At 60.2% G+C, this 106,526-nt stretch carries 102 protein-coding genes and 1 pseudogene (1 of these 103 running past the window's edge); 26 read left to right on the top strand and 77 right to left on the bottom strand.

The window, feature by feature from the left end:
- The 23 genes and pseudogenes from FHT85_RS17605 to FHT85_RS17495 form a co-directional block, all read right to left on the bottom strand.
- Nucleotides 1-128: pseudogene (locus FHT85_RS17605) on the bottom strand (bifunctional methylenetetrahydrofolate dehydrogenase/methenyltetrahydrofolate cyclohydrolase); the annotation flags it as partial.
- A 117-nt stretch (nt 129-245) separates the two neighbouring features.
- Nucleotides 246-2,162 carry a GumC family protein gene (locus FHT85_RS17600; protein ID WP_112409889.1) on the bottom strand — a complete coding sequence of 639 codons (1,917 nt, stop codon included), beginning with the start codon at nt 2,160-2,162 and terminating at the stop codon, nt 246-248.
- A gap of 99 nt (nt 2,163-2,261) precedes the next feature.
- Nucleotides 2,262-3,101: a WecB/TagA/CpsF family glycosyltransferase gene (locus FHT85_RS17595; RefSeq protein WP_112336828.1), complete on the bottom strand. Its 840-nt coding sequence runs from the start codon at nt 3,099-3,101 to the stop codon at nt 2,262-2,264.
- 242 nt (nt 3,102-3,343) lie between these two features.
- A complete protein-coding gene (locus FHT85_RS17590; protein WP_112409888.1) occupies nt 3,344-3,871 on the bottom strand; it encodes a hypothetical protein in 528 nt (175 codons plus the stop codon).
- A complete protein-coding gene (locus FHT85_RS17585) occupies nt 3,868-4,236 on the bottom strand; it encodes a hypothetical protein (protein ID WP_015338831.1) in 369 nt (122 codons plus the stop codon). Before FHT85_RS17585 ends, FHT85_RS17590 begins: the two co-directional genes overlap by 4 nt.
- 14 nt (nt 4,237-4,250) lie before the next feature.
- Entirely contained in the window at nt 4,251-4,847 is a 597-nt protein-coding gene (locus FHT85_RS17580; RefSeq protein WP_112336510.1) for a rod-binding protein, read from the bottom strand.
- A gap of 131 nt (nt 4,848-4,978) precedes the next feature.
- On the bottom strand, nt 4,979-5,398 hold the full coding sequence (locus FHT85_RS17575) for a hypothetical protein (protein ID WP_112336511.1): 420 nt from the start codon (nt 5,396-5,398) through the stop codon (nt 4,979-4,981).
- 69 nt (nt 5,399-5,467) lie between these two features.
- On the bottom strand, nt 5,468-6,220 hold the full coding sequence (fliR, locus tag FHT85_RS17570; protein WP_112409887.1) for a flagellar biosynthetic protein FliR: 753 nt from the start codon (nt 6,218-6,220) through the stop codon (nt 5,468-5,470).
- Nucleotides 6,217-8,304, bottom strand: a complete 2,088-nt coding sequence (gene flhA, locus FHT85_RS17565) for a flagellar biosynthesis protein FlhA (protein WP_112336513.1) — start codon at nt 8,302-8,304, stop codon at nt 6,217-6,219. The genes fliR and flhA overlap by 4 nt, the downstream gene beginning before the upstream one ends.
- Before the next feature lie 148 nt (nt 8,305-8,452).
- The gene (gene fliQ, locus FHT85_RS17560; protein ID WP_015338826.1) at nt 8,453-8,719 is read right to left on the bottom strand and encodes a flagellar biosynthesis protein FliQ; all 267 of its coding nucleotides are present in this window, start codon (nt 8,717-8,719) and stop codon (nt 8,453-8,455) included.
- Between the two features lie 29 nt (nt 8,720-8,748).
- Complete coding sequence (gene flgD, locus FHT85_RS17555; protein ID WP_112336514.1) at nt 8,749-9,249, bottom strand: flagellar hook assembly protein FlgD; 501 nt, start codon at nt 9,247-9,249, stop codon at nt 8,749-8,751.
- Nucleotides 9,237-9,689 carry a flagellar biosynthesis repressor FlbT gene (gene flbT, locus FHT85_RS17550; RefSeq protein ID WP_112336515.1) on the bottom strand — a complete coding sequence of 151 codons (453 nt, stop codon included), beginning with the start codon at nt 9,687-9,689 and terminating at the stop codon, nt 9,237-9,239. The genes flgD and flbT overlap by 13 nt, the downstream gene beginning before the upstream one ends.
- Entirely contained in the window at nt 9,686-10,033 is a 348-nt protein-coding gene (gene flaF, locus FHT85_RS17545) for a flagellar biosynthesis regulator FlaF (protein ID WP_106996633.1), read from the bottom strand. The genes flbT and flaF overlap by 4 nt, the downstream gene beginning before the upstream one ends.
- A 37-nt stretch (nt 10,034-10,070) precedes the next feature.
- A complete protein-coding gene (locus FHT85_RS17540) occupies nt 10,071-11,120 on the bottom strand; it encodes a flagellar hook-associated family protein (RefSeq protein WP_112336516.1) in 1,050 nt (349 codons plus the stop codon).
- 3 nt (nt 11,121-11,123) lie between these two features.
- The gene (flgK, locus tag FHT85_RS17535; protein ID WP_112336517.1) at nt 11,124-12,614 is read right to left on the bottom strand and encodes a flagellar hook-associated protein FlgK; all 1,491 of its coding nucleotides are present in this window, start codon (nt 12,612-12,614) and stop codon (nt 11,124-11,126) included.
- A 510-nt stretch (nt 12,615-13,124) separates the two neighbouring features.
- The gene (gene rem / locus FHT85_RS17530; RefSeq protein ID WP_015338820.1) at nt 13,125-13,796 is read right to left on the bottom strand and encodes a transcriptional activator Rem; all 672 of its coding nucleotides are present in this window, start codon (nt 13,794-13,796) and stop codon (nt 13,125-13,127) included.
- Nucleotides 13,797-14,075: 279 nt separating this feature from the next.
- Entirely contained in the window at nt 14,076-14,663 is a 588-nt protein-coding gene (locus tag FHT85_RS17525; protein ID WP_183774199.1) for a transglycosylase SLT domain-containing protein, read from the bottom strand.
- Nucleotides 14,611-16,221, bottom strand: a complete 1,611-nt coding sequence (locus tag FHT85_RS17520; protein ID WP_112336518.1) for a flagellar hook-length control protein FliK — start codon at nt 16,219-16,221, stop codon at nt 14,611-14,613. The genes FHT85_RS17525 and FHT85_RS17520 overlap by 53 nt, the downstream gene beginning before the upstream one ends.
- 1 nt (nt 16,222) lies before the next feature.
- A complete protein-coding gene (motC, locus tag FHT85_RS17515; RefSeq protein ID WP_112336519.1) occupies nt 16,223-17,527 on the bottom strand; it encodes a chemotaxis protein MotC in 1,305 nt (434 codons plus the stop codon).
- A gap of 3 nt (nt 17,528-17,530) precedes the next feature.
- Nucleotides 17,531-18,958 carry a MotB family protein gene (locus FHT85_RS17510; RefSeq protein WP_112336520.1) on the bottom strand — a complete coding sequence of 476 codons (1,428 nt, stop codon included), beginning with the start codon at nt 18,956-18,958 and terminating at the stop codon, nt 17,531-17,533.
- A complete protein-coding gene (locus FHT85_RS17505) occupies nt 18,955-19,587 on the bottom strand; it encodes a hypothetical protein (protein ID WP_112336521.1) in 633 nt (210 codons plus the stop codon). Before FHT85_RS17505 ends, FHT85_RS17510 begins: the two co-directional genes overlap by 4 nt.
- A 241-nt stretch (nt 19,588-19,828) precedes the next feature.
- Nucleotides 19,829-20,809, bottom strand: coding sequence for a flagellin (locus tag FHT85_RS17500; protein WP_112336830.1), 981 nt, complete (start codon nt 20,807-20,809; stop codon nt 19,829-19,831).
- A gap of 256 nt (nt 20,810-21,065) precedes the next feature.
- Nucleotides 21,066-21,983, bottom strand: coding sequence for a flagellin (locus FHT85_RS17495; protein WP_112336522.1), 918 nt, complete (start codon nt 21,981-21,983; stop codon nt 21,066-21,068).
- 425 nt (nt 21,984-22,408) lie between these two features.
- Between FHT85_RS17495 and FHT85_RS17490 the strand changes: the two genes are divergently transcribed.
- Together FHT85_RS17490 and FHT85_RS17485 are read left to right on the top strand one after the other, a co-directional pair.
- Nucleotides 22,409-23,896, top strand: a complete 1,488-nt coding sequence (locus FHT85_RS17490; RefSeq protein ID WP_112336831.1) for a pyridoxal phosphate-dependent decarboxylase family protein — start codon at nt 22,409-22,411, stop codon at nt 23,894-23,896.
- Nucleotides 23,890-25,152, top strand: a complete 1,263-nt coding sequence (locus tag FHT85_RS17485; protein ID WP_112409886.1) for a RimK family alpha-L-glutamate ligase — start codon at nt 23,890-23,892, stop codon at nt 25,150-25,152. Before FHT85_RS17490 ends, FHT85_RS17485 begins: the two co-directional genes overlap by 7 nt.
- Before the next feature lie 111 nt (nt 25,153-25,263).
- Here FHT85_RS17485 and FHT85_RS17480 read toward each other — a convergent pair whose 3' ends face one another.
- Entirely contained in the window at nt 25,264-26,175 is a 912-nt protein-coding gene (locus tag FHT85_RS17480) for a flagellin (protein WP_183774196.1), read from the bottom strand.
- Nucleotides 26,176-26,430: 255 nt separating this feature from the next.
- The gene (locus FHT85_RS17475; protein WP_112336525.1) at nt 26,431-27,342 is read right to left on the bottom strand and encodes a flagellin; all 912 of its coding nucleotides are present in this window, start codon (nt 27,340-27,342) and stop codon (nt 26,431-26,433) included.
- A gap of 332 nt (nt 27,343-27,674) precedes the next feature.
- On the opposite strand from FHT85_RS17475, the gene FHT85_RS17470 reads away from it, so the two are divergent.
- On the top strand, nt 27,675-29,618 hold the full coding sequence (locus FHT85_RS17470; protein ID WP_112336832.1) for a glycosyl transferase: 1,944 nt from the start codon (nt 27,675-27,677) through the stop codon (nt 29,616-29,618).
- A 53-nt stretch (nt 29,619-29,671) separates the two neighbouring features.
- Here FHT85_RS17470 and fliP read toward each other — a convergent pair whose 3' ends face one another.
- From fliP to flgF, 13 genes are all read right to left on the bottom strand, one after another.
- On the bottom strand, nt 29,672-30,430 hold the full coding sequence (gene fliP, locus FHT85_RS17465; protein WP_041677216.1) for a flagellar type III secretion system pore protein FliP: 759 nt from the start codon (nt 30,428-30,430) through the stop codon (nt 29,672-29,674).
- Nucleotides 30,427-30,921, bottom strand: coding sequence for a flagellar basal body-associated FliL family protein (locus FHT85_RS17460; protein ID WP_112336526.1), 495 nt, complete (start codon nt 30,919-30,921; stop codon nt 30,427-30,429). The genes fliP and FHT85_RS17460 overlap by 4 nt, the downstream gene beginning before the upstream one ends.
- Before the next feature lie 23 nt (nt 30,922-30,944).
- A complete protein-coding gene (flgH, locus tag FHT85_RS17455; protein ID WP_112336527.1) occupies nt 30,945-31,658 on the bottom strand; it encodes a flagellar basal body L-ring protein FlgH in 714 nt (237 codons plus the stop codon).
- Nucleotides 31,655-32,197 (bottom strand): MotE family protein, encoded by a 543-nt coding sequence (locus FHT85_RS17450; RefSeq protein WP_112336528.1) that lies wholly within the window; start codon nt 32,195-32,197, stop codon nt 31,655-31,657. Before FHT85_RS17450 ends, flgH begins: the two co-directional genes overlap by 4 nt.
- Complete coding sequence (locus FHT85_RS17445; protein WP_015338803.1) at nt 32,194-33,312, bottom strand: flagellar basal body P-ring protein FlgI; 1,119 nt, start codon at nt 33,310-33,312, stop codon at nt 32,194-32,196. Before FHT85_RS17445 ends, FHT85_RS17450 begins: the two co-directional genes overlap by 4 nt.
- Nucleotides 33,309-33,794 (bottom strand): flagellar basal body P-ring formation chaperone FlgA, encoded by a 486-nt coding sequence (flgA, locus tag FHT85_RS17440; RefSeq protein WP_409527334.1) that lies wholly within the window; start codon nt 33,792-33,794, stop codon nt 33,309-33,311. The genes FHT85_RS17445 and flgA overlap by 4 nt, the downstream gene beginning before the upstream one ends.
- Before the next feature lie 34 nt (nt 33,795-33,828).
- Nucleotides 33,829-34,617: a flagellar basal-body rod protein FlgG gene (gene flgG, locus FHT85_RS17435; RefSeq protein ID WP_015338801.1), complete on the bottom strand. Its 789-nt coding sequence runs from the start codon at nt 34,615-34,617 to the stop codon at nt 33,829-33,831.
- A gap of 97 nt (nt 34,618-34,714) precedes the next feature.
- Nucleotides 34,715-35,065, bottom strand: a complete 351-nt coding sequence (locus FHT85_RS17430) for a flagellar hook-basal body complex protein FliE (protein WP_112336530.1) — start codon at nt 35,063-35,065, stop codon at nt 34,715-34,717.
- The gene (gene flgC / locus FHT85_RS17425; protein WP_112336531.1) at nt 35,062-35,478 is read right to left on the bottom strand and encodes a flagellar basal body rod protein FlgC; all 417 of its coding nucleotides are present in this window, start codon (nt 35,476-35,478) and stop codon (nt 35,062-35,064) included. The genes FHT85_RS17430 and flgC overlap by 4 nt, the downstream gene beginning before the upstream one ends.
- 16 nt (nt 35,479-35,494) lie before the next feature.
- Nucleotides 35,495-35,887 (bottom strand): flagellar basal body rod protein FlgB, encoded by a 393-nt coding sequence (gene flgB, locus FHT85_RS17420; protein ID WP_112336532.1) that lies wholly within the window; start codon nt 35,885-35,887, stop codon nt 35,495-35,497.
- A gap of 119 nt (nt 35,888-36,006) precedes the next feature.
- Nucleotides 36,007-36,573 (bottom strand): flagellar protein, encoded by a 567-nt coding sequence (locus FHT85_RS17415; RefSeq protein ID WP_210293716.1) that lies wholly within the window; start codon nt 36,571-36,573, stop codon nt 36,007-36,009.
- Between the two features lie 64 nt (nt 36,574-36,637).
- On the bottom strand, nt 36,638-38,023 hold the full coding sequence (gene fliI, locus FHT85_RS17410) for a flagellar protein export ATPase FliI (RefSeq protein ID WP_112336533.1): 1,386 nt from the start codon (nt 38,021-38,023) through the stop codon (nt 36,638-36,640).
- Nucleotides 38,024-38,035: 12 nt separating this feature from the next.
- Nucleotides 38,036-38,770: a flagellar basal-body rod protein FlgF gene (flgF, locus tag FHT85_RS17405; protein ID WP_112336534.1), complete on the bottom strand. Its 735-nt coding sequence runs from the start codon at nt 38,768-38,770 to the stop codon at nt 38,036-38,038.
- Nucleotides 38,771-38,993: 223 nt separating this feature from the next.
- Here flgF and motA point away from each other — a divergent pair, with 223 nt between their 5' ends.
- From motA to FHT85_RS17375, 6 genes are all read left to right on the top strand, one after another.
- Nucleotides 38,994-39,866 (top strand): flagellar motor stator protein MotA, encoded by an 873-nt coding sequence (gene motA, locus FHT85_RS17400; RefSeq protein WP_015338794.1) that lies wholly within the window; start codon nt 38,994-38,996, stop codon nt 39,864-39,866.
- A gap of 5 nt (nt 39,867-39,871) precedes the next feature.
- Nucleotides 39,872-40,819, top strand: a complete 948-nt coding sequence (locus FHT85_RS17395; protein WP_112336535.1) for a FliM/FliN family flagellar motor switch protein — start codon at nt 39,872-39,874, stop codon at nt 40,817-40,819.
- 63 nt (nt 40,820-40,882) lie between these two features.
- Nucleotides 40,883-41,419: a flagellar motor switch protein FliN gene (gene fliN, locus FHT85_RS17390; protein WP_112409884.1), complete on the top strand. Its 537-nt coding sequence runs from the start codon at nt 40,883-40,885 to the stop codon at nt 41,417-41,419.
- Between the two features lie 50 nt (nt 41,420-41,469).
- Nucleotides 41,470-42,513, top strand: coding sequence for a flagellar motor switch protein FliG (gene fliG / locus FHT85_RS17385; RefSeq protein WP_112336537.1), 1,044 nt, complete (start codon nt 41,470-41,472; stop codon nt 42,511-42,513).
- Nucleotides 42,514-42,606: 93 nt separating this feature from the next.
- Nucleotides 42,607-43,683 carry a flagellar biosynthesis protein FlhB gene (gene flhB / locus FHT85_RS17380; RefSeq protein ID WP_112409883.1) on the top strand — a complete coding sequence of 359 codons (1,077 nt, stop codon included), beginning with the start codon at nt 42,607-42,609 and terminating at the stop codon, nt 43,681-43,683.
- A 5-nt stretch (nt 43,684-43,688) separates the two neighbouring features.
- On the top strand, nt 43,689-44,129 hold the full coding sequence (locus FHT85_RS17375) for a hypothetical protein (RefSeq protein WP_112409882.1): 441 nt from the start codon (nt 43,689-43,691) through the stop codon (nt 44,127-44,129).
- A gap of 49 nt (nt 44,130-44,178) precedes the next feature.
- Here FHT85_RS17375 and visR read toward each other — a convergent pair whose 3' ends face one another.
- The 13 genes from visR to FHT85_RS17310 form a co-directional block, all read right to left on the bottom strand.
- Nucleotides 44,179-44,925, bottom strand: coding sequence for a transcriptional regulator VisR (visR, locus tag FHT85_RS17370; protein ID WP_112409881.1), 747 nt, complete (start codon nt 44,923-44,925; stop codon nt 44,179-44,181).
- A gap of 11 nt (nt 44,926-44,936) precedes the next feature.
- Entirely contained in the window at nt 44,937-45,674 is a 738-nt protein-coding gene (gene visN / locus FHT85_RS17365; RefSeq protein ID WP_112409880.1) for a transcriptional regulator VisN, read from the bottom strand.
- Between the two features lie 521 nt (nt 45,675-46,195).
- On the bottom strand, nt 46,196-47,872 hold the full coding sequence (gene fliF / locus FHT85_RS17360) for a flagellar basal-body MS-ring/collar protein FliF (RefSeq protein WP_112409879.1): 1,677 nt from the start codon (nt 47,870-47,872) through the stop codon (nt 46,196-46,198).
- 164 nt (nt 47,873-48,036) lie between these two features.
- Nucleotides 48,037-48,450, bottom strand: a complete 414-nt coding sequence (locus FHT85_RS17355; RefSeq protein WP_112336542.1) for a hypothetical protein — start codon at nt 48,448-48,450, stop codon at nt 48,037-48,039.
- 16 nt (nt 48,451-48,466) lie between these two features.
- Nucleotides 48,467-49,021 (bottom strand): chemoreceptor glutamine deamidase CheD, encoded by a 555-nt coding sequence (gene cheD, locus FHT85_RS17350; protein ID WP_112336543.1) that lies wholly within the window; start codon nt 49,019-49,021, stop codon nt 48,467-48,469.
- Nucleotides 49,018-49,407, bottom strand: coding sequence for a response regulator (locus tag FHT85_RS17345; RefSeq protein WP_004128537.1), 390 nt, complete (start codon nt 49,405-49,407; stop codon nt 49,018-49,020). The genes cheD and FHT85_RS17345 overlap by 4 nt, the downstream gene beginning before the upstream one ends.
- Nucleotides 49,407-50,450 (bottom strand): protein-glutamate O-methylesterase CheB, encoded by a 1,044-nt coding sequence (gene cheB / locus FHT85_RS17340; protein ID WP_112336544.1) that lies wholly within the window; start codon nt 50,448-50,450, stop codon nt 49,407-49,409. Before cheB ends, FHT85_RS17345 begins: the two co-directional genes overlap by 1 nt.
- Nucleotides 50,447-51,355: a protein-glutamate O-methyltransferase gene (locus tag FHT85_RS17335; protein ID WP_112336545.1), complete on the bottom strand. Its 909-nt coding sequence runs from the start codon at nt 51,353-51,355 to the stop codon at nt 50,447-50,449. Before FHT85_RS17335 ends, cheB begins: the two co-directional genes overlap by 4 nt.
- Nucleotides 51,352-51,819, bottom strand: a complete 468-nt coding sequence (locus FHT85_RS17330) for a chemotaxis protein CheW (protein ID WP_112336546.1) — start codon at nt 51,817-51,819, stop codon at nt 51,352-51,354. The genes FHT85_RS17335 and FHT85_RS17330 overlap by 4 nt, the downstream gene beginning before the upstream one ends.
- Before the next feature lie 4 nt (nt 51,820-51,823).
- Nucleotides 51,824-54,103 carry a chemotaxis protein CheA gene (locus FHT85_RS17325; protein WP_112336547.1) on the bottom strand — a complete coding sequence of 760 codons (2,280 nt, stop codon included), beginning with the start codon at nt 54,101-54,103 and terminating at the stop codon, nt 51,824-51,826.
- Nucleotides 54,104-54,119: 16 nt separating this feature from the next.
- A complete protein-coding gene (gene cheY1, locus FHT85_RS17320; RefSeq protein ID WP_004128526.1) occupies nt 54,120-54,485 on the bottom strand; it encodes a chemotaxis response regulator CheY1 in 366 nt (121 codons plus the stop codon).
- A complete protein-coding gene (locus FHT85_RS17315) occupies nt 54,482-54,778 on the bottom strand; it encodes an STAS domain-containing protein (RefSeq protein ID WP_015338779.1) in 297 nt (98 codons plus the stop codon). Before FHT85_RS17315 ends, cheY1 begins: the two co-directional genes overlap by 4 nt.
- 62 nt (nt 54,779-54,840) lie before the next feature.
- Nucleotides 54,841-56,487, bottom strand: a complete 1,647-nt coding sequence (locus tag FHT85_RS17310; protein ID WP_112336834.1) for a globin-coupled sensor protein — start codon at nt 56,485-56,487, stop codon at nt 54,841-54,843.
- Between the two features lie 708 nt (nt 56,488-57,195).
- Between FHT85_RS17310 and FHT85_RS17305 the strand changes: the two genes are divergently transcribed.
- The 3 genes from FHT85_RS17305 to secD all read left to right on the top strand — a co-directional run bounded on the left by FHT85_RS17305 (nt 57,196) and on the right by secD (nt 61,923).
- Nucleotides 57,196-58,716 carry a glycosyltransferase family 39 protein gene (locus FHT85_RS17305; RefSeq protein WP_112336548.1) on the top strand — a complete coding sequence of 507 codons (1,521 nt, stop codon included), beginning with the start codon at nt 57,196-57,198 and terminating at the stop codon, nt 58,714-58,716.
- 138 nt (nt 58,717-58,854) lie between these two features.
- Nucleotides 58,855-59,274, top strand: coding sequence for a hypothetical protein (locus tag FHT85_RS17300; RefSeq protein ID WP_112409878.1), 420 nt, complete (start codon nt 58,855-58,857; stop codon nt 59,272-59,274).
- 93 nt (nt 59,275-59,367) lie between these two features.
- Nucleotides 59,368-61,923 carry a protein translocase subunit SecD gene (secD, locus tag FHT85_RS17295; protein WP_112336550.1) on the top strand — a complete coding sequence of 852 codons (2,556 nt, stop codon included), beginning with the start codon at nt 59,368-59,370 and terminating at the stop codon, nt 61,921-61,923.
- 48 nt (nt 61,924-61,971) lie between these two features.
- On the opposite strand, the gene FHT85_RS17290 is transcribed toward secD, so the two are convergent.
- Entirely contained in the window at nt 61,972-62,847 is an 876-nt protein-coding gene (locus tag FHT85_RS17290) for an SMP-30/gluconolactonase/LRE family protein (protein WP_112336551.1), read from the bottom strand.
- Nucleotides 62,848-63,123: 276 nt separating this feature from the next.
- On the opposite strand from FHT85_RS17290, the gene FHT85_RS17285 reads away from it, so the two are divergent.
- Nucleotides 63,124-65,193: an ATP-dependent helicase gene (locus FHT85_RS17285; protein WP_112336552.1), complete on the top strand. Its 2,070-nt coding sequence runs from the start codon at nt 63,124-63,126 to the stop codon at nt 65,191-65,193.
- Nucleotides 65,194-65,430: 237 nt separating this feature from the next.
- On the opposite strand, the gene mmsB is transcribed toward FHT85_RS17285, so the two are convergent.
- From mmsB to FHT85_RS17245, 8 genes are all read right to left on the bottom strand, one after another.
- Complete coding sequence (mmsB, locus tag FHT85_RS17280) at nt 65,431-66,312, bottom strand: 3-hydroxyisobutyrate dehydrogenase (RefSeq protein ID WP_112336553.1); 882 nt, start codon at nt 66,310-66,312, stop codon at nt 65,431-65,433.
- A gap of 22 nt (nt 66,313-66,334) precedes the next feature.
- Entirely contained in the window at nt 66,335-67,393 is a 1,059-nt protein-coding gene (locus FHT85_RS17275; protein WP_112336554.1) for an enoyl-CoA hydratase/isomerase family protein, read from the bottom strand.
- Nucleotides 67,394-67,432: 39 nt separating this feature from the next.
- The gene (locus tag FHT85_RS17270) at nt 67,433-69,028 is read right to left on the bottom strand and encodes a GMC family oxidoreductase (protein ID WP_112336555.1); all 1,596 of its coding nucleotides are present in this window, start codon (nt 69,026-69,028) and stop codon (nt 67,433-67,435) included.
- Between the two features lie 162 nt (nt 69,029-69,190).
- Nucleotides 69,191-70,174 carry a branched-chain amino acid ABC transporter permease gene (locus FHT85_RS17265; protein WP_112336556.1) on the bottom strand — a complete coding sequence of 328 codons (984 nt, stop codon included), beginning with the start codon at nt 70,172-70,174 and terminating at the stop codon, nt 69,191-69,193.
- A gap of 1 nt (nt 70,175) precedes the next feature.
- Nucleotides 70,176-71,063, bottom strand: a complete 888-nt coding sequence (locus FHT85_RS17260; RefSeq protein WP_092709022.1) for a branched-chain amino acid ABC transporter permease — start codon at nt 71,061-71,063, stop codon at nt 70,176-70,178.
- 3 nt (nt 71,064-71,066) lie between these two features.
- Nucleotides 71,067-71,768: an ABC transporter ATP-binding protein gene (locus FHT85_RS17255; RefSeq protein ID WP_112336557.1), complete on the bottom strand. Its 702-nt coding sequence runs from the start codon at nt 71,766-71,768 to the stop codon at nt 71,067-71,069.
- Nucleotides 71,769-71,770: 2 nt separating this feature from the next.
- The gene (locus tag FHT85_RS17250) at nt 71,771-72,553 is read right to left on the bottom strand and encodes an ABC transporter ATP-binding protein (RefSeq protein WP_112336558.1); all 783 of its coding nucleotides are present in this window, start codon (nt 72,551-72,553) and stop codon (nt 71,771-71,773) included.
- Nucleotides 72,554-72,568: 15 nt separating this feature from the next.
- Nucleotides 72,569-73,777, bottom strand: a complete 1,209-nt coding sequence (locus FHT85_RS17245; protein ID WP_112336559.1) for an ABC transporter substrate-binding protein — start codon at nt 73,775-73,777, stop codon at nt 72,569-72,571.
- A gap of 172 nt (nt 73,778-73,949) precedes the next feature.
- Here FHT85_RS17245 and FHT85_RS17240 point away from each other — a divergent pair, with 172 nt between their 5' ends.
- Nucleotides 73,950-74,876, top strand: coding sequence for a LysR family transcriptional regulator (locus tag FHT85_RS17240; RefSeq protein WP_112400943.1), 927 nt, complete (start codon nt 73,950-73,952; stop codon nt 74,874-74,876).
- 14 nt (nt 74,877-74,890) lie between these two features.
- Here FHT85_RS17240 and galE read toward each other — a convergent pair whose 3' ends face one another.
- The 4 genes from galE to FHT85_RS17220 form a co-directional block, all read right to left on the bottom strand.
- Complete coding sequence (gene galE / locus FHT85_RS17235; RefSeq protein WP_112400944.1) at nt 74,891-75,928, bottom strand: UDP-glucose 4-epimerase GalE; 1,038 nt, start codon at nt 75,926-75,928, stop codon at nt 74,891-74,893.
- Nucleotides 75,929-76,193: 265 nt separating this feature from the next.
- Entirely contained in the window at nt 76,194-77,360 is a 1,167-nt protein-coding gene (locus FHT85_RS17230) for a pyridoxal phosphate-dependent aminotransferase (RefSeq protein WP_112336562.1), read from the bottom strand.
- Nucleotides 77,361-77,505: 145 nt separating this feature from the next.
- Nucleotides 77,506-77,931 (bottom strand): large conductance mechanosensitive channel protein MscL, encoded by a 426-nt coding sequence (mscL, locus tag FHT85_RS17225; protein ID WP_112336563.1) that lies wholly within the window; start codon nt 77,929-77,931, stop codon nt 77,506-77,508.
- 249 nt (nt 77,932-78,180) lie between these two features.
- A complete protein-coding gene (locus tag FHT85_RS17220; RefSeq protein WP_112400945.1) occupies nt 78,181-78,747 on the bottom strand; it encodes a TetR-like C-terminal domain-containing protein in 567 nt (188 codons plus the stop codon).
- 136 nt (nt 78,748-78,883) lie between these two features.
- Here FHT85_RS17220 and FHT85_RS17215 point away from each other — a divergent pair, with 136 nt between their 5' ends.
- A complete protein-coding gene (locus FHT85_RS17215) occupies nt 78,884-80,116 on the top strand; it encodes an MFS transporter (RefSeq protein WP_112336565.1) in 1,233 nt (410 codons plus the stop codon).
- Here the strand turns inward: FHT85_RS17215 and FHT85_RS17210 are convergent.
- The 5 genes from FHT85_RS17210 to FHT85_RS17190 all read right to left on the bottom strand — a co-directional run bounded on the left by FHT85_RS17210 (nt 80,092) and on the right by FHT85_RS17190 (nt 87,272).
- Nucleotides 80,092-81,363 carry a hypothetical protein gene (locus FHT85_RS17210; protein WP_183774193.1) on the bottom strand — a complete coding sequence of 424 codons (1,272 nt, stop codon included), beginning with the start codon at nt 81,361-81,363 and terminating at the stop codon, nt 80,092-80,094. The two genes, FHT85_RS17215 and FHT85_RS17210, sit on opposite strands and share 25 nt — an antisense overlap.
- A 275-nt stretch (nt 81,364-81,638) precedes the next feature.
- The gene (locus tag FHT85_RS17205) at nt 81,639-83,849 is read right to left on the bottom strand and encodes a 3-hydroxyacyl-CoA dehydrogenase NAD-binding domain-containing protein (protein WP_112336567.1); all 2,211 of its coding nucleotides are present in this window, start codon (nt 83,847-83,849) and stop codon (nt 81,639-81,641) included.
- A gap of 13 nt (nt 83,850-83,862) precedes the next feature.
- Nucleotides 83,863-85,071: an acetyl-CoA C-acetyltransferase gene (locus FHT85_RS17200; RefSeq protein ID WP_112336568.1), complete on the bottom strand. Its 1,209-nt coding sequence runs from the start codon at nt 85,069-85,071 to the stop codon at nt 83,863-83,865.
- Between the two features lie 35 nt (nt 85,072-85,106).
- Nucleotides 85,107-86,903, bottom strand: coding sequence for an acyl-CoA dehydrogenase C-terminal domain-containing protein (locus FHT85_RS17195; RefSeq protein WP_112400947.1), 1,797 nt, complete (start codon nt 86,901-86,903; stop codon nt 85,107-85,109).
- 57 nt (nt 86,904-86,960) lie between these two features.
- Nucleotides 86,961-87,272, bottom strand: coding sequence for a hypothetical protein (locus tag FHT85_RS17190; RefSeq protein ID WP_112336570.1), 312 nt, complete (start codon nt 87,270-87,272; stop codon nt 86,961-86,963).
- A gap of 111 nt (nt 87,273-87,383) precedes the next feature.
- On the opposite strand from FHT85_RS17190, the gene FHT85_RS17185 reads away from it, so the two are divergent.
- The 3 genes from FHT85_RS17185 (at nt 87,384) to FHT85_RS17175 (ending at nt 93,086) form a co-directional block, all read left to right on the top strand.
- Nucleotides 87,384-91,070: a peptidoglycan-binding protein gene (locus tag FHT85_RS17185; protein WP_183774190.1), complete on the top strand. Its 3,687-nt coding sequence runs from the start codon at nt 87,384-87,386 to the stop codon at nt 91,068-91,070.
- A 286-nt stretch (nt 91,071-91,356) separates the two neighbouring features.
- Nucleotides 91,357-92,280 carry a sulfite exporter TauE/SafE family protein gene (locus FHT85_RS17180; RefSeq protein WP_112336572.1) on the top strand — a complete coding sequence of 308 codons (924 nt, stop codon included), beginning with the start codon at nt 91,357-91,359 and terminating at the stop codon, nt 92,278-92,280.
- The gene (locus FHT85_RS17175; protein WP_112336573.1) at nt 92,277-93,086 is read left to right on the top strand and encodes a TIGR02186 family protein; all 810 of its coding nucleotides are present in this window, start codon (nt 92,277-92,279) and stop codon (nt 93,084-93,086) included. Before FHT85_RS17180 ends, FHT85_RS17175 begins: the two co-directional genes overlap by 4 nt.
- Here the strand turns inward: FHT85_RS17175 and FHT85_RS17170 are convergent, their stop codons facing one another.
- A complete protein-coding gene (locus FHT85_RS17170) occupies nt 93,087-93,590 on the bottom strand; it encodes a winged helix-turn-helix transcriptional regulator (protein WP_112409876.1) in 504 nt (167 codons plus the stop codon). It lies immediately after the preceding gene.
- A gap of 111 nt (nt 93,591-93,701) precedes the next feature.
- Between FHT85_RS17170 and FHT85_RS17165 the strand changes: the two genes are divergently transcribed.
- Entirely contained in the window at nt 93,702-94,262 is a 561-nt protein-coding gene (locus FHT85_RS17165; RefSeq protein ID WP_112409875.1) for a dihydrofolate reductase family protein, read from the top strand.
- Here FHT85_RS17165 and pdeM read toward each other — a convergent pair.
- Both pdeM and FHT85_RS17155 read right to left on the bottom strand, forming a co-directional pair.
- Nucleotides 94,259-94,996: a ligase-associated DNA damage response endonuclease PdeM gene (gene pdeM, locus FHT85_RS17160; protein WP_112336576.1), complete on the bottom strand. Its 738-nt coding sequence runs from the start codon at nt 94,994-94,996 to the stop codon at nt 94,259-94,261. The genes FHT85_RS17165 and pdeM overlap by 4 nt on opposite strands.
- Before the next feature lie 41 nt (nt 94,997-95,037).
- Entirely contained in the window at nt 95,038-97,548 is a 2,511-nt protein-coding gene (locus FHT85_RS17155) for a ligase-associated DNA damage response DEXH box helicase (RefSeq protein WP_112336835.1), read from the bottom strand.
- 277 nt (nt 97,549-97,825) lie between these two features.
- On the opposite strand from FHT85_RS17155, the gene FHT85_RS17150 reads away from it, so the two are divergent.
- Both FHT85_RS17150 and FHT85_RS17145 read left to right on the top strand, forming a co-directional pair.
- Entirely contained in the window at nt 97,826-98,329 is a 504-nt protein-coding gene (locus tag FHT85_RS17150; RefSeq protein WP_112336577.1) for an RrF2 family transcriptional regulator, read from the top strand.
- 29 nt (nt 98,330-98,358) lie between these two features.
- Nucleotides 98,359-98,820 (top strand): carboxymuconolactone decarboxylase family protein, encoded by a 462-nt coding sequence (locus tag FHT85_RS17145; protein WP_015338745.1) that lies wholly within the window; start codon nt 98,359-98,361, stop codon nt 98,818-98,820.
- A 218-nt stretch (nt 98,821-99,038) separates the two neighbouring features.
- On the opposite strand, the gene FHT85_RS17140 is transcribed toward FHT85_RS17145, so the two are convergent.
- The gene (locus FHT85_RS17140) at nt 99,039-100,079 is read right to left on the bottom strand and encodes a glutamine synthetase beta-grasp domain-containing protein (RefSeq protein WP_112336578.1); all 1,041 of its coding nucleotides are present in this window, start codon (nt 100,077-100,079) and stop codon (nt 99,039-99,041) included.
- A gap of 443 nt (nt 100,080-100,522) precedes the next feature.
- Here FHT85_RS17140 and FHT85_RS17135 point away from each other — a divergent pair, with 443 nt between their 5' ends.
- Complete coding sequence (locus FHT85_RS17135) at nt 100,523-100,714, top strand: DUF2735 domain-containing protein (RefSeq protein ID WP_112336579.1); 192 nt, start codon at nt 100,523-100,525, stop codon at nt 100,712-100,714.
- Nucleotides 100,715-100,723: 9 nt separating this feature from the next.
- On the opposite strand, the gene FHT85_RS17130 is transcribed toward FHT85_RS17135, so the two are convergent.
- Both FHT85_RS17130 and FHT85_RS17125 read right to left on the bottom strand, forming a co-directional pair.
- Nucleotides 100,724-101,359, bottom strand: coding sequence for a YitT family protein (locus FHT85_RS17130; protein WP_112409874.1), 636 nt, complete (start codon nt 101,357-101,359; stop codon nt 100,724-100,726).
- A 107-nt stretch (nt 101,360-101,466) separates the two neighbouring features.
- Nucleotides 101,467-102,411: a methyltransferase gene (locus FHT85_RS17125; RefSeq protein ID WP_112336581.1), complete on the bottom strand. Its 945-nt coding sequence runs from the start codon at nt 102,409-102,411 to the stop codon at nt 101,467-101,469.
- A gap of 167 nt (nt 102,412-102,578) precedes the next feature.
- On the opposite strand from FHT85_RS17125, the gene FHT85_RS17120 reads away from it, so the two are divergent.
- The 3 genes from FHT85_RS17120 to FHT85_RS17110 are packed head-to-tail and all read left to right on the top strand — an operon-like array spanning nt 102,579 to nt 104,716.
- Entirely contained in the window at nt 102,579-102,845 is a 267-nt protein-coding gene (locus FHT85_RS17120) for a DUF6460 domain-containing protein (RefSeq protein ID WP_112336582.1), read from the top strand.
- 1 nt (nt 102,846) lies between these two features.
- Nucleotides 102,847-103,350 carry a CAP domain-containing protein gene (locus FHT85_RS17115; RefSeq protein WP_112336583.1) on the top strand — a complete coding sequence of 168 codons (504 nt, stop codon included), beginning with the start codon at nt 102,847-102,849 and terminating at the stop codon, nt 103,348-103,350.
- A 16-nt stretch (nt 103,351-103,366) separates the two neighbouring features.
- Nucleotides 103,367-104,716, top strand: coding sequence for an MATE family efflux transporter (locus FHT85_RS17110; protein WP_112336584.1), 1,350 nt, complete (start codon nt 103,367-103,369; stop codon nt 104,714-104,716).
- On the opposite strand, the gene FHT85_RS17105 is transcribed toward FHT85_RS17110, so the two are convergent.
- Complete coding sequence (locus FHT85_RS17105) at nt 104,692-105,780, bottom strand: quinone-dependent dihydroorotate dehydrogenase (protein ID WP_112336585.1); 1,089 nt, start codon at nt 105,778-105,780, stop codon at nt 104,692-104,694. The two genes, FHT85_RS17110 and FHT85_RS17105, sit on opposite strands and share 25 nt — an antisense overlap.
- Nucleotides 105,777-106,133 carry a DUF952 domain-containing protein gene (locus FHT85_RS17100; RefSeq protein ID WP_112336586.1) on the bottom strand — a complete coding sequence of 119 codons (357 nt, stop codon included), beginning with the start codon at nt 106,131-106,133 and terminating at the stop codon, nt 105,777-105,779. Before FHT85_RS17100 ends, FHT85_RS17105 begins: the two co-directional genes overlap by 4 nt.
- 105 nt (nt 106,134-106,238) lie before the next feature.
- On the opposite strand from FHT85_RS17100, the gene FHT85_RS17095 reads away from it, so the two are divergent.
- Nucleotides 106,239-106,526, top strand: partial view of a hypothetical protein gene (locus FHT85_RS17095; protein ID WP_112336836.1) — the 5' portion only. It continues 141 nt past the right edge of the window; only the first 288 of its 429 coding nucleotides appear in the window; the start codon lies at nt 106,239-106,241; the stop codon falls past the right edge of the window.

Raw genomic sequence — 106,526 nt, 5'->3', positions numbered from 1 at the left:
TCATCACCGACGATGACGACCGCAAGTCCGGTCTTCACACCGGCCTCGGTCTCAAGTCCCGCCGCCGCAGCCTTCACGGCTTCGATCACCGAAGCTGCTGCCTTCTTCCCGTCGATCACTGTCGTCACGCTCGTCTCCCGATCATGAATTCGCTGGCAATCTACAAGCCATCCACTCCATGGAATGGCCTGCAAACGCCCTATGGTGTCTGAAAGCGGTAATTGCAAGGGAAAACGATGAGACGATCAGGCGCGGTCCGGATGTCTGCGTACAGCGTAGGTTTCGACCTTGGCACGCAGCGATGCAAGCTCTTGCCGGATAAGGCCCCACTCGTCCGCAATATCGAGCCGATCCACATCATGGACGAGAGCAGCCGACGGTTCAGGTGCGATCGCCGGCAATAACTGAGGCTCCAGATCATCCTCATGGCGAAAAGCGTAGGCTTCCGGCATGGTGCTTTCGTCAGCTGCCTGATCTTCTGCCGGCGCGGCACCAGCCAGCCATTTGCGCAGGAATACGACGCAAAGTGCCAGACCAAGACCTATGAGGAAACCGACAGCCTGATTGCTCACGAGCCGGTTATCCAACGGGGCGGCGGCCGCGACGGCCTGGGACAATACCGTCAACGGCGGCCGGACTTCGGAAATCGTCATGCCAGCATTCTGCTGATCGGCCTCGTAGCGGCTCTGCGCTGTCGTCACGGCATCCTGCAGCTGCTCGAGGCGAGCGAGGTCCACATCACTCCCCGTCTGACTGAAAGCCGTCATTTGCGCCGAGAGAGCGGTCTGCTTTTCCAGAGCCGCTTTCACGTCCGCCTCGCTGCTGACAGCGAGCCGCTGCAACTGACTGCGCATATTGGCCGCGAGATCATCGACCGTTGCCTGTTGCGCCAGCAGGCGGGGATGGCGCGGGCCGAGCTGCACAGAAAGCTGTGTCAATTGTGACTTTGCGGCGTTGTAGCGGCTGCGCAGGTCATCAAGACCTGGCGACGAAAGATCGCCCGACAATGCGCCACTCAGCACCGATGCCGGCGTCGCCGATTTGACAGCTACGAGACGGGCCTTGGCGGTGCGTACCGCCAGATCGGCTGCCTTTATCTGCACATCCAGCTGCTGACGCTGCCGCCGGAGTGTCTCGGCCGCGGCAATCCTGTCTTCGCCATAGCGCGTCTTGAATTCGGCAAGGGCGGCAGAGGCGCGATCGAGTTCCTTGCGGCTGCGATCGACCGCCGTTTCGACCCCGAGCGAGGCACCGGCTGCCTTCGCAACGCCCGGGTCATAGAGGGTTGCGATAACCAGCCGGTTGGCAATGTCGGCCGATCTGGCGGGATCGCCCGAGGTAACGATCAGGCGCAGCAGACCCGTCTGACTATCGATCTCGACGGCAACGTCTTTGCGCAGCGTGGCCTGCGCGCGCGACGGCGCATCGGATGCATTGCCGCTGCCGGAAAGCAACTCGACGGCAACGCCGAGGGCACCCGCCCGGCTGCCGGTAAATTCCGGATCGCGATCAAGCTTCATCCTGGCAACGACGTCGGACAATACGGACGGAGCGACGACCCGCTTTGCCGCAACATCCAACAGGGCCTGACGCGCGCGGCCATCGCCTTCCGCATGGAGCACTGCCTGCGAGACATAACGCGGCGGCGGCGCAAGCAAGATGGGAACGACCGCCCCCATGAGCGCGGTTGCGGCGACGAAACTGAGCGCACGGAGGCTGAGAGACCGGCGCCCAGTCCGCGACATGTGTTCAACGGCAACGGGAGCGGAGCCGATTTGCGGCGGAAGCTCCGGCATGCCCTCAAGCAGATCGGGCACGAATTCCAGCAAATCGGGCGCCGGTTCCGATACTCGTTCCGGCAACCGGCGGCGTTCCGCATAGTAGGCGTCGGAGATATTTCCGGCCTGTGCGGCTGCTAGCGCGCGCTCCTGCGATCTTCTATGGCCGGACACCGGATAGGGGTCGCCATTCAAACGTCTGCGCAGGATGGCACGCAGTTCCGCATCACGCGGATCGTCGGTGTTGGCAGCGCGCAGACCGACCGCACTACCCAAATCATCGTCTTCGCCATAAGGAGAGGCACGTGTTCCAGCGCGCTGCGAAACCTCAGAGGTTTGCGCGTCGTAGGGATAAAATCCGGTCCTGGCTTTGCTTTCAAACATGGCGGGCTATCTCGCGCACATGGTCGGAGACCAATGCAAATGGTTAACCCACTCTAAACTTTCATACCAAAGAAAGAGTTAACGCCAAGCCCGCAAATGCTAACTTGCTAATTTGTCCGGCGGCGCAATGTGCCGTTGCGGCAACGGATGCGGCTCCGCGCGAAGGACACGCTGCTTGCGGCCGAACTGATGCCTTACAATCTGATAGAAGAACAGCGGTATGCCCAGCATATAGCGCCGCCAGAGCCTGCCCGGCTCCAGCACGAGACGGAACAGCCACTCGCTGCGCATCGCGCGCACGAGGCTTGGCGCCCGCGGCACAGTCTCCGAAATGAAATCGAACAGGGCGCCAACGGTCAGGACAAGACGGGCGTGCTGCGGGCCGACATGCTCGGCGACCCATTTTTCCTGCAAGGGCGTGCCCATGCCGACGATCAGGACATCGATCTTCTGGCGGCTGATTTCCGCCGTCACTGCGCTGCTCCGGGCCGGATCGAAGAAGCCGTCCGATACGACGACGAACTGGTGCCAGGGAGCATGCCGGCGAAATCTCTCGGCTGCCTTTTCAACAACGGAGCGCTTGCCGCCCAAGAGACCGATCCGCCTCGGCCGCTCCATGAATGTCAGCAGCGCGGGCACGAAATCCGTGCCGTTCAGATTGGCCGGGAAAGGCTCGCCATGAGCGACGCGTGAGGCGATGTCGAGGCCGACGCCGTCGGGAAGCACCAGATTGCGCTCGAGAACACTGCGGTAGGTTTCATCGCGCAGCATGACGAGCATGTTATGCGCATTGACAAAGGAGATCGACGTCTGTCCGACCGGCAGGGAAGCGAGTTCGTTGACGAAGGTCAGCGCGTCATCCCAGTCGAGATCGCATACCGGCAGATCAAAGATCATGCGGCGTGACGCGGCGACGGCAAAATCGGCTACCTGGTTCAATCCAATACCCTCCTGCCCGGCATCGCTGACGCGCATGATGCCAGTACGCATAAAGCGCATGCCCCTCACCGTTCATCGGTGCGGCGACTGGGAGACATGGCTCGTAGGAGTTTATAGCAAGACAAATCCAACTTTCCGTTAGGAAGGAAGGTTGGATTTGCTGGAAGCTATCAGGAGTTTGTTAGGCATATCGATAGAATGTAAGAAATTACTTACGTTTATCGCTTTGCGGCCCAGAGATCTCACTCGACCGGCACTTTGTCCTTTGCCGCATCCTGCACGATCTTGACGGGCTTGACCGTCCTCTTGCCCACGGTTTCCCCGCCGTGGGTTTCTTCTTTGGAAAGATAGTCGAGCTGCTCTATCAGCACATCGGCGACGTAGTCGCCACCAAGTCGCTCGTTCATCCGCTTTTTCAAATCAGCGCGAAAGGCGGCAATATCGAAATTCTGCGCATGAGCGATGTCGATCGTCTTGTTGCCGATCAACAGCGAAAAAAGTTCGTCCGTCGTCAGTTCCGGCAGGGGGATCTGCAGAGCATTCGCCTTGCCCTTCTCCATCATGAAGGAGATGCGCGTCAGGAAATAGCCGGTTACCTGGCCGTTGGCGATAACGGGAACGTTGATCGATTCGCCCTTGACGAGCTCCTGCTGCGCCTTCTTGGCATCGTCAGGGCTGATCGCGGGCGCCGTCGCCATCTGCACCGAAAAATAGACCGAGGCCAATGTTACGGCGCAGACCCACAGGCCGGTGATAACAAGCTTGATCATCCAGCCTCACGGACGCGGAATTGCTCCTGCGAATAGGTGCCGTCCCCATCGGCATTCTGCACGGCATTCTTCAAGATGTCGGCGACTGCACGAACCGCCTCGAGATGTGCCTCGACCCGACGAGCGTTCAGAACCAGCTTCTTCTTTAGATCATGCAGCTGTTCGATGTGGGCGGCTGCAAGATCGGCTGGATCGGTATCGCGAAAGAGCATCGACAATTCGTAGAGGCAGCGGCTCTTGTGTGCGTTCGATACCTTGAGATCGAATTCCGGGTCGCTGCCGATCCGGTTGTTCTCATTGTCGATAATCATCTCCAGGCGGCCAAGGACAGACTTGATCCGATAGTCCTGCGACATCATTTCCATGTTTGTTACCTCGCTCATGCTTTCTGGGACGTCAACGAATTCTGGTTGGTGATGCTGGTGTTGCCGTCGTTATCGGCATTGGCAGCGGCCAGCGTCTTGCGCTGAAAATCGGTAATCGCGCTGAGCGCCATTTTCTTGTCGTTCTCGTCGGTCGCCGCATGGATGGCGCCGGTATTGCGCATCTTGTCGACCTGTTCCTTGTACATTTTTTCGGCGATGCCCACGCCTCCATTCTTGGAGATCGTATCGCCCAGCTGCTCGGCCATCATGCCCTTCCAGATCTCGCCGGCAGAACCTTTGCCGTAGAGCGTTTCGCTGCTCGGCAACATGTTCTTCACGAAGTTCTGCAGCACCATGGACTCGAACTTGCGATAGGCCTGCGGGACCTTGGTCCCGGCGACATGGGTATTGGCATTGGCAAGGCCCGCCTGGGTGGCGGCGCTGTTCATCGCATCCACCGTCGCGCCGAAGCCGTTGCCGTTTTCGGCAAGGCTGGTGGCAGCAAATGCGGCCCGGTTGGCGGCAAGCTTGGCCTGCGCGGCCTCGACATCGGCGGGATTGGCGGCCTTGACGACATCAAGGACCAAATCACTCGGAGGCGAAATAGCCATGTCACGTCTCCTTCTGCTCTCGCATGCACTGAAAACGAGCGGCTCAGCGCTCGTGTCAGGGCATGTCGAATCAAACTGTCAAAACGGATCGGCAACCCAACGCTGCGAATCCTGTTCCATGATCGCGATGATTATGGTTTTTGAACCTTGCTGGAGGCTGGCGTTACGCCGGCGAAGCGCTGATCGATGATGTCGTAGACGGCATTGTCATCCGCCTCCCGCGTTTCCAGCTCGCGGGCATCCTTCATGTGCTCTTCCAGCCTGTCGCCCTTGGTGCGCTCCTGCTGGACCTTCATCTGAATGAGCGTCTGGATGCTTTCCAGCTGCTGGTCCCGGATCATCAGGCGGCCATAGCGCTCGGCGTAATGGATCGAGAATGCCATGTGAACGGGATCAACGGAGCCGATGGCGACCATGACCCGCTCCATCGATTCGGTGACTTCCGACCGCTGTCGGGTGGTATCGGCCAGCTCGCTTTCCGCCATCCGTTCCAGATGGCGCTGCACCGCGACGAGGCGCTTCAGTTTTTCGGACCGGTTTTTCTCAGCCATCGCTACCTACCCGCCGGTCGCCTTGTTCCGGCTGCACTCCAATCGGTGTTCGCCCTTGTGTCATTACGGCTAATGCCCGTTGAAGACAGTCAGGAACGCATTGGAAAACTGACTGACCAACGCCGCAATACTGACATAGAGCATGAACAGCCCTCCCATCAGCAGATAGGGCGTGGAAATGAAATAGATCGGGATCTGCGGCGCCAGCTTGTTGATGAAACCGATCGAAATCTGAAACATCAGGCCGTAAAGCAGGAAAGGGCTTGCCAGCCGCAGCATGATGAAGAAGGTCGTCGCAAGCGTGTCGGTGATGGAAATCAGTGCCGCGCGCGGCTCGATATGTCCGCCGAAAGGAATGACCGAATAGGAATCGACCAGCGCCTGCAAAACATAATGGTGAAAGTCCAGAATGAAGAGGATCATCAGCCCGCAAAAACTAATGAGGCCGGTGAGCGATGTTTCATTCGATTCCTCGACGAGGTCGGCACCGCCGGGCGCATTGAAGCCGATCAGCATCGATATGACCGTGCCGGTAAACTGCAGGCCCAGCGTGTAGATGCGAGCCATCATCCCATACATCAATCCGATGACGGTTTCGGTGAAGATGAGGCCGATATAGTTCGCATCGCCCTTCGACACCTCAGGATAGATCGTGTTCCAGAGCAACGGCAGGATCGCCATCGTCAGGGCCGCGGAAAGCAACAGCCTGATCTGCGGGGGAACGCGGCCGGAGGAAAATCCCGGGAGGACCATCATGCAGCCGCCGATGCGGCAGAAGGCGACGAACAGCGCCAGAATGGTCCCCTGGGGATCTGATATCATGAAATCGAACCTAGAATCTTGATCTCGATCCCCTTGGCCAATTCCACATGCGACAGGACCGGAAGCGTCGCGAACAGGCGTTCGATGATCATGCGCACATAGGAGCGCGTTTCCGGCGACGTGACAAGAACGAAGGGCATGCCCCGGTCCATGTATTCACGGATAACTTTGCCCGCCTGCTCGCTGAACTCTTCCAGGCTGCGCGGATCGATATCGAATTCGACGACTTCGCCCTTCTGGTCGCGCTTCAGCGCCTGATGGAAGATGAGGTCCCATTTGCTGCCCAGGCGCAGGACACGCAGCACTCCGTTATCGGCCAGATCGCCGCAGAGCTGCTGTGCCATGCGGACACGCACATGCTCGACGATCTGCTCGGTCTTGCGGACATGCGGCGCCAGTTCCGCAACGGCTTCGAGGATGAGATGCAGGTTGCGGATCGAGACACGCTCGGCAAGCAGCAGCTTCAACACGGCCTGCAGGCCGGAATAGGACATATGCGACGAGCAGATTTCGTCGGCGAGCTTCTTGTATTCCGGATCGAGACGGTCGATCAGGACCTTCACGTCCTTATAGGACAGCAGCGCCGGCAGGTTGTTGCGGATGACTTCGCTCATATGGGTGAGCACGACGGAGACATTGTCGATTGGCTGGAAGCCCTCGCGCTTCAGATCCTCAGCAAAGGCTTCGAGGACAGAGAAGGCCGGCATGCCGAAAGCGGGTTCGCGGATCTCGTCGCCCGGGACGGTCGGCTTGCGACCGGAGCCGGTGACGACCAGCACTTCGCCGACGCGCAGCATGTTGGAGGCGATCGTCGTGCCATGGATACGGATCTGGTACGACTTGTCGGCAATCGCCATATCGTCGATCACCTTGATCTCCGGCACGACGAAGCCGTATTGCGTCGCGAACTTCTTGCGCATCTTGCCGACGCGGAAAGCCAGTTCCTGATGGGCGCCGAGCAGGCGGGTGGAGACGATCTTGCCGAGCGCCAGTTCGATCTCTGCGGTCTTCAGCACCGATTTGACCGAATCCTTTTCCATTTCCTTCGTCTGCATCACCTTCTGCTCTTCGGCGTCGCGGCGAAGCTTGTTCTCGGCTTCGATCTGGCGCGGGATGAACCAGGCGCCGGCGGCCATCAGACCGCCGAGGAAAACGAAGGGAAGGAAGGGCATGCCGGGCATGATGGCCAGGATGCCCATGAGGACCGCAGAGACGGCGAGAGCGCGGGGATAGCCGCTCAGCTGATTGACGACGGCCTGGTCGGTCGAGCCAGAGGTGCCACCGCGCGAAACGAGGAGGCCGGCAGCGAGCGAGACGATGAGGGCCGGCATCTGCGACACCAGACCGTCGCCGACGGAAAGCTTCACGAAAACGTCCGCAGCCTGGCCGATCTGCATGCCATGACGGAAATAGCCGATGATGATGCCGCCGAAGACGTTGATGCAGGTAATCAGAAGGCCGGCTACCGCGTCACCACGTACGAACTTGGATGCACCGTCCATCGCACCGAAGAAGGAGCTTTCCTCTTCCAGTTCGCGGCGGCGACGCTGCGCTTCCTTCTCGTCGATGAGACCGGCCGAAAGGTCGGCGTCGATCGCCATCTGCTTGCCGGGGATGGCATCCAGGGTAAAGCGGGCGCCGACTTCGGCGATACGCGTCGCACCCTTGGTGATAACGATGAAGTTGATGGTGATGAGGATGAGGAAGACGATCAGGCCGATGACGAAATCGCCCGACATGACAAGGCTGGAAAAACCGGCAATGACGCCGCCGGCGGCATCATGTCCTTCATAACCGTGCGAAAGGATGACGCGGGTCGTGGCGATGTTCAGCGCCAGGCGCGTCATCGTGGCGATCAGCAAGATCGTCGGAAAGGACGAGAATTCCAGCGGCTTCTTGATCCAGAGCGCCACCATGAGGATCAGCACGGAAAAGGCGATCGAGAAGGCCAATCCAAGGTCGATCAGAAACGGCGGAATCGGTAGGAACAGCACGCACAGGATGACCATGATGCCGAGGGCAAACCCGATATCGCGGACGCTAGGATTGGCTTTGGGGAGTGCTATTGCGGGTGGTTGTGCCATCGACCGGTTCCGTCTCTTCATGAGAGGAGGCAAGCGGCTGAACCGCCTGCCCTATTGGAACCGACCTCTAAAGGCCGAAGCTTGCGCGAGCATGGCCGATGCCGTCGATGCGCGCGATCCGGAGGCCGAAATGGCCTTCAGATTTATCCTAGAAACCCGATTGAATGCGGGAGAAGACGAGATTGGTGAAGATTGAAATCTGCGCACCGACGAATGGCGCCGAGATGCCGATCGTGACCATGACGGCGACGATCTTCGGAACGAAGGTCAAGGTCGCCTCCTGCACCTGGGTGAGCGCCTGAATCAGCGCGATGACCAGACCGACGACCATGGCGGCGATGACAGCCGGACCGGAAGCCACAAGCACTGTCCAGATTGCCGCCTGGAAAATATCCAATGCATCGGCTTCATTCATAACCTGTCCACTCCCGGTTCAGCGGCACGTCATGTGCCGCTGGTCTGATCCGTATTCGACGACGAATCACTGTTGCTACTATCGCTCGACGTGGGCGAGGTATCAATGGTCGTGCCCGCCGGAGCGATCGTCACGCCGGCCTGGATCAGAATCTTGTCGCCGGCATTGGTTTCGGCAATGATACCGTCCGTATAGACGCTTACCTGCTTGATCGTGCCGGTGGTCTTGCCGTCGGCGCTCATAATCTGCTTGCCGATGTAATCCGAGGCCTGCGAGATCCACTGGTTCTGCAGCACGGTTTCCAGATGCGAGTTCGTCTGGATCTGCTGCTCCACCTGGGAGAAGCTCGCCAGCTGGGAAATCTGCTGGCTGGCATCCATCGGACTGGTCGGATCCTGGTTCTTCATCTGCGCGATGAGGAGCTGCAGGAAATCGTTGTAGTTCAAAGTAGCCTTTGAGGATGCGGCGGCAGCATTGCTGGCAGTGTTCGGAGAGTTGGTGCTGCTGGCGACGCTATCTACCGCTGCCATGGAGCGATCTCCCGGCGGATGTGCTCGATCGTTGCCGCCGGCATTTCCTGGCTGTTCAGAATCTGATCCTCTATCGCGTACAGGCTGCGGATCGCCTTCAGCGCGTCAAAGGCGCGGCCGGTGGAGACAAGCCCGTCGATGCGCTTGAGTTCGGCCAGCACTTCCTCATTGTGGAAGCACGACAGCAGCATGACGATCGATTTGCGGAACATCGCCGTCGACTGCTCCTTGCCCTCAGGATTGATAAGGATCATCTGCGCGATGAAATAGAGCTGGCGCAGAGGCGTTGTCGCCTCCTCGGGCTGAAGCACGTGGTTTTCGAGCAGGAATGTCACATCATTCAGGAACTCCAGAGCAACCTTGCGATCGACACGCAGGACGGCCCCGTTGATAAAGATCTTTTCCCCGGCTTTGAGGGATATGCGAAGCGTACTTTTCATTTAAGTCCATCCCTGATGATGGTGGTGACATCTATGATGCCTTGATAATTTTCCGACTGGCGCAGCCGAATTCGATCGCATTCCTTCAAAATCCAGATGGCGATCGAGATAAGGTTGGCACGCAGTTCGACATTGAGCTGGTTCTCCGGGCTTTTAAGGTCGTCGACGAAGCTCACCCATACGCGACGCGTATAGAAGAGAGCCTCGATCGCTTCACGACCGTATTTTTCCGCATCGCGGGCCGCGGAGAGAAGAGCTATCGACCGGTCCAGAACTTGCCGTTCTCGTTCCTTGGCGTCGGCCACAGCGTCCTGCATGACTTCCGCATATGAGAACTGATACATTCATGCATCCTTCCTGGTCATTACATCCCTTTGATCATCAAAGGTAATTTACAAGGCTTAACTGCTGGATCTTGGAAACAATAGTGTAAGCCGTTTGGAGTTGCGTCTGGAGACTGTTGACCTTGGTCGACGCCTCATAGGGATCGACCCCGGTCAGGTCGCCAATGCTCGTGGTGAGAATGGTTTTCTGAGCGTTGAGCGTCGTATTCGCATCCGAAAGGCGCGACTGCGACAGGCCGAGCTGGCTTGCCTGGCTGTTCAGCCCGTCAACCGACTGACGCGTATAGCTGATGGCCTGCTTCGTGACCGCGTTCACGGCGCTCTGATTGAGGCCGGGAGGCGTGCCCATGAGCGCGTTGGTCACGCTGGTCGCCAGCGCCAGATACCGGATGCCGGACGAATTCGCATTCGTCGAGCTTTCGATGACTTCCGAATTGCTGATACGACTGGTCATATTCTGATCGGACGCACTCGACCAGCTCGACCAGCTGGGGTCGGACGTGAACATCGGCTCGACCTTGGTCTTGATGAAATCCGTTATCTGGTCTGCAGATATGGTCGCTGCGGTTACCGCCGGCGACTGGGCGGCCATGTAGGTCGTCAGTGCCGATTGAATAGCCGCGTTCGTTGTAGCGGATTGATCCGTCATCGGCTGAACGTCGGTGTTGGTTCCGGCAAAGAGATACTCGCCGTTGACCATCGTATTGGCGGAAGCGATGACGTTCGACAGGGTCGATGACGCCGCCTGCTGCGCCAGGGCGACGCTGCTGCCGTCGGTGTTGCCGCTCAGCGCCACCAGTTGATCCATCAGCTTCTGCGCCTGCGTGCCCATGCCGGTCAGGGCGGTCTGCGAGGTTGTCATCCGCTGGTTGGCAATGGAATTGCTGCTGAGGATCGAGTCGATGCGGGACACTTCCCGCGTCAGGTTCACATTGAGCGACGTGCTGCCGCCGAGCGAAACACCGATATCGGCGTAAACGCCAGTGGTCGCCTCCGTAGAGGCGCTCGTCATCTCATTTTGCGCCTGGCGGACGGTCTGCCGCATGGCATTCTGAATGGCTGTGCTCGAAATGAAAGAGAGTTTCATGGCTTAGCTCGCGAGGTCCAGTACAGCTTGAAGCATCTGGTTGACGGTGTTCAGTATCTTTGTTCCAGCCTTGTAGGACTGCTCAATATCCATCATCAGTGTCAGCTCTTCATCGAGACTGACACCGGTCGCATTCGAATAGGCGCCCGAAGAGCGCGAAAGAGCGGCGGACGTATTTTCCGCCGCGGTCGTCGCCGTGCTGCGCTGGCCTTCCAACCAGCCAATGGAGCTGGCTGAATAATCCATCAGGCTGGCATTGGTGCTGGAGCCTGCGGTAGGATCGAACGCCATCTTCGCATTCATTGCAGTAATGAAGGCATCAAGCTGCGTGGAATAGCCGCTGCCGCCGCTGGTATTCTTCGTATAACCGGTCTCAGTCGCGCTATTATTGATACCACCATCCCGCAGCAACGTGGGGTCGCCACCTTGGGATGTGATTAATTTCGAATTAACGGTGATCGAGCCGGCCAAGCCAGTGACCGCGGTCCCGCTGGCAGGAATAGTGCCGCCACTCCAGGTAAAAAGACCCGGCAATGTAGGCTTGGAAGGATTGCTGTTCGTTTCCGCAAAGACCGTAACCAACCCTCTGGCGATCTCATCGAGCTGCTTCTGGTAGGTCGGCGCAACATCGTCGCGGATCTGCAGCGCCGCCTGCAGAGTGCCCTGCGCCGTCGTATTCGCACTCTGGCCCGGGGTCAGAGCAACGCCGTCGATATAGACGCTGTTGCCGGGGACAGGAGTGGCCGCCGTATACGTATCCGTCGACTTGAACGTCACCGTGCGCGGAATGGTCTCGAACAGGGTCGTTCCGCTGCTAGTATAGAGCGCCATGTCGTTGTTGCCGCGCGTCACCGTCGTCACGCCAACGATCTTCGAGATCTGGTTCAGGATCGAATCGCGCTGATCCATCGCGTCGGCAAGCGCGCTCGACGTGGGATTGGCAGCCGCCGTGGCCGATTTTACCGCCTCGTTGGCCGTCTGGAACTGCTTGAGAAGGCTATTTAGCGTATCGACGTCGGACTTGATCTGCTTGTCGGCGTCGGCGCGGGCGCCCTGTACTGCCGTCGTGGCATTGTTGAGAGATGTGGCCAGGCTCTGGGCTGCATTGATCGCGGATTGGGCCGCCGTGGCATTGGACGGCGATCCGGCGTAATTTTGCATCGCATCCTGAAATGCAGACAGATAGGTCGCCGGCGCAATTTCGTTGTCGTTGCCGCCAATCGTTGCCGACTGAAGATTGCTGTAGGCGTTCAGGAGCAGTTGCTGCGCCGAATCCGACGACGCCGAGCTGAGATAGGCCTTCTGCAGCGCGGGTTCGCTGCTGCGCGAGATTTGCACCACCTGTGCGCCGGCCATGTCGGTGGTCAACATTGCCTGGCGCCGCGAGTAATTCGTATTGTTGGCGTTGGCGATGTTGTTCGACACCACGCTGCTCTGCGTGCCGGTATTATTGAATATTGCCTGCGCGTTGTTGAGAGCTGTTGTAAGCGACATGACTGACTCGATACCCTATTCGTTTAGCGCGGCAGATCGGCCGAGGACGCTGGAAATGTCGGAATAGCCTGTCGGAGCGAGGCCGGCGAAATAGACCAGATTGTCGTTGGCAACGGACGGACGGCTCCCCCAGAGAATCCGCGCACATTGATACGGCGGTCAGAAGCGGCGCTGAGGCGGACTGCCTCTGCACTTACTTCCGCAAACGCGGTCTCTCTGCTGCCGAAATTCCTCATCTGGAATCCTCGTTATCCTTCATACGACTGAGAGTAGGTGGCGGGCCTTGCGTGAAGCTGTCTGAGAAAACGAAAAAACGATCATCGCGAAAAGCGTCGTCGCAAGTCTCGTGCGAGAGATATCACCGCTCGTTATTACGCCGTTGATGGTAAGGGAAGGCGCACTTATTCTTGCCGTGATTGTCCCGCGCACTGCAAAAGAATAAGCCCGGAAATCAAGGGATTTCCGGGCTTATCAGCAGGCTTTAACATCTGGAATGCACGACTGGCAGTATCAGCTCCAGTCGATGCAGTAACCAAGGAAGCGTTTGGAATCGACCGGATCGAAACCGAGCTTCTTGCGCAGCTTCTTGCGCAGCTTGGAAATATGGCTTTCGACGACGTTCTCTTCGACTTCCTCGTCGAAGATGCCGTAAATGGCGTTGAAGATCTGGGTCTTCGTCACGCGGCGGCCGCGATTGGCGATCAAATATTCGAGGATGCGGCGCTCGCGGCGCGGCAGGGCAAATACGGAACCGTTTATTTCCGGATCGCGGCCATCGGCGAAGACGCGGATAGGGCCGATATCGGTATAGTTGTTGATCGCCTTCAACCGGCGGCGGATCGCCGCCGCCCTGGCCAGGATTTCGCGAGGATGGACCGGCTTGCGCACGACATCGTCCACGCCGCAATCAAAGAGTGCAAGCGTGGCCTCCAGCGAGGGCTGGTCGCTGACCGCGATGACAGGTGCCGCCGTCCGGTCGCGAATCGCCCTCGGAAGCTCGAGCACTTGCTGCCCCTGTCCGATCAGGAAGGCTTCGACCGCAGCAATGTCGCCCTCTGCTGCGGTCGAGACCCATTCGCTAAATTCACGCGGATCAAATCCCGTCGAAGGGATGCCCTCGCGCCCAAAGAGTGATGTATATCCGTCTTTAACGAGCTCTCGCTCATCAACCACTACGATCATTCGTCCGCCTCCGAATCAGTGTGGTGTTTCGATGACCTATGGGTACGAATCGGGCGAATCACGAACAACTGTCGGAAATGAGTGACGGAAATTAATAATTGATTAACCATAAGGGTGCGATTTGCACTAGATGTAGTATGCGCTTGGCGTTTTACACCGATAAAAAACCTGTTAGCAAGCGTATGATTAACATTTCCATTTTAGGCAAAACCACGGCAGTCAACCGCTTCGATTGGGTTAGCGCTGGCTAACCGGATACCGTACTCAACCTATGGATGCCTAATCCCGACAAAACGTCGCCGCGTTTGGCGTCCATTTTCCGTAACCGGTGGCGACCAGATTGGCGATCACGCGGCAGACATAGACCTTCTGGGCGGGGTCATTGTTCGGGCCAGCATGGTATCTTGCTACCGCCATAGTCCAGGTCTCATGCCTGTCATGCAGATTGCGGAGAAACTTTGCGGCATATTCGACATTGCTGCGCGGATCGAACATGGCGTCGACGGAAGCAAAGTTTTCGCCATGAAAATACTGATTGATCTGCATGCAGCCGACATCGATGAGCTTTGCCCCACTCTGCCGTGCAGCGGCAAATACCTGCAGGGCGGCGCCTTCCGACGGCGGGAAGATCGGCCGTCCCTCGACATTGAGCGCATAGGGATAAAGCGACCCTTTGCGACCGGTTTCCGTGAGGCCGACGGAATAAAGGATCCCTTCCGGTATTCCGTATTTTGCGGCAGCGGACTGGATTTCTCGTTCACAAAGACCCGCTGCACCGTTGTCCGGCGGCGCCGGATTGCCTGATGCCTGGACCTCAGAGGTAAACCGCACCAGAGCGAGAGCGCTGCAGGCCACCACTAGCGCCATCCTCAACGCTGCGCTCACCCGAACTGCGATTGCCATCGTTTCCATTTGCCTGCTGCCCTGAATAATTCTGGCCCCTGGAGCGCGCGTCGCCCCCCTGCCCCTGGTTCAACAGAGACTGCTGCTGCGGCTGATTCGATCCGGAGTTGCGGCCGCCGTCCGACTGCTGGTCGGCATTGGACGCCAGGGTGACGGTGATGTTATCGACCTGATAGCCTTGCGCGCGTAGCGCATCGACCATGCGGCTCTGATCGGCATGAAGCTGCCTGTAGGCTTCGCCGGTCTGCACCTTCAGATCGACGCTCAGCTGGTCTCCGGAAAGCCGCATGGTTGCCGTAACGTCGCCGAGATTGTCCGGACGTAGCTGGATCTTCAGCGTGTTGACGACCTTGCCGGTGCTCGTCAGGTTTGCGGCATTGGAAAGCGCCGAGCCCGGCTGCATCGCAGCCGACCATTCGCGGTCGCCCGCCAGGCTTCCGGCGACCAATGCCGAGTTGGTGGCAAGCCCGAGATAGCGACGCGAATCCAGTACGGTGACTGCCACCGCATCGCCGCCCGCAGCAGCGCCGACTTTGACATCGGCAACGTCATCACCGCTCTTGCTGATCGACAGGTCGAGCGCGCCGCCGCGGCCATCCGCCCGCGCCAGGCGGAATGTTTGCGCGACATCCGTTCCCTTACCGTCATCCGGCAACGTCACAGCCGTGTCTGCGGCATCATTCGCAAATGCTGCCTTGCCTGATGACAATGCCTGGACCTTGGCATCGTCTGCCGTCTTGCCTGACTGCACCGCGCTACCCTGTGCCGTACTAACCTGCGTCGCAACGACGGGCTGCGCAACGTTCAGCAGCGACAGGGTATCGGAAATCGTATTGGCCGGCAGGCTGCCTTGCGTCGACGCAGACTTACCGTCATCCGCCGCCTGGACATCCTTTCCATCCTTCGCACCAGACGTCTTGCCGTCGCTCTTGACCGGCGCCGTCTGACCGTCCGCGGTCGCGACATCGGCCAACTGCTGCGCGATCTCGGCAAGCTGGTCGAGTGCGGCAGACTGCACCGGCACTTTGGCCGTATCGGTCGTGGGCATGGCGGGGTCTGTGGCTGCCGTAGGCTGATCGGCTCCGGTGGATGTCGCGCCGGCCTCACCCGCCGCTGCAGCTGCATTCTGCAGCGCGATCAGCGATTTCGAGAGCGACGAGGCGCCGGCAGGCTGCGAAGCTTTCGCGCCTTTGGCCAGGCCGGCGAGATTGGAAAGGTTGGTTCCGGAGGTATCGATCATCCCAACTCCGGCCTTGGTGCTGTCGTCGAAGGAGAGAGCTGCCGCGGCGGAGTTTCCCACGACCGTCTGTGCCGCACTTGCATCCTTATCGGCAGTCGTGTCCGCATTGGCGGAGGTATCGGCACCGGCATCGGAGCTTGAAGATTTGCCGCCATTGCCGAGCGAGCTCGTCAGCGCATCAATAAAACCCTTGCCGTCATCCTGCTTCGCCGAGCGGCCGCCTTTGGCAACCGCACGAATATCCGCCCCCGACGGGGCGCCGGACACACCGATGTCGTTCATATCAATGACTTTCCTGCTTCAACAGGCCGTCGATGGCATCCAGCTTCGAGCGGCTCGTCGTGACGAATGCGTTGAACGAAGAGTCGGCCTCCTGCCGCCCTCCCTCCGGGGCGGGAGCCGCGTTTGCCGAGGCTCCCTGCTCAACACCCGCCGTGCCGGGAGATTGGCCTCCCGCTTGATTCGTCACAGCAGCATCGTGTTCAGTCTTCTGTTGGTTGGGCAGGTTAGGAAAACTGCCTTGCCCGAGGCTTGCAGCATCGGGTGTTCGCAATATCTCCGCCGCGACGGCCTTTGCAGCGTCGCGCAATGCGCGGTCGCGCGCATTCAGCTCGCCCGCCGGCATCTGGTTCACATCGTCGATCGCCGCCTTCAATTCGGGCGTGGATACGCCCGCCACGCCGCCATAGAAGTTAGCCAGCGCACCAAAGGCATCGCCGCCGTCATTGGAGATCGCCTGAGCACGATTGGCCGCCAGCGCGGCAAGATCGGCCTTGCCGGCGATCGCGGCCCGGCGCGCCATGCGCAGATAGATCTCCCGCTGTCTCGGCGGGTCCATGAAGGACAGGATGTCGACGATGTCCTGCTGCTTCACGCCGGAATCGTGGTCCACCACCAGCTGCACGAAAAGATCGGCAAACTGGCTGGCGTAAGGCGAATGCAGAAAGCGCCGCGTATAACGCCGTGCATAATCTAATCCTTGCGGCACCATGCCCGCGTCGGCGCACAAAGCCAGCGAGCGGCGCAATGCCGATTCCTCCACGATCGTGCCGGGTGCCATCAATCGCGCCCAGTCGTAGAGAGGCAAGGCTGCCTTGGCATTCTTGCCCGACATGACATTGCCCGCAACTAGCGAGAGGTAGGGGCCGATCGGCTTGCCGCGATACTCCTTGGAGATGTCGACAAGCGTGTTGACGACAAGCAGACCCTTGCCGTTCAGATATTTCCTGAGCATATCCGCAACGCGATTGTCGAAATTGCCGTTGACGTCGCGTGACATCAGATATTCGAGCGTTTCGGGGTTGCCGCCGCTCATGGCGTAGATAAGAGCCGCATCGACGTTACGACTGTCCTCGAAGACGGATTTGTCCGCGCTGCGCAGCCGCTCATCTATGGTTCCGAGCAGAAAGCGCTGCATCTCTGCGGCAGAACTGTCGCCCGCGACAACGGAATCCTGTACGAATTCGAGCGAGCGCAGCATCTTGTAGAGCGGCAGACCGTCCTGTCTCTCAGCACTCGCAACCCCAGACATCAGCATGCCGAGGGTGAGCGTGAGCGCAAGGCGATGACGATGCTGTTTGCGCGCCATGAACTATCCCTGCTTGCCTTGACCGGACTTGCCCTTGCCCGAAGCCGGCTTGACGGGAGCTTGCGTTCCCGAAGCTGCGGGATCCGTCGCCGCCTGAGTAGAGGGACTCGCGATCAGGATCTCGATACGGCGGTTCGCATCGTTGAATGGATCGTCGGGCAGCTTCAAACGTCGGTCCGCGAAGCCGGATACCTGCACAACCCGCTTCTCATCCAGTCCGCCGCTGGTCAGCATGTAATAGGCGCTCTGGGCGCGATCGAGCGACAGACGCCAATTGTCGTTGCGGCCGCCGACCATATAGGGGCGCCCATCGGTATGGCCGCGGATCAGGATCGATCCCTTACGCTCCGCGAGAAGCTTGCCGATCTTCTCCATCGCCAGCACCATCTCGCGCCGGGGGACCGCCGAACCGATATTGAACATCGGATCGTTGGTCTGGTCGGAAATCGTGACCAACACCCCGCCTTCAGCCGCAGTCACCTGCAGCCCTTCGGCCAGCTGGCCGGCAACGCCCTTGATCTCAGCCTGAATTGCCTGTTGCAGATCCTTGGCTTCCTGCTGCTGCGCTTTCGTCGGCTGAGCATCCCCGTTTGCAGGCAAAGCGGCATTGTCTTCAGGGGTGGATGAGCCGCTTTGCGTACCAGCCTTGGCAACCTGCTGAGCCTGCGTCTGTTTTTCCTGCGCCTTGCCGGCCGCTTGCTGCTCGCTCACCGTCGGCTGTTGTTCGGGCGTTTGCGGCTGATCGGCCGGCTGGCCGATGTCCGCAGCCGTTGCCTTCGACAAGGCGATGACTTCACCCTTGGGCGATTGATCCGACTTGGCGGACTGTTCCTCGTTCGCCTTCTTCGAAGCGCTGGAAACCTGCACCTGCTTGGTCCAGAAATCCGGATCGAACGGATCTCGATAGGCCTGGCCGCCATCCGCGCCCGTTGCCGGACCCGATTGAGCGGCACCGCCCTCACCCTTGGCGCTGACATTCGCCTGCTGACCGACTTCCTGTGCGATCTCGGCTAGCACCGAATAGGGATTCTCGAAGAAATCCGCCTCGGAGTAATTCGTCTGGTCGCCCGATGTCGAGGTCAGGTCCTCACCGGTTTTGGCTGATTTGCCGTCGTTCGGCTTTTCCTGCGGCTTGTCGGACTTCTGCTGGTTCTTTTCGCCCTGGGCCTGATCGACGGGCTTCTTGAGGCCCTTTTCCGTCGGCTTCTCGTCGGCGAGCTTGATGGGATTGAAATAAGAGGCCACCGAGGCCTTCGTTTCTTCGTTGGCGGCGTTCACCAGCCACATGACGAGGAAGAAGGCCATCATCGCGGTCATAAAGTCGGCATAGGCGATCTTCCAGGCCCCACCATGGCCGCCCTCGTGATCGCCGCCGCGGCGCTTGACGATGATAATCTCGTGCTTGCCGTGATTTTGATCGCCGTCGCTCATTTCAGGATCTCTTTCAGACTGGCGGCCCAGGCGGACATACGGGTCACGAGAACGCTCTCGCCGATGGTGACGGTGAGATCGACATCATTGGCCTCGATATGCCGCAACAGCGCGCCGTCGTCGCCGAGGCGGCTATGGAGAACCTCGAAGAGATAGCGCGGACCAGTGACCGAGATCGGCCCGACGCTGCCGTCGAGGATCGAAGCTTTGACCAGCTCGGCAAGATCGCCGACCGCCCTGGTCGTCAGCGTCTCGGTCATGATCGGCGCAAGGATGGCGGCGGCTTCCGTGCTGATCGCCTGCCCGAGCATTATGGCGACGCGGTTCATATCTGCCGCGATCTTTTCCGCCGCCTGCTCTTCGTAATATCTCCGCCGCGCATCCATTTCCGCGCGGAACGACTGGGCCATGGCATCGAGTTCGGCCTGATGCTTCTGCGTCAGTTCCTGCGTCGCCGCCTCATGCCCCTCCGCATAGGCAGCGCGACGCTCGGCCTCGACATCAACGGGCGGCTCGCCTGGAATTTCAGCAAACTCGATCGGCTCCGGAAAGGCCATATCCTCGACATGCGACGGAGGAACCTGTTCGGCGCTGAAATCCTTGAGATATCGAGATAGTGCCAAGCTCACGCGCGCATCTCCCCATTCGCGCCGCAGAGGCGCTGCAAGTCGATGCCGGCAGCCGGCCGATCCATTTCCATTCTCAAAACGTCGATCATCACGCTTCCGGTTTCCGTCATCAGGCAGCAGCGTCCGGGACCAATGTCACCGACACCTTACGCAACCAAGCCATTGCAAAGGACCGTAGGCAGTCAAACTTGTGCGAGGATGAATGCGATGCGGCATAGCCGATCCGAGTTCCGCCCGACGGTCATTTCGATTGAAGGATGATCAGAATCTTGCTCGCCATGCTGTTGGCGATCGACAATGTCTGAACACCCATCTGCTGCGCTGTCTGCAGGGCACTCTGCCGCACCGAGGCCTCTTCCATGTTGGTGTCGACCAGGTCACCGACGCTGCTCTTGATAGCGTCGCCAAGCTTGGAAATATAATCCGACTGGTCGGTGATGTTGGACGACATCAGACCCAAGGTCGAATCGGCAGACGTTGCCGATTTCAGAAGCGAATTGGTGACGTTGATCATGTCGGTCAACTCGTCGTCCGTCGTGCTGCTGGAGATCGAGATCTCCGTTCCACCTGATGGCGTCGAACCGCCGCTGGCGGCAAGGAGATAGTAGTTGCGAGCCGTCCCGCCGCTGGTTCCTGGAGCGCCGAGTGTGCTTGCGTCGACATTCTTCGTCAACAAACCTCGCGCCGGTTGCGCGGTATCGATCATCAGGGTTTGGGAGCTGTCATAATCGATCGTCGTAAAATTGATCTGTCCGCCTGTCCCCCGTGTGAAGTTGCTGATCACCGATTGCTGCGTATTGGCTTGCTGCTCGGTGTTGTAGAGCCAGTTCTCACCGGAGAAGGATGCTGATTGGGCAACGGATTGCAGCTGGCTCTTGAGCTGCTGAATATCGGCGTTGATCGCATTCTTGTTTGTGCCCGATTCCTTGGCCGAAACCAGTTTGGACTGGATCTGGGTCAGCAGGCTGACGACCGTATCCATGGCGGTGGATGCGGTATCGACCTTCGAGGCGCCGAGACCAAGCGCGTCCGTGATCGTGGAAAGGCTGCTTCGGTCCGAGCGCATGGTGGTCGCCATCGACCAATAGGTGGGATCGTCGCTCGCCGTTTGAATGCGGTAACCGGACGAGACCTGCTGCTGCACGACATCGAGATCTTTGTTGATACCGCGCAGCACGGTCAGCGCCGCCGACGTGGAAGGATTCGTCGTCACATTGCTCATCTGAAAATCCGTAATTCCATTGGAACTGGCAAGCCGGGCCGATCCGGCAGCAACGATTGGCCTCATGCCCACCAGCGGGAAACATCCCAGCACGGCCCGTCGCTGAAGCGCGGCCCGGCAACCGCTTAGTAGGAGAACGAACGCCGGACCTGCGCATAAACTGCAAATCAATTAGCGGCAACGTTAACAAAAGCTTATACGCGGCGACAAGAGGGAAATGCCGCCGCGCGATCGCAACGCAAGCTCCGGTCAAGGCTCACTTGAAGAGAGCGAGAACGTTTTGTGCGCTCGAATTGGCAATCTGCAGCGATTGGATTGCCAGTTGTTGCTGCGTCTGCAGCGCGGACAGCTTGCTCGACTCCTCTTCCATGTTCGCATCGACGAGCTTGCCGACACCGGAATCAATGGTGTCGTGCAGGGTGGAAACGAAGCTCGTCTGCAGGTCGATGCGCGTCGAAAGCGAACCAAGTTGCGAGGCCGTGCTCGTCATAGCATCGAGAGCGCCCTGAATGAGATTCATGGCCTTGCCGATGTCCCCGCCCGTCATGTTGGTGATATCGAGACTGAAGACGGAATAGGATGTGCCGCTGATATTCTGCTGAGTGCCCAGAATACCGGAACTGGTATCGATCGTACCGCCGCTTGCGCCGAACAGCACGTTGCCTTGCGAACCGGTGTCGAAGGCGTAACTGGTGCTGTTGACGGAAACCGTACCGTTATTATTGCGCACGAAGGAGGAAACGACGGAAGCCGAGGCGCCATTCGCCGCATACATCCAGTTTTGCCCGGAGAAGGATGCGGACTGTGCAATGCTTTCCAGCTGCTGCTGGAGCTGAGTAACCTCCTCCTGGATATCAGCCTTCGAAACACTGCTTTCGGTTGCCGCGACCAGTTTGTCCTTGATCTGTTGAACAACCGTGATGGCGTTGTCCATCGCGGCATATGCCGTATCGACCTTGGCCGCACCCAGGCCCAATGCATCGGACACGGCGGAAAGCGCGCCATTGTCGGAACGCATGGTTGTCGCGATCGACCAATAAGCGGCATTGTCGGCTGCCTTCGCAACCTTATAGCCCGAGGAAACGCGGCTCTGCGTATCCTGCAGATTCGTGTTGATGCCGCGCAGGGTCTGGAGAGCGGACATCGCCGCGTCGTTGGTGAGGATACTGGTCATCGAAAAGTGCCCCTTATGGCTGACTTTGGAAGGGACATTCCGGTCTGCGGCCGGGAACGGCAATCAGCCTCATGCTTGTTAACCGGCTCTTAGGAGAGGTTAACCAACCGTTGCGTTAGCCGCAACTGACAGCAATAGAGTTAATAAAAGGTTAATGCCGCCCGCAAAAGTTAACGGAAGTAGCTATTCCGCCGATGACCATCCTGCAGCGCTTGCCTTGCCATTCCTTGAACAGGAAAGGAGCTGATCCGCCCGGCATGCGCCGACATGCTATTTTCCATCCGCGCGGCCGTCTGAAGGAATGCAAGAAGCCACGTCAGCCTCGCGCCATCTTCGGCGTCGTAGATAGGCCAGCCCGGGCCGGGCAAAGAGGCCGGCATTTTATCGGTAGCACTCCGATGACGGTGGCCGCATGCGAGGTTCAGATGTTCAGTTTGCAAGAGACCGGAGGGGGGGCGGTCGATCGCCACGAGCGAACAAGTCTCGACCCCGGCGACTGGCAGGCCCTGCGCAAGCAAGGCCACCGGATGCTCGACGACATGTTCGATCATCTCCAGACACTCGCAACGAAGCCAGTCTGGCAGCGCGCTCCCTCTCCCGCTCGTGCCAACTTCGATGTTCCGTTGCCCACCGAAGGCAGCGATCTGGCTGACGTCCACGCCATTTTTCGGGAGTACATCCTCCCCTATGGCAGCGGCAACATTCACCCGGGCTTCATGGGCTGGGTCCAGGGCGGTGGCACCGTTACCGGCATGCTCGCCGAAATGCTCGCCGGCGGGCTGAATGCCAATCTCGGCGGACGCGATCATATGCCGATCGAGGTCGAGCGCCAGATCATCCGCTGGACGCGCGAGATCTTCTCGTTTCCGGAAACGGCAGGCGGTATATTCCTGACCGGCGCATCGCAGGCCAATTTCGTCGCGGTGCAGATCGCCAGATGCCGCAAGCTCGGCCGCGATGTTCGTGCAACCGGTCTGTCCGACGAATCCCGGCTCGTCGCCTATGCCTCGAGCGAAGTACATGGCTGCGTTCCCCGGGCCTTCGAAATGTCCGGCATCGGCAGCAATCAGCTTCGGCGCATTGCCGTCAACGAACTCGGCCAGATCGATATCGATGCGCTGGAACAAGCAATCCTCCGCGACGAACAGGAAGGCTTCACGCCGTTCCTCCTCATCGGCAGTGCTGGAACGGTAAACACCGGCGCGGTCGATGACCTCGTGGCCCTGCGCGGCATCGCCGACGCCCATGATCTTCATTTTCATGTCGACGGCGCACTCGGCGCTCTTGGCGTTCTCAGCGAGGAGCTCGCGCCTTTGTTTGCGGGGATCGAAGCCTGCGATTCGCTCGCTTTCGATTTTCACAAGTGGGGTCAGGTACCCTATGATGCCGGCTTCCTCCTGGTGCGGGACAGCGAGTGGCAACGGCAAACCTTTGCTTCGGATGCCGCCTATCTGAGCCGCGCAGCCACCGGACTTGCCGGTGGGGACTGGTGGCCCTGCGACTACGGTCCGGATCTTTCCCGTGGCTTCAGGGCGCTGAAGACCTGGTTCACGCTGAAAACCTATGGCGTTAAAGCGTTGGGGGACTCAATGAGCGCCAATTGCAGGCTAGCCCGCCGACTGGCCGAGCGCATCGAACAGGAACCTGCCCTCAAACTACTCGCGCCCGTCGCCCTCAACATCGTCTGCTTCGCCTATGTTGGTGCCGACGGATCGATGCCGGCATTGGTCAATTCCCACATTGTCGAGCGTCTCCACGCCGAAGGCCGCGTCGCCCCGTCCCTGACCCATCTGAACGGTCAACCCGCAATTCGCGCGGCGATCGTAAACCACCGTACCCGACAGACTGACATCGACGCGCTCGTTCGGAGCGTTTTGACAATCGGCTCCCAACAGGATCTTCCGCAATGCTGATGACCAAAGCCCCCATCGCCGATCCGGCACTATTGAACATACCGGTTGGCGCCCGAATTCTCGGCATGCGGAGAATAGTCTCCCTCGTCTATGCCGGTCACGACGTGACCCCGCTCTGGAACGAGCTCATGCAACGCGTAACGGCGGATCCGACGGCCGCCGCTGCATTTCTGGACATGGCCATCATCCTGCAGACGCTCGGCCGCAGTAATGAGGCTCGCCAGATTTTAAAGAATGCCGTGCAGATGCGCCGCGACTATTGCGTCGTCCATGGCAACGGGACTGGTCCGCGGATACTCGCTTTCGTGACCGAAGGCGATTTCATGGCCAATACGCCTATCGATTTTCTGCTGGCCGGCAGCGACTGCGTGCTGTGGCTGCATTACGTTGACCTGCAAACCTTCGCGCTCGTCGATCTGCCGGAGCACGACATCGCTTTCATGGCGATCGGGGAATCGACCGAAAACGCCCCTCTTCTCGCCCATATGCAGACATTGCTTGCCAAATTCGACGGTCCGGTGATGAACCGTAATCCGGGACTGATCGCGAGACTGACGCGCGACGGCGTCAGCGCTATGCTGGCGAATGAGCCCTCCATCCTTTCGCCCTTTACCTACCGCGTATCGCACGCCCATCTTATGGCCGTCGCCATGGGCGTGAAACGACTGGACGATTGCGCTCCGGGCCTTGACTACCCTTTGGTCGTGCGCCCGATCAGCACGCATGCCGGCAACGGCATGGAACGCATCACCGACTCCGTCGAGCTTGTCACCTTTCTGAAGGCTCAGCCCGCTCCGGAACTTTACGTCGCGCCCTTCATCGATTTTCGCGGTTCCGACGGCTTCTATAACAAGCAGCGCATCGTGTTCATCAACGGCAAGGCGTTCGCGAGCCACATGGCGCTCTCAGACCATTGGATCGTGCATTATCTAAGTGCCGGCATGGAGCAGAGCGCGGCAAAACGTGCCGCCGAACAGGCATGGATGGAAAATTTCGATCAGGATTTCGCCGTGCGCCATAAAGAGAGCTTCGCTGCCCTTTGCCGCCATATCCAGCTCGATTATTTCGGCATCGATTGCGCCGAACTTTCCGATGGACGCCTGCTGGTGTTCGAGCTCGATGTCGCCATGGTGGTCCATGACATGGATGATCCGGGCGTCTATCCCTACAAGCAAGGGGCAATGCGGAAGCTGTTTGATGGCTTCGTCAATGCCGCTAGGCAAAAGGCTGCCGCGGCCCTCGGAAAGGCGTCCTGAGCCGGTCGGCGCCGATGCGCCGAGCCAAAAACGAAAACCGCGCCTTCCGGAGAAGGCGCGGCGAAGGCTTGTCTGCTACCATCGACCAACGCGTTGCGTTGGTTCTTCCTATTAACGGAAGAGCGACAGGATCGACTGGCTCGAGGAGTTGGCGATCGAGAGCGACTGGACGGCCAGCTGCTGCTGCGTTTGCAGAGCGGACAGCTTGCTCGATTCCTGTTCCATATTGGCGTCAACCAGCTTGCCGACGCCCGATTCGATCGAGTCGGAAAGCGAGGAAGCAAAAGTCGTTTGCAGATCGATGCGAGCGGAGATCGAGCCGAGGCGGGAGTTCATGCTGGTCATGGAGTTCAGAGCGGTCTGAACCATGTTCAGGGCGCTGGAGATCTGGCCACCGGTCATGCTGGAGATGTCGAGGCTGAAGACCGAAGCGCCAACCGAGCCATCCGACGTACCCAGGATGCCCGAAGTCGTGTCGATCGTGCCGCCGCTCGAGCCGAACAGAACGTTGCCGGTTGCGCTGGAATCGAAGGCGTAGGCGGTCGTGCTGACGGAAACGGTGCCGTTGGTGCCGCGGATGAAGGAGGAGACGACCGAAGCGGAGTCGCCGTTCTGAGCCATGACCCAGTTTTCACCGTTGAACGAAGCCGACTGGGCGACGCTCTGCAGCTGCTGCTGCAGCTGGCCGATTTCTTCCTGAATGGACTTCTTGTCGACCGAACCTTCCATGGCGGTGACGAGCTTGCTCTTGATCTGGCTTACGATGTCGATGGCGCTCGTGACGGCGGTGGTTGCAGTATCGACCTTTGCGGCGCCGAGGCCGAGAGCGTCGGAAACCGCGCCGATGGCGCTGTTGTCGGACTTCATGCTGGTGGCGATCGACCAGTAAGCGGCGTTGTCGGAAGCCTTGGAGATACGCAGGCCCGAAGAAACGGCGCTCTGCGTCTGCTGCAGGTTGGAGCCGATGCTGCGCAGCGTCTGGAGAGCGGCCATTGCGGCGTTATTGGTAAGAATGCTCGTCATGATATTTGCCCCTTTGGCAGTGGTTAAATAAGGGACATTCCGGACCTAAAACCGGTAACGGCATTCAGCATCATGCCTGTTAACCAAAATCGTTAAGGTTAACTCGCCGCTTCGATGGTCCTAAGAAACAGCAATATAGTTAAGAAAAGCTGAACTGGCTTGAGGCAAAAAATATAAAAAAAACCGCGCCTTAGACAGGCGCGGTTAACTTGTTGTTTAGGATTTTCGACCAGCGCGGAGCGCTGGCGCTTCCTATTAACGGAAGAGCGACAGGATCGACTGGTTCGAGGAGTTGGCGATCGAGAGCGACTGGATAGCCAGCTGCTGCTGCGTTTGCAGAGCGGACAGCTTGCTCGATTCCTGTTCCATGTTGGCGTCAACCAGCTTGCCCACACCCGACTGGATCGAGTCGGAAAGCGAGGAAGCGAAGCTCGTCTGCAGATCGATGCGGCTGGAGACAGAGCCCAGCTTCGAGCCGAGGCTGGTCATGGAGTTGAGAGCGGTCTGAACCATGTTCAGGGCGCTGGAGATCTGGCCAGTCGTCATGCTGGAGATGTCGAGGCTGAAGACCGAAGCGCCAACCGAACCATCCGACGTACCCAGGATGCCCGAAGTCGTGTCGATCGTGCCGCCGCTCGAGCCGAACAGAACGTTGCCGGTCGCGCCGGTGTCGAAGGCGTAGGAGGTCGTGCTGACGGAAACGGTGCCGTTGGTGCCGCGGATGAAGGAGGAAACGACCGAAGCGGAGTCGCCGTTCTGAGCCATGACCCAGTTTTCGCCATTGAACGAAGCCGACTGGGCGACGCTCTGCAGCTGCTGCTGCAGCTGGCCGATTTCTTCCTGAACAGCCTTCTTGTCAACCGAGCCTTCCATGGCGGTAGCAAGCTTGCTCTTGATCTGGCCGACGATGTCGATAGCGCTGCTGACGGCCGTCGAAGCGGTGTCGACCTTTGCGGCGCCGAGGCCGAGAGCGTCGGAAACCGCGCCGATGGCGCTGTTGTCGGACTTCATGCTGGTGGCGATCGACCAGTAAGCGGCGTTGTCGGAAGCCTTGGAGATACGCAGGCCCGAAGAAACGGCGGCCTGGGTGTCCTGCAGGTTGCTGCTGATACCGCGCAGCGTCTGGAGAGCGGCCATTGCGGAATTGTTGGTGATAATGCTGGTCATAGGAGTGTCCCCTGGAAACTGGATACAAAAGGAGGACATACCGGACTGAGATACCGGCGATGACGGAGCAGCTTCATGCCCCTCGATCCGTTTTCCTAGAGGACCAAACCCGTCATGTCGCAAGGAAAGTCGCATCCATTGCTTGCCAATTTCTTAAATTCGATCCGCCGGTAAGCAGCTCTCCGGAACGTAGCTAAAAATGCGTAAAGGCATTTTCGGCCGCTGCTTCGGTTTCAGGCAAGCTACGTGCGCGAAGATCGGGCGGAATCCATGATTCCAGCACTCGGCCCTTGGCGAGTGCCAGTTCAACATTCCGCTTGGAGTTCTCGCTCGTGAATACGAAAAATGCTTTTTCGACAGCGTCCGGTTTCTATCAGAAGGGACAGTATACGCGCGCGCTCGAGACCCTGAACGAGCTGCTTAACGTCGACAGGTCGCCAAAGACCTATGCATTGCTGGCGAAAACATTGCTCAAGCTCGGCTTCAGATCGGATGCGGCGAGCGCGTATGAACTGGCCGGCCGGCAAAAGCCGCAGCGCGACGACTATCTTCGCGAGGCGCTGCTGCTTCATAGCGAATGTGGCAATGACGATCAGGCTCTTGCAGTCGGCAACCTGATCCTTCCAATGGCGTTTAAGGATCCGGAGATTGCCTTCATCCTCGCTCGCATTTTCCTCAGCCGACAGCAGAAAGAACTCCTGACCAGCTTCAAGACGATACTGGTCGAGGGACCGGAGCTCAAGCATCGGCTCATGGCAGCGAAACTGCTTACCGACGATCTCTATGACGCAAGCAACCGACACCTCGTTGCGACGCTGTTCAAGAAACACCCCGACAGCATTGTCACGCGCATACTCCATCTGATCTTTGCTCGAGAGATATCCGATCTCGCGGCTGTCGACAGACACATAGCGCCGATCACAGCGGCACTGGCAAAGGGCAATCTCGACTACGTGATCCCGGACAACCCCTTCTTCCACCTGCATTGGTGTGGCGACGAAGCAATCAATAAGCATGCGGTCCACGACACAAAACCCCTGCCCGCCGGCCATGCCGAGGCTCGTCGCAGGTTGCCACACACGTGGAGCAACAAGATCCGCGTCGGTTATCTCTCGTCCGATTTCTGGCCCGGCCACGCGACAATGAAGCTGATGCAGCGGACCCTGGAGTTGCACGACAGGGATCGGTTCGAGATCACTCTCTTCGACCATTCCGATCTCGCTTCCCAGAAGGAACAGGAGTTCGACCATCGGAAGTGGGGGACGATGGTCGACGTTCGCAGCCTGTCCGATCAGGGCACAGCAGAGGCGATCCGCGCTCGGAATATCGACATTCTTGTCGATCTCAAAGGGCACACCAAAGGAAGCCGCGCAGCTATCCTCAATCATATGGCCGCTCCGATCCAGGTTTCCTGGCTCGGTTTTCCGGGCTCCGTCGTCAATATCGATCTCGACTACATTATCGGTGATCCTTATGTGCTTCCGGATCATTCGAAGGCGCATTTCCACGAGAAATTCTGCCGGCTGCCCGAATGCTACCAGCCGAACGATCCGCTCAACCGTCCCAAGCCGCGGCCGACGACGCGCGCGCAACACGAACTGCCCGAAGACGCCTTCGTCTTCGCCTCCTTCAACGGCAACCGCAAGATCACCCCACAAATGGTCGATGTGTGGTGCAATATCCTCAAGCGCAGCAAGAACAGCGTCCTTTGGCTGCTCTGTAACGGCCCTCGCGCAGAAGCCAATCTCTGGGCACGCCTGGAAGCGCGTGGCATCAGCCGCAAGCGGGTCGTCTTTACCACTCGCATTCGCTACGAGGATCACATCGACCGTCAGCAGCTTGCCGATCTCGGCCTCGACACCTTCCCCGTCAACGGCCATACGACCACATCGGAGCAGCTGTGGGGCGGTCTGCCGGTCCTCACGGTGAAGGGCACCAACTTCGCCTCACGCGTCAGCGAAAGCCTGCTGAATGCGATCGGCCTGCCCGAATTGGTGGCCGGAGACATCCAGACCTACGAGGACATGGCCGTGCAGCTCGCCGAGCAGCCGGAGCGTATCGCTGAGTTCAAGCAAATTCTGGCCGCCAATCGCTCCATCAAGCCGCTCTTCGATGCTGAACGCTTCACGCACCATCTGGAGACGGCTTTCGAAATGATGGCGACCCGGGCCAAGCAGGGACTGGCACCCGATCACATCGACGTGCCGGCGCTGCCGGAGCGCTCGGAACCGTTCATGGAAGATGACCAGAACTCGGCTGCTATCGCGGCCGAATAAGCTTCAGCGATCATCGGGGCTGCGGCTCCGATGATCGCCTTGCGCTTTTCATATCAGTGGAAAGAGCGGACCAGGCTGCCGACCAAAAGGTTCCAGCCGTCGATCAGCACGAAGAAGAGAATCTTGAACGGCAGAGAGATCGAGGTCGGTGGCAGCATCATCATGCCCATCGCCATAACGATGGTCGACACGATCAGGTCGATGACGAGAAACGGCAGTACCACCAGGAAGCCGATTTCGAAGCCGCGGCGGATCTCCGAGATCATGAAGGCCGGGATCAGAACGCGGTAATCGATCTTGTTGTCGACGACCGTCGACTGGCCGCGTTCCTTCGCCAGATCGACGAAAAGCTTCAGGTCCTTGTCGCGCGTATTGTTCGACATGAAGGTGCGGAAAGGCTCGGCAATGCGCTGCACCGCGTCGGCTTCCGAAACCTGGTTGGCAAGCAGCGGCTGCACGCCATCCTTCCAGGCCTGATCGAAGGTCGGCGACATGACATAAAACGTCATGAACAGTGAAAGACTCAGCAGGATCATGTTCGACGGCGTCGTTGCGAGGCCCATGCCGGTGCGCAGGATCGAAAAGGCGATGATGAAGCGCGGAAAGCTCGTCACCATGATCAGGATACCCGGCGCGATCGACAGGATCGTCAGCAGCCCGAAGGTACGGATGATCCAGGCAGCAACCGAGCCGTTGACCGGCGCGTTCAGAAGATCGGTGGGAAGCTGCTGCGACAATTGCTGCGCCGCCGCCAGTTCAGGCGACAAGGCAGCAATCACGAATATAAATAGAGCAAGTGCTGGCCGACTCATTCGATCACGAAAGTTCTGAACATAACTTTCGATACTCGTCCTTCCGAGCGCAGGTCAACACGCTCCTGGATGTCATCCCGAAGATATTGCAGGCCACGGGCGCCTTCGATCTGCTGCAGGGAGACCGTGCGGATATAGGCGAGGATATCCTGATGGATCGCCTGGGCGAGCTGGGCGTCGGGCGGCCCTTTGAAAACGAGCGCAAGCTCCAGCCTGATCCAGTTCTGCGAGGGATAGGCGAGGTTGACGGTGATCGGATCCAGCGCGATGATGCCGTTTGCCTGGGCGGCGGCTGCAGCCTGCTTGCTGTCGCCGCCAGGCTTTGCCGTCGCCTGCACCGCAGCGGTGGCCTGCTTGATCCGCGGCGCCACCATGGTTCCCAATACCCAGCCTCCTCCGCCGCCGAGTGCGGTGAGTACCAGCAGCCCGGCGACCATCATGATCAGCGACGATCCCTTGCCCTTTGCCGATTCGTCTGCGACTGCTGCCATATCCCTATCCGTTCGCTATCAAATCAGAGCGGCGAGAGCAGGTCGACCGCCTGCTGCCCTCTCGGCGGCTGCTGTATTTCCGTCAGGCGGCCGCGGCCGCCATAGGAAATGCGCGCCTCGGCAATCTTGTCGTAGGAAATGGTATTGTCGGACGTCACGTCCTGCGGACGTACAATGCCGGCAACGTTGAGAATACGGATTTCCTGGTTCATGCGCACCTCCTGCGAGCCGCTGATCATCAGGTTGCCGTTTTCGAGAATGCCCGTCACGACAGCTGCGACCAGAAGATTGATCTGCTCGGAGCGCTGCATCTTGCCCTTGCTGTCGGTGCTGGTGTCGGAGCCCGAGGTGGCGTCGGCGTTGGTGGCAGGCCTCCAGCCAAAAATCTTGGCCGAAATATCCCAATTCATATCGCTCTTGTTCGTGCGATTGCGATTGGTCTCGTTGTCCCAGTTCGCCTTATCGTTGATCTGGATCGTGACGGTCAGGATGTCGCCGACATTGAGCGCGCGCGAATCCTTGAACAAGGCGGCCTGCGAATCGTTCCAGAGCGAATAGCCCTGCGCGACCTGGTGAGGCCGCTTCGGATATTGAGACATCTGCGGCGTCTGCGCATATTGCAGGCCGCTGCCGATCGGACTCATGGCAGGCGCCCTGCCGATTTCCCTGAGGGCCTGCGACTGGCAACCGGCGAGAAAGACGACGATTGCGCAGGCGGCCGTGAGACGCGTGTTCATGAGGGGTCCTTCGACTTCGATGTATTCGGGTCGGATGCGCTGGCGATGATATTGGTGATGACCGCCGCCTTTTTCGCATCCATCTCTGCAAGAATGAGGCTCGACTGGCGCGCGGAGAGCTTCATGATGATTGCAGCCGCCACGACGGTTCTGACATCATTGAGGCTGGCTGCGGCCGCATCCGGTTTCATGTTCTTGTAGATATCGACCAGGCCTAGATCCGCGGTCTTGAGGAAGTCATCGCGCTTTTTCAGCCAGTCTTCGTATTCGGCCTTGCGCTTGTCCATGGTGGCGATACGCTGATCGACGTCCGCCTGGAGTTTTTCCAGTTCCTGCTTCTGCAGCAGATAGCGTTGGTCTCGTGCCGGATCGGCGATATTGGTGCAGAACTGGCGGATCTCATCCTGGCTGGAAGCCGGATCGGCCGCGACCGGCTTCGGCGCTTCCTGCGCCAGAGCCGCACCGAGCGACAAGAGCAGGGCTGCCGTTGCGAGGCTGCAGCCGATCAGCATATTTCTGGCAATGGCGTTCGGGATCATTGCAGCACGAGCTCCGCTTGCAGGGCGCCGGCCGATTTGATGCCTTGCAGGATGGCGATGATACCGTCCGGCTTGACGCCGATATTGTTGAGGCCTGCGACCAGCGTCTTCAGGTCAGGCCCTTCCAGCACCGCCACACGGCCGCCGCTCTTGGTGGCGGTGATATCGGTCTGGTCCTGGATCGCCGTCTGGCCATCGGAGAAGGGTTCGGGCTGGATCACCTGCGGGTTCTCGCTGACCTGCACGGTCAGCGTCCCGTAGCTGACGGCGACCGGCGAGACGCGGACGTCGGCGCCAATGACGATCGTACCCGTGCGCTCATTGATGACGACCTTGGCTGGCGTGTCGGTCTGAACATTGAGATTTTCGATATCGGCCATCAACCGCGCCAGATCGGCCATCTTCGGCTTGGCAATCGTCACTTCCTGCGAATCCTTGGCTTCTGCGATCGGCGCACCAAACCGCGAGGTCGCCCAGGTGTTGACCGTGTCGGAAATGCGGATCGATGTCGAGAAATCCGGATTGCGCAGCTGCAGGACCAGATTGACGGAATCCTTGAAACGAGACGGCAGCTCACGCTCGATGATGGCACCGCCGGGCACGCGGCCAGCCGTGGTAACACCCTCGGTCACCGTGGCGGCGGCACCCTGCGCCTGGAAGCCGGATACGATGACGGAGCCCTGCGCCACGGCATAGATCTGTCCATCGGCGCCGCTCAGCGAGGTCATGATCAGCGTGCCGCCGCGCAGCGACGTCGCATCGCCGAGCGAGCTGACCGTCACGTCGATGCGGCTGCCCGGGCTTGCAAAGGGCGGCAAGTTCGCCGTCACCATGACGGCTGCCGTATTCTTGGCGGCGGACTGGCCGCCTTGCGTCGAGATGCCGAGGTTCTGCAGCATCGCGCGCATGGACTGCTCGGTGAAAGGCGAGGAACGCAGGCCGTCGCCGGTCCCCTGGAGACCGACGATCAGACCGTAGCCGATCAGCTGGTTGTCACGGCCGGATTGCAGCGATGCGATATCCTTGATGCGCGATTGCATCGCGAGCGCCGGATCGGCGGCGATCAGGCTCGGCAATGCGAATAAGACTGCGAGTAATTGACGAAGCCGTTTCATTTCGCGACCACGCGTATCGTGCCGTTTTGGAGGACCGTGCCGTTGACGATGATGCCGGAGTCCATGTTGCGGGCGCGGATATTGTCGCCGACGGCGCCGTCATCCAGCGGCGTGCCCGCCGCGGTGATCGTCATGCTGCCCATGCTCATCACCAGACGAACATTGGAGCCGCGCGTTACCGCATATGGCTGGCGCAGGGCGGAAATGGAAATGGTGCGGCCGGGAAGCAGCGTGCGCTTCGAGACCAAGCCGGTCACCTCGCGGAGCCGCTTGGCATAGTCACCGCTCAGATTGGGGTTGGTGACATCAACCTCTTCGAGCTGACCGCTGGTGATGATATCGCCCGGATAGATCGTCTCGGTCGGCACTACGGCAGTTCCGAAACGTCCTCCATCGGCGCTCTGCGCACCGGCGGGTGTAGGCGACGCAAATACGACGGAGAGGCTCGCTGCGGCGAACCATGCCATTGCCAAGCTTTTCATCCGGCGAAACCTCATGTTTGGCCCGTCCCTCTCGTTACTTCAGGTTCTTGCTGACGACCTGCGCCATTTCGTCGGCCGTGGTGATGACCTTCGAATTCATCTCATAGGCGCGCTGCGCGGTGATCAGATCGGTAATTTCCTTGACCGGATCGACGTTCGACGATTCGAGATAGAATTGCTTCATGTAGCCGAAGCCGTTCTGGTTGGGATCTGAGACAACCGGATCGCCGGAGGCCGGCGTCTGCGTGAAGAGGTTGCTGCCCATCGGCTGCAGGCCGGCTTCGTTGACGAAATTGGCAATCTGCAACTGGCCGAGTACCGTCGGCGTCGTCGCCGTGCCGATGATTGCAGAAACCTGGCCGGACTGGCTGACGGTGAGGCTGGTGGCATTGTTCGGAACGGTAATGCCCGGCGCCAATGTGTTGCCATCGGGCGTGACGATCTGGCCGGTATCACTTCTGTTGAAAGAGCCGGCGCGGGTGTAGGCGATCGTGCGGTCGGGCATCTGGATCTGGAACCAGCCGCGACCGACCAGAGCGATATCGAGATCGTTTTGCGTCTGCGAGAGTTGGCCCTGGACCTGGATGTTGCGTACGGCCACGGTCTGCACGCCGAGGCCGATATTGGCGCCTTCCGGCACCACCGCCTGGTTCGGCCTGTTGGCAATGCCCTTGGCGCGTTCCGTTTGATAAAGAAGGTCGGAAAACTCGGCGCGCGAGCGCTTGTAACCCGTCGTGTTGATATTCGCGATGTTGTTCGCGATCACTTCGAGATTGGTCTGCTGGGCGTCCATGCCCGTCGCGGCAATTGCGAGCGCTCTCATGCTGTCGTCCTTCGAGCCAGGGCGGGATCTCCGAAACCGCGAAGCGGCCTGCGAACAACTCACGCCAAATCAAATAATTAGAGCGGAAAACCCCGCACTAGATCTGCATCTTCGTAATATCGAGAAACGCCGAGACCACCTTGTCGCGCAGTGCGATCGCGGTCTGCAGGGTCTGATCGGCCTGCATGACCTTATCAACCACCTCGCGGGTGCTCATCGTGCCCTTGATACCGGCAAAGGAGGCTTTTTCAGCGTCCTTGAGCGAATTGATGGAATCTTTCGCGACATTCGACATGACGGACGCAAAGCTCATTCCGGCATCTACGCCCGCGGCAACGGCCGGCGAGGCGTTCAGCGCGCCGGAAGCGGCGGAGGTCATATCCGTGGCGATGCTGCCAAGGCCGCGTGTCGCCGAGAGGGAGGCTACATTCTTAATCGCGTCAATCATTGGTTCTTCAGCAAATCAATAGTGGAGGAGATGAGATCACGGGCCTGTCTGACCGTCTGCAGATTGGCCTCGTATGAACGATTGGCCTCCCGCATGTCGGCCATCTCGACCAGAACGTTGACGTTGGGCATCTTGACGTAGCCCTTCTGGTCGGCGGCAGGATTACTGGGATCGTATTCTTCGACGAACTTGCCGGTGTCCTCGCCGAGTTTCTTGACGCCGACGGTGGTCAGGCCATTGGCACGATCCATCTCGGCACCGAACGTCACGGTCTTGCGCCGATAAGGATCGGCACCCGGCGTGTCGCCCGTCGAGCGGGCATTGGCGATATTTTCGGAGACGATACGCAGGCGAGTCGATTGAGCCTCCAGGCCGGAGCCTGCAATTTTCAATGCGGCTGATAAGGGGTCCATGACATCTTCACTTCATCTATTGTTTTACGGCCATCAACATCATGCGATGAAAGGAGCCGACGAGGGCGGTGTTCAAGCTGTACTGGCGCTTGATGTCACCGGCCTTGGCGAGCTCGTCCTCCAGGCCGACGGTGTTACCCGACTCCTGGACACCAATTTCCTGGTTGAGCGGCGCCTCTTCGACGTTGACGTTGCCGCTCGTGCTGAATTCGTTGCCGGAAAGATGCGCAGGACTGGTCCGCACCATGTTGACGTTCTGGTTGTCCAGAACCGCCTGGAACGGCGTGACATCCTTGGCGTGAAACTTCGGGGTATTGGCATTGGCGATATTGCCGGCAACAACCTGCTGACGCACCTGGAGCCACTCCGCTTGCCGCGAGGCCAGGTCAAAGAGCTGAATGGGTTGCATGGGCTTCTCTCCGTTCTTACACTGTGAATCTAGCGGGATAATCTTGCGTGGGACTTGCGGGAAATGCGTTCCTGTAAAGTCTTCGAAGTGCCTGAAATCCAGGCGATTCCGTGCTTGCCTCAATTGCTGCCGTAGACATCGCCCGTCGAGGTGACGATGACCCATTTTCCTTCCCGTTGCTCGATCGAAGCCAGCCGGCTGCTGTCGGGCAGAAGCGATCCGACACGGACGACATACATGCCGGTGCCGTCCTCAATCAGAGCGCGGCCATTGGCGACATGCAGCAGCTGGAAGGCAGACTTGCCGGGGAACGGCTGCTGATCGGCCGGCGGCCCCTTGTCATCCTCACGGCCGGTATCGCTGACCGTTGCCGTCGTCAGCGGATCGGGGATGAGATCCTTCGGTTGCGAGGGATTCTTGTTGACCATGGCAAGCGGCGACACGCTGACAACGGTGCGGCCAGGCCAGTTGGGCAGATCGCGGGTGCGATCGCCTTCGGCCACCTGGATGCCGAACTTCTCCGGGTTCAGAAAGACATACCAGGGAAAGAAGGCCGAGGCACCGGCCAGCGCCAGCCCGGTAAAGGCCAGAGCTTTGTCCGCAACAGTTCGCCTTCTCGCCGATTTCGGCGGGGCGACCGGTTCGTCTGCTTCGGATTCTCTCACTTGCGGCCTCTTTCTCAGCATGACGTTCAGCAATCTTCGACAGGCTTGCGGACAGGAAAAAACGAGATCGTGCGACGGACGGCCATCACTTGGCCCTGGCGGGGACGCCGCCCGAAGCATTCCTGAGCGCCGTCGCGAGATCGGTAAAAGCATCCGCCGACGGCTCTTCGCCCGGCGTCTGCTTCAGTATGTCGTAGATAATCGGGACCTGGCGCACCGCGATATCGAGATCGGCGTCGGCGCCCTGGCGATAACCGCCGATCAGACGCAGATCGCGCGTTTCCTCGTAGCGATGCACCAACGCCTTCAGGCGCGAAACCAGCTTTTCCTGATCCGAAGTCCAGGCCTTGCGCGCCAGACGCGACACGGATGCCAGCGGGTCGATCGGCGGATAGCGTCCCTCTTCGGCGAGGCTACGCTGCAGCACGATGTGACCGTCGAGAATGCCACGGGTGGAATCGGCGATCGGGTCGTTATGATTGTCGCCATCGACCAGGATAGAGATGATGGCGGTGATGGTGCCGGTTCCCTCCGGTCCCGGGCCTGCCCGCTCGAGAAGGCGTGGCAACTCGGTAAAGACGGACGCCGGATATCCGCGTGCGATCGGCGGCTCGCCGGAGGCAGTCGCCACTTCGCGGATGGCATGAGCAAAACGGGTGACACTATCGACGATCAGGAGAACGTTATCGCCCCTGTCGCGGAAATGCTCGGCGATGGTGATGGCCGAAAGCGGCGCCATCTTGCGCAGCATCGGGCTCTCGTCGCTGGTCGCAACGACGGCGACCGACTTCTGCATGTGGGAACCCAGCGTATCCTCGATGAATTCGCGCACTTCGCGGCCGCGTTCGCCGACGAGCGCGATCACCACCTTGTCGAAAGCATCGGCCCTTGCCAGCATCGACAGCAGCGTCGATTTGCCGACGCCGGAGCCGGCGAAGATGCCGAGGCGCTGGCCAAGACAGAGCGGCGAAAAGATATCGATGGCGCGAACGCCGGTTTTGAAGCCGGTTTCGACGCGCTTGCGCATCATCGACGGCGGCGCCGTATTTGCGATCGAGCGCGCTTCCAGACCCGATGTCAGGGGACCAAGGCCATCGATCGGCTCGCCGAGCGAGTTGATCGTGCGGCCGCACCAGCTGTCATCGGGCGCGATACGGAAAGCACCCTTGCGGATGATGGTGTCCTGGATGCCGATCGGCTCGCCCGGCTCGATTGGACAGACATAGGCGAGTTCCGGTTCGACACGGACGACTTCGCCGAGATGGACACCGGTCGACGACCGATGCGCGACGAAATCGCCGAGGCGCACCTGCCTGGAAAGACCGGCAACCGTATAGTGTCCAGCGGCGATGGTGCGCACATGACCGCCATGGGCCACGGCATTCTCCGCCAGCGCATATTGGCCCGCCAGGACGGCCATATGCGAAAGCTTCGGCGACAGCGCGCCCTCCGGCAACCGATCCTCGACCATGACAAGCCCTCTTTACTGGCTGCCGCCGAGGGTTTTGATGGCGTCGGTGAGTGTGCCTTCGCTGCTACTGGTGAGCGTGCTGATATTGTCGAAGGCACGGCTGACCTCGATAAGATTGGTCATTTCCCGCATGCCGTTGACGTTGGAGTTTTCGAGGTAGCCCTGTGCAATCCCGATACTTGAGCGATCGATCACCGGCTGCGGCGTATCGGTCGGCAGGACGCCGCTGTTTTCGTAGCGCAGAAAGCCCTTGCTGACATCGGCGCTATAGAGGCCGATCTGGCCCATGCTCCGGCCATTCTGCGTGATCGTGCCGTTCGACGCGACGCTCGGCGGACCGCCCGCGGGGTCGAGCTGGATCGGCGCACCGCCCGGATCGAGGACCGGGAAGCCACGTGTGGAAACCAGCGCGCCGCTTTCGGTCATGGTGAAGCGGCCGTCGCGCGTCAGCACCAGGCCGGCCGGCGTATTCATGCCGAAATAGGCATCCCCCTTGACGGCAAAATCGAAGAGATTGCCGGTGTTTTGAAGTTCGCCATTGTCGGTGGAGAGATAATCGTTGCCCTGAGAGACGAAGGCGACCTTGGCGTTGAGCTTGTTTTCCGTATTGCTGAGGACCTGATCGAACTTGACCTCGGTGCCACGGAAGCCCGTCGTGTTCACGTTCGCCAGATTGTCGGCGATCGTCGTCAGACGCCGCTCGAGCGCCATCTGGGATGACAGCGCAACATAAATACCAGACTGCATTTTCAACGCCCTCCGGACATTGGAGAATAACGGGAAAGGAAACGCCGCAGGCGCTCCTACATTTCGTTAGCGGGGCATGGATGCCCTTACCCGCAATCCTGCAGGGCTTGGCTTGTGCGAAGCTGACAAGGCAAAAAGGATGTTCGGAGACCCATCGAACAGCCTCACGCAAGGCAGGTCCCCTAGTTCATCATATGAAGCAACGTTCAGGTGTGGACCGACGATGAATATTATTATCGGATTTGTAGTGACCTGCGGCTGCATCATAGGCAGCTTCATGGCTATGGGCGGAGATGTAGGCGCGCTGTTCCAGCCTTTCGAATTCGTCATTATCGCAGGCGCCGGTCTCGGCGGCTTCATCATGGCCAATCCGATGAAGGTGGTGAAGGATTCCGGCAAAGCGCTCGGAGAGGCCTTCCGCCACGCGGTTCCCAAGGAGCGTGACTATCTCGACACGCTCGGCGTACTCTATGCCCTGATGCGCGACCTGCGCACCAAGTCACGCAACGAGATCGAAGCCCATATCGACAACCCCGATGAATCGGCGATCTTCAAGGCCGCTCCGACGGTATTGAAGAACAAGGATCTGACGGCTTTCATCTGCGACTACGTCCGGCTCATCATCATCGGCAATGCCCGCTCGCACGAGATCGAGGCACTGATGGACGAAGAGCTCGAAACGATGCAGCACGACAAGATGAAGCCCTATCATTCGATCACGATCATGGGCGATTCCTTCCCGGCGATCGGTATCGTCGCTGCCGTTCTCGGCGTCATCAAGGCCATGAGCCACATCAACGAATCACCCGAGGTGCTCGGCCATCTCATCGGTTCGGCGCTGGTCGGCACCTTCCTCGGCATTATCCTGTCCTATTCCGTCTGCGCACCGCTGGTTTCCCAGATCAAGGTCGTGCGCAACAAGCAGCATCGCCTCTACGTCATCGTGAAGCAGACGCTGCTTGCCTACATGAACGGATCGGTGCCGCAGGTCGCCCTCGAATACGGCCGCAAGACCATCTCTTCCTACGAACGTCCATCGATCGATGCCGTCGAGCAGGAAATGATGAACCCCGGCGGTGAGAGCAAGGCAGCCTGACGAATATGAGCCAGCAATCCGCGCACAGAGCACAGACGATGGACCGCACCCTTTTTGCCAAGCTTACAGGCAATCTCGGCGATCAGGCGACGCTTGCGAAACTCGGCACCGCCTTCGCCCAGGTCTACGCCGAATTCCTGCCCGACATCATCAAGAGCGAGACGGGCCTGGACATCAACATCGCCTATGCCGACTGTCAGTCCGGCTCGATGAACGAGCTGATTGCCGGGCTCGGTGGCCATCATGCGCTGGTCAACGGTTCGCTGCGCAACTGGGCCCCTAACTTCATCCTCGGCTGCGGCGCCGGCTTTATCATGACGCTGATGGAGCATATGCTGGGCGCACGCGCTGAAGATATGGAAGCGCCGGTCGCGCGGCCACTTTCAGTGATCGAACTCGATCTTTCCGTCATGGTATTCGAAAAGATCGCCAAAGTGCTTCGCTCGGCGGTGAACGCAGCCGGCGGTTTCGAGCCCTATCTTGACCAGCCTTATAATGTCGAAGACCGCCCGGCGGCCATCGGTGACAACGGTAACGATTTTGCCGCTGCGATCACAATGACGATCTCGCTCGGCAAGTCGATTTCGCAGATCGTTATCATCGCACCGCAACGCGACCTGCTGCGCACCGTCGTCAGCACGCCTCGCGCCAAGAACCCAACGGCCGCTTCCCAGACATGGTCGGAGCAGCTCGGCGAGCAGGTGCGCCGCTCGCAGGTAACGCTCGAAGCGCGAGTTCGGCTCGAATCGCTGACGCTCGATACCATTTCCAAGCTCGCGGTCGGCGATGTCATTCCCTTCATGGATCATAGCGGCGACGTCCGGGTCGAGGTCAGCGCCAACAGCAAAGACCTCTACATTTGCGAATTCGGCCGCTCTGGCGAAAATTATACCGTGCGCGTCAAGGACAACGTCAACTCCGACGACGAGCTTCTTCGACACTTGATGAATTGATCTGCTGGCGTGTGAGCCCACTCACGGCAGCTTGAGGCAAGTTTCAACTGGAATAGTGATTTCATGGCTACGAAGACGACACAGCAAAGCAGCGAGGAATCGCTCGACATTTCGAACAGCGATGCCGCCTTGGACGAGGCCATCGATGGTCTGCGGGGCGTCCTGAAGAAAGACAATGACGGCAGCCTGCCCGACTTCGAGGCCGACGCATTCGGCGCCGAAACGGGCACGGACCTTTCCACCTTCGGCGATTTCGGCGACGACAATTCCACTCCGGCCTTCGATGACGGCGAATTCGGCGTCGCTTCGGCGGCGGCCGCACCGGTTGCTCCCGGCACCGCGCTGACCGCCAATATGGACCTGATCATGGACATCCCGATCGACGTCCAGATCATGCTCGGCAGCAGCCGCATGCCGGTATCCGGCCTGATGAACCTGACTGAAGGCGCAATCATCGCGCTCGACAAGAAGATCGGCGAGCCGGTCGAGATTACCGTGAACGGCCGCAAAATCGGCCGGGGCGAGATTACCGTTCTGGAACATGACGACACCAGATTCGGCATCAAGCTCACTGAAATTTATAACGCGAAGAAAAGCTGAACCCTGCTCATGACGAGCCCACTCCCCCTTGCGGGACGGAGACGAAGACCATGATGGACTTTGACGATTTCAGCGGCGCGATCGCCGAGAAACCGTTATCTCAGACTGAAAAGGCAGCCGCCGTCCTTCTCGCCATGGGCAAGCAAGTGGCTGGACGGCTGCTGAAATATTTCACGCAGAACGAGCTGCAGATGATCATCGCCTCGGCGCAATCACTGCGAGTTATTCCACCGGACGAGCTGGCGCAGCTCGTGGCGGAATTCGAGGACCTCTTCACCGAGGGCGCCGGCCTCATGGACAACGCCAAGGCCATCGAGAGCATCCTCGAAGAGGGCCTGACGCCCGACGAGGTCGACAGTCTGCTCGGCCGCCGTACCGCCTTCCAGGCTTACGAGACCTCCATCTGGGATCGCCTGGGCGAGGCTGATCCGGTCTTCGTTGCCAAGTTCTTCCTGCGCGAGCATCCTCAGACGATTGCCTATGTGCTCTCCATGATGCCTTCGGCCTTCGGTGCCAAGATCCTGCTGCAGCTTCCCGAGGCACAGCGCGCCGACATCATGAACCGCACGGTCAACATCAAGGATGTCAGCCCGAAGGCTGCCCAGATCATCGAAAACCGCGTGGTCGGGCTGATGGCGGAGATCGACACAGAGCGCAACGCCTCCGGTTCCACGAAGGTCGCCGACCTGATGAACGAACTCGACAAGCCGGTCGTCGATACCCTGCTGAGCTCGCTGGAATCGATCAACAAGGAATCGGTCGAGAAGGTTCGCCCGAAGATCTTCCTCTTCGACGATCTCACGCGCATGCCGCAGCCGAGCCGCGTCCTGCTGCTCAACGACATCGCCGCCGACATCCTGACGATGGCGCTGCGGGGATCCGGCAACGAGATCCGGGAGATCGTGCTGTCCTCGATCAGCCCGCGTCAGCGCCGCATGATCGAATCCGACCTGCAGATGGGCAATGCCGGCATCAATCCGCGCGAAATCGCAATTGCCCGGCGTGCCATCGCCCAAGAAGCCATTCGTCTGGCCAACTCCGGCCAGATCGAGCTCAAGGCCAAGGAAAATACGCCTGTGGAAGAAGCCGCATAAGCGCGGCGCGACTCAGCCAAAACATCGTAAACTGATGATCTGAGGGCCGCGTATCATGCGCGGCCTCTTTCCGTTTCGCAAAGGGCGGCTGCTTTGGCTGACGAAGACAAGGACAGTAAAACAGAAAAACCGACGGAGAAAAAACTCCGCGATACGATCGAGAAGGGCAATGTCCCTCACTCCAGGGAAGCGACGCTCTTTGCTTCCATGCTCGCGACGGTCATCTACGTCACCTTCTTTCTGCCAGAGCGCATGGGCCGCATGGGCGAGGTTCTACGCGACCTCTTCGAAAAGCCGGATCAATGGCAGCTGGAAGCAGGCCCGGACGCCATATCGCTGTTTACGCGCATAGGCTGGGAAGTCGGCAACATGGTGCTTCCGGCCGTGGTGCTCTTCTTCGTCTTCGGGATCGGCGCGTCGATCTTCCAGAACCTGCCGACCCCCGTTCTCGAGCGAATCAGGCCGCAGTTTTCGCGCATATCGCCGGCGAAAGGGTTCACGCGCATCTTCAGCGCCACCGGCCTGGTGGAATTCGGCAAATCCCTCGCAAAAATCGTGCTTGTCAGCATCGTCATGTTTTTTGTGCTGCGCAGCCAGTATTTCCACGCGATCGATTCGATGGTGTCCGACCCGCAGACCATCTTCGTGCGGCTATCGACGATCGTTCAGCGCATCCTGATCATCGTGCTGCTGGCGACCATCGTCGTTGGCATCGCCGACCTGCTGTGGAGCCGCCACCACTGGTTCGACCAATTGAAGATGACTAAGCAGGAGATCAAGGACGAACACAAGCAGTCACAGGGTGACCCGATCGTCAAGTCGCGCCAGCGCTCGATCGCGCGCGATCGAGCTCGCCGCCGTATGATGAAACAGGTGCCGCGCGCCACGCTCGTCATCGCCAACCCGACCCACTTTGCCGTCGCACTGCGCTATGTGCGCGAGGAAAACGACGCGCCCGTCGTCGTTGCCAAGGGCCAGGATCTTATTGCCTTGAAAATCAGGGAGATAGCTGAGGCTAACAATATTCCCGTTTTCGAAGATCCGCCGCTCGCACGCTCCATGTTTGCGCAAGTCTCGGTTGATAGCGTCATACCATCAGCATTTTACAAAGCTGTCGCAGAGCTCATCCATCGGGTCTATGCGGCGCAGACGAAAAAACGGGTACGATAAACCAAATGAAAAAATGCCCCTACTCTGCCCAACGCGAACAAATATTAGCCGAAGCCATTAGCCCGGTCGCAAGCGAACTGCGCCTTCTCGATGCCGCCGATCTGATCTCGCTGCTGCGCTTCGAACGATATGGCAATCTCGGTGATCTCGTGGCCTCGGCGGCTGAGCTTTATTTTCTTCCCGGGACGGTCAGCTTCGGGCTCGGCGGCGACTACAAGCTTGAGTGGGGCGGGCCGGCGGAAGTGACGCTCGATCTGGAGATCAAGCCGCGGGGCATCACCATCTATGCCAAGCTCGCACTGACGGAACATCATGCGGGCATTGAAATCAGCCACATCGCCTTCGACAAGGCCTCGTCCGACCCGGACGAAAATACGGCGCTGCTTGCACGCAGCCTGAGAGACGCACGTTATCTCGTCCGCGGCGAAGCGGCACACGCAGTCTGAAAAATCCAGCGTTGCAAGACTTGCGAGGATGATCCGTTTCGGTGCAGCGTCAGCTTATGTAGCCGAAGCGGATCGCCTTTGCGATTGCCTGGATGCGATTGACGCTATCGAGCTTGATCGTCGCCGATCCGAGATAGGCATTGACCGTATGTACCGACAATCCCAGTTTCTCGGCAATCTCCTCGCTGATGCGTCCATCGCCGGCAAGCTGCAGACAGGCAATTTCGCGCTCGCTCAGCGCTTCGGCAGCCTGCGACCGGCGTTCATCCAGTGACAGGAGCTCCATCATGAGCTGGCAGCTGCGACCGTGCAGCTCGACGATCATATCGCTCGAAAGGTCCATGAACTTGGCCGTGAAGACGGTGTAGCCATTGCCGACGGCACCGAGCCGCACGGGAAAGGCAACGCCGGCAAAGGGCAGGAGATGCGGCTTCAGGCGCTGCGTGAAGGCGGCAAAATCCGGCGTCTCGGCCGTGCTGTCGCTATCGCGCCCATTCCACATCAGCGGCAGCAGCGATTTGTCGACATGCTCGATCAGCGCTTCGCCATAGGCCTCAATGAAGGATTTGCCGACGACCGAGTTGGCCGAGCCCCAATTATCGAGCTCGCATACCAGGCGCTGCTTATGCGGGAGGCCTGAGCCGTGCAGCCGATAAACGGCAAAATGCTGTGCATCAATCAGCTTCTGCATCGACACGAGCTTCGGGAACAGATCGGACCGGCCGGAAATCCGCCCGGAACGGGTAAGCCGTGATTCGGTCGGCATACCCATTGTCCTGTCTGGCTGATAGCGCATCCGGTCGGCCCTTAAACGAGATTGTTGCGCACGGCGAAGGCGATCGCTTCCGAGCGGGTCTTGGTCGCGGTCTTGCGCATCACACTGGTGATGTAGTTATTGATGGTATTGCGCGAGATCCCGAGAATCATGGCGATCTCGTCGCTTGTCTTGCCTTCGGCGATCCAGAACAGGCATTCCAGTTCGCGCTCGGTCAGCTCGAAATCGCGCTCCAGCTTACCCGCGAAGCAACGCGTCGAGCTGGCGAGATAGCCGGCCAGGAGGCCGACGTCCCTCAGCCGCTCGGGCGACAGTACCGCCGCTTCGTTCGCCAGCAGCAGCAACGAGAAGCGTGTTCGGCCAACATTGAACGTCAAGGCATGATACTGACGGCCTATACCGTCAGGCAGCAAGACATCGTCTGGCAGAACCGCCTGGTTCGGCTGAAACAGCGCCATGCATTTTTCCAGCTCGCCGATACGGCCATAACCGCTCGTCAGTTCCGTCGCCAGACGCCGGACGAGATCGAAGGGCCAATCGGAGGCAATCACGAAGTCGAGGCCGCTTTCCTGGATGAGATCGGATCGGACCAGAAGATAATGAGAAGCACCGGCGTAGCTCGCCAAGCCATGAAGGCCGGCTTGCAGATAGGCAGGGCCGGAAACGGCACTCAGCTGCAGAACGAGTTGCTCGCGCGAGATGGCTCTGGCGGGCACGCTCGATCGCGCATCCCTATCGCCTTTGCTTACCTGCGATATCTGCATGTCCATACTTGCATTTCCTGCCGCTGTTGGACGATCGGCCGTCAACGAGAGCATTGTTTCGTCAGAACCCAATCCCTTCACCTCAGAGAACCGGCGATGTATCTCGATGAAACATCGAAGCCTGGTCTTTCTCGACCGCGGCACAGATACATCCCGGCGGGTTCGGGAAGGTGAGCATAGCTCGCCTCTGAATTCGACATCCGCAATCGTGTCGGCATACATCGCCGCAAACACAAACCGCGAACCATGGACTAAATCTTTCCGCTTTGAACTCTACGAACTTAGACATGCGAAACGCCGAAAAGCGGGCCGAATCGTTCCGTTTATTCATGTATTACGCAACAAGCACAGTATTTGTAAGTCGATTCTCCATACCCAACAACTGTATGTCCTTTGAATTCCATCTTACGAACACGTCAATTCGGCTTATAGCGACTAATTAATCACAGGTTCAAATCGACGGCGCTACAGGCTCCCATGCCACCTGCCTAGACAAAAAAAGACCGGGAGATTTCCCGGTCTTTTCATCAGGCTGCCTGGTCGACGGCCCATTTTCTGAGGATCTTTGCTGCGCGCTCTTCGCTGATTTCCACCATGCGGGACAGGCGGCGCTCCGGCCCTTCCTTGACGCGGCGGTTGAAGGTGCCGGCATCGTCGCCCATGGTCAGCAGATCGTCGGTGCTGTCGAAACCGAAGTCCGAGCCGAAGCCGTCCATGAGAGCCGCGCCAGGGCCACCCACTGCCGGTGCGAAGTCCGGCAACTCGAGGCCAGCCGCTTCCGGCAGCGCTACTCCGCCATTTGCACCACCAAGCGAGCGGATCAGCGGACGGAAGCCCATCCAGATGATCAGGACAGCGACAGCGACAAAGGCAAGCGAGTTGATGATGCCAGCCATGTTGCGGCTCAGCATGTCGGTGATGCTGAAGCTGGAGGACGTATCTTCAAGCAGCTGACTGTCGAGGAAATTCATGGCATTGACGGTGACGATGTCGCCGCGGGCCGGATCGACGCCCGCTGCCGTTGCGACGATCTTCTGCATCTCGGCGATATAGGCATCGACCTTCGCCTGGTCGGCACCTTCGCCGACCATTTGCGCGATGCGGCCCTTGTTGACCACTACGGCAACGGAGAGCTTTTCGATCTTGTAGCTGTTGCGAGTCGTGGCCGTCGTCTTGCTGTTGATTTCGTAGTTGGTCTGCTCCTCGCGCTTGTCGGACTGGTCGTTCGACGTCGGCGAGTTGCCACCGGATTTCGGAGCCGCCTGCGGGATATTCTGCTCCACGGTGGCTGCGGTGTCCGGCTGGCTTTGCTGCGACTTCTGCGCTTCCTTAACTGTGCGGACGGAGCGCTCGACCTTCGAGTCGGGATCGAAGGTGGTTTCCTGCACCTGCTGACTGTCAGTGTTCAACTGCGCCGTCACACTGGAACGGAAATTGTCCATGCCGAGGAAGGGCGCCAAGGCCTTATCGATGTTGGATTCGACTTCGCTCTGGACGTTCTGCACGATGCCAAGATTGCGGCTGAGCGCTCCGTTGCCAGGATCATCTCCCGATGCGAGGAGCTGGCCGGTGGAATCGAGGATAGTGACGTCGTCGACCTCCAGGCCGGGAACGGCAGAGGCGACAAGATGGCGGATAGCCGAAGCCGATTTGCGGGCAGCCTCCGCACTCGCGCGGATCATGACCGATGCCGTCGGCTTCTGATCCGCCTTCCGGAAATTGCCGACATCCTGCATGACGATGTGGACGCGGGCAGCGCTGATACCGGCGATAGAAGTGATGGTGCGGCTGATTTCACCCTCGAGAGCACGCACGCGGGTAACTTCCTGCATGAACGAAGTCAGACCGAGCGAACCGACATTGTCGAAGAGCTCATAGCCGGCCTTGCCGCTCGTCGGCAGGCCGCGCTCGGCGAGAAGCGCGCGGGCCTTGCCGGTCATGCCTGCCGGAACGGTCAGGCTGGAACCGTCCGTGCCGACCTGGAAATTGATCTTGGCTTCAGCAAGCGCGATGCTGATCTGATTGAGATCCGTCGCATCCAGGCCGACATACAGCGTCTCCTGAGCGGGCTTATTGACGTAGAGGGCCGCCAAAAGGATCAGCAGCACGGAGGCGGCGCCTACGCCTCCCATGATCATCAGCCGCGTTCTCCCGAGATTCTGCAGATTCCGAAACAGGGGAACTAATTGATTTAACAGATTCATTCTGTTCTCGCACGATTCGTCAAAGACCTGATGGCTTTGTAACCTGCTGCGAAAATAGAAATCGAAACTTGTGCGAGCGTTTCGTCCGGCCAGAAGAGCCCAGGAAAAAGCCGGAAATAATCGGAAGATTATATAAGAAAAACAGTATCTATCGTCGGCGGCAGCTAGAAGAAGTCGAAATCGCCCGCAGCCTTTGCCATGGGTTGGACCAGGGGCTGGGCCATGGACGGGGAATGTGCGTGAAAACTGCTGCCGCCAAGCGCCCTTTGCATTTCTGTGAGCTTGACGAGGCTCAGCGCTGTTGCCAAATCCACCGTCCAGGCCTCGGGCATCGCTCCGGCAATGGTATCGATGAATTCGGCGATGCCGCGCGTCTTCTGCACCGCAAGATCGATGCCCTGGACGACCTTCATGGCCTCCGGCGAGGCCAGTATATTGGCATCGCTGATGTCAAGCAGCTGAGGTTCGACGCGTTCGATCAGATAGGCGATGTCATGCAATTCGGAAACGATGCGCAGAAGGATAGCCGGAAGCGTCTCCTCGATGGCAGCCATCTCAACGTGCTGAAAGGGGGTCATGCACTTGCCTCGCTGATCAGAAAAATTCGATCGTGTTGTCGACTGGCTTGGGAGCCACGACCGGACGCTGCTCCAGCGCTACGGTCTTCTGTGTCTCGGCGCCGGTCAGCGGATATTGCCTGGCTCTTCCGGAAATCGGCCAATATTCGATCTTGCGCCCGTGCTCGCCGCCCGTGCTGGAACTGACGACCGGGATACCCTCGTCTTTCAGAAACTGCATGGCAAAGATCGCGTTCTGCTCGCCGACATTGGAGAAGGTCGCGATCGTCTTGGCGCCACCGAAGACTTTCGCCTCCAGCCGGTCGCGCCTTGCGCCCTTCTTCAGCAGACCGTTGATCAGAAGTTCCATCAGGTGCACACCGTAACGCGTCGCATCGCCACCGCTCACCGGCGAGTTCGCCATTCCAGGGAGAAGGAAATGGTTCATGCCGCCGACGCCGGCGATGGGATCGCGCAGGCAGGCCGCCACGCAGGAGCCGAGGATGGTCGTCAGCACCACTTCGGGATCACTGATGACCGTGTACTCGCCCTGAATGATATGCACGCGACGGGCAGCACCCTCGACGATCATTTCAGAGCTCCGAAGACGGCCTCAATGGCAGCTTTCATCTTTTCGATGGTGAAGGGCTTGGCGAGTACGTTGTTGGCCCCGAGCTGCGCCGCCTTCTGCACCAGCGCGCGGTCGCCCTGCGCCGTCAGGATGATGAAGGCCGCTTTCTTCGTCGTCGGATTCGTGCGGACGGCCTGCAGGAGGCCAAGCCCATCCATCTTCGGCATGTTGAAGTCGGAGATGACCAGATGATGGGGCTGCTGTTCCATGATCTTCATTCCCTGCTCGCCATCGCCGGCAGCCGTGATCTGCTTGAAGCCGAGCTGCGTCAGCGCATCGCTGAGCAGAAGACGGCTGGTGACCTGATCGTCAACGATCAGAACTTTGATTTTCTCCGCTAGAGACATTATTCGCTCCCTTCCTTTCGGGCGGCTGTGATTTTCAAAATTTCCTCGCCAATGGCGTTCAGCGGAAACTGCTGTTCGACTGCACCAAGCTCGTGGGCGACCCTCGGCATGCCGTAGACCACGCAGGTCTTCTCATTCTGGCCGATGGTGCGCGCCCCAGCGTGGCGCATCTTAAGAAGACCGGCGGCGCCGTCGCGCCCCATCCCGGTCAGGATCACGCCGACGGCATTGCGGCCGGCCAGTTCGGCAACCGAGTCAAAGAGCACGTCGACGGAAGGACGATGGCCGTTCACCGGCCCGCCGTCTACCAGACGACAATGAGGCGCGGACGCATTGGCGACCCTAAGGTGCCTCTCACCGCCAGGCGCCAGATAGATCTTGCCGATTTCCAGCCGCGCACCGTCGGTCGCCTCCTGGACGACCGGCGCACAGAGGCGGTTCAGCCGCTCGGCGAAGCTGCGCGTAAAGGTCGGCGGCATATGCTGCGTGATGACGGTCGGCGGGCAGTTAGCTGGGAATTTCTGCAGTACATTGATCAGGGCCTCGACGCCGCCCGTGGAAGAACCGATGGCGACGATCTTACGCCCCACGCGGAAGTCCGCGACGGCCGGCGGCGGCACACGCTGAGCGGTGGGCTTCACATACTGACGCTGCGAGCGGGCAGCGGCCTTCACCTTATCCGCCAGATCGCCGAAAGGATGTGGCTCGCCCGGCGAGGGCTTTCCGACGCAGTCGAATGCGCCGATTTCGAGGGCGGCAAGCGTTGCGTCGGCACCGCGATGGGTCATGGTGGAGACCATGATGACCGGCATGGGCCTAAGCGTCATGATCTTTTCCAGGAATTCGAGGCCGTTCATGTTCGGCATCTCGATATCGAGGGTGACGACATCCGGATTGAGCGCCTTGATGGCGGCGCGCGCTTCCAAGGCGTCGCCGGCCTGGCCGATGACGTCGACCTCCGGATCGGTACGCAGGACGGCGGTGATGAGACCCCGCATGGTCGGGGAGTCATCGACGACAAGAACACGAGCGGGAGAATTCATGGCTTCCTCGCTGCGGTCTTGCCGAGATAGCGATAGGTGGTGATACCGATATTGTCGAAGACGTGTTTGGCCTCCCCGGCTACGCGCTCGGAGTGGCCGATATAGAGATGGCCGGCATCCTGCAGCTGGCCGGCAAAGCGCGTCCAGATTTTCGTCTGGGTCGGCTCGTCGAAATAGATGACGACGTTGCGGCAGAAGATGACGTCGAACAGGCCCTTGAAGGGCCACTGCCCGAGCAGGTTCAGTTCGTTGAAGGTGATGAGCCGCTTGACGCGATCGTCGATCTGGAATTTGCGGCGACCCTGGACATTGACTTCCTGGAACCACTGCTTACGCATGGCAGGAGAAACCGTTTCGAGCGAAGATTCATCGTAGGCGCCGGCGCGGGCAAGCCCGAGGATCTTGGGATCGATATCCGTCGCCAGGATCCTGAAATCGAAATCGGCGACATTCGGCATCAAGGCAAGCACCGTCAGCGCGATCGAGTAAGGTTCCTGCCCGTCGGAGCAGGCGGCAGACCAGATGCGCACCCGGCCGCCGGCCTTGGCGCGCGCCAGGAGACCAGGCAGAACCTCGTCGCGCAAATGATCGAAATGATGGTTTTCGCGGAAGAAGCGGGTGAAGTTCGTCGTCAGATGCGACAGCATCTCGCGGCGCGCCGCACTTCCCGCCGGCGACGACACCAGCTGGCAGTAGTCGCGGAAGCCGGCGAGGCCCAGCGCGCGGATATGCTTCGACAGCCTGGAATAGACGAGCGACGCCTTGCTCTCGTTGAGAGAAATGCCGGCATCCGCATAGATCATTGCGGCGATTTCCGAGAGGTCGCGGCGCGTCAGCGGGTATTCGCCGCTCGCAAGCACCTCGTCCGGAGACGCCTTGAAATCCATTGCTCCCATCATGCTCATGCAGCCTCGCTTTCGCTTTCAGGGAACAGGGCTTCCAGCTCGATCAGGCAGATCATGCGGCGATCGATCGCCACGATGCCGCGGGCAAACTGCCGCTCGTGATCGGAGGAAACCTCCGGCGTCGGCTGTATGCTGTCGTCGGTAATGGTCAGGATATCCGAAACCGCATCGACCAGAAGACCGACCGCCTTGCGCTTGACCTGGGCCACGATGATTACATGCCGAACTGTCGGTTCCGCCCGCTTCATCCCGAGCCGGGCGGAGAGATCGATGATCGGCAGCACCGCGCCGCGCAGGTTGACGATCCCGAGCACATAGCCCGGCGCATGCGGCATGGCCGTTGCGGGCGTCCAGCCGCGGATTTCCCGAACCGACATGATGTTAACGCAGAATTCCTGGTCGCCGATGCGAAAGGCGATCAGCTCGCGATTGCCCTGGTTCAGGTTCTTGACGGCATAAGACATCAAGTCACCCCGCCGCCGCGTAAGACATTTCGGGCTTCAGCGCCTGGCCGCGCGAAGCGCCGACCACCGCATCGACATCCAGGATCAGCGCCACGCGGCCATCGCCGAGGATGGTCGCTGCAGCAATGCCCGGGACATGCGTGTAGTTGGCTTCGAGGCTCTTGATGACGACCTGGCGCTGGCCCTGGATGGCATCGACCATGAGAGCGCGCTGACCACCGCCTTCCGATTCCACCAACAGCGCGACGCCGTCGACCGGATTGGCCTGTGTGGCGCGGAAGTTCAGGATGCGGCCGACGTCAACCAGCGGGCAGAAGCTGTTGCGGATCGAGATCAGGCGGTGGTTGGCGCCGAAGGAGTGGATCGCGGAAGCCTCGGGCTGCAGCGTCTCGACGATCGCCGTCAGCGGCACGACCAGGGTCTGGCCGGCAACCGTGACCACCATACCGTCGAGAACGGCCAGCGTCAGCGGCAGGCTCATGGTGAAGACCGAGCCCTGCCCCGGCCTGGAGGTGATGTTGATGCGGCCGCCGAGCGCCTGGATGGAGCGCTTGACCACGTCCATGCCGACGCCGCGGCCGGAAATGTCCGAAATCTTGTCAGCGGTCGAGAAGCCCGGCAGGAAGATCAAGTTGTCGATTTCCTCATCCGACAGATTGGCGTCTGCCGCGATCAGGTCGTTGTCGATGGCCTTCTGGCGCACCCTCTCGCGGTTGATACCGGCGCCGTCGTCGGCAAGCTCGATCAGGATGCGGCCAGAACGATGCTTTGCCGTCAACCGGACGGTACCTTCCGGGTTCTTGCCCAGCGTAGAGCGCTTTTCCGGCGTTTCGATGCCATGATCGACGGCATTGCGGATCATGTGCGTCAGCGGTTCGGCAAGCTTGTCGATGACCGTCTTGTCGACCTCGGTGTTTTCGCCCTCGGTGATCAGACGGATCGACTTGCCGGTCATATCGGCGATTTCGCGGACGATGCGCGACATGCGCTGGAAGACGGGCTTTACCGGCTGTGCGCGGATTGCCATGACACTGTCCTGGATCTCGCGGGTGAGCTGCTGCAGCTCCTCGAGACCCATATTGATCGAGGACGCGCCGTTATTGTCATTCTCGATGACACTCTGAGAGAGCATCGCCTGGTTGATGACAAGCTCGCCGACGAGGTTGATCAGGCGATCGACACGATCGAGATCGACACGGATGGTCTGGCCGGCGGCTGCGGCGGCATTGTTCTGCGCGGCGGCGGCATTGGAAGCGGCAGCTGCGGCAAGGGCGGCTTCTTTCTTCTCGACGCGTGCAGCGGCCGAGGCGAGCTGCGTAACATTGCTTGCGGTTTCCGCAGCTGCAACGGCGGCGGCGACATCGTTTCTGGGCGCCGGTGTTTCCTTTCCGGCCTCTGCAGCCGCGGCGGCGCCGTCATTGTCAAGGATCGAAAGATCGAAGGGCACCGGTACCATCGGCAACTCTTCGCTGGTCGAAGACCCGCCGCTTGCGGCCGGCTGGACATCGAGATCGCAATCCCATTCGGCAAATTCAAAGACGGTACGAATGGCATCTTCGCCCTTGTCCGTCTTGATCGAGATTGCCCATTTGAAATAGGCGCCTTCTGGATCGATGTCGGGAAGGCCCGGCAATGCATCCATATCGCAGAAGATGTTCATCTCGCCGAGCCGCGAGAGGTCGCGCAGCAGCAGCGTCGCGTCGTTGCCCTTGGCGTAGAGATCGGACCGCGGCTTGAAGCTGACTTCATATTCCGGCCTGGCATCAACGGCCAGCTCGTCGCTGCCGAAATCATCGTCGAAGCTGAAGGGGATCGGCTGGAAACCACTTTCGTCGGTCGGCGCGGCCGCGACGGACTTCGGAGCAACTTCGGCAACCACCGCTGCCGACGGCGCGGGAACATCGCCATTTGCCAGCGCTTCCAGTTCCTTGACAAGGCCGCGGCTGCGCGCCGGATCGACGCTGCCGCCATCACGGGCGGCATTGGTGAGATCCGCCAGAACGTCGGCGGCCTTGAGCATGACCTTCAGGACATCCTGGGTCGGCTCCAGCTTGTTGGATCGAACGCAATCGAGCGTCGTCTCGAAGACATGAGCGAAGGCGACCAGATCATCCAGACCGAAGGCACCCGCCCCACCCTTGATGGAATGAACGGCGCGGAATACGGCATTGACGGTTTCCGGGTCACGGTCGCCATCATTCATTTTCAGGAGACCGGATTCCAGTTCGGCGAGCTGCTCTTCGCACTCCTGGAAGAAAATCTCTTTGATTTCGTTCATGTCCATGAGGGATGGATCCTGTCTAGGCGGTTACGCGCTCGATGGCATCGATGAGCTTGGCGGGATCGAACGGCTTGACGATCCAGCCGGTCGCACCGGCCTGGCGGGCACGGTTCTTCTTTTCCGCGTCGCTTTCCGTCGTCAGCACGAGGATCGGAACGGCGCGGTATCTGTCGTTGCGGCGAACGCCCTCGATAAAGCCGAAGCCGTCAAGACGCGGCATATTGATATCGGTGACGATGACGTCAGGATTGGCTTCTTCCAGAATTTCCAGGCCCTCGACACCGTCTTCGGCCTGAATGGTCTCGAAGCCTGCATTGTTGAGGGTCACGAGAAGCATGTTTCGGATGGTTCGAGAATCATCCACCGTCAGCACTTTTTTCTTCATTGCCGGATCTCCTTGGCAAGCAGATGGGAGATATCCACCCCGATCACCTGCATCGTTTTTTGAAATGCATCCGACACCTTGGAGAAGGTGAAGGAGAGTTTGTCCTCATCCCAGGTCTTGGCGGCAGCCATGATGACCTGCACGCACAAAGTCCCGATCCTTTCGACACCGGACGCATCGATCGCGACATTGCTGCCGCGCAACCCCATCAGCGTACCGCGAAGGCTCGAGGCCTCGTTGAGATCCAGCACTGCGGCCAGACTGATTGTCTTTTCGCCTTTCCTGCTCGGCATCGCGTCATTCCTCGTTGTCTGAAATCAGGCCCGTCGGCCCGCATGTGCATGAAACTGAAAGATCAATAGGCATTGCGATCGCCTCCTGCTGCGGCCCTGCGAAGCGGGAAGCCGAAATCAGCCATATCCTCTTCGTTCTGCGTGATGCCGAGCTCCTCGCGGGCTGGGAGCTGCGGTTGCTGCGCGGCCCTGACCGGGACGGCAGGGGCCGCATGCCGCCGCTCGCGCTCGATGCGGAATTCGCGGATGGTCCGGCCGAGTTCGACGACGACGGAATGAAGGTGATCGGCGCCTTCCTCGGAGCGGCTGGCCTCGCTGCCGGCAGCGGCCGCGCGCTCGCTATGGCCGCCGATATCTGATGTCAGTGCCTTGAGGCCGGCGACTTGTTCGTCGCTCGCCGCGACAATTCCGGAAATGGCTTCATTGATATCCGTCACCTGGCGGACAATGCTGCCGATCGCTTCCTGGGTGCGGCCGACCATCTGCACGCCGGCATCCACCTGCGCCTTGGTGCCCGTCACCAGAACCTTGATCTCGCGTGCGGCATCGGCGGAACGCTGGGCAAGCGCTCGGACTTCCTGCGCAACGACGGCAAAGCCGCGGCCGCTATCACCGGCGCGGGCGGCCTCGATGCCGGCATTCAGCGCAAGAAGATTGGTCTGGAAAGCGATCTCATCGATGACGCCGATGATCTGGCCGATCTTTTCAGCTGACGTTTCGATATCGGCCATGGCCGATATCGCCTGCCCGACGATCTTGCCGCTGTCTTCGGCCGCCACTCGGGTCGATGCGGTGACGCGCTCGGCCGCGCGGGTATTGGCTGCATTGCCGCGCACCTGTTCGGCCAGTTCCGCTAGCTGCTTTGCAGAGGCCGCAAGTCCTTGCGACTGTTCGGACGATTTTTCCGCCAGGGATTTCGAGGCGCGGGAAATGGCGTCGCTCGTCGCTTCGGCCGCCCGCACGCCACCGGACAGCGCCGAAAACTGCTGCTGAATATCAGTAAGCGCCGCGTTCAAGGCTTCCGCCACTTCGGTATAGGCCTCGGGACAATCCATCGGCATACGGGTCGTCAGATCGCGAGCGGTAAGGCCGTTGGCGAGATCGGCAATCAAGGCCGCTGCCTCGGCGCGGTCGGCAGCCCGCTGTTCGGCCAGCGCCCGCTGGTGACCGACCCGCAATTCGTTGAACCGCAACGATACGGCAATCTCGGCATCGACCATCACCAAGCGCACGACCGATGTCACGAGTTCGCTGAGCTCGCGGGCGCGGCGCTTGGCTCCCGGCAGAATGGCGCGGCCGCCCATATCTTCGAGAAGGCCGGCGAGAAGATGCTCCAACACCACGCCATGGCCCGCGACATGCCAGCGCGGATCGAGCCCCATCTTGCTTTCGCTATCGGACAGAACCTTGACGCGCTCGGCATAGAGGCTGTCGAAGCGCGCATCCGTCAGCACATCCCAGTGCGAGGAGTGCAGATCCTGGAGCCGTACGAGCTGGCTTTCGCTCGAAAAATTGCGCGCAGCGTCGGGATAGGTCTGGAAACGGAGGAAAAGATCGCGCAGGCCGGCTTTCAGATGCGCCTCGAGCATCGGCCGGTGACGGCGCAGCGTTTCGCATTGTCCGGCATCGAGACCAGCAAAGCGCAAGCGATCGCGAAGGCTGCCAGCCTGCGCCCTGCCTGCCTGATCTGAAGGCGTATCCTGCGCCAAAGTCGCCCCTGCCGAACTGCCGCGCATTGAAGCGCCGGCGAAACCGCTGATGATCCGCGCCAGGCGCAATGAGGAGGCGAGAAAAGGCAGCCGTAGCCGTCGATCGACTGATCGAGGCACCGAAGCTCGCTCGTTCATCAAAGTCTGTTGCGGACCTGTTTGATGACATGGATACCGGATCTGACCCGGTACGACGGGGCGGCTTCATGCCTGGTGAGAACGAGTCACAATTTTCCCATTCCGACGTTCAAGTTCAATATTTATGGTTAATTCCTTGCCCGAAGGTTAATGACGGACGAGACGCGGCTCGTAGTTATCCCTACTAAATTAGCGACTACTTTGTTGCCGGAAAAGAACATCGATCGTAAGTCACGAGCAAGCTTCATCCCTTACTACCCAAGGGATAGACAGTTTCGATGTCGTTACGGAGAGAGCAATGATTGTTCTTGGTTTGACAGCCTCGCTGATGGCCAGCCTGACGCTTACGGCCTTCATGCTTCTATATCGTCTCGAAGAGGCGCGCGGCAAAGCCACTAGCCGCATTCTCTAGACAAAGCTGTAACGGACGTCTCGGATCCAAGATCGGACATATGGCACCTCGTGGCCAAGACGGCGAGCGCTGCTGTTCTTACGGACGGCAGGGAGCTAGCTTTGGCCTCAATAGTTCCGTATTAAGCCCCACGATCAGGCACCGAGACCCATCTTTTAATGCTCGACACGACCCATTCCCGAACAAACGCCCAGAAACTTTCGCTGGGGCTCGCCCTCGCGATCATCTTCGGAGTGACGCTCTGGCGCGTGCTCATGTTGCTTCTCAACAAGACGGATCTCTTCGTCGATGAGGCGCAATATTGGTTCTGGGGTCAGAATCTGGATTTCGGCTATTATTCCAAGCCGCCGATGATTGCCTGGGTCATCCGCTTCTTCAATACGATCTCCGGCTCGGATTCGACCTTCTGGATCCGCATATCGGCGCCGCTCTTCCATCTTGCCACCGCCCTGATGCTGATGTGCACCACGCGGCGGCTGATCGACGACGAGACCGGACGCGAGATTGCGCCATGGGTCGGAGTCATCTTCATCACCCTGCCGGCTGCCTCGCTTTCCGCCGTGCTGGTATCGACCGATACGATCCAGATCCTGTTCGTGACGATCGCCATCTGGGCCTTTATCGGTCTGACCAGGCGCTCCTCGGTACCGGAAGCCGTCATCCTCGGCGCCAGCCTCGGTTGCGCTTTCCTGACGAAATATTCGGTGCTCTTCCTTCTGCCGGGCGTCGGCATTGCCATGCTGACGATGCGTTCGGCGCGGATCGCCTGGCGGGATATGGTGATTGCCGCCATCGTCGGCGCCATCGTCGTTTCCCCTAATCTCTGGTGGAACCTTACCCATGACGCTGCGACCATAAAGCACACGGAAAACATCGCCCAATGGAGCAAGAGCGGCGGCGGCAACACTCTGGCGAAGCACATACTCAACGGGCTCAGCTTCTTCGGCGCGCAGTTCGGCGTAGTTGGCCCGGTCGTCTTCTTTGCGCTCTTGTGGGCAACGTGGCGCCTGATCCGGGGACAGAGCGACGACCGCGAAAAGCTGCTGTTCTGGCTATCGGTGCCTGTCGTAGCGCTAATCACGCTGCAGGCACTTCTCGCCAAGGCTTATGCCAACTGGGCCGTCTCGGCCTATGCCGCCGGTACCATTCTTGCCGTCTGGCTGCTCTATCGGCTGACGAAAAAGGGGCTGAGCACCTCGTTGATCATAGGCGCCGTCGTCGCCGTCGTGATCCCGGTACTGACGGTCTTCGCCTATGACATCAAGCTGCCGAACGGCAATCTCGTCATGAAGCGCTATGTCGGCCGCAGCGTCATCAGTCAAGAAATCGCCGATATCGCCACGCAGGCGAAGATGACCGAAATCGTCGCGCAGGATCGCGATATCCTTGCCGATCTCTACTATACGCTGAAGGGCAAGCCGTTCCGTATCTATGCCCGCCCTTTCGGCGGCTTCCCCCACAACTATTATGAGCAGGATTTTTCCCTGCCGGCCAGTGTGACCGGTCCGGTATTGTTCGTCGACAACGATCCGATCGAGTGCCCGGAAGGCCAGGCCGAGCCCCTGAAGAGCTGGTCGCCGCCCTATGGCGAAATGAAGGGCAAGACGCTCTACGCCTATCGCGTGCCGGCATCCTGTCTGGCGCCCAAACCGTCAGTAACGGGTGCGGCGGAAAATTAAGAAATCGAGCCGGGACTGTTGACCGGCTCGTGCAACTGCATCATGACAGGCCGCTACTAGGAAGACGCTAGGCGTCCTGTTATCATGACCGAACCGCCGGAGTTCGCTCCGGCAAAGGAATGAAGGCATTTTGGACCGTTGAGCCCGCTCGAATTCGGCGCCGCCGACAGCGAAGATAGAGACGAGAGGACGCATCGCGCCGGAGCGCGCGTGATCGCCTCGCTGTTCGTCGCATTTTTCGCCTATATCGGACTGGCGCTCGGCGGCGGCATCAATCTTGCCACGCGCGCCGATGCCGAAGCCCTCTCCTCGGGCAAGGACAGTCAGCCCCTCTACCTTTCCCTGCGCGATCCGGTGCGCGGCATTGTCGTCGCCGACCGGCTGGTGACGCCGAAGGCCGCATGGCAAGACCTCGGACCTGCAACGCTTGCTGCCCTGCCCACCCTCGGATATCCGGCGACCTCCTGGCTGCCGAGCTGCCCGAAAGATGCCGCGCGGCTCGAATCCCTGGCGTTTCGCGCCTATCTCGCGCGCGCGCCTCCAGGCACGCTCACCTAAGCGTTTGGCGCCTACGCGCCGCATTTCCGATAAGACCTCAAGTCCGCCTGCGGCCAGGCCGTCGGCATAAGCCTATTTTCAAGGATAATACCCATGCGTACCTCACCATGGCTCGTGGCACTCTATACAGTGGTCATCGTCATCGGCTTTCTGATTGCAATGCCGAACGTGCTGCCGCAGTCGGTTCTCAGCAAGATCCCATCCTGGCTGCCTCATAGCCAGGTTTCGCTCGGCCTCGACCTTCGCGGCGGTTCTTATCTCGTTCTTGAAGTCGACGAGAAGGATCTAACGAACGGCCGGCTGCAATCGCTGCAGCAGGACGCCCGGCGCGTGCTGCGCGACAAGAACATCCAGACCCGCTCGATCATCCGCAACGGCGATCAGATCGTCGTGACGCTCACTGATCCCTCGCAGAGCAGCGATGCAGTGACGCAACTGCGCACGCTTGCCAATACGATCACATCCGGCCTCTCAGCCGGTCAGTCCGATCTCAACATCACGCCGAATGGCGCGACGATCGCGATGTCCTTCTCGCAGGCAGGTATTTCGGCCAACGTCGATTCCGCCGTCCAGCAGAGCCTTGAAGTCATCCGCAAGCGCGTCGACCAGGTGGGCGTTGCCGAGCCGACCATTCAGCGCGTCGGACCGAACCGCGTTCTCGTCCAGCTTCCGGGTGCGCAGGATCCCTCGCATCTGCGCGAGCTTCTCGGCTCGACCGCGAAGATGTCCTTCCACTTGCTCGCCGACAATGCCGATCCAAACAATCCGCCTCCCGGCGTCACCATCATGAAGGACGAGCGGGGCACCAGCTATCCGGTTCTCGACCGCATCGAACTGTCCGGCGACCGTCTGACGGACGCCCGCGTCAGCTTCGATCCGAACACGCACGAGCCGCTCGTCACCTTCCGCTTCGACAGCGCCGGCGCCAACCGCTTTGCCGAAATCACCCGCGAAAATGTCGGCAAGCCCTTCGCAATCGTTCTCGACAACAAGGTGCTGAGCGCACCGAATATCCGCGAGCCGATCACCGGGGGTTCAGGCCAGATCTCCGGCAACTTCACCGCAGACAGCGCCACCACGCTTGCAGCCCTGCTGCGCGCCGGCGCTCTGCCCGCCAAGCTCACCGTCATCGAAGAACGCACCGTCGGCGCCGATCTCGGTAGCGACGCGATCCAGAAGGGCATCTATAGCGGCCTCGTCGGCTTCGTCCTGGTTGCCGCCTTCATCTTCGTGCTCTATGGCGCCTGGGGCATTCTCGCCAATGTCGCGCTGCTCATCCACACGGTCCTGACCTTCTCAGCCCTGACGCTTGTCGGCGCCACGCTGACGCTGCCCGGCATCGCCGGTATCGTCCTTGGCATCGGCCTTGCGGTTGATGCCAACGTTCTCATCAACGAGCGCATCCGCGAAGAAACCCGCAAGGGCCGTGGCGCCTTCGCCGCCATCGATAATGGCTTCAAGAAGGCCTATTCGACGATCATCGACGGCAACATGACAGCCCTGATCGCGGCCGCGATCCTGTTCTACTTCGGCTCCGGCCCGGTTCGCGGCTTTGCCGTGACCATGGGTCTCGGCCTCATTATCTCGATGTTCACCTCCGTCGCCTTCGTGCGCGTCGTGATGATCGCCATCACCCGCCGCCGCAAGCTGAAGGTGATCAACATCAGACCGCTGATCCCCTTCAGCCCCTATGACAAGCACATCCAGTTCATGAAGGCCCGCTTCTTCGGCGTCACCGTCTCGGCGATCCTGTCGATCGCCTCGGTGGTTCTGTTCATCCATCCGGGCCTCAACTACGGCGTTGATTTCCGCGGCGGCATCCAGATGTCGGTCAAGACCAAGGACGCAGCCGATCTGTCTACGTTCCGCGAGGGCTTGAACACGCTCGGCCTCGGCGAAATCGCACTGCAGTCCTTCGGCGACAACAATAGCCTCCTTGTCCGCGCTCAGCGCCAGGACGGCGGCGAAGAGGCGCAGACGGCAGCTGTGACCAAGCTCAAGGCCGAAATCGTCAAGATCGACCCGAGCGCGACCATCGAAGGCACCGATGTCATCGGTCCGAAGGTCTCGGGCGAGCTTGCCTGGGCCGGCATCCTGTCAGTCGTAATCGCCAGCCTGGCGATGCTCGTCTATATCTGGGTGCGGTTCGAATGGCCGTTCGCTGTCGGCGCCATCGTCACGCTGGTGCTCGATGTGACCAAGGCGATCGGCTTCTTCGCGATCACCGGCCTCGATTTCAACCTGACGGCCATCGCCGCGATCCTGACGCTTGTGGGATATTCGGTGAACGACAAGGTCGTGGTCTATGACCGCATGCGTGAAAACATGCGGCTCTACAAGTCGATGCCGCTGCGCGACATCATCGACAAGTCGATCAACGAGACCCTGGCGCGAAGCCTTTATACCAACGCCACCGCCTTCCTGGCGCTGGTGCCGATGGCGATCTGGGGCGGCAGCGCCGTCTCCAGCTTCGCGATCCCCATGGTGTTCGGCATCCTCGTCGCCGGCGCCTCATCGGTCTTCATCGCCGCGCCGATCCTGCTGTTCCTCGGCGACTGGCGTCGCCGTCATGCCAAGCCGGTCGCCAATGACACGGCGTCGGCAGACGGCAAGTCCGGTAAGGACAACAAGCAGATTCCTGCTGCGTAACACATGAAAAGAGGACATGCCCGGCTTCCGGGCATGTCCATCGCCCCGTTACGAAATCGGCGGCATATGCAAGGGCAGGCCCGGACGCGGCGCCGTAATCTTTTCCACAACTCCGTTTTCCTGCTCGCTGACGAGCAGATGCTTGCCGTCCACGGTGAAGGCGATATTGGCCGGCCTTGTGCCGTCGGTGCGGATATGGCCGGCCATTTTTCCCTCGGTGTCCACCATGGAAATTTCACCCAGGCCGTACATGGCGCAATACAGCATGCCGCTGCGATCAAAAGCGAGGCCCGCCGGTCCGCGCAGCGCATTGACGGCAGGGGATGTCATCGACTGGACAAACATTTCCTGCCTGCCGCCCACGACCTGCCGATAGATTTTTCCGGTCAGCGTTTCGCTATAGTAGAGCAATCCGTCGGCATCGAAGGCAATACCGCTAGCAAAGAGCAAGCCGACCGCCAGGACCCGGATGACCCGGCCCTCCGCCGGATCGATCTGATAGACGCAGCCATTATAAGCCGCCTTGAAGAAATCGGGATGGATGTGGCCACCTTCGAGAAGATTGGCAAGGCGGATACCGGAATCGATCATATAAAGCAGGCCGTCAGGTCCGAAAGCGAGTGCATTCGGATGCAGAAACGGACCATCGGCGCTGCCTTCAATGACCTGCAGGACGCGGCCTTGCGCCGACAATCTGACAAGGGAATTCTCCGGGCCATTAGCTACCCAGAAACATCCGTCACCATCCGCCGCAACTCCCATCGGCCAGCCGCCGACGCGGCAAAGTCCCTGCGGTACGCCGCTTGCGTCGAAAAGTTTGAGACAGCGGCGACTGGCATCCATTTCTACGACCGCGAGGCGGCCGTCCGGCAAGGCCACGAGGCCGCTAGGCAGACGCAGCCCGGTGGCAATCGTTTCGTTCATGTTTCGAAACCTTCATTCTACGCACTACGAAGCCCCAAAAACTCAAAATGCTGCGCCGAAATGATACATAAGCACGAAGAAGATCCTTTTCGAGCCAGACGAATGCAAATCCCGATAAGATTCTTGCGCCAGAGGTCACATCCGCGTGCAGGCCCTGTTAATCTTGACAGGCTTTAGCGATTCGGAACATCCATAGAACGTTCCTATATCTTTCGCGTTTGCGATTCGCCGCATATCGCGCTCCGCGCCGGCCGCCGGAGGTAGTCAGGAGAGTTGATGACCGCCGCCTATCTGGAAAAGCTGAACCCGGAGCAACGGCTGGCGGTGGAACATGGCACGACTGCAGGTGACGGTCATATTGCCGGGCCTCTACTCGTCATCGCCGGAGCCGGCTCCGGCAAGACGAATACGCTTGCGCATCGTGTGGCGCATCTGATTGTTAGGGGTGCCGATCCGCGCCGCATCCTCCTGATGACCTTTTCGCGCCGCGCCGCCGCCGAAATGGGCCGCCGTGTCGAGCGCATCTGCCGCGAGGTACTGGGAGCGAATGCCGGCATCACCGCCGATGCACTTGCCTGGACAGGTACGTTCCATGGTATCGGCGCGCGCCTGCTACGGGATTATGCAGAACAGATCGGCATCGACCCGGCCTTCACGATCCACGACCGCGAAGACAGTGCCGACCTGATGAATCTTGCGCGTCATGACCTCGGTTTTTCCAAGACAGAAAACCGCTTCCCGACCAAGGCGACGTGTCTTGCCATCTATTCGCGCTCCGTCAATGCGGAAGCGCCGCTCGACGGCGTGCTGCGCGACTTCTTCCCATGGTGCGCCATGTGGGAACAGCAGCTACGCGATCTTTTCGCCTGTTATGTCGAGGCAAAGCAGGTGCAGAACGTGCTCGATTACGACGACCTGCTGCTCTATTGGGCGCATATGCTGCAGGAGCCTCTGATCGCCGAGGATATCGGCAGCCGCTTCGACCATGTGCTCGTCGACGAATATCAGGACACCAACCGGCTGCAATCCTCCATTCTACTTGCGCTCAAGCCCGATGGCCGGGGATTGACCGTCGTCGGCGACGATGCGCAATCGATCTATTCTTTCCGTGCCGCAACCGTGCGCAACATTCTCGATTTCCCCAAGGCTTTCACGCCATCGGCCGACATCGTGACGCTCGACCGAAATTACCGCTCGACCCAGCCGATCCTGGCCGCCGCCAACGCCGTGATCGATCTCGCCTCGGAGCGCTTCACCAAGAACCTGCGCACCGAGCGGCAGAGCATGGAGCGGCCGCGGCTGGTGACCGTGCGTGATGAGGCCGATCAGGCGCGCTACATCGCCGACCAGGTGCTGGAAAATCGCGAGGGCGGTGCAAGGCTGAAGCAGCAGGCAGTGCTCTTCCGCACCTCGAGCCATAGCGGCCCGCTGGAAGTGGAGCTCACCCGCCGCAACATCCCTTTCGTCAAATTCGGCGGGCTGAAATTCCTCGACAGCGCCCATGTCAAGGATATGCTGGCGGCGCTGCGTTTCGCCCAGAACCCGCGCGATCGCGTAGCGGGCTTTCGCCTGATGCAGCTCCTGCCCGGCGTCGGCCCTTCGACGGCACAGCGCGTACTCGACCAGATTGGCGAAGAGGCAAGCCCTATCACGGCACTCACAGAACTCCCGCCGCCACCGCGCACGGGAGACGACTGGACCGCCTTTGTCGAGACGATGCGGGAGGTCAAAAGCGGGAAGGCCGGCTGGCCATCGGAAATCGGCCTCGTTCGCCAATGGTACGAGCCACATCTGGAACGCGTACATGAGGATGCATCGACCCGCCAGGCGGATCTCGTCCAGCTCGAACAGATTGCCGCGGGCTACGGCTCGCGTGAGCGCTTCCTCACCGAGTTGACGCTCGATCCGCCCGACGCCATCAGCGACCAGGCGGGTGTGCCGCTACTTGATGAGGACTATCTGATCCTCTCCACTATTCATTCCGCCAAGGGCCAGGAGTGGACGAAGGTCTTCATCCTCAACGCCGTCGATGGCTGCATCCCCGCCGATCTCGCCGTCGGATCATCCGCCGAAATCGAGGAGGAACGACGGCTGCTCTATGTCGCGATGACGCGGGCTAAGGACAATCTCGATCTCGTCATTCCGCAGCGGTTCTTCGTGCACGGCCAGCATGCGCAGGGCGACAAGCATGTCTTCGCCTCGCGCACCCGCTTCATTCCGGCAACATTGCTGCAATTTTTCGAGGTCTGTGGCTGGCCGCAGGCACGGGCTGAAAGCGCTACCGCCATTCGGGCGCGCGAGGTGCGCGTCGATGTGGGTGCGCGCATGCGGGGCATGTGGCGGTGAGTTGGGGTTATCGAGGCCGGCAGGTCAGGCATGTTCTTTGATGCCGCATCATCGTGCGTGGCCCCTCACCCTAGCCCTCTCCCCGTGAACGGGGAGAGGGGACGACCTCACAAGGCAGCAGGCCTCCTCTTGAACGGAACTTGCTTAGGGCACAATTCCCCCTCTCCCCGCGAGCGGGGAGAGGGTTGAGGTGAGGGGCAATCCGAGCTCAATTCACTCGATCGCTGCGCGTTACACTCACTTCGCCTCGCGAAACATCTCGATGATCGCCGAAAAATCGCGGCCGCCGTTGCCGAGCTTTTCGAAGAGCGCGTAAAGCTGCGCGGCTTCAGCACCCAGAGGCGTCGACGCGCCGCTGGAGAGCGCCGCTTCCTGTGACAGGCGCAGATCCTTCAGCATCAAGGCGGCGGCAAAACCGGGCTTGTACTCGTTGTTGGCGGGCGACGTCGGCACAGGGCCGGGCACCGGGCAATAGGTATTGATCGACCAGCACTGCCCTGACGAGGTCGATGCGACGTCAAAGAGAGCCTGGTGCGAAAGGCCAAGCTTTTCGCCGAGCACGAAGGCCTCGCAGACGCCGATCATCGAGATACCGAGGATCATGTTGTTGCAGATCTTCGCGGCCTGGCCGGCGCCGGGATCGCCGCAATGGACGATCTTCTTGCCCATCACCTCGAGCAGCGGTTTGGCAGCGGCGAAGCTTTCCGCCGAGCCGCCGGCCATGAAGGTCAGCGTCCCGGCCGCGGCACCTCCGGTGCCGCCGGACACCGGCGCGTCGAGCGAGAGGCAGCCGGCATCGCCTGCCATGGCATGCGCCTTACGGGCGCTGTCGACGTCGATGGTCGAGCTGTCGATCAGTAAGGTTCCCTTGGGCACGGAGCGCAGCACGTCGGTCCAGACGGTCAGGACATGCTGGCCCTTCGGCAGCATGGTCACGACCACTTCGGCATCAGCCAAGGCCTCGGTCAGCACGCTGGCGGCTTTCACGCCCGCCGCCTCGGCCGCCTTCAGCACATCATGCGAGAGGTCGAATCCTGTGACAGCGTGGCCGGCCTTGACGAGATTGGCGGCCATCGGGCCTCCCATATTGCCGAGGCCGATGAATGCGATCCGCGTCATGATGTTTTCCTCCCATGATCGGTTATCTTGCGAAAAGCGGCGGCTGCGCCGGTATGAAGAAACGGTCGATGGCATCCGCCGTCACTTCGGAAAGGCTCGCCGGAGACCATTTCGGATTGCGGTCCTTGTCAATGACGGCGGCGCGCACGCCCTCGTAGAAATCGTGATTATACAATATGCCCTTGCAGGCGCCGAGTTCACGATCGAGGCATTCGGCCAAATCGGCGCTCGTTCGCCCTGCCCTGAGCAGCCGCAAGGTCAGCTTCAGGCTGGTCGGCGAGCGGCTGGCGACCACGCTTGCAGCTTCTGCGGCAAACTCTCCCGGTTCTCCGGCCAAAGCCTTCAGAATCTCCTCCACGGTGTCTGCCGAAAACGTCCGATCGATCACATCGCGGTTTGCCGCAAGCCGGCTTTCGCCGGCATCTACAGCCATCGTCCTTATGAGAGCGTGCACGTCTGCGGTAGAGGCCGCAGCGGGCAGCGCGGCTATCGCATCGATGAGGGCTGGCAATGCGGAAGACGCGACACAATGATCGGCAAAACCGGCGTGGATAACATCGGCTGCACCGACGGTCTGCCCGGTCAGACCCATCCAAGTGCCGGCTTCGCCCGGCGCGCGCGGCAGCAGCCAAGTGGCACCGACATCTGGGAAGTAGCCGATGCCGGTTTCGGGCATGGCAAGGCACGTGCGTTCGGTGACGACGCGATGGCTGCCGTGGGCCGAGAGGCCGACGCCGCCGCCCATGGTGATGCCGTCCATCAACACGACATAGGGTTTGGGATAGCGCGAGATGGCATGGTTGAGCAGAAACTCCTCGCGCCAGAAGGTTTCCGCTTCATCAGTGCCCTCCTTGCCGCTCCGATGCAGCACGCGGATATCACCGCCTGCGCAGAAGCCACGTCCCCCCTCGCCCAGGACGATGACGCTGGCGATCGCGGGATCTGCGGCGAAACCCTCCAGGGCCGGCGCAATGACCCGCACCATCGACAATGTCAGGCTATTCAGCGCCTTCGGGCGGTTAAGCTTGATAATGCCGGCCGATCCGCGCCGCTCAATGATGACTTCGTCCGTGCTATCCATGCAAATCTCCTATCCCTGCTGTCATCCATGAATAGGGCTTCATCTGTTGTCGGCAAGGATCATTTCGGCTGCCTTCTCGGCGATCATGATGGTTGGCGAATTGGTGTTTCCCGAGGTGATCGATGGCATGACGGAAGCATCTGCGATGCGCAGCCCTGTCAGCGCCCGCAGTCGCAGGCGGGGATCGACGACGCTTTGCGCGTCACCGCCCATGCGGCACGTGCCGACCGGATGGAAAATCGTCGTGCCGATATCGCCGGCGGCGCGCTCCAGATCGGCATCCGTCTCATAGGCCGGCCCCGGCTTAAATTCCTCCGGCCGGAACCGGGAAAAGGAGGGCTGGGCGACGATGCGCCGCGTCAGGCGAATGGAGCGCACGGCAATTTCCCGGTCGCGTGCGGCAGAGAGATAGTTCGGACTGATGGCCGGCTGCATCGCGAAATCGGGGCTGCGCACATGCACGGAACCGCGGCTTTCGGGACGGAGATTGCAGACACTCGCGGTGATCGCCGGAAAGGGATGAACGGGATCACCGAACCTGTCGAGCGAGACCGGCTGCACATGATATTGCAGGTCCGGTGTTTCCTTGTCCGGTCCGGAGCGGGTGAAGATGCCGAGCTGGCTCGGCGCCATCGCCATGGGGCCTGAACGGCGCACCAGATATTCGAGGCCAATCGCCGCCTTTCCGATCAGTTTCGTCGCCTTCTCGTTCAGCGTGGGCACGCCGGTCACCTTGTAGGCGAGGCGAAGCTGCAGATGATCCTGCAGGTTCTCGCCGACGGACCGAACCTCGCGCACGACCTCGATGCCCGCTTTGCTCAACACCTCGCCATGGCCGATGCCCGAAAGTTCCAGAATATGCGGTGAGCCGATGGAGCCGGCTGAGAGTACTGTCTCCTTGTTCGCATAAGCGCGCTTCGCCACACCGTCGTGCTGGAATTCGACGCCGGTGACGGCATCCCCCTCGACGATCAGCCGGCGGACCTGCGCCTTGGTATGGACTGTGAGATTGCCGCGCTTCATCGCCGGGCGCAGGAAGGCTTTCGTCGTGTTCCAGCGGATGCCGGAGCGCTGGTTGACGTCGAAATAGCCGGAACCTTCGTTGTTGCCGCGATTGAAATCCGCTGTCTCCGGGATGCCGGCCTCCTTGGCCGCGGCCTGGAAGGCATCGAGCACTGCCCAGCGCACGCGCGCCTTCTCGACCCGCCATTCGCCGCCGGCGCCATGCATCTCGTCCTTGCCGCGATAATGATCCTCGGACTTGATGAAGTAGGGCAGCACATCGTCCCAGCCCCAGCCGGCGCAGCCGAGCTGGCGCCAGAGATCGTAATCGCGGGCCTGGCCGCGCATATAGATCATGCCGTTGATCGAGGAGCAGCCGCCGAGCACCTTGCCGCGCGGATAGTTCAGCGACCGGCCGTTTAGCCCTGCTTCCGGCGATGTGGTGAAGCACCAGTCCGTGCGCGGGTTGTTGATGCAATAGAGATAGCCGACCGGGATATGGATCCAGTGGTAATTGTCGTTGCCGCCGGCTTCCAGAAGCAGCACCCTATTGTTGCGGTCGGCCGAAAGCCGGTTGGCCAGCACGCATCCGGCACTGCCGGCACCGATAATGATATAATCGAAGCGATCCATGTTCAAACTCAGTGATCCCCTCTCCCTGCCAGCGGAGAGAGGGTTAGGGTGAGGGGCCGGAAGGTTCGGCAGAACTCGGTTTTCAAACTACCCTCGGAATAGCCCCTCATCCCCCCTCCGGGCACCTTCTCCCCGTCAAAACGGGAGAAGGAAATCAAGCAGTCAGCGGCGATATTCAAATCCCAGCTTCCGTCCCAGCCTTGAGGCATAGAACTCGCCCACCACACCGCGGCGGAAGAGCAGGACGCAGACCATGAAGACGATGCCGGTGATGATGGTGACCGGGAATTCCGAGGTGGCGAGATAGTTTTCCAGCGTCGCCACGAATCCCGCACCGAAAATCGGGCCGATCAGCGTGCCGATGCCGCCAAGGAGCGTCATGAGAATGACTTCGCCGGACATCTGCCAGGCGACATCGGTGAGCGTCGCGAACTGGAAGACCAGTGCCTTGACCGCACCGGCAAGCCCCGCCAGCGCCGCCGACATGACGAATGCGCCGAGCTTGTAGTGAGCGACGGAATAGCCAAGCGAGATCGCCCGCTGCTCGTTCTCGCGGATCGATTTCAGGATCATACCGAAGGGTGAATTGATGAAGCGCCAGATGATCAGCACGCCAATCAGGAAGACGGCAAGGACGAAATAATACATGTTGAAGGAGTTGTTGAGATCGAGGACGCCGAAGAGATAGCCGCGCGGCACCGACTGAATGCCATCCTCGCCATGGGTAAATGCCGCCTGCAGGCAGAAGAAATAGAACATGTAGGAGAGCGCCAGCGTGATCATGGCGAAATAGATACCCTGCCGGCGGATGGCGACGAAGCCCATGATGAGACCGAGGAGCGAGGCACCTGCGACGCCGATCAGGATGCCGAGTTCGGGCGGGAGACCCCATTCCTTCACGGCGTGGGCGGTGAAATAGGCCGCGCCGCCGAAGAAGGTGGCATGGCCGAAGGAGAGCAGGCCGGCATAGCCGAGTAGCAGATTGAAGGCACAGGCGAACAGCGCGAAGCAGAGCACCTTCATGACGAAGATCGGATAGATGAAGAACGGCGCCCAGATCAATCCGACGAGGCCGACGACCAGAAGCAGCTTCTGCACGGAAAGCTTCGGACGCTCCTTGGAACTCAAGCTGATTAATCCAGCCATATCACGCCTCCCGACCGAAGAGGCCGGCAGGCCTCAGAAGCAGCACGATCGCCATGATCACGAAGATGACGATATTCGAGGCTTCGGGATAGAAAACCTTGGTGAGGCCCTCGGCAATCCCAAGCATATAGCCTGTGACGATCGCGCCCATGATCGAGCCCATGCCGCCGACGACAACGACGGCGAAGACGATGATGATCATGTTCGATCCCATCAGCGGCGAGACTTGATAGATCGGCGCGGCCAGCACCCCAGCAAACGCAGCAAGCGCCACGCCGAAACCATAGGTGAGCGTCAGAAGCACCGGCACGTTGACGCCGAAAACCTGCACAAGGGTGGAATTCTCGGTCGCGGCACGCAGATAGGCGCCGAGCTTGGTCTTCTCGATCAGCAGCCAGGTGCCGATGCAGACGACCAGCGAAGCGATGACCACCCAGCCGCGATAGACCGGCAGGAACATGAAGCCGATATTTTTCGCGCCCGCCAATTCCGTCGGGACGGCATAGGGCTGACCTGAGGAGCCGTAGAGATAGCGAAAGGTCCCCTCGATGGTCAGCGCCATGCCGAAGGTGAAGAGCAATCCGTAGAGCGGATCGATCTTGTAAAGCCGGCGCAGGCAGAGCCGCTCGACCAGCGCACCGAACAGGCCGACGATCAGAGGCGCTAGAACGAGGGCCGGCCAATAGCCGATGCCGGCATAGGCAAGCAGCAGATAGGCGGTGAAGGCGCCGAGCATATAGAGGGCGCCATGGGCGAAATTGATGACCCGCAGCATGCCGAAGATGATCGCGAGCCCAAGGCTCAAGAGCGCGTAGAAGGAACCGTTGATGAGCCCGATCAGCAATTGACCGAGAAGGGCCTGCGCGGGAATGCCGAATATCGTCGTCATGGCTCAGACCCCCAGGACCTTGTGGAGCATACCCATGCGTTCGGAGAGTTCGCCGACCGGGAATTCCGAGACCATCTGGCCGTGATCCATCACATAGAAGCGATCGGCGATGCGGCTGGCAAAGCGGAAATTCTGCTCGACCAGCAAGATGGTCATGCCGCGGCCTTTGAGCTTCTGCAGGACCTCGCCGATGCGCTGGACGATGACGGGAGCAAGGCCCTCGGTAGGCTCGTCGAGCAGCAGCATGCGGACACCGGTGCGCAGGATGCGGGCCATGGCGAGCATCTGCTGCTCGCCGCCGGAAAGCCTTGTGCCGACGCTGTTGCGCCGCTCATGCAGATTGGGAAACAGCTCGAAGATCTCGTCGAGCGTCATGCCGCCTGCTGCGACGACCGGCGGCAGCATCAGGTTTTCATAGACGCTGAGCGTCGAGAAGATGCCGCGCTCCTCCGGCACGAAGCCGATGCCCTGATGCGCCGTCTTGTGCAGCGGCACCTGCATCATGTCCTTGCCGGCGAATGTAATTCTGCCCTTGCGGGAGCGGACGATGCCGACGATCGTGCGCAGCGTCGTCGTCTTGCCGACGCCGTTGCGGCCGAGGATGGTAATGGTCTCCCCCTCGCCCACACGCATATCGACACCGTGCAGAATATGGCTTTCGCCATACCAGGCATTGAGACCCTGAACGTCGAGAAGCGTCGCCATCGTCAAGCCTCCTCCGTGCCCATATAGGCTTCGCGGACGCGCGGATCGCGGCTCACCGTCGCATAATCGCCCTGGGCCAGGATCTCACCGCGCTGCAGCACCGTGACATGATGGCAGATATCGGCAACGACCGAGAGATTGTGCTCCACCATGAGCACGGCCCTGTCGCGCGCGACGTCGCGGATGATCGCGGAGACCGTGTTTACGTCCTCCAGCCCCATGCCGGCCATCGGCTCATCGAGCAGCAACACCTTCGGATCGAGCGCAAGCGTGGTGGCAATCTCCAGCACGCGCTTGCGACCATAGGAAAGATCGGCGGCGACGGCATTGCGCTCTTTAGAAAGGCCGACGGAGGCAATGAGCTGTTCGGCGCGGGCGTTGAGGCTGTCGAGGGCCGATAGCGGCCGCCAGAACTGGTGGGCGAGATTGCTTGGCCGCTGTAAGGCGACCCGCACATTGTCCAGCACCGTCAGATGCGGGAAAACGGCGGAAATCTGGAAGGAGCGCACCAGGCCCATGCGCGCGACCTTGTCAGGTCTCGTCTTGGTAATATCGATGCCGAGCAGTGTGATGGTCCCATGCGTCGGCTGCAGGAACTTGGTGAGCAGGTTGAACACCGTCGTCTTGCCGGCGCCATTCGGGCCGATCAGCGCGTGGACCTGGGCATGATGTACGTCGAGATCGACATTCTTGACAGCGGTGAAGCCGCCGAAATCGCGGCGCAGTCCCCGGGCGGACAAAACCACCCGGGGCTCTTCATGCGAATGTGTCGCGGACATCGCCATGGGCCGGTCCGTGTCCTATTGCTTGACGAGGTCGCAGCCGCTCTTGGCCGGATCGATATAGGCTTCCTTGCCAGGGATCGTCGCCAGCACATTGAAGTAATCCCACGGCTCCTTGCTGTCAGCGGGCTTCTTCACCTGCAGCAGATACATGTCGTGTATCATGCGGCCATTGGCGCCGACCGTGCCGCCGCGGCCGAAGAAATCATCAACAGGCATCTCATGCAGCTGCTTGGCAACGGCATCGGTATCGTCCGTGCCGGCCTTCTGCACGGCCTTCAGATACTGCATCACGGCGGAATAAGTGCCGGCATGGATCATGTTCGGCATTTTGCCGGTGCGGGCAAAGAAGCGCTTACCGAACTCGCGGCTCTTGTCGTCGAGGTTCCAGTAATAGCCCTCCGTCAGCGTCAGGCCCTGCGCCGCCTGCAGGCCGAGGCCGTGCACTTCGGCGAGCGTGAAGAGCAATGCCGCCAGGTGCTGGCCGCCCTGGGTGATGCCGAATTCCGACGCCTGCTTGATGGCGTTCGAGGTATCGAGGCCGGCATTGGCAAGGCCAATGACCTTGGCGCCAGACGATTGCGCCTGCAGCAGGAAGGACGAGAAATCATTCGTCGATAGCGGGTGACGCACAGAGCCAAGCACCTTACCGCCGCTAGCCTTGACGAAATCGCTGGTCTGCTGCTCGAGCGAATAGCCAAAAGCGTAGTCCGCCGTCAGGAAGAACCAGGTGTCGCCGCCCTGCTTGACGAGCGCGCCGCCGGTGCCGACGGCGAGAGCATGCGTGTCATAGGCCCAATGGAAGCCATAGGGCGAGCATTGCTTGCCGGTGAGATCGGTCGTGGCAGCGCCGGTGACGATGTCGATCTTCTTCTTTTCCTTGCCGACCGCCTGAACGGCGAGCGCGACCGAGGAGGTCGTCAGCTCCATGATGGCATCGACCTTGTCCTGGTCGTACCATTGGCGGGCGATGTTGGAGGCGATATCAGGCTTGTTCTGGTGGTCGGCATCGACGATTTCGATCGGCACGCCGAGAACCTTGCCGCCGAAATCCTCCGCGGCCATCTTGGCGGCTGCTACCGATGATTTCCCGCCGAAATCCGCATAGACGCCGGACTGGTCGTTGAGGATGCCGATCTTGACGACACCATCGGACGGGCCGGCGGCGAAAGCCGCAGTGCTGGCTGCAAGCAGAAATGCAAGGGACGCAATAAGACTCTTTCGCATATCCTCTCCTCCCAGAGATTTGGCAAAAATGAATCTGTTCAAAATTGGCCAGCCGCTTTCCTCAAAACGGCTTTTCCCGACCGCCAAGATCACGGAATTCGCGCGTTGACGCAAGTCGCGATTGCAATTAATTCCAAACAAGGTCTGTTCATTTTTGAACAGAGGAGGATGCATGAAGCGTACGCCGCACTTTACCTGGGACGATTTGCAGTTTTTTCTCGCCGTTGCGCGAACCGGGCAGCTTTCTACCGCGGCGCGACAATTGCGCAGCAGCCATGCCACGGTCTCACGCCGTATTGACCGGCTGGAATTCGCCTTAAAGGTCAAGCTCTTCGAACGCAATCCACGCGGTTACATGCTGACCAGCATGGGGCAGCGCTTCGTCGATACGGCCGAGCACATGGAGCAGGAGACGGAACGTCTTCGCGCCGATCTATCTGCGGGATCGGCAGCACAACGGGGTGTCGTGCGCATCAGTGCGCCAGAGGGGTTTTCCAACTTCTTCTTCACCGGCGTCCTGCCGGAATTCACTGCGAAGCACCCAAACATTTCACTCGAGCTGATCACCATCCAGCAGATCATGTCGCTCTCGCGCAAGGAGGCCGATATCGTCGTGGTGCTCGACCCGCCGAAGGCCGGACCCTACTTCACCGAGAAGCTTACCGACTATCATCTCCAGGTCTATGGATCGCGCGACTACCTCGCCCGCCATCCGCCGATCGAAAGCCGCGATGACCTGCCTGACTTCGCCTTTATCGGCTATATCGAGGATATGATTTTTGCGCCGGGCCTGGACTATCTCGATGACGTCCATCCGCGCATCAGGCCGCAATTCCAGAGCTCAAGCATCTTTGCGCAGCTGACAGCGACCAAGAATGGCCAGGGGCTGTGCGTGCTGCCGTTCTTCATCGCCGGCAAGCACCCCGATCTGCAGGTGGTCCTGCCGCATGAGGTGGATCTCAGGCGCCACTACTGGATCACATGCCATCGCGATCTGCGCCAATCGCCGCGCGTGCGCACCGTCATCGATTTTCTCGCGGACGCCGTGCGCAAGAATGCGCCGGCCTTTCTTGGTCCCTGGAGACATCCGGAAAGTTGAGATCGTCAGTCGCGTTACAGCATGCTTGGAGCGGCGTAGACCCTGCTGACGCCCGCCGCGTCGAAGCCCGCACGTTCAGTAAGGCGAAGCTCCCAATCCAGCGACGAGCGCACGATCATTTCCAGATCATTGTATTTCGGCGTCCATCCCAATTCGCGACGAGCAAGCGTCGCATCCGCGACGATACTCGCCATATCGCCGGCGCGCCGGGGAGCGATGTGGATGCGGAAGGCGCGGCCATAGACGCGCATGATCATGTTGAGCACGTCCAAAACCGAATAGCCCTGGCCGTAGCCGCAATTGGCAACCAGTGAGCGGCCGTCTTCGCGCAGATGCCGCAATGCCATCAGATGCGCCTCGACGAGATCGCTGACGTGGATATAGTCGCGAACGCCGGTGCCGTCATGCGTCGCATAATCGGTGCCGTAGATATCGACCTGACCCCGGCGGCCGAGAGCCGCCTCGCAGGCGACCTTGATGAGGTGGGTGGCGCCGTTGGTCGATTGCCCCGCCCGCCCCTCGGGATCGGCGCCGGCCACGTTGAAATAACGCAGCGCCACATAGCGGAAATCATAGGCAGCAGCGGCATCGCGCAGCATCAGCTCGGACATCAGCTTGGATTGACCATAGGGGGATTCAGGCCGCAGCGGCGCATCTTCGCCGACCGGCCTGTCCGCCGGCTGCTGGCCATAAACAGCGGCGGTGGACGAAAAGACGAAATGGCGGATGCCAGCCCTGATGGCGGCACTCATGAGGATGCGGGTCTTGCCGGTGTTGTTCTCATAATAGGCAAGTGGATCCTCGATCGACACCGGGACGACCGCCGAACCGGCGAAATGGATGATGGCTTCTATATGGTTTTCAGCGAAAATCTGATGCAGGAGCGCTTCATCGGCGATATCACCGAGATAGAAGCGGGCAGCCGGCGGAACGGCCCAGCGAAAGCCCGTAGAGAGACGATCGAGGACAACCACGTCCTCTCCCGCGTCCAGCAATCTCCAGACCATGTGGCTGCCGATATAACCGGCCCCGCCCGTCACCAAGACAGTCATTCTTCGCGTCCCCGCCAAGTCTACTGGCTCCATATGAGGCCGCTTCCCCTGCGAAATTGATTAAAAGCGGGCGGCGTGGCGGGAAAGATTGCGGGGATGGTTAGGGTGGGCTTTCGAGGATTGATTGGATTTTATGGATTGGGTGCACGACGGCAATTTGTGTGAACTCGGAGAGTGTTCACCCCTCTCTGTCGCTGTCGCGGCAGAGAGGGGTATCAGGCCCAGCCAGGTCAAACGCTGCCAACCACAGCGCACATGCCGGCCCTCATAAACTCAAAATATACTGGCTCAACCGCTCCGCAGCATCCGCCACCTGCACCGGATCGCGCAGGAAGCAGGCGCGCATGAAGAGCTCGCCGCCTAGCCCGAAAGCCGTCCCGGGCGCGAGGCCGACACCGGTCTTGTCGACGATGTCGATGGCGGCCTTGCGACTGTCGGTCACGCCATCGATCTTCAGGAAGGAATAGAGCGCGCCATCCGGCTTCAGCGTCTGCACGCGATTGGTAGCAATCAGCGCGTCGCAGAGGATATCGCGCGAGCGAGTAGCCTTCTCGATATTGGAGCGGACGAAATCGTCGCCCTCGTTCAAGGCCGCAACCGCGCCTCTCTGCATGAACTGCGCGACGCCCGAGGTCGAGTACTGCACGAGATTTTCGATCACCTGGCCAAGCTCTGCGGGTGCGACGATCCAGCCGACGCGCCAGCCGGTCATCGACCAGTTCTTCGAGAAGGAGTTGACGAAGAGGATCTTGTCGTCGGCTTCCTTGACGTCGAGGAAGCTCGGCGCGCGGCCGCCGGCATAGTAGTAGAGCGCATAGATTTCGTCGGCCATGATCCAGAGATCGTGCTTGCGCGCTAAGGCGAGAATATCGCTGAGATCCTGATGGGTCGCCGTCCAGCCCGTCGGGTTGGACGGGGTATTGATGAACAGGCCCTTTGTCTTGGGCGTAATCGCCGCTTCCAACCGATCGAGATCGAGCGACCATTTACCATGGTCGAATTGTAAGGGTACGGCGACCGAGCGGGCGCCTGCGATCTCGAGCGCGGCAGCGATGTTCGGCCAGGCTGGGGAGAGATAAACCATCTCGTCGCCGGGAGCGGTGATGGCCTGCACGGACAGCTGAATCGCCTGCATGCCGGAGCCGACGACATAGAAGTTCTCCATCGGCAGCGAGGTGCCGAAATGCCGGCCATAATAATCGGCAAGCGCCTGGCGCAGTTCCGGAATGCCGCGCTGCCAGGTGTAGAAGGTTTCGCCGGCGTTGAGCGAGGCCATGGCGGCGCGATTGATGAAATCCGGCGTCGGCAGGTCGCCCTCGCCGACCCAAAGCGGCAGCAGGCCCTCACGGCCACGGGCATAATTGACCACTTCGACGATCCCGCTTTCAGGTGCTGCAAGCGCGCGCGGGCTGAGGCTATCTAGTATCGACATGCAAAGTCTCCGGTTTCCGCCTTCATAAAGCAGAGCGGCGGACAAATCCCATGACTTTGCCTTAGTGACCAATCGATTTTGGTGATGAATAAAGCCCCAGTCCTCGCATGGACCGGGGCTTGCAAAAAGAGTCGAGCAAAGCGAGTCAGCGCTTGGCGAGAAGGTCGCGGATTTCCGTCAGCAACTGGACATCAGCCGGCGGCGGTGCCGCTTCGGCGACCTTGTCATCCTTACGCTCGACTTGCGAGCGCAGCGCGTTCACGCCCTTGACCATGAGGAAGATGATCCAGGCGAGAATGAGGAAATTGATGAGGACAGTGATGAAGCTACCGTAGGCAAGAACCGCGCCCTGGGCACGGGCCGCAGCGAGAGTCGGTGCGTTGACACCCGAGGCGAGGCCGATGAAGTAGTTCGAAAAATCGAAGCCGCCGAAAATCGCGCCGACGATCGGCATGATGATATCGTCAACCAGCGATTTAACGATGCCGCCGAAAGCGCCGCCGATGATCACGCCGACTGCAAGGTCCATGACGTTGCCTTTAGCGATAAAGGCCTTGAATTCATTAAACATTGAGCAGTCCCCTTCGCGTCGCCGTTGAATTCACTAATGATAATTAGCACCATCTTTTTCCTTATTTTTCAACAGCAAATCGTCAACGAGCCTTGCTCAAGCATGCATATCCCATGATAATTCCACAACCAAAGCAACTTTACCGCGCATATGTTCGACTACTTGTTCGTCAGTTGCGAGCAACCAAGCCGAAGCGACGGAATGTGCTTGGGGAGTTCGAGTGAGTCGTTCGCAATCACCGATCGCGCATCAAGTCCTGGCTGTACTCTCCGGCATTACCTTCGTGACGAGCCCGCGAACGTAGTCGGAGTCGGGTGCCTGGTCGAAGAGGATGCGATAAATGATCGGCGAAATGACGTGATCCATCAGTTCCGTCAAGGTGGGAAAGGGCTCGCCGCACGCCTCTGCCCGTGCGATGAAGACGCTCAATTGACAGCGCATATAGGTGCCGCATTTCTCCGCGTTTGCACTGTCAGCTGCCGCAAGAACGTCGCGCAGCATTTGCCGGCCAAGCCCCGAGGCCATCTCATCGGCATATTGTTCGACCCATGCCGCCAAATCTTCACGCGCGCTGCCGATGCTCGCCGGCTCGCCCTCCGGCCGCAGGTGCGACGCGGCAACGTCGGCCAAAAGCGCCTGAAGGTCGCCCCAGCGGCGGTAGATCGTCGACGGCGTGACGTTGGCACGCTGCGCGATCAGGGGGATCGTTACATCGGCGCGATCCATGGTTGCCAGCATATCGCGGACGGATTGATGCACGGCCGCCTGCACTCTGGCGCTGCGCCCGCCGGGGCGGGGATTTTCTCTATAGCCCATAAGCCCTTGCCAATTTTCCCGTTTTGCGGATCGCGAATGACTAAGGGCATCCACTAACGCAAATTATTTGCTTTTATACGCCAGGCATCCTATATCCGCCTAACGCAATCTTTTAGCTTTAGGTAGGATATAGTCGATGACCGAACTCGATTCCACCGCCAGCGCTCCGATCTCAGCCGCCAGACGCCTGGCGCCGTTCTATTATGCCGCAACCAGCGCCTTGTTTTTGGCCGCCTCATCCGCACCGACGCCTCTCTACCGCCTTTATCAGCAGGCCTTCGCCTTCTCGCCGGTGCTGCTCACGGTGATCTTCGCCGTCTACGCCTTCTCCCTTCTCGCCGCGCTGCTCATCGTTGGCTCGATTTCGGACCATCTTGGGCGCCGACCGGTGATCTTCACATCGATCCTCCTCAATATGGTGGCCACAGCGCTGTTTTTAATGGCTCGAGGTCCGGATTGGCTGATTGCCGCTCGCATCGTGCAGGGCTTTGCGACGGGCACTGCCATCAGTTCGATCGGCGCCGCCCTTGTCGATCTCGATCCGATCACGGGATCGATCACCAACAGTCTTGCCCCGCTTGCCGGCATGGCGATCGGCGCGATCGGTACGAGCCTGCTGATACAGTTCGCGCCGGCTCCGACCGTGCTTGTCTATGTCGTGACACTTGCCCTGCTGACGCTGCAAGCCGCGCTGCTATGGATGGTGCCGGAAACAACGAGCCGACGGCCCGGCGTATTCGCATCGCTGAAGCCGGAAGTCGCCGTTCCCAAGCAGGCACGCCGGACGCTGCTGGCGCTGACGCCGATCAATATTGCCGTCTGGGCGCTTGCCGGCTTCTATCTATCGCTGGTGCCTTCGCTGGTCAGCGCGACGACCGGCAGCACGGCGCCACTGGTCGGCGGCTCCGTGGTCGCAGCCTTGACGATCAGCGGCGCTGCCGCCGTCTTCCTACTGCGCCGGAGATCCGCCACCATGATCATGAAGTTCGGCATACCGACCATGAGCCTCGGCATACTGACCATCATCGCCGGCATGCATGCGGCTGAAGTGTCGATCCTCGCGCTCGGAACTCTAATTGCCGGCTCGGGCTTCGGGGCAGCTTTTCTCGGCACGGTAAGAAGCATCATGCCGCTGGCCAAGCCCGACGAACGCGCCGGGCTGCTTTCGGCCTTCTACGTTCAGAGCTACCTCGCCTTCAGCGTCCCCGCTATCCTGGCCGGCTTTCTGTCGAAGGCTCTCGGCTTTGCCGAAGCCGCCGATATCTACGCGGCGGCGATCCTTCTGCTCATCGGTTGGGGTGTCGTTGCGTTGAGGGCGGGGCAAGAGAAAATGGTTGAGCGAGGTCAGGCCGGGCAACGCAGCCAATAGCGCTTGAAGACTTCGATACCAGTGCCGTACGGCTCACGCATCTTACCCCATGCGCTGGTCGCGCTTTCCACCAAAGTATCCTCATCAACAGGAACAAGGTTAACCGGCAACGCTGACGACAAAACCGCCCGACGATACCACGCAGTAGCCTCCTTTCGCTGCCGCTCAGCGATGACGCTTGTCCCATCGGCAGGCGGAACATGGAAACGTTCCGGATGCTGCTTCGCGTCCAGCATCGGATCGTGAAGCGGCACGCGCAGAAGCTCGCGGTCACCCGCAAGCCGCAGTTCAAATTCATCCTGCGCCGGTGGTACCGGGCGATCTTCTGAAGAGGAGGAATCTGCGACGTGCGCCGTCAGGATCGGCAAGGGCTGATGCTCCGCCCTCATTTCGATACGGCGGATATGGCAGAGATCCGCGACCGTCCTATTCCTGATATCGGAGCGAGAGAGTTCATCGACTATTGTCCAAGCACCTTGCATTTTCTGTACGAAGGGCACCAATCCATCCGCGCCATAGGATAGAAACGCGGCCTGTTCTGTCATTCTTTTCTTCATCGTATTCACGAGCTGAATATTCCGCGCGTTTCTCGCGCCATCTTCCGGGTCGCTAGGGCATCGCACCCCAAAACTCATCCTGGAAGGTTCAGCCGTATTTGTAATGGCGACGACGTCATCACTGAGAGGCAAGATGCCTCCCTCTTGAACGCTCCTTTGTATCAGCAGTCCGCGCTGGAGTGCCATCGCTGCGTCCGTGGATTTATCGAGACCGAGTCGTTGCATCTCATCTTGAACGTTGGATATCCAATAGAAATTGCCCCCACCTGTCAGACGCAGCTCAAACCGACTTGAGCCTTCCCGGCCGATCCAGCCGTCAAAGATCGGACTGCCCGAGCGAGGTTGGTTGAAATGCGTTCTTATACCCGCGCACAGCATCTTCGGACCGTCTGCGGGAACATCGCCGGGATAAAAATCCGGCGGTATGTTGGCCCAGTCGCCGGGCAGTATCTTGAAGAGGGTTTGCGGATTCAAATCCGGGCCGATATCGAATGCCTGCACCAGCCTATCGGTGATAGCTTGCACGCGCGCGCCGGCACTCAGCTCAGCGGGTTTGGACGGCACGACCGGTGCATCCTGAGCCAAGAGCGACGATGACAAGAACGTCCCGTAGGCTAGCCATATTAGCACGGCAAGGGCGACATGACCTCGCCGCCCAGTCAAAAACACCCAGACTGCTTTCAGCGCCATCTATCGACCTAATCATTATTGCGATGATGAAGACTACCAGCCGCAGAGCTTGACAATATAGCCTCTCCGCGCGGCGACTATGCCGATATCCACAACCATGAGCGGTCAGCGCGCGCTCAAGCATCACACTGGACGAGCTGACTTCTTATCTCGATTTTCCAGCGGTTCACGATATCGCCTGACTACAGCCGATCAGCTTCACGCAAATGGCAAACAGAAAGGGCCGCTCCCGACAGAAACGGCCCGTTATTTGTCGTCAATAACAACTTATTGTCTTACGCGGCTTTTGCGACGCGATACGGATCGAAGCGACCATAGAAAGTCTCACCCTTGGCGGCCATGTCCTTCAGCAGCGCCGTCGGCTGGAAATGCGGGCCGTAGGCGGTGGCCAGCTTTTCGCAGAGTTCGACGAAAGCTTTGACGCCCATGCCGTCGATATAGGACAGCGCGCCGCCGGTATAGGGGGCGAAGCCGAAGCCGAGGATGGAGCCAACATCGGCCTCGCGCGGATCGGTGACGATGCCTTCTTCAATGGTGCGGGCGGCTTCCAGTGCGATGGTCACGAGGAAGCGCTGCTTCAACACGTTGACATCAACCTCGTCGGCCTTCTTTTGCGGATAGAGATCCTTGAGACCCGGCCATAGCGACTTCTTCGCCGGCTTCGGCGGATAGTCGTAGAAACCCTTGGAGTTCTTCCGGCCCAGGCGTCCCTCGCCTTCCACAAGGCCGGTGACGAGCTGCATATGACGCGGGTCGACCGCTTTCTCGCCGAGATCGGCGATGGTCGCCTTCAGGATCTTGTAGGAGAGATCGATGGCGACTTCATCGTTGAGCGCCAGCGGCCCGACGGGCATGCCGGCCATCTTGGCGGCATTCTCGATCATCGCAGCGGGTACGCCCTCGATCAGCATGTCATAGGCTTCATGGATGTAGCGGAACACGCAGCGATTGACGAAGAAGCCGCGCGTGTCGTTGACAACGATCGGCGTCTTTTTTATCGCCGCGACGTAGTCGAGCGCGACGGCAATGGCACGGTCGCCCGTTTCCTTGCCGAGGATGACTTCGGTCAGCATCATCTTCTCGACAGGCGAGAAGAAGTGGACGCCGATGAAATCGGCCGGGCGCTTGGAATTCTTGGCAAGGCCTGTGATCGGCAGCGTCGAGGTGTTGGAGGCGAAGACGGCGCCGGCCGGTAGCACGGCTTCGACGGCCTCGATGACGGCCTTCTTGACTTCGCGATCCTCGAACACCGCCTCGATGACGAGATCGGCATCCTTCAGGTCGGCGTAATCGGCCGAAGGTGTGATGCGGGACAGAAGGGCCGCGCCCTCATCCTGCGTCAGCCTTCCCTTACCGACCGAGTCCTTGACCAGCCCTTCGCCGACGCCCTTGCCCTTGGTTGCAGCCTCGATGTCGCGGTCGATGAGGGTGACGGGAATGCCCGCGGCGGCCGTGACATAGGCGATGGACGCACCCATGAAGCCGGCGCCGACGACACCGACCTTCTTCAGCTCTGTCTTCGGCTGACCTGCCGGGCGGCGGGCGCCCTTGCCGAGTTCCTGCATGGAGATGAACAGCGAGCGGATCATCGAATAGGCTTCGGTGGTCTGCAGCACATGCGTGAAGTAGCGCTGCTCGATCTTCAGGCCGGTATCGAAGGGAACCTGCAAGCCTTCATAAACGCATTTGAGGATGGCGAGTGCTGCCGGATAATTGCCCGAGGTTTCGCGGCGCAGGATGGCGGGCGCTGCCGGCCAGAGCTGAGCTGCAGCAGGCGTCCAGATGCCGCCACCGGGTGCCTTGAAGCCCTTTTCATCCCAGGGTGCCACAGGCTTCAGGCCGTCCTTGATCATCTGCTTGGCAACCGGGATCAGTTGATCCGGCTCGACCACTTGATGCACGAGGTTCATCGCCTTGGCGCGTGCTGCCGTCAGCGACTGGCCCGTCGTCATCATCTGCAGGGCGGATTGCGCATCCGTCAGGCGCGCGATGCGCTGGGTGCCGCCAGCGCCGGGGAAGATGCCGACCTTGACCTCGGGCAGCGCGATCTTGACGCTCTTGGCGCTCGACGCGACGCGGCCGTGGCAGGCGAGCGACAGTTCGAAAGCGCCGCCCATGCAGGTACCGTTGATGGCCGAAACCCAGGGCTTGCCGCAGGTTTCGAGCTTACGGAACAGACCCGTCATGCGGCCGACGAGATCGAAGAGCTTCTTCGCGGCTGCTGCCGGGTCTTTGGCCTTCTCCTCCTGATAGAAGGAAAACATCGACTTGATCATCGAGAGATCGGCGCCGCCGGAGAAGGAAGACTTGCCCGAGGTGAAGACCACGCCCTTGACGGCGGCATCGGCAACCGTTGCATCGATGATGGCGTTCAGCTCTTCGAGGATCTCGGCGGTGAAGACGTTCATGGACTTGCCGGGCATGTCCCAGGTGACAAGCGCGATGCCGTCTGCGTCGGTCTCAACGGTGAAATTTGTGTAAGCCATTGGTTTCCCCTCCTCAGACGCGTTCGATGATCGTGGCGGTGCCCATGCCGGCGCCAATGCAGAGCGTTACGAGCGCTGTGTTGAGATCGCGGCGTTCCAGCTCGTCGAGTACGGTGCCGAGGATCATCGCGCCGGTTGCACCGAGCGGATGCCCCATGGCAATCGCGCCGCCATTGACGTTGATCTTGTCATGCGGAATGTCGAAAGCCTGCATATAGCGCAGCACGACGGCGGCGAAGGCTTCGTTGAGTTCGAAGAGGTCGATATCGGCAAGCGTCATGCCGGTGCGCTTCAGCAGCTTCTCGGTGACATCGACCGGGCCGGTCAGCATCAGCGCCGGGTCGGAGCCGATATTGGCGAAGGCCTTGATGCGGCCGCGCGGCTTCAGGCCCATGCTCTCACCGCCCGCCTTGGAGCCGAGCAGCACGGCGGCAGCACCATCGACGATGCCGGAGGAATTGCCGGCGTGATGCACGTAATTGATGCGCTCGACTTCCGGATGCGCCTGAATACCGACGGCCTCGAAGCCGCCCATTTCGCCCGGCAGCTGGAAGGACGGATTGAGCGAGGCGAGCGCCTGCATATCGGTACCGGGGCGCATGTGCTCGTCGCGGTCGAGAATTGTCAGGCCGTTGATATCCTTCACCGGAATGACGGAATTCTTGAAATAGCCCTTTTCCCAGGCGTGGGCAGCACGCTTCTGGCTCTCGACGGCATAGGCATCGACGTCATCGCGCGAGAAGCCGTATTTGGTGGCGATGAGATCGGCCGATACGCCCTGCGGCATGAAGTAGGCCGGGAAGTTGACCGAGGGGTCCATGAACCAGGCGCCGCCGGACATGCCCAAGCCGACACGCGACATGCTTTCGACGCCGCCGGCAATGACGATATCATCAGCCCCTTGAGCGATCTTCGCCGCACCAAAATTGACGGCATCGAGGCCGGAGGCGCAGAAACGCGAAATCTGCATGCCAGGCGCCTTGGTAGAATAGCCGGCCTCGAAGGCGGCACCCCTCGGGATAACCGCACCGGCTTCCATGACCGGATCGACGCAGCCCATAATGATGTCGTCAACCGTTGCGGTATCGAGACCGTTGCGATCGCGGATCGCCTCCAGCGTCTTGGCGGCAAGGCGAACGGAGGGCACTTCGTGCAGCGCACCATCCTTCTTGCCGCGCCCGCGCGGCGTGCGCACGTGGTCGTAAATGAAAACCTCGGTCATGTCTCATCTCCCTGCAGCAGCTAACGCCGCCTTGCTCAAAAGGCTTCCGCCGCCAGTTCCATCATCGTATCAGCGCCGGTTTCGATGCGGGCCTTGCGCAATGCCGTTTCCGGCATGATGCGCTCCATGTAGAACCGTGCCGTGACAAGCTTGTTCTTCAGATAATCCTCACGCGCGCTGTCGCCGCCCGCAAGGCCTGCTTGAGCCGCCTTGGCCATCTTCGCCCACATGTAGCCGAGGACGACGAGGCCGAAGAGGTGCATGTAGTCGATCGAGCCGGCGCCGGCATTGTCCGGCTTTGCCATGGCGTTCTGCATGAACCACATGGTCGCGGCCTGCACGTCATTCAAGCCCTTCTTCAGATGCTTGGTGAAGAAGGCCATCTGCTCGTCGTTGCGGTTTTCCTCGCAGAAATCGCCGATTTCCTTGAACAACGCCATGACGGCGCGGCCGCCGTTCAGCGCCAGCTTGCGGCCGACGAGATCAAGCGCCTGTATGCCGTTGGCACCCTCATAGATCATGGTGATGCGGGCATCGCGGACATACTGGCTCATGCCATGCTCTTCGATATAGCCATGGCCGCCGAAGACCTGCTGCGCCATCACGGCATGCTCGAAGCCCTTGTCGGTCAGGACACCCTTGAGGATCGGCGTCGCCAGACCGAGGATATCGTCGGCTGCCTGACGCTCCTTCTCATCGGGAGAGCGATGGGCGATATCGGACTTCAGCGCCGTCCAGAGCAGGAAGGCGCGGCCGGCCTCGTTGAAGGCACGGATTGTCATCAGCGAGCGGCGGATATCCGGATGGACGATGATCGGGTCAGCCTTCTTGTCCGGCGCCTTCGGGCCGGAGAGCGAGCGGCCCTGGATGCGTTCACGCGCATAGTTAGCGGCATTCTGATAGGCGATCTCGGCGATGGACAGACCCTGCAGGCCGACGCCGAGGCGCGCTTCATTCATCATGACGAACATGGCATTGAGACCCTTGTTCTCGGCGCCAATCAGGAAACCCGTAGCCTCGTCGTAATTCATGACGCAGGTGGCGTTGCCGTGGATGCCCATCTTGTGCTCGATCGCGCCGCAGGACACCGGGTTGCGCGCGCCAAGCGAACCGTCTTCCTTGACGAGGAATTTCGGCACGATAAAGAGCGAGATGCCCTTGGTTCCCTCAGGCGCACCTTCGATGCGAGCAAGGACGAGATGGACGATATTGTCCGTCATGTCGTGCTCGCCGGCCGAGATGAATATCTTCTGGCCTGAGATCTTGTAGCTGCCATCAGCCTGAGGCACCGCCTTGGTGCGCAAGAGGCCGAGATCGGTGCCGCAATGCGGTTCGGTGAGGTTCATGGTGCCAGACCAGCTGCCCTCGACCAATTTCGGCAAGTAAGTCTGCTTCTGCGCATCGGTGCCATGGACGAGGATCGCTGCGATCGCGCCCTGGGTCAGGCCCGGATACATCATCAGCGACATGTTGGCGGCCGAGGTATACTCGCCGACGGCGCAGTGCAGCACGTAGGGAAGGCCCTGCCCGCCGAACTCCTCCGGCACGGCGAGACCCAGCCAGCCACCTTCGCGATAGGCACGATAGGCCTCCTTGAAACCCTTCGGAGTCGAGACCGTGCCATCGTCATGGCGCACGCAGCCTTCCTGATCGCCGGAATAGTTAAGCGGGAAAAGCACCTCTTCCGACAGCTTGGCCGCCTCGCCGACGATCGCCTCGATCATGTCGGGCGTGGCATCGGCATAACCGGGAAGATTGTTGTAGCGCTCCAGCCCGAGCACATCGTTCAGGACGAAGAGCGTATCGTTCACCGGGGCCTTGTAGACTGGCATTTCTCGAATTCCTCCAATTCGCCGCCGGACCTTTAGATTCCGGCCACTGTCATACTCTTACAAAATATTGACGTTTGCGTAAACGTCAAATTCGTGTCTCGCGGTGAAATTTTGGTGAAGCCGGTGAGGAAGAGCATTCCGCATATCGCCGATACGCCCCTCCCCCTCGGCAACCGGGCACCGCCTGCGTGCAAGAATATCAGGCCGTGGGACAGCAGAACCGAAATAAAAGGTTAAGACTTCCCACAAACTTAACGAGTTGTTTACCACGTTTCGTAAATTGTAAGAGTTGAGCAGCAGTGCTTCGGGTTTCTTCAACTTATGCTTGGAAATCGCGCTGTCTTTGCCGCTCTGTTTGAGGAAAGCCAATACATTTATCCCTTTCCGAACGACGGATGCAGACAGCGCGGCGATATAGCAACGTCTTCTTCCATCAGCATGACGGCCCGGGGTGGTCCATAGTTCAAGGCGAGCAAAGATATGAGCGGATCGCGATCAAATCCTACCGGTACGGGCGACTGGACGTCGCTGGATGCTCTGAGCCGCACGATCGAGGGGCTGGAAGCACGCATCGAAGGGCTGATGGGAACCGCCGCCGCGCGCGATACGCGCCAGCGCGTCGCTGCGGGCTATGCGCCGGCCCCCGAACGAGCCGCCTCGGAGCGGATGCCGCCCCGCCCAGAACGCGAACAATATGCCAGCCGCGCATACGAGCGCCCGCTGCGTAATGAACGCCATGAGAGCGATCTCCGATCAGATCCGCTTGCCGAGATCCGTCAACGCCAGCGCACGCTGGAAGCAAACCGCGAACGTCTGCAGCCACGGCGCGAGGAAATCTCGCACGCAGAACCGCAGCCGGCCCGGCGGCCGATCGACAACCATGCGCAGCGCCAGCCGATGCGGGCTGCAGCCGCCGACGCACCGGTCGATATCGCCCAGGCGCTCGTTAACCTCCGCCAGGATCTGAAGCGCGACATCGCCGAAAGCGTCACTCGTGAAGTCACCGCTCTGCGCGCCGAAATCCGCGATATCCGCGAAAACGCCGAGGACAAGCATTTTGTCGCCGATGTCCGCCAGGACATGGCCAGGCTTGCCGACAGCATCAACCAGCTCGCCGGTCAGCCGGAAACCGCCGGGCTGAAAGCCGAATTCGACGAGCTGCGTTCGCTAATGGACGGCCTTGCCCGCGAGGAATCCCTGCATCACGTCGAGCGCCAGGTGAAGGCGATCGACACGTCCGGCCTGCAGGACGAGCTCGTCTCCCTTGCCTACCGCCTCGATGACATCAAACAACATCTCGGTGGCATGAATGACAGCCCGGCCGTGCATGCGCTGGAAAACAAGCTGCTGACGATCGCAACCGCGATGGAGTGCCTCGGCTCCATGATGCAGCCGCAGGACCAGGCCATGCAGCGGCTGGAAGGCCGCCTCAGCGGTCTCGCCGACCAGATCGACCTGATGAGCCGCGATGCTGCCGGCCGGCGTCAGCCTGCCGACGATCTTTCCGGCCGCCTCGAAGCGCTCGCTATGCGCATCGACGAGCTCGGCAGCGCCAAGGCCGTCGCCCGCCTCGAGGAGCGGCTGGACCAGCTTTCGCACTTAATGGAACGTGCGCAGAAGGCCGCGCCGCAGCCTGAACTCGTCACCTATCTCGCCGACATCTCCCACAAGATTGATGCGCTGGAACATGGGTCCGTCGGCAACGTATTGGCCGACCGGCTGGATTATCTTGCCCGCCGCATCGACGAGATCGATTTCCACCCGCCTGCGCCGGCAGCAAGCCTCGACGACAGCATGGCGCGCCGGCTCGAAGGCCGCCTCTCCGACATCGCAGCCCGCCTGGAAGCAAGCACCGCAGCACCGCCGACGGATACGCAGGCACTGCGCAGTCTCGAAGAGCAGATCGCCCATCTCTCGACATTGCTGACTGCCGAACCACGGGCCGTTGCGGATCATCTGCCCCCGGATTTCGATCGCCGCATGAGCGCGCTCGAAGACTATATGGCGACGAATGACGAATATATCATCGAAGCGGCCCGCCATGCGGCGGAAACCGTCGTCGAGGCCTATTCCCGCGAAGGCGGAATGATGAACGGTTCGCAAGCAGCCGACATGTCGGCTTTGGCGGCTCTTGCGGACGATCTTCGTCATCTCGAGGACCTCAGCCGCGCCACCGACGAGCGGACGCATCGCACCTTTGAGGCCCTGCATGACACGCTGCTGCAGATCGCCGACCGTCTCGATCATATGGAGCAGCGCAAGCCTGCGCCCGCCATGCCGGCCGCGACATTCGAAAGCGACGTTTTCGCCGAAGAGGATGCTCCGGGCCTGAAGCCGCCCATGGCGGCGCAGCAGAAGGCAGGTCCGATCATCCGCACGGTTGCGCCAGCAGAATCCTTGGTCTCCGGCGAAGTCGCCGTCGCACAGGCGATCGACGCCAATACGAAGGCCGAAATCAAGGCAGCCGTGAAGAAGAGCGGCAAGTCCAGCCTGTTCGCGAGCCTCGGCAAGCGTTTCTTTACGCCGGAAAAGGCCGAGCCGATCTTTCCACCGGACCGTCCGGTCATCGAACAGGCGCCGTCGATTGATCCCGCCGACGTGATGCCCGGCGAAGAGGCCAACGAACTGCTGGAGCCGGGTTCCGGCGCACCCGATATCAAGAAGATCCTAGAGCGCGTGCGCGCCAGCCAGAACACATCGCGCAGCGGAAACGCGCGTCAGCCTACCGAAAACGAGCGGGCCGACTATATCGCAGCCGCCCGCCGCGCCGCGCAGGCCGCTGCCATGGAAGTCGACCAGACGCAACGCTCTGCCCCTGCTTCCAGGAAAGACGCCAAGAAGGGCGGCGCGTTCTCGCGCTTTCGCCGGCCGATCCTCCTTGCATTGGGCGCCGTCATGCTCGCCATCATGGCCTATCCGCTGGCGAACACGCTGACCCGCGGCCAGAAGGCGCCGGCGCCAGCCCAAGTATCGACGATGGTCGCGCCCGCCGATAGCGCCACGACCAATACCGTCGCTGCCAATATGAACCCAGCCGCCAGCAATCAGCAGCCTGCCGCAAATCAGGCAGCCGCACCCTCGGTTTCCACGACGCAGACGGCAGAAGTCCGGCCCGCACCCACGGCCAGCGATCCCGTCGCCGCGCCTGCAAATGATCACCTGACGGCAGCGACCCCGCTCGACGGCAACCAGACGGCAAGCGAAGAGTTGGCACCTGCCGCCAGCGCACCTGCACAGCAGGCCGCCGCCTTCGTTCAGACCGAGAATACGGCGGCCGCAACTCCCGCCGCCACGCCGGCAGCGCCTGATATCACTGTGCCCGACGGCATCCAGCCGCCATCGCTCGTCGCTGCCGCAAAATCGGCCGATCCGGTCGCGCTCTTCGAAATCGGCGCGCGCTACACGGATGGCCGCGGCGTTGCTGCCGATATGAAGCAGGCTGCGAGCTGGTATCAGCTTTCGGCCGACAAAGGTTATGCCCCGGCACAGTACCGCCTCGCCAGCATGTATGAGAAGGGCAATGGCGTCGATCGCGATCTCGTCAAGGCCAAGCAATATTATGAGCAGGCCGCCAATCAGGGCAACGCCAGCGCCATGCACAATCTCGCGGTTCTCTATGCTTCCGGTACAGCCGGCCCGCAGGATTATGACAGCGCGGCGAACTGGTTTATCCGCGCCGCCGATCTCGGCGTCTCCGACAGCCAGTTCAACCTCGCGATCCTCTATGCACGCGGCAACGGTGTGAAACAGGACCTGCAGGAATCCTACAAGTGGTTTGCTATCGCCGCAAAGAGCGGCGACAAGGACGCCGCCCAGAAGCGCGATGAAGTCGCCAACGCCATGAAGCCGGCCGATCTGGAAAACGCCCGCGCCAAGGTCGACCTCTGGAAAGTGCAGCCGGCCGATCCGAAGGCCAACGGCACAAACATTCCTGACGAATGGACTACCGGCAAGGGTGTGAACACGGCCTCCATCGACATGAAGAAGGCAATCCGCAACATTCAGGCCATTCTCAACAAGAATGGCTTCGATGCCGGTTCGCCCGACGGCGCCATGGGTGACAAGACGGTAGCCGCCCTGAAGAGCTTCCAGAAATCCGTCGGCCTGCCGGCGGATGGACGGGTCACCGATCAAGTGGTCAAGGAACTGCTCGCCCGCAACAAGTAGCTCCGGGATTTCGTGCGAAAGCGATCTACCGACATGCCGGCGCCAGCGCGCCGGCATTTTGTTTAGGCGCTAAACGCTGCCGCATCCTCTGCAGAGGCTGGCCATTCCGCTATACAGCGTCACAGAAAAGTGGAAAAAACCGAGTTAGGGTGAAAGCGGCAATTCGAAAACTGTGGCGGCCCGGCCTTTCCTAAGGCTCTGGCAATGATTTCAGATTAGAATCCGCCGTTTAAGGGGAAATGGGCTTCGGTCACCGCGCCGAAAAGCCTGCAAATGGGAACAAGGCGTGACGATCTATCTGCCGATCGCAGAATTGTCGGTGAATATTTTCATTATTCTCGGCATGGGAGCAGCCGTAGGGTTTCTTTCCGGCATGTTCGGTGTCGGCGGTGGTTTTCTCATCACGCCTCTTCTGATTTTCTACAATATCCCGCCTGTTGTTGCCGTCGCCACCGGTTCCAATCAGGTCGTTGCCTCCTCTGTCTCGGGCGCACTCAGTCATTTTCGCCGCGGCTCGCTCGACCTGAAACTGGGCTCGATCCTGCTGGCCGGCGGTCTGGCGGGGGCGACCTTCGGTCTCTGGCTATTCGTGCTGTTGCGCAGGCTCGGCCAGATCGACCTGATCATCTCGCTGATCTACGTGATCCTCCTCGGCACGGTGGGCTCGCTGATGCTGTGGGAAAGCGTGCGGGCCATGCGTCGCGCCGCCGGCAAGCTGCCGCCAACAACCGGCAAGCCGCGCCATCACAACTGGGTGCAGCGGCTGCCGTTGAAACTGCGATTCAAGAAATCCAAGCTCTATCTCAGCGCCATTCCGGTCATCGGCCTCGGCTTCTTCGTCGGTATGCTGACGCCAATGGGTATCGGCGGCGGCTTCATCCTCGTGCCCGCCATGATCTATCTGCTGCGCGTGCCCACAAACGTCGTTGTCGGCACCTCGCTGTTCCAGGTCATTTTCGTGACGGCCTTCACGACAATCGTCCAGGCCGCCACGAACTATTCCGTCGATATCATCCTGGCCTTCCTCTTGATGGTGGCGGGCGTCATCGGCGCGCAATACGGCGTTCGCGTCGGCCAGAAACTGCGCGGCGAGCAACTGCGCGCGCTACTTGGCCTCCTCGTCCTGGCCGTCGGCCTTCGCCTCGTCGTTACTCTCCTGGTGACGCCGGCGGACGTTTACTCCGTCGTCATGGAAGGAGTGAGCCGATGAGGGGATTCGGACTGCTTCTTGCTACCGCTTTGCTGCTCGCTCCGTTCACCACGCAGGCGCAGGTGCTGCTCGATCAGCCGACGACCTCGACCACGGCGCGGGAGACGATGGAGATCGGCACGTCGACGAGCGAGATTGCCATTACCTCGGACTTCACCGGCGCCGATCTGACGATTTTCGGCGCGCTCTCCAATACCGACCAGCTGCTGCTGGCGATCGGCCAATACGATATCGTCGTCGTGCTCGAGGGCCCACGCGAGAATGCTACGGTACGCCGGAAAGAGCGCGTCTTCGGCATATGGGTCAACACCCGCTCCATGACGTTCGAGCATGTGCCGGAAGCCTATTCGCTCTCCAGCACGCGCGCGGTCGACAATATCACCACGCCGCTTGAACTCAGCGACCGCGGCATCGGCGTCGATCATATTCCGCTGACGCCGGTCGGCTTCGTCGGCAATGTCGGCGATGTTCCGGAATTCCGTAATGCCTTCCGGCGCCTGCAAAAGACAGGTGGGCTCTATGAAAGCGATCCTGCCGGCGTGCGCTTCGTCAGCTCCTCGCTCTTCAAGGCAACGCTCAGGGTTCCCGCCGATGTGCCGAACGGTGTGCATATGGTGCGCGCCTATCTCTTCAAGAGCGGCAAGTTCCTGAGTGAGAAATCGCTGCCGTTGCGGGTCATCAAGACAGGAATAGAGCAGACGATCACGGATGCAGCGCATCAGCGGCCGATCACCTATGGCATTCTTTCCGTGCTGCTGGCCCTTGTCACCGGCTGGAGCGCAAGTTTCATCTTCCGGAAGAACTGATCAGCCGGTTTTCCGGCGATTGGCGACTTCGAGATAGGCTTCGGTCAACCGGTCGAGCACCGAGGGCGTGCCCGGAGGCAGCACCTTGCCGAGATGCTTGGCACGCAGCTCGTCCATGAAATCATCCCAGAGCTTCCGGCCACCATCCTCCAGGAGCTCCGCCCGGATCGACAGCTCTTCGGACACCGGAAGATGCTTGCGGCCCCAGGCCCCCATATGAGCAAAGAGCGGCACGAGGTCTATCGCCATTTCCGTCAGGCTGTAGATAGCTTTCTGCTTATGCGTCGGATCATCTTCGCGGGTCAACAAGCCGCGCTCCACCAGCCGCTTCAGCCGGTCCGCAAGGATGTTGGAAGCAATCCCCTCCTGTGACTTCTGCAGCAGTTCACGAAAATGCCGGCGATTGCCGAACATGATGTCGCGGATGACGATCAGGCTCCAGCGGTCGCCGAGAATTTCCAGCGTCAGATTGATCGGGCAGCCAGAACGATGCAGCGCGTCCATAATGATCTCCAAAAAACTACTTGCATTTTGCCATCAGTCTAGCTAGCTTTCAACTACTTGCTTTTAACAACCAGTTTTGATTATGAGGCAGTTATCACAACGGAGGAAGTGATGAGAAAGCTCGTTATCTGGAATCTTATGACGCTCGACGGCTATTTCGAGGGAACCAAGCCCTGGGACCTCGATTTTCATATGCTCGCCTGGGGCGATGAGCTGGAGCACTATGCGACCGAGCTCGGCAAGGAAGGCGATCTGCTGATCTTTGGCCGCAAGACCTATGAAGGCATGGCCGCCTATTGGCCGACCGCGACGGAAACGTCTGACATCACCGCCTATATGAACGGCATCGCCAAGATCGCCGCCTCGCGGACGCTCGACAAAGCGGACTGGAATAATACCCGCGTCGTCGGCGACATTGTCGCTGAAGTGAAGAAGCTGAAGGAAGAACCAGGCAAGACCATGTTCGTCTTCGGCAGTGCTGAAGTGGCCGATGTATTGCTCAAGGCGGGGCTGGTGGATGAGCTCAGGATCTGCCTCGTTCCCGTCGTGCTTGGCAGCGGCAATCCGCACTTCAAACCGGCGGCCGAGCAACGGCCAATGAAGCTCATCGATTCATGCCCGTTGAAAACCGGCGCGGTGATCCTGCGCTATGAACCGGCGAATCCGGCCTAGGCCGAAAGATTGTCAAACCGGACGGAGTAGATGCGATCGCGGCCGAGCAGGTGCGCAATCAGGCTTTCCCGCGCGAAGAGGCCAGCCATGGCCTTGTGGCGCAGGTCGAGACCACCGGTCATCACGCCGAAGGCCGGCATCAGTAGGCGGCCGCCATCCGTTGCAAAGCACGGGCGGCGCACTGATTTCTCCCGACGCCGAACGGTGGCAGAGGGATGCAGATGGCCGGCGATCTCGCCGGCCTGCAATCCGGCCTTTGGCTCATGACGGAAGGTCAAACCACCGCAATGCATCTCGTCGACCGAGTGCCCCGGCAGGTCGACCGTGCCGTCCGGATCATGATTGCCATTGATCCAGATCCATTCGCGACCGCGGGCCATGTTGACGATCAGGCTGCGAAACTCGTCCGGCAAGTGCTGCGAACCGATGCGATCATGAAAATTGTCGCCCAGTGAAACGACGAGTTTCGGATCGTAGCGCGAGATGACGGCGGAAAGAACGGTCAGCGTCGCCAGCGTATCGTATGGCGGCAGCATCATGCCGCGGCGGGCGAAGGCCGCGCCCTTTTCCAGATGCAGGTCGGAGACGACGAGAATGCCGGCATCCGGCAGATAGAGCGCACCCAGCGGATCGCAGACGGCGGCGACACCATGAATGACGGCCTCCACACCCAGCGCGCTGGCTGTGCCATTGCCTTGAGCATTCATATCTCGCGCTAGCGCCAGGCGGTTCATCACTTTAACAATCTACCTTCGTCGTCTGCTTCGCAGCATCCCTATTCCATTGCCTCGCGGATCAGATCGTCGGCCGCTTCCGCAAGCAGAACGTCATGCGCCTCGCCCGGCACCGGCACCTTGCCGATTTCCAGCATCACCGGCACGGCGAGCGGCGAAATATGATCCAGCGCGCGATGGGTTATATGGCCCTTGATTCGCTTCAGCATATCCGCAAGTCGGCCAATATCCAAAAGTCCGGTCGCGGCGTCCTGCCTTGTGGCCTGCAGCAGGATATGATCGGGCTCATGGCTGCGCAGCACGTCGTAGATCAAATCGGCCGAAACCGTCACCTGCCGGCCGGTCTTTTCCTTGCCCGGATGCCGGCGCTCGATCAAGCCGGCAATCACGGCACAATTGCGGAAGGTGCGCTTTAAAAGAAAGGATTCGTCGAGCCAGGCCTCGAGATCGTCGCCGAGCATATCCTCGTCGAAGAGGTCGGAGAGGCTAAGACGGCCGTTGGCGATCATCAGCCCCATATCCTCCAGCCCCCAGATGCCGAGGGAATAATCGGTCGCGACGAAGCCCATGGGCTTGGCGCCGGCGCGCTCCAGCCTTCGGGTAAGCAGCATGCCGAGCGTCTGGTGCGCCAGCCTTCCCTCGAAAGGATAGGCGACCATGTAGGCGCGGCTGCCGCGCGGGAAAGTCTCGATCAGAAACTCATCGCGCTTCGGCAGCAGCGATTTCTCGTTTTGAATTTCCAGCCAGTCGCGCACCTGATCCGGCAGGCGGTGCCGCCGGTCGGGATCGGCAATCATCGCGCGCACCTGATCGGCGAGATAGGTCGAAAGCGGAAACTTGCCGCCGGCATAGGAGGGGATTTTCGGGTCCAGCGAGAAAGCCTGCGAGGCCAAGCATTCGCTTTCGCGGATGCCCTCGAAGCGCAGCACCTTACCGGAAAAGAGGAAGGTATCGCCGGGCGAGAGCTGCTCGACGAAATATTCCTCGACCTTGCCCAGCGGCGCGCCGCCTCTTCCAAGCGAGCCCAGCGCATTGCGCTTCACCAGCCGGATATTGAGCATCGCCTCTTCGACGATCGTGCCGAGATTCAAGCGATACTGCTGAGCGACCTGCGGATTGGAGACGCGCCAGCGGCCATCCGCCATCTTGCGGATGCGGGCATAGCGCTCATAGGTTCTGAGCGCATAGCCGCCAGTGGCGACGAAATCGACAATGCGCTCGAAGGTCTCCCAGGAAAGCTCGGCATAGGGAGCCGCGTTCTGCACCTCGTCATAGAGTTCGAGCATGTCGAAGGGTTCGGCGCAGGCCATGCCAAGCACATGCTGGGCGAGAACGTCGAGCGCTCCTGCGCCGATGGGCGGCGTGTCTTGGGCGCCCATATAGTTGGCATCAAGTGCTCCCTGGCATTCCATGACCTCGAAGCGGTTGGCCGGCACCAGGATCGCCTTGGAAGGTTCGTCCATGCGGTGGTTGGCGCGGCCGATGCGCTGGGCAAGGCGGCTTGCGCCTTTGGGCGCGCCGACATGGATGACGAGATCGACGTCGCCCCAGTCTATGCCGAGATCGAGTGTGGAGGTGGCGACGACAGCGCGCAAGCGGTTTTCCGCCATGGCCGCTTCCACTTTCCGGCGCTGGCCGACATCGAGCGAGCCGTGATGCAGGGCGATCGGCAGATTGTCGTCATTGGCCGACCACAGCTCCTGAAACAGCATTTCGGCCTGAGAGCGCGTGTTGACGAAGAGCAGCGTCGTGCGATGCGCCTTCAGCTCGCGATAGATATCGGGGATGGCATATTTGGCGGAGTGGCCGGACCAGGGGATGCGCTCTTCCGTCGCAAGGATCGAGATATCGGGCTTGGCGCCACCCTCGACGATGACGAGGCCGGCGTGGCGCTCTTCTCCCGGCCGCTGCGCCACCAGCCATTTCTGCAGGTCCATGGGATCGGCGACCGTCGCCGAAAGGCCGATGGTCTGCACGTGCGGCGCCAACTTGCGGATGCGGGCAAGGCCAAGCGACAGCATATGCCCTCGCTTGGAAGTGACGAGCGAATGCAGTTCGTCGAAGACGATGTATTTGAGGTCCTTGAAGAAGCGTTCGGCCTCGCGATTGGCGAGCAACAGCGCCACCTGCTCGGGCGTCGTCAGCAGGATATCGGGCGGATTGAGCTTCTGCCGCTGCCGCTTGCCAGCAGGCGTATCGCCGGTGCGGTTTTCGACCGATACGGGCAAGCCCATTTCCGAAACAGGCTTCATCAGGTTGCGCTCGATATCGACTGCGAGCGCTTTCAGCGGCGAGATGTAGAGCGTGTGGATGCCGGTGAAGGCCGAGCCGGGCGGAATCTTGCCGCGCCGGGTGAGGTCCGTCAGCGACGGCAGGAAGCCGGCGAGCGTCTTGCCGGCGCCTGTGGGAGCAATCAGCAGCGTGCTTTCGCCGGCCTCAGCGCGGGCCAGCAGCTCCAGCTGATGGGCGCGCGGCTGCCAGCCCTTTTCCGCGAACCAGCGGGTGAAGGGGGCGGGCAAGGCAAGGAGGCGGTCGGCGTCGATCTGGTCCACGGGCTGAATGTAGTTGAAATGTGGAGGATAGGAAGCGGGATGGCTGGAGAAGAGCAAGATGGGCCGCACGTTCTTTCACCAAGGCTGCTTAGGCCTGCTGGCTTCCACACGCACCGTCATCCTCGGGTCAAGCCCGATGATGACGAACCCTTCTTCTAGTAGCAGCTATAACCGGGCATTTCTCGCTCATTCGCCCAACAACAATTCTCTCGCATTCCTCGCTTGACTCCCACCATAATCATAGATAAAAAATATCCATGATTAGAAAGGCAAGAAAATGAAGCTCGGAGACGGCGTTGAACAATCCATTCATTGCGTCGGCATGCTGGCTGGCCTTTCCGATGGCGGCGTGCTGTCAGCAGCAGCGCTTGCCGAATTTCACGGTGTCTCTGTCAGCTATCTTCTGAAGCATCTTCAGGCGCTTTCGGGTGCCGGCATCCTCGATACCGTGCCGGGACCGAAGGGCGGATACCGGCTGGCGCGCAAGCCGGAGGAGATCACCCTGCTCGATATCGTGCTGGCCGCCGAAGGCCCCTCACCCGCCTTCCGCTGCGCCGAAATCCGCCAGCGCGGTCCGAACCCGCTGGAAGGGCGCTACTTCGCCAAGCCCTGCGGCATCAATGCCGCCATGCTGGCGGCCGAGCGCGTCTATCGGGCCGAACTAGCAAAGACAACGATCGCCGACGTGCTGACCGACCTCAGGCAGGCGGACACGGACGGTGGCATAGCCGCGAGAGGCTGCGCCTTTCTCGAGCTGCATGAACGCAAGACCAGAAACTGAACCTCAATTTAAACCCAAGGAGAAGACCCATGCATCCGCGTTTCAACTTCGCTAAAGCCTCCCCGGACTCCTACAAGGCCGTCGTCGCGCTGGAAAACTTCGTCCAGAGCAGCGGCCTCGAACGGCGCTTCATCCACCTGATCAAGCTCCGCGCCTCGCAGATCAATGGTTGCGCCTATTGCGTCGACATGCATGTGAAGGAAGCCCGCCATGATGGCTTGAGCGAACAGTGGATCAACCTGATGTGCGTCTGGTGGGAATCGCCTGTTTATGACGACCGCGAGCGTGCTTTGCTCCGCTGGGTCGATTCCGTCACCAAGATCGCCCAGACCGGTATTCCGGATGCCGATTTCGAGCCGTTGAAGCAGCATTTCAGCGAAGAAGAGATTGTGAAGATCACGGTCGCGATCGGCACAATCAACATATGGAACCGCCTTGCCGTCGGTTTCCGCTCGCAGCACCCGGTGGATGCGGCAAGCAAGGCTGCTTGAGCCTGCTTTCTCTGAGCGTGTTATGGCCGGAGCTCTCCCTTGAACGCCGTCATCCTCGGGTCAAGCCCGAGGATGACGGACCGTGGAGTTAGCAGCGAGGCCCAATAGGGTCTGAGCGACAGCCGCGGCCTGATAAAATTCCAAAACGAAAAACGCGGGACCAAAGCCCCGCGTCATTTATTGGCTCTCTCGTGCTTGGCAAGCAAGCGTGAAAGCTATCAAGCAGCAACCGAGCCGAAACCAGCCGTCGGAACTTCCGAGATGGTCTTCAGAACCTGGGAAGCGATCTGGTAGGGGTCGCCTTGCGAGTTCGGACGACGATCTTCGAGGTAGCCCTTGTAGTCGTTCTTGATGAACGAGTGCGGAACGCGGATCGAAGCGCCGCGGTCGGCAACGCCGTAGCTGAACTTGTTCCACGGAGCCGTTTCATGCTTGCCAGTCAGGCGCATGTGGTTGTCCGGGCCGTAGACAGCGATATGGGCTTCGAGGTTCTTGTCGAACTGAGCCATGAGCGCTTCGAAATAGGCCTTTCCGCCGACTTCGCGCATGAACTTGGTCGAGAAGTTGCAGTGCATACCCGAGCCGTTCCAGTCGGTATCGCCGAGCGGCTTGCAGTGGAACTCGATGTCGATGCCGTACTTTTCGCAAAGACGCAGCAGCAGGTAGCGAGCCATCCAGATCTGGTCGGCGGCCTTCTTGGAGCCCTTGCCGAAAATCTGGAATTCCCACTGGCCCTTGGCCACCTCGGCGTTGATGCCTTCGTGGTTGATGCCTGCTTCGAGGCAAAGGTCGAGGTGCTCTTCAACGATTTCGCGAGCGACATCGCCGACGTTCTTGTAGCCGACGCCGGTGTAGTACGGACCCTGCGGAGCCGGATAGCCCGCTTCCGGGAAGCCGAGCGGACGGCCGTCCTTGTAGAAGAAGTATTCCTGCTCGAAGCCGAACCATGCGTCTTCATCGTCAAGGATGGTCGCGCGGCTGTTGGATTCGTGCGGGGTGACGCCGTCGGGCATCATGACTTCGCACATGACGAGAGCGCCGTTGGTACGGGCCGGGTCCGGATAGATGGCGACGGGCTTCAGCACGCAATCGGAGCTGCGGCCTTCGGCCTGCATCGTCGACGAACCATCGAAGCCCCAAAGCGGAAGCTGCTCGAGCGTCGGAAATGCGTCGAATTCCTTGATCTGCGTTTTACCGCGCAGGTTCGGTACCGGGGTGTACCCGTCGAGCCAGATGTACTCGAGCTTAAACTTCGTCATTACGCACCTCATAACAGTTAATCAGGCGAAGTAGGAAAAACTTGGCCGGCGCGCCCGCCGGGAAATCCTCACTACGAACGGCTGGCAAGAGAGATGCATGTGCCGTGCCAGATCGCATCGACATCTTACCCATCAGGCGAGATTTTTATGAATCAGTCGCGTTCGGGCAAGATTTCCCGGTGCCAAGCATCAGATTCTTTTCAAATCGCCGCCATGGTTCCAATCGAGCTGCCAAAGTGTCGCAGGCCCGACCGGCCCTAAAATGGATTGGAAAATCGGCAGATCAAAGAAGCGGCATCCGCTGCACTATCATCGAATTGCCTATAATTTCATCATTTAGCATTTTTTTTAAGCGGAATGGTGATATTTGCCTTGGGCTTTGCTATATATGAGTTGTCTCTTGAAGCGCGCCCGCTTGAACACCAAAAAGGGAGAGACAGCGAATGGCAATCGGTACTCGGTACGAAACCGCAAAGATCTATCAGTTTCCCGTCACGGCCCGCCCCACGGCGCTCAGCCAGCGTCCGAAGGTGAACCTCACCCCGGATATCGGCCCGTCTATTGCGACGGCCGCATTCGACAGCTGGTATCACGAAGCCGCGATCGTCGAATCCGACGAGACCCGCAAGCAATAGATATAAGCTTTACAGCGCTATATAGCGGTCTGAGCGATGATTGATCGCAACGAAAAGGTTGAGGACAATTGCGCCGATGACGGAGCAGATGACCACTGGCGGCGTGGTCACGGCAAAAGCGACCGCGAGCACGCATAGGTCGATTGCAAGCTGCACCAGCCCTGCCCTGATGCCGAAACGCTCCTGCAGATAAATCCCCAGAATGCCGACGCCGCCGAGGCTTGCCCGATGGCGATAGAGTGCGAGCAGCCCGAAGCCGAGCAGAATGCCGCCGAGGAGCGCCGACCAAAGTGCATTGATATGTGCGACATTGAACAGCACCGGCTGCAGGTTGGTCAGCAGTGAGGTCAGCGCGATGGCGATGAAGGTCTTGATGGTGAAGGCCGCGCCGAGCTGTTTCAGCGATAGATAGAAGAACGGCAGATTGACCACAAAGAAAGCCAAGCCGAAATTCACGCCGATTGCGTAATGCAGCAGGAAAGCGATGCCGGCAGTACTACCGGTCAAAAGGCCGGCGCTCGAAAGGCAGAATAGCCCCAGCGACGAAATCAGGCTGCCGGAGACGATACCCTGAACATCCTCAATCCACGAATGCCGGGTCGCGGACGTCTTCCAGACACCAAATGCGCTCTTTGCGTTTGCCATGTGCTTTCCCCTGGGTTTCCAGGCTTTTTGCTGGAAGCTCAGGCGACAATCAAGCAAAAATACGTAAGCAATACTGACCTATTTTAAATTCGCAAGATTCGAAATCATCAAGCCGATTTCCGGGTAATGAACAGAATGCCGTGGACCGGTTTTCCGCCATCCATGCGAATGATGCTGCGGGTGAGATCCAGTACCGTAAAGCCGTGACCGGCCAATATCTCCCGAACATAGGCTTCGGAGTGCGCAAATCGGAGGGAATCGCGCAGCACATAACCATCCGGTTGCTGCGCGTCCTCGACTGAAAAGGCGAAGATCGCTCCATCGACCGAAAGCTTGCGGACGATCGCCATCACACCTTGCAGATCGCCGAGATACATCAGCACGTCGGCCGCAGTGACCAGATCCGCCCGGCTGGCGGCAGGCTCGGCATCGAAAACGCCTGACAGATCCGGCTCCAGCGAGAGGTCGGCCTGGCCGAGATGATCGTAGACGTGCTTTTCCGCCGCCTTGGCGAGCATGCCCTTTGACAGGTCGTAGCCCTCCAGCCGATCGACGCGAGCACGGATTTCCGGCCCGAGCAGGCCCGTGCCACAGCCGAGATCGACCGCGAGACGGAAATGTTTGGTGGCACCGGCCGTTTCGGCGATCAGGGCCGCAAGCTTGCCGGGCACGCTATAGCCGAGCTTCTCGACAAGCGAGCTTTCGAAGCGGTCGGCATAGTCATCGAACAGCCGCTCGACATAGAGGCTCGGCGGCCGGTCCGGCACTTCGGCACCGCCAAGCACCGCAAGCTTCAGGCGGGCGCCGAAGACATCCCCCGCATCGAGCGTCAGCACCTCGTTCAACGCTGCGATCGCGCCTGATACATCGCCGGCCTTTTCGCGATAGGTTGCGAGCGTGAACCAGCCCGCCGCCCAGCGCGGCGCCAGCTCCAACGCCTGCTCCATCAGCTCGGCAGCACTCGCGGGTTCGCCGCTCTCGGCAAGCATCTTCGCATAGTCGGCGCGGCGGTCGGCAATGACATCGCCGGAGGAAAGCTGGCTCGGCAGCATGGGTTTCATCCTGTTTGACGCTTGCCTTTGAATGCGGCCATAAAAAAACTCAAGTCCTATTTCAGGCAGACGCTGGTTTACGGTGTAAGCTGGGGCAAAAGTGCTTGCGAGTCGCAAGCGCCGGCCCTATCTCAACACCGACCGACTGCCATTATGGAGACGTCAGCATGTCCGATCAGGTGAACAGATTCCTTGGCGACTCGCCAGGTAGAACGCTGGTGAAGCTCGTCATCGTGTCGCTCATCGTCGGCGCCGTGATGAAGTTCTTCGGCTGGCGACCTCTCGATTTCCTCTATGGCGTCCGCCGCTTCCTGCTCGATCTCTGGCACAGCGGCTTTGCCGCGCTCGGCGAGTTCGGCGATTATGTGCTGCTCGGCGCATCCATCGTCATTCCGATCTTCATCATACTTCGTTTGTTCAATTACCGCAGCTGACATGACCTCCCAGACCCTGACCTTCACGCGCCGCGATGCGTTGCGCCTCGCCGCTCTTGCGCTTACCGCATCCGTTGCGAGCTGCGCCACGCCGCCCGCCCGCGTTTCCAATATCCCCGCGAGCGACCAGACCGCCTCCGCCCTGCCGCTCGTCAATGCACTGCGCGCCAAGAATGGCCTGCCACCGCTGAAGGTCGACGCGGCCGCCAGTGCCGCCGCAGTCTATCAGGCCAGGCGGATGGCGGATGCTGGTAAGATGGAGCATCTGATCGGTCTCGGCGACGATTTCGGCAAGCGGGTCAAGACAAGCGGCGTCAAGCTGCCGGCGGCAGAAAACATTGCCGAGGGCCAGCGCGACGTGAGCGCGGCGGTGACGGCCTGGATCAATTCGCCGAAGCATTTGCACAACATGCTCGGCAAATATGATGGGCTTGGCGTCGCTCTGGCCTACAACCCCTCTTCCGGCGACAGGCCCTATTGGTCCATGGTGCTGTCCTCGAACTGAGGAGGCGTAACGCAGCATGGATATTCAGCAGAGGAGCGTAAGGGTCCTACCCTTCGACGTGACGCATCGGCTGGTGCTGTCGATCGCGATTCCCATGACGCTCGGCTTCATGACCACGCCACTGCTCGGCCTTGTCGATACCGCCGTCGTCGGGCACATGGGCCAGCCGGACGCCCTGGCGGGGCTTGCGATCGGCGCCGTGCTCTTCGACCTTCTCTTTGCAAGCTTCAACTTCCTGCGTGCCTCGACGACGGGCCTGACAGCTCAGGCCTATGGCCGCCATGATCGACGCGAACAGCAAGCCGTCTTCTGGCGGGCACTGATATCGGCGCTCGGCTGCGGTATCCTGATCGTCATTCTTTCGCCGCTGCTGCTCTGGATCGGTATCAAGCTGATGGGGCCGGAAGGCGGCATTGCCGATGCGACGCGCACCTATTTCTCTATCCGTATGCTCTCCGGCCCGGCGGCGCTTGCCAATTACGCGCTGCTCGGCTTCGTGCTCGGCCGCGGCCAAGGCCGCATCGGGCTCTTGCTGCAGACCGTTATCAACGGCGTCAACATCGTGCTCGCCATCCTGCTCGGGCTCCATCTTGCCTGGGGTGTGGCCGGCGTTGCCTGGGGTACCCTGATCGGCGAGGCGAGCGGCATGTTGCTCGGGCTCTTGATCGTGCTGCGCAGCTTTGCCGGCGAGGAGCTGCCGCCGCGCACAGAATTGTTCTCGCGCGCCAAGCTCACGCAGCTCTTCGCGCTCAATCGCGATATCCTGATCCGCACCTTCGTTCTGATCGGCGCCTTCACGCTAATGACGCGCATCGGCAACAGTTTTGGTGCGGTCATGCTCGCCGCCAACGCCGTATTGATGAACTTCTTTTTGTTATCCGGCTACTATCTCGACGGGCTCGCCAATGCCGCCGAGCAGATCACCGGCCGCTCGATCGGCGCCAACTACCGGCCCGCCTTCGAGCGCGGCTTGAAGCTGACCGCACTCTGGTCCTTCGGGCTGGCGCTTGCCGCCGCAATTTTCTTCTTCACGGTCGGGCCGGCGCTGATCCGCCTACTGACAACATCCGAAGAGGTGCGCCTCGCTGCGGAGACCTATCTGCCCTGGGCGGCGATCACGGGCCTGACCGGCGCGCTCGCCTTCCTGATGGATGGCGTCTTCATCGGCGCCACATGGTCACGCGAGATGCGCAACAAGATGCTGCTTTCCTTCGGCGGCTATTTGCTCGCGCTTGGGGTCTTCGTACCGACGCTCGGCAATCACGGCCTATGGATGGCCATGAATGCCTTCCTGCTGTTTCGTGGCATCTTCCTGGCCATGGGCCTGAAGAAGCGGGCGGATCAGACGTTCCGGTTCGCCCAGTAATCCAGCTTGGCGTCGCGCAGGTCGCGGATCGAGCCGGCACGCTCGCGGTCAAGCAGCTTCGACAGGCCAGTGACGATCTGTCCCGGCAGGCCGGGGCCTTCGTAAACCATGCAGGAATAGAGCTGCACCAGATCGGCTCCGGCCTTGATCTTCTCCAGCGCCGTCTCTGCCGATGATACGCCACCGACGCCGATAATCGGCAATGCGGCACCCACGCGGCGGCGCATTTTGGCGAGCACCACGGTCGATTTTTCAAAGACCGGCTTGCCGGAAAGGCCGCCTGCCTCCTTGGCCTGGCGCTGATCCTTTAACCCATCGCGCGATAGCGTGGTGTTGGAGACGATCAGACCGTCAAGCACGTGAGACAAAGCTTCGGCGGCGATATCGTCCATGCCTTCCTCGGTCAGATCCGGAGCGATCTTGAGAAAGACGGGAATGCGCTTGCCGGCCTTTGCCGCTTCCTCGTCGCGGGCGGCAAGCACGGCCGACAGCAGGGCCGACAGGCTTTCGCGCGCCTGCAGATCGCGCAGGCCCGGCGTATTCGGCGAGGAGATATTAGCGGTGAAATAGCGCGCCACGGAGTAGAAGCGGCGGATGCCGGCGACATAATCGGCAATACGATCGGCGCTGTCCTTGTTGGCGCCGATGTTGACACCAATGATGCCATTGCCGCGAATAGTTTTGAGGCGCTGGAAAGCCGCTTCATGGCCCTCATTGTTGAAGCCGAGGCGGTTGATGACGCCTTCGTCTTCAATCAGGCGGAAGATACGCGGACGTGGGTTGCCCGACTGCGCCTTCGGCGTGACAGTGCCGATCTCGGTAAAACCGAAGCCGAGTTTCAGCAATGCCTCCGGCACCTCGGCATTCTTGTCGTAGCCGGCGGCCATGCCGATGGGATTGGCAAAATCGAGCCCGGCCACGGTCTGGCGCAGGCGAGGATCGGCGTTGATACGGCAGGTCGGAACCAGCCCTGATTTCAACGCCGCTATCGACATGCCGTGGGCGGTTTCCGGATCGAACAGGAACAGGCCGCGCCGGCCGAGATCGCGAAAGGCGCCGATCATTCCGACATCTCCGGAAAGACGTGAGCGCCATCATCGCCGATCGGCAGCGGCTTTTCCCAGAGCACGGCCGAAAGCGGCAGTGGCGCATAGAGATGCGGGAAGAGATCGCCGCCGCGCGAGGGTTCGAAAACCAGCTTCTCGCCAAGTGCATCGCCATCGATCGCGACGAGCAGCAGCCCGGTCTGACCTGCGAAATAGAGCTCGGCGGTTTTCTTTGCCTGCTTCGCGGTGGAGAGATGAATGTAGCCGTCGGTCAGATCGATCGCCGCGCCATGAAAAACGCCGGTTTGTCTGGCTTGCTGCCAGAGCGTGTCCGGCACGATCTTGTAAACCACTGGCATGGCGATCATCATCCCTCTGTAAAGCTGTGCTGATAGGGCTTTGCACGAAAACATCAGCCGATGTCCACGGTTTCCGTGATGGATTTGGGGTTTAACGCAGAAAATCCGGAGGATGACATGACGAAGGAACTGAAAATCGGCCTTGCGGCCATGCTTCTGCCCGCTGCTTTTCTTCTCTCCACACCGACTTTGTCGGCCGAACCGGATGCGGAACGCTTCCAGCTGGAGCGCAGCGGCGATCACTTCATCCGGCTCGACAAGCAGACCGGCGCGATGTCGATCTGCCAGGATCAGGGCGGCAATCTCGTCTGCCGCATGGCCGCCGACGAGCGCACAGCCTATGACGATGAGCTGGACCGGCTTTCCGACCGCGTAACGAAGCTGGAAAAAAACGTTGCCGCAAAC

The sequence above is a fragment of the Rhizobium sp. BK312 genome, assembly GCF_014193605.1.
Lineage (GTDB): Bacteria > Pseudomonadota > Alphaproteobacteria > Rhizobiales > Rhizobiaceae > Rhizobium.
The sequence above is the reverse complement of the archived record's forward strand: the minus strand, read 5'-3'. Positions and strand labels throughout refer to the sequence as shown.

Coding starts and splice junctions, on each gene's coding strand:
- FHT85_RS17140 (WP_112336578.1), bottom strand. CDS start 100,079: ATGACGAAGTTTAAGCTCGAGTACATCTGGCTCGACGGGTACACCCCG.
- pdeM (WP_112336576.1), bottom strand. CDS start 94,996: ATGAACCGCCTGGCGCTAGCGCGAGATATGAATGCTCAAGGCAATGGC.
- FHT85_RS17460 (WP_112336526.1), bottom strand. CDS start 30,921: ATGGCAGCAGTCGCAGACGAATCGGCAAAGGGCAAGGGATCGTCGCTG.
- FHT85_RS17590 (WP_112409888.1), bottom strand. CDS start 3,871: ATGATCAAGCTTGTTATCACCGGCCTGTGGGTCTGCGCCGTAACATTG.
- FHT85_RS17150 (WP_112336577.1), top strand. CDS start 97,826: ATGAAGCTCGGAGACGGCGTTGAACAATCCATTCATTGCGTCGGCATG.
- FHT85_RS17355 (WP_112336542.1), bottom strand. CDS start 48,450: ATGACCCCCTTTCAGCACGTTGAGATGGCTGCCATCGAGGAGACGCTT.
- FHT85_RS17480 (WP_183774196.1), bottom strand. CDS start 26,175: ATGACGAGCATTCTTACCAATAACGCCGCAATGGCCGCTCTCCAGACG.
- FHT85_RS17415 (WP_210293716.1), bottom strand. CDS start 36,573: ATGCTGAGAAAGAGGCCGCAAGTGAGAGAATCCGAAGCAGACGAACCG.
- FHT85_RS17335 (WP_112336545.1), bottom strand. CDS start 51,355: ATGAGCATGATGGGAGCAATGGATTTCAAGGCGTCTCCGGACGAGGTG.
- FHT85_RS17325 (WP_112336547.1), bottom strand. CDS start 54,103: ATGGACATGAACGAAATCAAAGAGATTTTCTTCCAGGAGTGCGAAGAG.
- fliF (WP_112409879.1), bottom strand. CDS start 47,872: ATGAATCTGTTAAATCAATTAGTTCCCCTGTTTCGGAATCTGCAGAAT.
- FHT85_RS17510 (WP_112336520.1), bottom strand. CDS start 18,958: ATGAGCGACGGCGATCAAAATCACGGCAAGCACGAGATTATCATCGTC.
- FHT85_RS17270 (WP_112336555.1), bottom strand. CDS start 69,028: ATGGATCGCTTCGATTATATCATTATCGGTGCCGGCAGTGCCGGATGC.
- FHT85_RS17475 (WP_112336525.1), bottom strand. CDS start 27,342: ATGACCAGCATTATCACCAACAATTCCGCAATGGCCGCTCTCCAGACG.
- FHT85_RS17115 (WP_112336583.1), top strand. CDS start 102,847: ATGACCTCCCAGACCCTGACCTTCACGCGCCGCGATGCGTTGCGCCTC.
- FHT85_RS17485 (WP_112409886.1), top strand. CDS start 23,890: ATGCTGATGACCAAAGCCCCCATCGCCGATCCGGCACTATTGAACATA.
- FHT85_RS17170 (WP_112409876.1), bottom strand. CDS start 93,590: ATGGACGCGCTGCATCGTTCTGGCTGCCCGATCAATCTGACGCTGGAA.
- FHT85_RS17330 (WP_112336546.1), bottom strand. CDS start 51,819: ATGTCTTATGCCGTCAAGAACCTGAACCAGGGCAATCGCGAGCTGATC.
- FHT85_RS17220 (WP_112400945.1), bottom strand. CDS start 78,747: ATGGGCTATAGAGAAAATCCCCGCCCCGGCGGGCGCAGCGCCAGAGTG.
- FHT85_RS17315 (WP_015338779.1), bottom strand. CDS start 54,778: ATGCCGAGCAGGAAAGGCGAAAAGACAATCAGTCTGGCCGCAGTGCTG.
- FHT85_RS17375 (WP_112409882.1), top strand. CDS start 43,689: ATGAAAAAATGCCCCTACTCTGCCCAACGCGAACAAATATTAGCCGAA.
- visR (WP_112409881.1), bottom strand. CDS start 44,925: ATGCGCTATCAGCCAGACAGGACAATGGGTATGCCGACCGAATCACGG.
- FHT85_RS17430 (WP_112336530.1), bottom strand. CDS start 35,065: ATGATTGACGCGATTAAGAATGTAGCCTCCCTCTCGGCGACACGCGGC.
- FHT85_RS17585 (WP_015338831.1), bottom strand. CDS start 4,236: ATGGAAATGATGTCGCAGGACTATCGGATCAAGTCTGTCCTTGGCCGC.
- flgD (WP_112336514.1), bottom strand. CDS start 9,249: ATGGCAGCGGTAGATAGCGTCGCCAGCAGCACCAACTCTCCGAACACT.
- fliI (WP_112336533.1), bottom strand. CDS start 38,023: ATGGTCGAGGATCGGTTGCCGGAGGGCGCGCTGTCGCCGAAGCTTTCG.
- FHT85_RS17345 (WP_004128537.1), bottom strand. CDS start 49,407: ATGTCTCTAGCGGAGAAAATCAAAGTTCTGATCGTTGACGATCAGGTC.
- flhA (WP_112336513.1), bottom strand. CDS start 8,304: ATGGCACAACCACCCGCAATAGCACTCCCCAAAGCCAATCCTAGCGTC.
- mmsB (WP_112336553.1), bottom strand. CDS start 66,312: ATGACGCGGATCGCATTCATCGGCCTCGGCAATATGGGAGGCCCGATG.
- FHT85_RS17165 (WP_112409875.1), top strand. CDS start 93,702: ATGAGAAAGCTCGTTATCTGGAATCTTATGACGCTCGACGGCTATTTC.
- FHT85_RS17525 (WP_183774199.1), bottom strand. CDS start 14,663: ATGGCGCTAGTGGTGGCCTGCAGCGCTCTCGCTCTGGTGCGGTTTACC.
- mscL (WP_112336563.1), bottom strand. CDS start 77,931: ATGTTTAATGAATTCAAGGCCTTTATCGCTAAAGGCAACGTCATGGAC.
- FHT85_RS17230 (WP_112336562.1), bottom strand. CDS start 77,360: ATGTCGATACTAGATAGCCTCAGCCCGCGCGCGCTTGCAGCACCTGAA.
- FHT85_RS17195 (WP_112400947.1), bottom strand. CDS start 86,903: ATGCCAGTCTACAAGGCCCCGGTGAACGATACGCTCTTCGTCCTGAAC.
- flgF (WP_112336534.1), bottom strand. CDS start 38,770: ATGCAGTCTGGTATTTATGTTGCGCTGTCATCCCAGATGGCGCTCGAG.
- FHT85_RS17450 (WP_112336528.1), bottom strand. CDS start 32,197: ATGATCCCGAACGCCATTGCCAGAAATATGCTGATCGGCTGCAGCCTC.
- flbT (WP_112336515.1), bottom strand. CDS start 9,689: ATGAAAAGTACGCTTCGCATATCCCTCAAAGCCGGGGAAAAGATCTTT.
- FHT85_RS17255 (WP_112336557.1), bottom strand. CDS start 71,768: ATGGCGACGCTTCTCGACGTTCAGGGTCTCAATGCCTGGTATGGCGAA.
- FHT85_RS17290 (WP_112336551.1), bottom strand. CDS start 62,847: ATGAACGAAACGATTGCCACCGGGCTGCGTCTGCCTAGCGGCCTCGTG.
- FHT85_RS17205 (WP_112336567.1), bottom strand. CDS start 83,849: ATGGCTTACACAAATTTCACCGTTGAGACCGACGCAGACGGCATCGCG.
- FHT85_RS17130 (WP_112409874.1), bottom strand. CDS start 101,359: ATGGCAAACGCAAAGAGCGCATTTGGTGTCTGGAAGACGTCCGCGACC.
- FHT85_RS17105 (WP_112336585.1), bottom strand. CDS start 105,780: ATGATCGGCGCCTTTCGCGATCTCGGCCGGCGCGGCCTGTTCCTGTTC.
- cheY1 (WP_004128526.1), bottom strand. CDS start 54,485: ATGAAGAAAAAAGTGCTGACGGTGGATGATTCTCGAACCATCCGAAAC.
- FHT85_RS17500 (WP_112336830.1), bottom strand. CDS start 20,809: ATGAGCAATGTGACGACGAATCCTTCCACGTCGGCGGCGCTGACCGTG.
- FHT85_RS17580 (WP_112336510.1), bottom strand. CDS start 4,847: ATGGCTATTTCGCCTCCGAGTGATTTGGTCCTTGATGTCGTCAAGGCC.
- flgG (WP_015338801.1), bottom strand. CDS start 34,617: ATGAGAGCGCTCGCAATTGCCGCGACGGGCATGGACGCCCAGCAGACC.
- galE (WP_112400944.1), bottom strand. CDS start 75,928: ATGACTGTCTTGGTGACGGGCGGGGCCGGTTATATCGGCAGCCACATG.
- fliP (WP_041677216.1), bottom strand. CDS start 30,430: ATGAGTCGGCCAGCACTTGCTCTATTTATATTCGTGATTGCTGCCTTG.
- secD (WP_112336550.1), top strand. CDS start 59,368: ATGCGTACCTCACCATGGCTCGTGGCACTCTATACAGTGGTCATCGTC.
- FHT85_RS17520 (WP_112336518.1), bottom strand. CDS start 16,221: ATGAACGACATCGGTGTGTCCGGCGCCCCGTCGGGGGCGGATATTCGT.
- FHT85_RS17305 (WP_112336548.1), top strand. CDS start 57,196: ATGCTCGACACGACCCATTCCCGAACAAACGCCCAGAAACTTTCGCTG.
- FHT85_RS17600 (WP_112409889.1), bottom strand. CDS start 2,162: ATGTTTGAAAGCAAAGCCAGGACCGGATTTTATCCCTACGACGCGCAA.
- FHT85_RS17210 (WP_183774193.1), bottom strand. CDS start 81,363: ATGGCGCTGAAAGCAGTCTGGGTGTTTTTGACTGGGCGGCGAGGTCAT.
- flaF (WP_106996633.1), bottom strand. CDS start 10,033: ATGTATCAGTTCTCATATGCGGAAGTCATGCAGGACGCTGTGGCCGAC.
- FHT85_RS17245 (WP_112336559.1), bottom strand. CDS start 73,777: ATGCGAAAGAGTCTTATTGCGTCCCTTGCATTTCTGCTTGCAGCCAGC.
- FHT85_RS17145 (WP_015338745.1), top strand. CDS start 98,359: ATGCATCCGCGTTTCAACTTCGCTAAAGCCTCCCCGGACTCCTACAAG.
- FHT85_RS17260 (WP_092709022.1), bottom strand. CDS start 71,063: ATGACGACGATATTCGGCATTCCCGCGCAGGCCCTTCTCGGTCAATTG.
- FHT85_RS17185 (WP_183774190.1), top strand. CDS start 87,384: ATGAGCGGATCGCGATCAAATCCTACCGGTACGGGCGACTGGACGTCG.
- FHT85_RS17575 (WP_112336511.1), bottom strand. CDS start 5,398: ATGGCTGAGAAAAACCGGTCCGAAAAACTGAAGCGCCTCGTCGCGGTG.
- FHT85_RS17490 (WP_112336831.1), top strand. CDS start 22,409: ATGTTCAGTTTGCAAGAGACCGGAGGGGGGGCGGTCGATCGCCACGAG.
- flgH (WP_112336527.1), bottom strand. CDS start 31,658: ATGAACACGCGTCTCACGGCCGCCTGCGCAATCGTCGTCTTTCTCGCC.
- FHT85_RS17120 (WP_112336582.1), top strand. CDS start 102,579: ATGTCCGATCAGGTGAACAGATTCCTTGGCGACTCGCCAGGTAGAACG.
- FHT85_RS17125 (WP_112336581.1), bottom strand. CDS start 102,411: ATGCTGCCGAGCCAGCTTTCCTCCGGCGATGTCATTGCCGACCGCCGC.
- FHT85_RS17100 (WP_112336586.1), bottom strand. CDS start 106,133: ATGATGATCGCCATGCCAGTGGTTTACAAGATCGTGCCGGACACGCTC.
- rem (WP_015338820.1), bottom strand. CDS start 13,796: ATGATCGTAGTGGTTGATGAGCGAGAGCTCGTTAAAGACGGATATACA.
- fliG (WP_112336537.1), top strand. CDS start 41,470: ATGATGGACTTTGACGATTTCAGCGGCGCGATCGCCGAGAAACCGTTA.
- FHT85_RS17275 (WP_112336554.1), bottom strand. CDS start 67,393: ATGGATAGCACGGACGAAGTCATCATTGAGCGGCGCGGATCGGCCGGC.
- fliR (WP_112409887.1), bottom strand. CDS start 6,220: ATGATATCAGATCCCCAGGGGACCATTCTGGCGCTGTTCGTCGCCTTC.
- FHT85_RS17265 (WP_112336556.1), bottom strand. CDS start 70,174: ATGGCTGGATTAATCAGCTTGAGTTCCAAGGAGCGTCCGAAGCTTTCC.
- motC (WP_112336519.1), bottom strand. CDS start 17,527: ATGGCGCGCAAACAGCATCGTCATCGCCTTGCGCTCACGCTCACCCTC.
- FHT85_RS17285 (WP_112336552.1), top strand. CDS start 63,124: ATGACCGCCGCCTATCTGGAAAAGCTGAACCCGGAGCAACGGCTGGCG.
- cheD (WP_112336543.1), bottom strand. CDS start 49,021: ATGATCGTCGAGGGTGCTGCCCGTCGCGTGCATATCATTCAGGGCGAG.
- FHT85_RS17110 (WP_112336584.1), top strand. CDS start 103,367: ATGGATATTCAGCAGAGGAGCGTAAGGGTCCTACCCTTCGACGTGACG.
- FHT85_RS17250 (WP_112336558.1), bottom strand. CDS start 72,553: ATGGCGATGTCCGCGACACATTCGCATGAAGAGCCCCGGGTGGTTTTG.
- FHT85_RS17540 (WP_112336516.1), bottom strand. CDS start 11,120: ATGAAACTCTCTTTCATTTCGAGCACAGCCATTCAGAATGCCATGCGG.
- FHT85_RS17200 (WP_112336568.1), bottom strand. CDS start 85,071: ATGACCGAGGTTTTCATTTACGACCACGTGCGCACGCCGCGCGGGCGC.
- flgC (WP_112336531.1), bottom strand. CDS start 35,478: ATGGACCCCTTATCAGCCGCATTGAAAATTGCAGGCTCCGGCCTGGAG.
- visN (WP_112409880.1), bottom strand. CDS start 45,674: ATGGACATGCAGATATCGCAGGTAAGCAAAGGCGATAGGGATGCGCGA.
- fliQ (WP_015338826.1), bottom strand. CDS start 8,719: ATGAATGAAGCCGATGCATTGGATATTTTCCAGGCGGCAATCTGGACA.
- FHT85_RS17240 (WP_112400943.1), top strand. CDS start 73,950: ATGAAGCGTACGCCGCACTTTACCTGGGACGATTTGCAGTTTTTTCTC.
- FHT85_RS17135 (WP_112336579.1), top strand. CDS start 100,523: ATGGCAATCGGTACTCGGTACGAAACCGCAAAGATCTATCAGTTTCCC.
- FHT85_RS17175 (WP_112336573.1), top strand. CDS start 92,277: ATGAGGGGATTCGGACTGCTTCTTGCTACCGCTTTGCTGCTCGCTCCG.
- FHT85_RS17495 (WP_112336522.1), bottom strand. CDS start 21,983: ATGACCAGTATCCTCACCAACGACGCGGCGATGTCCGCTCTCCAGACC.
- flgB (WP_112336532.1), bottom strand. CDS start 35,887: ATGCAACCCATTCAGCTCTTTGACCTGGCCTCGCGGCAAGCGGAGTGG.
- flgK (WP_112336517.1), bottom strand. CDS start 12,614: ATGTCGCTTACAACAGCTCTCAACAACGCGCAGGCAATATTCAATAAT.
- FHT85_RS17395 (WP_112336535.1), top strand. CDS start 39,872: ATGAGCCAGCAATCCGCGCACAGAGCACAGACGATGGACCGCACCCTT.
- fliN (WP_112409884.1), top strand. CDS start 40,883: ATGGCTACGAAGACGACACAGCAAAGCAGCGAGGAATCGCTCGACATT.
- FHT85_RS17215 (WP_112336565.1), top strand. CDS start 78,884: ATGACCGAACTCGATTCCACCGCCAGCGCTCCGATCTCAGCCGCCAGA.
- motA (WP_015338794.1), top strand. CDS start 38,994: ATGAATATTATTATCGGATTTGTAGTGACCTGCGGCTGCATCATAGGC.
- flgA (WP_409527334.1), bottom strand. CDS start 33,794: ATGAAAAGCTTGGCAATGGCATGGTTCGCCGCAGCGAGCCTCTCCGTC.
- cheB (WP_112336544.1), bottom strand. CDS start 50,450: ATGAATTCTCCCGCTCGTGTTCTTGTCGTCGATGACTCCCCGACCATG.
- FHT85_RS17445 (WP_015338803.1), bottom strand. CDS start 33,312: ATGAAACGGCTTCGTCAATTACTCGCAGTCTTATTCGCATTGCCGAGC.